The sequence below is a fragment of the Massilia sp. X63 genome (assembly GCF_041023745.1).
Lineage (GTDB): Bacteria > Pseudomonadota > Gammaproteobacteria > Burkholderiales > Burkholderiaceae_D > Telluria.
The window spans coordinates 786093-900992 of sequence record NZ_JBFTEF010000001.1 but is presented as its reverse complement, the minus strand read 5'-3'; the positions used below and the strand labels follow the sequence as shown (position 1 = coordinate 900992).

Annotated in this window: 97 protein-coding genes, 2 tRNA genes and 1 pseudogene (1 of these 100 cut by a window edge); 54 read left to right on the top strand and 46 right to left on the bottom strand. The window is 67.4% G+C overall.

What is annotated here, in order from left to right; genetic code table 11:
* Positions 1 to 344 precede the first annotated feature (344 nt).
* On the top strand, positions 345 to 848 hold the full coding sequence (locus AB3347_RS04210; protein WP_369090499.1) for an outer membrane beta-barrel protein: 504 nt from the start codon (positions 345 to 347) through the stop codon (positions 846 to 848).
* A gap of 51 nt (positions 849 to 899) precedes the next feature.
* Here AB3347_RS04210 and cphA read toward each other — a convergent pair whose 3' ends face one another.
* The 4 genes from cphA to AB3347_RS04190 all read right to left on the bottom strand — a co-directional run bounded on the left by cphA (position 900) and on the right by AB3347_RS04190 (position 7428).
* Complete coding sequence (gene cphA / locus AB3347_RS04205; protein WP_369090498.1) at positions 900 to 3542, bottom strand: cyanophycin synthetase; 2643 nt, start codon at positions 3540 to 3542, stop codon at positions 900 to 902.
* A 76-nt stretch (positions 3543 to 3618) separates the two neighbouring features.
* Positions 3619 to 5082, bottom strand: coding sequence for an iron-containing redox enzyme family protein (locus AB3347_RS04200; protein WP_369090497.1), 1464 nt, complete (start codon positions 5080 to 5082; stop codon positions 3619 to 3621).
* Between the two features lie 188 nt (positions 5083 to 5270).
* A complete protein-coding gene (locus AB3347_RS04195; RefSeq protein WP_369090496.1) occupies positions 5271 to 5888 on the bottom strand; it encodes an isochorismatase family protein in 618 nt (205 codons plus the stop codon).
* Positions 5889 to 6033: 145 nt separating this feature from the next.
* Complete coding sequence (locus AB3347_RS04190; RefSeq protein ID WP_369090495.1) at positions 6034 to 7428, bottom strand: amino acid permease; 1395 nt, start codon at positions 7426 to 7428, stop codon at positions 6034 to 6036.
* Positions 7429 to 7839: 411 nt separating this feature from the next.
* Here AB3347_RS04190 and AB3347_RS04185 point away from each other — a divergent pair, with 411 nt between their 5' ends.
* A complete protein-coding gene (locus AB3347_RS04185; RefSeq protein WP_369090494.1) occupies positions 7840 to 9918 on the top strand; it encodes a diguanylate cyclase in 2079 nt (692 codons plus the stop codon).
* Between the two features lie 36 nt (positions 9919 to 9954).
* Here AB3347_RS04185 and AB3347_RS04180 read toward each other — a convergent pair whose 3' ends face one another.
* Positions 9955 to 11955 (bottom strand): MHYT domain-containing protein, encoded by a 2001-nt coding sequence (locus tag AB3347_RS04180; protein ID WP_369090493.1) that lies wholly within the window; start codon positions 11953 to 11955, stop codon positions 9955 to 9957.
* A gap of 282 nt (positions 11956 to 12237) precedes the next feature.
* Between AB3347_RS04180 and AB3347_RS04175 the strand changes: the two genes are divergently transcribed.
* Entirely contained in the window at positions 12238 to 13302 is a 1065-nt protein-coding gene (locus tag AB3347_RS04175; RefSeq protein ID WP_369090492.1) for an alpha/beta fold hydrolase, read from the top strand.
* 7 nt (positions 13303 to 13309) lie between these two features.
* On the opposite strand, the gene AB3347_RS04170 is transcribed toward AB3347_RS04175, so the two are convergent.
* Entirely contained in the window at positions 13310 to 14293 is a 984-nt protein-coding gene (locus AB3347_RS04170) for a diguanylate cyclase (RefSeq protein ID WP_369090491.1), read from the bottom strand.
* Between the two features lie 314 nt (positions 14294 to 14607).
* Between AB3347_RS04170 and AB3347_RS04165 the strand changes: the two genes are divergently transcribed.
* From AB3347_RS04165 to AB3347_RS04150, 4 genes are all read left to right on the top strand, one after another.
* Positions 14608 to 14826 carry a helix-turn-helix domain-containing protein gene (locus tag AB3347_RS04165; protein WP_369090532.1) on the top strand — a complete coding sequence of 73 codons (219 nt, stop codon included), beginning with the start codon at positions 14608 to 14610 and terminating at the stop codon, positions 14824 to 14826.
* A gap of 212 nt (positions 14827 to 15038) precedes the next feature.
* Positions 15039 to 15911, top strand: a complete 873-nt coding sequence (gene htpX / locus AB3347_RS04160) for a protease HtpX (protein ID WP_369090490.1) — start codon at positions 15039 to 15041, stop codon at positions 15909 to 15911.
* Positions 15912 to 15932: 21 nt separating this feature from the next.
* Positions 15933 to 16958 carry an AI-2E family transporter gene (locus AB3347_RS04155; protein ID WP_369090489.1) on the top strand — a complete coding sequence of 342 codons (1026 nt, stop codon included), beginning with the start codon at positions 15933 to 15935 and terminating at the stop codon, positions 16956 to 16958.
* A gap of 59 nt (positions 16959 to 17017) precedes the next feature.
* Entirely contained in the window at positions 17018 to 17626 is a 609-nt protein-coding gene (locus tag AB3347_RS04150) for a PEP-CTERM sorting domain-containing protein (RefSeq protein ID WP_369090488.1), read from the top strand.
* Positions 17627 to 17711: 85 nt separating this feature from the next.
* Here the strand turns inward: AB3347_RS04150 and AB3347_RS04145 are convergent.
* The 3 genes from AB3347_RS04145 to dnaQ form a co-directional block, all read right to left on the bottom strand.
* Positions 17712 to 17786, bottom strand: a tRNA-Val gene (locus tag AB3347_RS04145).
* 198 nt (positions 17787 to 17984) lie between these two features.
* Positions 17985 to 18059, bottom strand: a tRNA-Val gene (locus AB3347_RS04140).
* 26 nt (positions 18060 to 18085) lie between these two features.
* Complete coding sequence (gene dnaQ / locus AB3347_RS04135; protein ID WP_369090487.1) at positions 18086 to 18805, bottom strand: DNA polymerase III subunit epsilon; 720 nt, start codon at positions 18803 to 18805, stop codon at positions 18086 to 18088.
* A gap of 995 nt (positions 18806 to 19800) precedes the next feature.
* On the opposite strand from dnaQ, the gene AB3347_RS04130 reads away from it, so the two are divergent.
* Positions 19801 to 19995, top strand: coding sequence for a protease inhibitor I42 family protein (locus AB3347_RS04130; protein WP_369090486.1), 195 nt, complete (start codon positions 19801 to 19803; stop codon positions 19993 to 19995).
* A gap of 24 nt (positions 19996 to 20019) precedes the next feature.
* Here the strand turns inward: AB3347_RS04130 and rnhA are convergent, their stop codons facing one another.
* Both rnhA and AB3347_RS04120 read right to left on the bottom strand, forming a co-directional pair.
* Positions 20020 to 20478: a ribonuclease HI gene (gene rnhA, locus AB3347_RS04125; RefSeq protein ID WP_369090485.1), complete on the bottom strand. Its 459-nt coding sequence runs from the start codon at positions 20476 to 20478 to the stop codon at positions 20020 to 20022.
* On the bottom strand, positions 20475 to 21248 hold the full coding sequence (locus AB3347_RS04120) for a class I SAM-dependent methyltransferase (protein WP_369090484.1): 774 nt from the start codon (positions 21246 to 21248) through the stop codon (positions 20475 to 20477). The genes rnhA and AB3347_RS04120 overlap by 4 nt, the downstream gene beginning before the upstream one ends.
* Positions 21249 to 21290: 42 nt before the next feature.
* On the opposite strand from AB3347_RS04120, the gene gloB reads away from it, so the two are divergent.
* Complete coding sequence (gene gloB, locus AB3347_RS04115; protein ID WP_369090483.1) at positions 21291 to 22091, top strand: hydroxyacylglutathione hydrolase; 801 nt, start codon at positions 21291 to 21293, stop codon at positions 22089 to 22091.
* Between the two features lie 131 nt (positions 22092 to 22222).
* Here the strand turns inward: gloB and aceB are convergent, their stop codons facing one another.
* Positions 22223 to 23812, bottom strand: a complete 1590-nt coding sequence (aceB, locus tag AB3347_RS04110; RefSeq protein WP_369090482.1) for a malate synthase A — start codon at positions 23810 to 23812, stop codon at positions 22223 to 22225.
* Between the two features lie 167 nt (positions 23813 to 23979).
* Between aceB and AB3347_RS04105 the strand changes: the two genes are divergently transcribed.
* Complete coding sequence (locus AB3347_RS04105) at positions 23980 to 24882, top strand: LysR family transcriptional regulator (RefSeq protein WP_369090481.1); 903 nt, start codon at positions 23980 to 23982, stop codon at positions 24880 to 24882.
* 83 nt (positions 24883 to 24965) lie between these two features.
* Here the strand turns inward: AB3347_RS04105 and AB3347_RS04100 are convergent, their stop codons facing one another.
* The 4 genes from AB3347_RS04100 to AB3347_RS04085 form a co-directional block, all read right to left on the bottom strand.
* Positions 24966 to 25169 (bottom strand): cold-shock protein, encoded by a 204-nt coding sequence (locus AB3347_RS04100; protein ID WP_027867533.1) that lies wholly within the window; start codon positions 25167 to 25169, stop codon positions 24966 to 24968.
* A 350-nt stretch (positions 25170 to 25519) separates the two neighbouring features.
* On the bottom strand, positions 25520 to 25867 hold the full coding sequence (locus tag AB3347_RS04095; RefSeq protein ID WP_369090480.1) for an Hpt domain-containing protein: 348 nt from the start codon (positions 25865 to 25867) through the stop codon (positions 25520 to 25522).
* A gap of 22 nt (positions 25868 to 25889) precedes the next feature.
* Positions 25890 to 26540, bottom strand: coding sequence for a uracil phosphoribosyltransferase (gene upp, locus AB3347_RS04090; RefSeq protein ID WP_369090479.1), 651 nt, complete (start codon positions 26538 to 26540; stop codon positions 25890 to 25892).
* 114 nt (positions 26541 to 26654) lie between these two features.
* The gene (locus AB3347_RS04085; protein ID WP_369090478.1) at positions 26655 to 28352 is read right to left on the bottom strand and encodes an isovaleryl-CoA dehydrogenase; all 1698 of its coding nucleotides are present in this window, start codon (positions 28350 to 28352) and stop codon (positions 26655 to 26657) included.
* A 378-nt stretch (positions 28353 to 28730) separates the two neighbouring features.
* On the opposite strand from AB3347_RS04085, the gene AB3347_RS04080 reads away from it, so the two are divergent.
* Positions 28731 to 30464: a putative bifunctional diguanylate cyclase/phosphodiesterase gene (locus tag AB3347_RS04080; protein ID WP_369090477.1), complete on the top strand. Its 1734-nt coding sequence runs from the start codon at positions 28731 to 28733 to the stop codon at positions 30462 to 30464.
* Entirely contained in the window at positions 30461 to 31954 is a 1494-nt protein-coding gene (locus AB3347_RS04075; protein ID WP_369090476.1) for an HDOD domain-containing protein, read from the top strand. Before AB3347_RS04080 ends, AB3347_RS04075 begins: the two co-directional genes overlap by 4 nt.
* Before the next feature lie 55 nt (positions 31955 to 32009).
* Here the strand turns inward: AB3347_RS04075 and aroC are convergent, their stop codons facing one another.
* Positions 32010 to 33104, bottom strand: coding sequence for a chorismate synthase (gene aroC, locus AB3347_RS04070; RefSeq protein ID WP_369090475.1), 1095 nt, complete (start codon positions 33102 to 33104; stop codon positions 32010 to 32012).
* Between the two features lie 202 nt (positions 33105 to 33306).
* On the opposite strand from aroC, the gene AB3347_RS04065 reads away from it, so the two are divergent.
* Complete coding sequence (locus AB3347_RS04065) at positions 33307 to 35583, top strand: EAL domain-containing protein (protein ID WP_369090474.1); 2277 nt, start codon at positions 33307 to 33309, stop codon at positions 35581 to 35583.
* Positions 35584 to 35707: 124 nt separating this feature from the next.
* Here AB3347_RS04065 and AB3347_RS04060 read toward each other — a convergent pair whose 3' ends face one another.
* Positions 35708 to 36160 (bottom strand): CBS domain-containing protein, encoded by a 453-nt coding sequence (locus AB3347_RS04060; RefSeq protein WP_369090473.1) that lies wholly within the window; start codon positions 36158 to 36160, stop codon positions 35708 to 35710.
* Positions 36161 to 36351: 191 nt separating this feature from the next.
* On the opposite strand from AB3347_RS04060, the gene AB3347_RS04055 reads away from it, so the two are divergent.
* From AB3347_RS04055 to AB3347_RS04045, 3 genes are read left to right on the top strand one after another with little or no spacing between them, the layout of a single operon-like run.
* Positions 36352 to 37662 carry an O-acetylhomoserine aminocarboxypropyltransferase gene (locus AB3347_RS04055; RefSeq protein ID WP_369090472.1) on the top strand — a complete coding sequence of 437 codons (1311 nt, stop codon included), beginning with the start codon at positions 36352 to 36354 and terminating at the stop codon, positions 37660 to 37662.
* A 1-nt stretch (position 37663) separates the two neighbouring features.
* Positions 37664 to 38497: an alpha/beta fold hydrolase gene (locus AB3347_RS04050; RefSeq protein WP_369090471.1), complete on the top strand. Its 834-nt coding sequence runs from the start codon at positions 37664 to 37666 to the stop codon at positions 38495 to 38497.
* A complete protein-coding gene (locus AB3347_RS04045; protein ID WP_369090470.1) occupies positions 38494 to 38802 on the top strand; it encodes an Mpo1-like protein in 309 nt (102 codons plus the stop codon). The genes AB3347_RS04050 and AB3347_RS04045 overlap by 4 nt, the downstream gene beginning before the upstream one ends.
* A gap of 15 nt (positions 38803 to 38817) precedes the next feature.
* On the opposite strand, the gene AB3347_RS04040 is transcribed toward AB3347_RS04045, so the two are convergent.
* Complete coding sequence (locus AB3347_RS04040) at positions 38818 to 40167, bottom strand: YihY family inner membrane protein (RefSeq protein ID WP_369090469.1); 1350 nt, start codon at positions 40165 to 40167, stop codon at positions 38818 to 38820.
* A gap of 64 nt (positions 40168 to 40231) precedes the next feature.
* Between AB3347_RS04040 and wrbA the strand changes: the two genes are divergently transcribed.
* The 9 genes from wrbA (at position 40232) to AB3347_RS03995 (ending at position 52043) form a co-directional block, all read left to right on the top strand.
* Positions 40232 to 40852, top strand: a complete 621-nt coding sequence (gene wrbA / locus AB3347_RS04035; RefSeq protein ID WP_369090468.1) for an NAD(P)H:quinone oxidoreductase — start codon at positions 40232 to 40234, stop codon at positions 40850 to 40852.
* Complete coding sequence (locus tag AB3347_RS04030) at positions 40849 to 41250, top strand: DUF2069 domain-containing protein (protein WP_369090467.1); 402 nt, start codon at positions 40849 to 40851, stop codon at positions 41248 to 41250. The genes wrbA and AB3347_RS04030 overlap by 4 nt, the downstream gene beginning before the upstream one ends.
* Positions 41243 to 42667 carry an FAD-binding oxidoreductase gene (locus AB3347_RS04025; protein ID WP_369090466.1) on the top strand — a complete coding sequence of 475 codons (1425 nt, stop codon included), beginning with the start codon at positions 41243 to 41245 and terminating at the stop codon, positions 42665 to 42667. The genes AB3347_RS04030 and AB3347_RS04025 overlap by 8 nt, the downstream gene beginning before the upstream one ends.
* 14 nt (positions 42668 to 42681) lie before the next feature.
* Complete coding sequence (locus AB3347_RS04020) at positions 42682 to 43152, top strand: DUF4124 domain-containing protein (protein ID WP_369090465.1); 471 nt, start codon at positions 42682 to 42684, stop codon at positions 43150 to 43152.
* The gene (locus tag AB3347_RS04015; RefSeq protein ID WP_369090464.1) at positions 43140 to 45725 is read left to right on the top strand and encodes an FtsX-like permease family protein; all 2586 of its coding nucleotides are present in this window, start codon (positions 43140 to 43142) and stop codon (positions 45723 to 45725) included. Before AB3347_RS04020 ends, AB3347_RS04015 begins: the two co-directional genes overlap by 13 nt.
* Positions 45726 to 46808 carry a lipocalin-like domain-containing protein gene (locus AB3347_RS04010; RefSeq protein ID WP_369090463.1) on the top strand — a complete coding sequence of 361 codons (1083 nt, stop codon included), beginning with the start codon at positions 45726 to 45728 and terminating at the stop codon, positions 46806 to 46808.
* Between the two features lie 37 nt (positions 46809 to 46845).
* Positions 46846 to 48699, top strand: a complete 1854-nt coding sequence (locus tag AB3347_RS04005; protein ID WP_369090462.1) for an ABC transporter transmembrane domain-containing protein — start codon at positions 46846 to 46848, stop codon at positions 48697 to 48699.
* 166 nt (positions 48700 to 48865) lie between these two features.
* A complete protein-coding gene (locus AB3347_RS04000) occupies positions 48866 to 50896 on the top strand; it encodes a Cache 3/Cache 2 fusion domain-containing protein (RefSeq protein WP_369090461.1) in 2031 nt (676 codons plus the stop codon).
* Positions 50897 to 50948: 52 nt separating this feature from the next.
* On the top strand, positions 50949 to 52043 hold the full coding sequence (locus AB3347_RS03995) for a low specificity L-threonine aldolase (protein WP_369090460.1): 1095 nt from the start codon (positions 50949 to 50951) through the stop codon (positions 52041 to 52043).
* Here the strand turns inward: AB3347_RS03995 and AB3347_RS03990 are convergent.
* Positions 52040 to 52381 (bottom strand): hypothetical protein, encoded by a 342-nt coding sequence (locus tag AB3347_RS03990; RefSeq protein ID WP_369090459.1) that lies wholly within the window; start codon positions 52379 to 52381, stop codon positions 52040 to 52042. The two genes, AB3347_RS03995 and AB3347_RS03990, sit on opposite strands and share 4 nt — an antisense overlap.
* 86 nt (positions 52382 to 52467) lie before the next feature.
* On the opposite strand from AB3347_RS03990, the gene AB3347_RS03985 reads away from it, so the two are divergent.
* Together AB3347_RS03985 and AB3347_RS03980 are read left to right on the top strand one after the other, a co-directional pair.
* On the top strand, positions 52468 to 54396 hold the full coding sequence (locus tag AB3347_RS03985; protein WP_369090458.1) for a hypothetical protein: 1929 nt from the start codon (positions 52468 to 52470) through the stop codon (positions 54394 to 54396).
* Between the two features lie 90 nt (positions 54397 to 54486).
* Positions 54487 to 55146 carry a glutathione S-transferase family protein gene (locus AB3347_RS03980; protein ID WP_369090457.1) on the top strand — a complete coding sequence of 220 codons (660 nt, stop codon included), beginning with the start codon at positions 54487 to 54489 and terminating at the stop codon, positions 55144 to 55146.
* A 36-nt stretch (positions 55147 to 55182) separates the two neighbouring features.
* Here AB3347_RS03980 and AB3347_RS03975 read toward each other — a convergent pair whose 3' ends face one another.
* Positions 55183 to 55752, bottom strand: a complete 570-nt coding sequence (locus AB3347_RS03975) for a hypothetical protein (RefSeq protein WP_369090456.1) — start codon at positions 55750 to 55752, stop codon at positions 55183 to 55185.
* A 289-nt stretch (positions 55753 to 56041) separates the two neighbouring features.
* On the opposite strand from AB3347_RS03975, the gene thyA reads away from it, so the two are divergent.
* The 4 genes from thyA (at position 56042) to AB3347_RS03955 (ending at position 60562) form a co-directional block, all read left to right on the top strand.
* Positions 56042 to 56836: a thymidylate synthase gene (gene thyA / locus AB3347_RS03970; RefSeq protein ID WP_369090455.1), complete on the top strand. Its 795-nt coding sequence runs from the start codon at positions 56042 to 56044 to the stop codon at positions 56834 to 56836.
* A gap of 134 nt (positions 56837 to 56970) precedes the next feature.
* On the top strand, positions 56971 to 57474 hold the full coding sequence (locus tag AB3347_RS03965; protein WP_369090454.1) for a dihydrofolate reductase: 504 nt from the start codon (positions 56971 to 56973) through the stop codon (positions 57472 to 57474).
* Positions 57475 to 57479: 5 nt separating this feature from the next.
* Positions 57480 to 58118, top strand: coding sequence for a DUF4337 domain-containing protein (locus AB3347_RS03960; RefSeq protein WP_369090453.1), 639 nt, complete (start codon positions 57480 to 57482; stop codon positions 58116 to 58118).
* A gap of 185 nt (positions 58119 to 58303) precedes the next feature.
* Complete coding sequence (locus tag AB3347_RS03955; protein WP_369090452.1) at positions 58304 to 60562, top strand: Orn/Lys/Arg decarboxylase N-terminal domain-containing protein; 2259 nt, start codon at positions 58304 to 58306, stop codon at positions 60560 to 60562.
* A 107-nt stretch (positions 60563 to 60669) separates the two neighbouring features.
* Here the strand turns inward: AB3347_RS03955 and AB3347_RS03950 are convergent, their stop codons facing one another.
* From AB3347_RS03950 to AB3347_RS03885, 14 genes are all read right to left on the bottom strand, one after another.
* On the bottom strand, positions 60670 to 61329 hold the full coding sequence (locus AB3347_RS03950) for a cation transporter (RefSeq protein ID WP_369090451.1): 660 nt from the start codon (positions 61327 to 61329) through the stop codon (positions 60670 to 60672).
* 54 nt (positions 61330 to 61383) lie between these two features.
* Positions 61384 to 61950 (bottom strand): dCTP deaminase, encoded by a 567-nt coding sequence (dcd, locus tag AB3347_RS03945; RefSeq protein WP_369090450.1) that lies wholly within the window; start codon positions 61948 to 61950, stop codon positions 61384 to 61386.
* Positions 61951 to 61986: 36 nt separating this feature from the next.
* Complete coding sequence (locus AB3347_RS03940) at positions 61987 to 62808, bottom strand: alpha/beta fold hydrolase (RefSeq protein ID WP_369090449.1); 822 nt, start codon at positions 62806 to 62808, stop codon at positions 61987 to 61989.
* A 136-nt stretch (positions 62809 to 62944) separates the two neighbouring features.
* Positions 62945 to 65302, bottom strand: coding sequence for a DNA internalization-related competence protein ComEC/Rec2 (locus tag AB3347_RS03935; protein ID WP_369090448.1), 2358 nt, complete (start codon positions 65300 to 65302; stop codon positions 62945 to 62947).
* 35 nt (positions 65303 to 65337) lie between these two features.
* Positions 65338 to 65646, bottom strand: coding sequence for a PAAR domain-containing protein (locus AB3347_RS03930; protein ID WP_369090447.1), 309 nt, complete (start codon positions 65644 to 65646; stop codon positions 65338 to 65340).
* Between the two features lie 153 nt (positions 65647 to 65799).
* Entirely contained in the window at positions 65800 to 65958 is a 159-nt protein-coding gene (locus AB3347_RS03925; RefSeq protein ID WP_369090531.1) for a T6SS immunity protein Tli4 family protein, read from the bottom strand.
* A gap of 8 nt (positions 65959 to 65966) precedes the next feature.
* Positions 65967 to 66713 carry a T6SS immunity protein Tli4 family protein gene (locus tag AB3347_RS03920; protein WP_369090446.1) on the bottom strand — a complete coding sequence of 249 codons (747 nt, stop codon included), beginning with the start codon at positions 66711 to 66713 and terminating at the stop codon, positions 65967 to 65969.
* A gap of 60 nt (positions 66714 to 66773) precedes the next feature.
* The gene (locus AB3347_RS03915) at positions 66774 to 68504 is read right to left on the bottom strand and encodes a T6SS immunity protein Tli4 family protein (RefSeq protein WP_369090445.1); all 1731 of its coding nucleotides are present in this window, start codon (positions 68502 to 68504) and stop codon (positions 66774 to 66776) included.
* Positions 68501 to 70147 carry an esterase/lipase family protein gene (locus AB3347_RS03910; protein ID WP_369090444.1) on the bottom strand — a complete coding sequence of 549 codons (1647 nt, stop codon included), beginning with the start codon at positions 70145 to 70147 and terminating at the stop codon, positions 68501 to 68503. The genes AB3347_RS03915 and AB3347_RS03910 overlap by 4 nt, the downstream gene beginning before the upstream one ends.
* A 109-nt stretch (positions 70148 to 70256) precedes the next feature.
* Positions 70257 to 73055 carry a type VI secretion system Vgr family protein gene (locus AB3347_RS03905; protein ID WP_369090443.1) on the bottom strand — a complete coding sequence of 933 codons (2799 nt, stop codon included), beginning with the start codon at positions 73053 to 73055 and terminating at the stop codon, positions 70257 to 70259.
* A gap of 205 nt (positions 73056 to 73260) precedes the next feature.
* The gene (locus AB3347_RS03900; RefSeq protein WP_369090442.1) at positions 73261 to 74070 is read right to left on the bottom strand and encodes a TatD family hydrolase; all 810 of its coding nucleotides are present in this window, start codon (positions 74068 to 74070) and stop codon (positions 73261 to 73263) included.
* 8 nt (positions 74071 to 74078) lie between these two features.
* Complete coding sequence (lolD, locus tag AB3347_RS03895; protein WP_369090440.1) at positions 74079 to 74786, bottom strand: lipoprotein-releasing ABC transporter ATP-binding protein LolD; 708 nt, start codon at positions 74784 to 74786, stop codon at positions 74079 to 74081.
* A complete protein-coding gene (locus AB3347_RS03890) occupies positions 74779 to 76044 on the bottom strand; it encodes a lipoprotein-releasing ABC transporter permease subunit (protein ID WP_369090439.1) in 1266 nt (421 codons plus the stop codon). The genes lolD and AB3347_RS03890 overlap by 8 nt, the downstream gene beginning before the upstream one ends.
* A gap of 75 nt (positions 76045 to 76119) precedes the next feature.
* A complete protein-coding gene (locus tag AB3347_RS03885; protein ID WP_369090438.1) occupies positions 76120 to 77397 on the bottom strand; it encodes a lipoprotein-releasing ABC transporter permease subunit in 1278 nt (425 codons plus the stop codon).
* 193 nt (positions 77398 to 77590) lie between these two features.
* Between AB3347_RS03885 and AB3347_RS03880 the strand changes: the two genes are divergently transcribed.
* Together AB3347_RS03880 and recJ are read left to right on the top strand one after the other, a co-directional pair.
* Entirely contained in the window at positions 77591 to 78607 is a 1017-nt protein-coding gene (locus tag AB3347_RS03880) for a hypothetical protein (RefSeq protein ID WP_369090437.1), read from the top strand.
* 61 nt (positions 78608 to 78668) lie between these two features.
* Positions 78669 to 80318: a single-stranded-DNA-specific exonuclease RecJ gene (recJ, locus tag AB3347_RS03875; protein WP_369090530.1), complete on the top strand. Its 1650-nt coding sequence runs from the start codon at positions 78669 to 78671 to the stop codon at positions 80316 to 80318.
* A 32-nt stretch (positions 80319 to 80350) separates the two neighbouring features.
* On the opposite strand, the gene AB3347_RS03870 is transcribed toward recJ, so the two are convergent.
* Positions 80351 to 80779, bottom strand: a complete 429-nt coding sequence (locus AB3347_RS03870) for a DUF4440 domain-containing protein (RefSeq protein WP_369090436.1) — start codon at positions 80777 to 80779, stop codon at positions 80351 to 80353.
* Between the two features lie 166 nt (positions 80780 to 80945).
* On the opposite strand from AB3347_RS03870, the gene AB3347_RS03865 reads away from it, so the two are divergent.
* From AB3347_RS03865 to AB3347_RS03855, 3 genes are read left to right on the top strand one after another with little or no spacing between them, the layout of a single operon-like run.
* Entirely contained in the window at positions 80946 to 81383 is a 438-nt protein-coding gene (locus tag AB3347_RS03865) for an MbcA/ParS/Xre antitoxin family protein (RefSeq protein WP_369090529.1), read from the top strand.
* Positions 81380 to 82066 (top strand): RES family NAD+ phosphorylase, encoded by a 687-nt coding sequence (locus AB3347_RS03860; RefSeq protein WP_369090528.1) that lies wholly within the window; start codon positions 81380 to 81382, stop codon positions 82064 to 82066. The genes AB3347_RS03865 and AB3347_RS03860 overlap by 4 nt, the downstream gene beginning before the upstream one ends.
* Positions 82067 to 82079: 13 nt before the next feature.
* The gene (locus AB3347_RS03855) at positions 82080 to 82400 is read left to right on the top strand and encodes a DUF2288 domain-containing protein (RefSeq protein ID WP_369090435.1); all 321 of its coding nucleotides are present in this window, start codon (positions 82080 to 82082) and stop codon (positions 82398 to 82400) included.
* Between the two features lie 34 nt (positions 82401 to 82434).
* On the opposite strand, the gene AB3347_RS03850 is transcribed toward AB3347_RS03855, so the two are convergent.
* Both AB3347_RS03850 and AB3347_RS03845 read right to left on the bottom strand, forming a co-directional pair.
* Positions 82435 to 82824 carry a tetratricopeptide repeat protein gene (locus AB3347_RS03850; RefSeq protein WP_369090434.1) on the bottom strand — a complete coding sequence of 130 codons (390 nt, stop codon included), beginning with the start codon at positions 82822 to 82824 and terminating at the stop codon, positions 82435 to 82437.
* Positions 82821 to 84833 carry a bifunctional 2',3'-cyclic-nucleotide 2'-phosphodiesterase/3'-nucleotidase gene (locus AB3347_RS03845; RefSeq protein WP_369090432.1) on the bottom strand — a complete coding sequence of 671 codons (2013 nt, stop codon included), beginning with the start codon at positions 84831 to 84833 and terminating at the stop codon, positions 82821 to 82823. The genes AB3347_RS03850 and AB3347_RS03845 overlap by 4 nt, the downstream gene beginning before the upstream one ends.
* A 154-nt stretch (positions 84834 to 84987) precedes the next feature.
* Between AB3347_RS03845 and prfB the strand changes: the two genes are divergently transcribed.
* The 3 genes from prfB (at position 84988) to lysS (ending at position 88336) form a co-directional block, all read left to right on the top strand.
* Positions 84988 to 86092, top strand: a protein-coding gene (prfB, locus tag AB3347_RS03840; protein WP_369090431.1) for a peptide chain release factor 2 whose coding sequence is annotated in 2 segments (ribosomal slippage) — positions 84988 to 85068 and positions 85070 to 86092 — 1104 coding nt in all. Because the reading frame shifts where the segments join, the coding sequence is not laid out codon by codon here.
* On the top strand, positions 86093 to 86767 hold the full coding sequence (locus AB3347_RS03835) for an HAD family hydrolase (protein ID WP_369090430.1): 675 nt from the start codon (positions 86093 to 86095) through the stop codon (positions 86765 to 86767).
* Between the two features lie 27 nt (positions 86768 to 86794).
* Positions 86795 to 88336: a lysine--tRNA ligase gene (gene lysS / locus AB3347_RS03830; RefSeq protein ID WP_369090429.1), complete on the top strand. Its 1542-nt coding sequence runs from the start codon at positions 86795 to 86797 to the stop codon at positions 88334 to 88336.
* Between the two features lie 48 nt (positions 88337 to 88384).
* Here the strand turns inward: lysS and ppnN are convergent, their stop codons facing one another.
* A complete protein-coding gene (gene ppnN, locus AB3347_RS03825; protein ID WP_369090428.1) occupies positions 88385 to 89755 on the bottom strand; it encodes a nucleotide 5'-monophosphate nucleosidase PpnN in 1371 nt (456 codons plus the stop codon).
* Between the two features lie 256 nt (positions 89756 to 90011).
* On the opposite strand from ppnN, the gene AB3347_RS03820 reads away from it, so the two are divergent.
* Positions 90012 to 91511 (top strand): peptide MFS transporter, encoded by a 1500-nt coding sequence (locus AB3347_RS03820; RefSeq protein WP_369090427.1) that lies wholly within the window; start codon positions 90012 to 90014, stop codon positions 91509 to 91511.
* Positions 91512 to 91584: 73 nt separating this feature from the next.
* Here AB3347_RS03820 and AB3347_RS03815 read toward each other — a convergent pair whose 3' ends face one another.
* Positions 91585 to 92484: a LysR substrate-binding domain-containing protein gene (locus tag AB3347_RS03815; protein WP_369090426.1), complete on the bottom strand. Its 900-nt coding sequence runs from the start codon at positions 92482 to 92484 to the stop codon at positions 91585 to 91587.
* Between the two features lie 106 nt (positions 92485 to 92590).
* Between AB3347_RS03815 and AB3347_RS03810 the strand changes: the two genes are divergently transcribed.
* Positions 92591 to 93511, top strand: coding sequence for an NAD-dependent epimerase/dehydratase family protein (locus tag AB3347_RS03810; protein ID WP_369090425.1), 921 nt, complete (start codon positions 92591 to 92593; stop codon positions 93509 to 93511).
* A 50-nt stretch (positions 93512 to 93561) separates the two neighbouring features.
* Here the strand turns inward: AB3347_RS03810 and AB3347_RS03805 are convergent, their stop codons facing one another.
* Positions 93562 to 95844, bottom strand: coding sequence for an OPT family oligopeptide transporter (locus AB3347_RS03805; protein WP_369090424.1), 2283 nt, complete (start codon positions 95842 to 95844; stop codon positions 93562 to 93564).
* Positions 95845 to 96067: 223 nt separating this feature from the next.
* Between AB3347_RS03805 and AB3347_RS03800 the strand changes: the two genes are divergently transcribed.
* Entirely contained in the window at positions 96068 to 98455 is a 2388-nt protein-coding gene (locus AB3347_RS03800) for a penicillin-binding protein 1A (RefSeq protein WP_369090527.1), read from the top strand.
* A 12-nt stretch (positions 98456 to 98467) separates the two neighbouring features.
* Here the strand turns inward: AB3347_RS03800 and AB3347_RS03795 are convergent, their stop codons facing one another.
* Positions 98468 to 99763 carry an AMP-binding protein gene (locus AB3347_RS03795; protein WP_369090423.1) on the bottom strand — a complete coding sequence of 432 codons (1296 nt, stop codon included), beginning with the start codon at positions 99761 to 99763 and terminating at the stop codon, positions 98468 to 98470.
* Positions 99764 to 99976: 213 nt separating this feature from the next.
* Between AB3347_RS03795 and AB3347_RS03790 the strand changes: the two genes are divergently transcribed.
* From AB3347_RS03790 to AB3347_RS03745, 10 genes and pseudogenes are all read left to right on the top strand, one after another.
* Positions 99977 to 100369 (top strand): PAS domain-containing protein, encoded by a 393-nt coding sequence (locus AB3347_RS03790; protein ID WP_369090422.1) that lies wholly within the window; start codon positions 99977 to 99979, stop codon positions 100367 to 100369.
* Positions 100370 to 100393: 24 nt separating this feature from the next.
* On the top strand, positions 100394 to 101752 hold the full coding sequence (locus tag AB3347_RS03785; protein ID WP_369090421.1) for a diguanylate cyclase: 1359 nt from the start codon (positions 100394 to 100396) through the stop codon (positions 101750 to 101752).
* Positions 101742 to 103508, top strand: a complete 1767-nt coding sequence (locus AB3347_RS03780; protein WP_369090420.1) for a putative bifunctional diguanylate cyclase/phosphodiesterase — start codon at positions 101742 to 101744, stop codon at positions 103506 to 103508. Before AB3347_RS03785 ends, AB3347_RS03780 begins: the two co-directional genes overlap by 11 nt.
* 126 nt (positions 103509 to 103634) lie before the next feature.
* Positions 103635 to 103805, top strand: a complete 171-nt coding sequence (locus tag AB3347_RS03775; RefSeq protein WP_369090419.1) for a hypothetical protein — start codon at positions 103635 to 103637, stop codon at positions 103803 to 103805.
* 154 nt (positions 103806 to 103959) lie between these two features.
* A complete protein-coding gene (locus AB3347_RS03770; protein ID WP_369090418.1) occupies positions 103960 to 104232 on the top strand; it encodes a hypothetical protein in 273 nt (90 codons plus the stop codon).
* Between the two features lie 266 nt (positions 104233 to 104498).
* Positions 104499 to 104930, top strand: a pseudogene (locus tag AB3347_RS03765) (HDOD domain-containing protein); the annotation flags it as partial.
* Between the two features lie 186 nt (positions 104931 to 105116).
* On the top strand, positions 105117 to 108563 hold the full coding sequence (gene mfd / locus AB3347_RS03760) for a transcription-repair coupling factor (RefSeq protein ID WP_369090417.1): 3447 nt from the start codon (positions 105117 to 105119) through the stop codon (positions 108561 to 108563).
* 16 nt (positions 108564 to 108579) lie between these two features.
* Positions 108580 to 109422, top strand: coding sequence for a phosphoserine phosphatase SerB (serB, locus tag AB3347_RS03755; protein ID WP_369090526.1), 843 nt, complete (start codon positions 108580 to 108582; stop codon positions 109420 to 109422).
* Between the two features lie 247 nt (positions 109423 to 109669).
* Positions 109670 to 111001, top strand: a complete 1332-nt coding sequence (locus AB3347_RS03750; protein WP_369090416.1) for an SGNH/GDSL hydrolase family protein — start codon at positions 109670 to 109672, stop codon at positions 110999 to 111001.
* Positions 111002 to 111100: 99 nt separating this feature from the next.
* Complete coding sequence (locus AB3347_RS03745) at positions 111101 to 111553, top strand: hypothetical protein (protein ID WP_369090415.1); 453 nt, start codon at positions 111101 to 111103, stop codon at positions 111551 to 111553.
* 81 nt (positions 111554 to 111634) lie between these two features.
* On the opposite strand, the gene AB3347_RS03740 is transcribed toward AB3347_RS03745, so the two are convergent.
* From AB3347_RS03740 to AB3347_RS03725, 4 genes are all read right to left on the bottom strand, one after another.
* Positions 111635 to 112024 (bottom strand): cupin domain-containing protein, encoded by a 390-nt coding sequence (locus tag AB3347_RS03740; RefSeq protein WP_369090414.1) that lies wholly within the window; start codon positions 112022 to 112024, stop codon positions 111635 to 111637.
* 95 nt (positions 112025 to 112119) lie between these two features.
* On the bottom strand, positions 112120 to 112449 hold the full coding sequence (locus AB3347_RS03735) for a hypothetical protein (RefSeq protein WP_369090413.1): 330 nt from the start codon (positions 112447 to 112449) through the stop codon (positions 112120 to 112122).
* An 88-nt stretch (positions 112450 to 112537) separates the two neighbouring features.
* Positions 112538 to 113320, bottom strand: coding sequence for a Mut7-C RNAse domain-containing protein (locus AB3347_RS03730; RefSeq protein ID WP_369090411.1), 783 nt, complete (start codon positions 113318 to 113320; stop codon positions 112538 to 112540).
* Complete coding sequence (locus tag AB3347_RS03725) at positions 113314 to 114102, bottom strand: DUF72 domain-containing protein (RefSeq protein ID WP_369090410.1); 789 nt, start codon at positions 114100 to 114102, stop codon at positions 113314 to 113316. The genes AB3347_RS03730 and AB3347_RS03725 overlap by 7 nt, the downstream gene beginning before the upstream one ends.
* Positions 114103 to 114245: 143 nt before the next feature.
* Between AB3347_RS03725 and trxC the strand changes: the two genes are divergently transcribed.
* Positions 114246 to 114689 carry a thioredoxin TrxC gene (trxC, locus tag AB3347_RS03720; RefSeq protein ID WP_369090525.1) on the top strand — a complete coding sequence of 148 codons (444 nt, stop codon included), beginning with the start codon at positions 114246 to 114248 and terminating at the stop codon, positions 114687 to 114689.
* 126 nt (positions 114690 to 114815) lie between these two features.
* Positions 114816 to 114900: the 5' end (the start) of a DUF4870 family protein gene (locus AB3347_RS03715; RefSeq protein ID WP_369090409.1), read on the top strand. 275 nt of this gene lie beyond the right edge of the window; only the first 85 of its 360 coding nucleotides appear in the window; its start codon is at positions 114816 to 114818; its stop codon lies off the right edge, out of view.

The following is a 114900-nucleotide window of genomic DNA, read 5'->3' as shown; positions in this document are numbered from 1 at the left end:
GGCAGATGCTCTCCCAACCTTGCCCAGTCGGGAGCCTCGAGGTGATTCGCCAGGAAATGTAGAGTGTCGTCGAACATGGCGACGAAGGTTAACAGCGTTGCCGCGCGTTTACAACGACAAAATAAAAATGCCGTTCAGTCTTAACTGAACGGCATTACCCTGCGCGGGGCGTTTTTCTTAAGCAGGTCTTAAACCGATGAAAACCTGACCATTAATCGTCGCAAGTTTTGCATTTCGTTACAATTTGGCATTTTCACGTCTCCCTTCTACTGTTACCTTGCTCATCCGTAAACCCGGCCCGCTCCTCACGACAGTGGACCGGCATGAATTCGGAAGGAAAAGGTATGCATAAAGTGTTGGCCGTGTTGTTCGCAGTGCTGTTCGCCGCCGGCGCCGCCCATGCCGCCGAAACCGCGCGCAGCCTGCCGCAGGCTTACGCCGGCGTCGGCGTGTCCGCGGTCGACTACGTCGGCGCCGCCACCAAGGCCAGCCCGAAGGTGTTCGCCGGCTACCAGCTCAAGCCCCAGCTCGCGCTCGAGGGCGGCGCCGTCGACCTGAAGAACGGCTACGGCATGTACATCGCCGTCAAGCCCAGCCTGCCCTTGAGCGAGAAACTCTCGGCCTACGGCAAGGTGGGCGTGGCCCAGACCCGCCGCCCGGCCCTGCCGGCGCCGCTTCCCACCGCGATCGGCAAGAAGTCCGAGACCGGCGCCTACGGCGCTTTCGGCCTGCAGTATTCGATCACCCCGAACGCCGCCGTCACGCTCGAACTCGAACGCCTGCCGCGGGCCAAGCCGGACGCCCTCAAGCCGAACGTCTGGACCCTGGCGCTGCAGTTCCTGTTCTGAGCCCGCCATGAAAGAAGCGGCCCGCGGGCCGCTTCTTTTTTTCGGTGCGACTCAGACCTGCGCCGCGATCAAGTCCGCGCTTTCCGGATCGTCGACCCGCAGCGCATCCACGAACACCTGCAGCGAGGAGCCGCAGGCAAACACCAGCACGTCGCCCGGACGACACAGCGACAGGCCGTGGCGGATCGCCTCGCCCACCTCGATCACCCGGTGCAGGGTATCGCTCAGGCCGGCCGCTTCCTCGGCGCCGTCAAGGATCAGGTCGACCGCCTCGCCCACTTCGCGGCCGCGGCTCTGGGACTCGTAGACCACCAGTTCGTCGAACCGCGCGCCGCACACGCGGCCGACCTCGCGCAGGTCGTCGTCGCGGCGGTCGCCCGGCGCGGTGACGATGCCGACCAGCTGCGCCGGGAGCAGCGCGCGCGCCATCTCGGCCATGGCCTTGTAGGCGGCCGGATTGTGGGCGTAGTCGACGATCACGGTCACGCCGCGGATGTCGAACATGTTGGTGCGCAGCGGATTGGTGCGCCCGTTCGACACGAAGGTCGACAGGCCGGTGGCGATCTGCATGTTGCTGAAGCCCGAGGCCATCAGGGCCGCGGCGGCGGCCAGGCTGTTGGCGATGTTGAAGCGGGCGCGCCCGCCGAAGGCCACCGGCATGCTTTCGACCCGCAGCAGCTCCTGGTGCAGGTGGCCGTCCGCGACCACCACTGCATTGTCCTGCAGGTAGACGCCGCGCCCGCCTTCTTCCAGGTGGCTCAGGAACACCGGGTTCTCCGGGTCCATCGAGAAGTACACGATCTCCGCTTCCGGCTTGGCGCGCCGGCCCATGGCCACGCACAGCCGATCCTCGGCATTGAGCACCACCGCGCGGGAAGCGGAAGTGGCCACCACCGCCTTGACCTGGGCCAGGTCTTCCACCGTGTCGACGCCGTCCAGGCCGAGGTGATCGGCCGCGATGTTCAGCACCACGCCGACGTCGCAACGGTCGAAGGCCAGGCCGCGCTTGAGGATGCCGCCGCGCGCCGTTTCCAGCACCGCCACCTCGACGTCGGGCGAGCCGAGCACCGTGCGCGCCGACCAGTAGCCGGTGCAGTCGCCCTTGGCGACCTGCTTGCCGTCGATGAACACGCCTTCGGTGGTGGTCACGCCGGCCACCTTGCCGGCCAGCCGCACCGTGTGCCCGATCAGGAGCGTGGTGGTGGTCTTGCCGTTGGTGCCGGTGATCGCGATGGTCGGGATACGCCCGTCCGAATCGCCCATCAGGCCCTGCACGATGGCGTCGCCGGCATCGACCGGTTCGCCGCTGCTCGGGTACTGGTGCATGCGGATGCCGGGTGCGGCATTGACTTCGATGACGGCGCCGCGCTGGGCGTCGAGCGGCAGCGCGATGTCGCGGCAGACGATGTCGATGCCGGCCACGTCCAGGCCGATCTTGCTTGCCGCGCGCACGCACAGCAGGCGGGTCGATTCCGGCAGCAGCGCGGTCACGTCCTCGGCGGTGCCGCCGGTGGACAGGTTGGCATTGCCGCGCAGTTCGGCGCTCACGCCCACCGGCAGGATGCTGTCGACGTCGAAGCCCTGCTTGCGCAGCACGTCGGCGGCATGGTCGTCGAGCGAGATCCTGGTGAGGATGTTGGCGTGGCCGGCGCCGCGCGCCGGGTTGGCGTTCTCGCGCTCAACCAGTTCGCGGATGGTGGCGACGCCGTCGCCCACCACATGCGCCGGACGGCGCAGCGAGGCCGCGGCCACCTGGCCGCCCGCCACCAGCACGCGGTAGTCGCGCCCTTCGACGAAACGCTCGACGATGATGCGGCGTCCATGCTGGCGCGCGAACGCGAAGGCGCGCGCCAGCTCGTCCGGCGTGCGGCAGTCGACGGTCACGCCCTTGCCCTGGTTGCCGTCGAGCGGCTTGAGCGTCACCGGCGCGTTCATGCGCGAAGCGGCCCGCTGCGCGTCTTCCACGCTGGTGACGACCGAACCTTCCGGCACCGGCACCCCGGCTTCCTTGAGCAGGGTCTTGGTCAGCTGCTTGTCGCCGGCGATCTTCACCGCGATGAAGCTGGTGTCGCCGGTGGTGGTGGCCTGCAGCCGCTTCTGCTTGACGCCCCAGCCCAGCAGGAACAGGTTGGCGTCCTCGCTGATGCGCTGGGTCGGGATGCCGCGCTCGTGCGCCGCCGCCAGCACGGCCGCGGTGCTGGTGCCGATGGCGTGGCGCGCGCCGACCGCACGCAGTTCGTCCAGGCGCGGGGCGAGATCGAAGCGCTCGCCGCGGGCCAGGGCGGCGACCAGTTCCAGCGCCAGCTCGAAGGCCGGCTGCACCAGTTTTTCGGATTGATAGGCGCAGACGATGCGGAACACGCCGGGCCGGCCGGAAACCGGGCGGGTGCGGCCGTAGCTGACCGGCGAACCTGCCCCCAGGGCGGCCTGGGTCTGCAGCTCGAGCGTCAGCTGCTCGATGACGCGCCCGAGGTAGGTGCCTTCGCGCAGGCGCTGGGCGAAGCCGCCGCGCTGGCCGGTCGGCAGTAGTTGGCCGCCCAGCGAGGGCAGCGCGGCCAGCAGTGCGTCGTTGAAGCCGGGGATGTCCTTGGAAGAGATGCCGTACAGGTCCTGCAGGTCGATCACGCTCAGCAGGCAGGGTGAATCGGCGTGGACGTTGGGTCCACGCAGGAAACGTTGTTCCAGGATTTGCACGAATAGATCCTTGTCGTCGTTGTAGTCATGCCGGGCATCTGCCCGGCATGTGGAAATATCGGTCCGCGCTGCCGGCTCAGGCTTCGAACAGGCGCGTGTACATGCGGGTGGCCATCAAGCCCACCGCCGTGTGGTGGATCTCCGGCGCCATCAAAGCGCCCAGCAGTTCCATCGCCTCCTGCTTGCCGGCGCAGGCTGCCACCTGTTCCTCGAGCAGGCGCAGCTCGTTGTCGGGCGCCTCCAGGCGCGGGTGGCGCCGGATCAGGCCGCGCTCGGGGAAGTGCGCGCTGCGCTCGGCATGCTCGCCCAGGTTGTCCAGCGTGCGCTGGCGCGCGCGCCAGGTCAGCGCGCGCGGACCGTCGGCGCGCGCGCCGTCCGGCGCTGCGGTGATCCAGTCGCGCAGCACCTGCTGCTCGTAGGCGCTGAAGACGCCGAACATCTCGGCCTTCTCGCCGTGCACCAGGCGCCAGAAGCGGCTGTGCTCGACTTCTTCGCCACGCTTGATCCAGCCGGCCTTTTCCAGCGCCGCCAGGAAGTCCGGGATCTGCGTCGGGTTGCCCAGCCAGTCGTTGACCGAGCGCCCCGCGACGCGGCAGTAGTCGGAATGCATGTTCTTGCCGACGCCGCTCTTGGCCGCGAGGATGTTCACCAGTTCTTCGTGCAGGTCGAACTCGGCGATGCATGAGGTGGTGCTGGCGCCGATGTCGTTCAGGCGGTAGCCGTCCAGCACCCGGCGGTAGAAGGCGTCGCGGTCGCCCACGCGCGGCATCAGCTTGTTCAGGGCCTGCACCGCCTTCTGGGCGTGGCCGCTGGCGGCATTGTCGACCGTGACGTGCAGCGTGAAGTAATACGGGTCGATGCCGAATTCGTTCAGCTCGTAGGCGGTGATCAGGAGGTGCAGCGGCAGCTGCTCGTAGCCGAGGTTGTAGCCGATGACTTCGGGCAGGAAGTGCTCGGCGTCGTGGCCGAGCGCCAGCTGGAGCGCGCCCTGCACGAAATGCGCGTCGTCGAGCTGCTCCCAGCCCTCGCAGCCGTGGGTGGCCAGCAGCTTGCGGTAGATCGTCACATGGTTCTTGCTGGGCGCGCCCTCGCCGAGCTCCTCGATATAGGTCTTGATCAGCTCATGGTAGGCCGGGTTGTCCCACTGCTTGAGCAGGCCGTACAGCCAGGCGCCATCGACCAGCTTGGTCGGCGCGACCGCCTTGATGAAGTACAGGGCATGCGCGCGGCATGTGAAGTAGCGGCGCGGTGCGCCGTTCTTGCGCGCCGCCAGGTAGTCGCGGTATTGCTGGCCGACGGCGTCGGTACGCTCCTCGACCCAGGCCGGCAGCGCGTCCAGGCTGGACGGCAGGTCGCTCGGCAGCGCCTGCACGGCGGCGATCTGGTCGGCGACATAGGCACGGGCTTGGTCCTGGTGGGGGCCCGGATTGTCGTACAGCGAAAAGTACAGGCGCCGGGCGCACTCGCAGGTAGCGCGTGCGCTGGGCGCCGCGCCGCTGGTGGCGGTGGTGGTCGCGTCTGCTAACAGCATCGAATTCATGGTCTCGGATCGTATTGTTGGTCTGGTAGGACGATGGCAACATTATCCGGGCTGGTCCATGTACACAGAATCGGTAGCAGCGCTGTGAGTATGTAAGAAAGGGATTACAAAAGTACAATTCCGGGACAGGCAAAATCTGACCAGATGGTCAAGAAACCGCCCTTGCGTCGATGCCGTCGGCGCGGTCGCTAGAGCCGGGCCCCGAGTTCGGCGTCGGCCACCAGGCGGCCGGCGGACAGCCGGACCGGCACCGCGCCGGCGGCAAGCATGCGGGTGATCGCGCGGTCGCCGTCGCCCGGCGTCACCTCCACCGCGCGGATGGCTTGCGCCACCAGCAAGACCTCGAAGCCGGCCGCAATCCCGTCGAGCACCGTGTTCAGGACGCAGTAGTCGGTGGCCAGGCCGCACACTGCCAGCCGGGTGACGCCTTCGGCCAGCATGCTGCGCGCCAGGCCGGTGCCGTTGAAGGCGGAATAGGCATCCTCGGCCGCGCTCACGGCCTTCGAGACCACCACGGCATCGGCGGGCAGGCGCAGCGCCCGGCTGAAGGCCGCGCCTTCGGTCCGCGCCACGCAGTGCGGCGGCCACGGCCCGCCCTGGGCCGTGAACGAGCAGTGATCCTCGGGATGCCAGTCGCGCGAGGCGTAGATGGGCAGCCCGCGGCCGTGGTACAGCGCGATGAGTGCGTTGATCGGGTCGACGACGAGGTCGCCGCGCGGGACGGCCAGGCGGCCGCCGGGCAGGAAGTCGTTCTGCAGGTCGACGATCAGCAGGGCGTCGCCCTTGCCGAGCACGATGGCGCTCATGGAAGCTTGCTCCTTGCGGGTTGGCGAATCGAAGGCCTAGCTTAGCATGCTGTCGCCAAAACCGGCGGCGCCACGCAAAACGCCCGGCTTCCTTGCGGGAACCGGGCGTCGTTCGGGCCGCGCAGGGCTGCGCGGCGGCGGGCGCTTACTGCTGGTTCAGCAGCGAGCGCTGGCGGGCGTACAGGAAGTACACTGCCAGGCCGATCAGCAGCCAGATGCCGAAGGCCAGCCAGGTATGCCAGCTCAGGAAGGACATCAGGACCAGGCAGAAGATGATGGCCAGCGCCGGGATCACCGGCACGCCCGGGCAGCGGAAGGCGCGGTGCAGGTCCGGACGCTTCTTGCGCAGGATGATCACGGCCAGCGAGACCAGCGAGAACGCGGCCAGGGTGCCGATGTTGACCAGTTCGGCCAGCACGTCGAGCGGCACCATCGCGGCGATCAGGCCGAAGATGATGCCGACCATCCAGGTGGCGAAGTACGGGGTGCCGTATTTCGGGTGCACTTCGGACAGCTTGGCCGGCAGCAGGCCGTCGCGCGACATGGCGAACAGGATGCGGGTCTGGCCGTAGGCCATCACCAGGATCACGGTGCTCATGCCCAGGATGGCGGCCAGGTCGACGAAGCCGGCGACCCAGTCCTGGCCCGCCACCTGCAGCGCCAGCGAGACCGGATGGTCGACGCCCTTGAAGTCCATGAACGGCACGATGCCGGTCATGATGGCGGCCACGGCCACATACAGCACCGTGCACACGCCGAGCGAGCCGATGATGCCGATCGGCAGGTCGCGCGACGGGTTCTTGACCTCCTCGGCGGCCGAGGTCACGGCGTCGAAGCCGATGAAGGCGAAGAACACCAGCGCCGCGGCGCTCAGCACGCTGCCGGCGCCGAAGGGCATGAAGGGCTGCCAGTTTTCCGGCTTGACGTAGTTGACGCCGACCACGATGAACAGGAGCACGACGCCGGTCTTGATCAGCACCATGACGTTGTTCAGGCGCGCCGATTCACGCACGCCGAGCGAGAGCAGGAAGGTCAGGCACATCATGATGACGAAGGCCGGCAGGTTGAAGATGGTGGCCACGCCCGGCTGTGCGCCCGGGGCCGCGCGCAGCGCTTCCGGCAGCACCACGCCGATGCCCTTGAGCAGCGACTGGAAGTAGCCCGACCAGCCCACCGCGACCGCCGAGGTGGCCAGGCCGTACTCCAGCAGCAGGTCCCAGCCGATCATCCAGGCGACGATCTCGCCCAGGGTGAAATAGCTGTAGGTGTAGATCGAACCGGCCACCGGCACGCTCGACGCGAATTCGGCATAGCAGAGGGCGGCGAAGCCGCAGGCGATCGCGGCGATGATGAAGGAGAGGGTCAGGGCCGGGCCGGCGGTGACGGCGCCGGTGCCGGTCAGCACGAAGATACCGGTGCCGACGATGGCGCCGATGCCCATCAGGACCAGGTCGAACGGACCCAGCACTTTCTTCAGGCCGCCGGGCTTTTGCGCCGCCGCTACCATTGTGTCGAGATTTTTGGTTCTGAAAAGACTCACTACTTGTTCTCCAATCAAAAAATAGTTTGGTTCCGCGTCTTTTGTCCGCCGCTGCATGGTATGCCGCGGTCGTGCGCTCGCCATCCGGCCGGTCAACCGCATGCCAGACCCGTGAACCGACTGTCGCCTTATTTACTTCCAGCCTGCCTGCCTCCGCAAGCGGTCTTCGCAAGCTGCAGACGCGACATTATCACCAGATTGTTGTCCGGAATCAAAGTAAAGTGATGAAACTCGAATAATTCCTTTGTTTCAATCAAAAAGCCACGTTCGTTGTGTATTGATCGCCCTGCTTTCCTTCAGCTTGATTTCCGTAAATCAACAGAACATAATCGAACAGTTGCCGCATGGAAGCGGCGCCGAGCTACCCGGCCTCCCTGCCGCGCCCTTCCCTCCTTGCAGCAGCTGAGCACGATGACGACTTCACAGGCATCCCGAGCGGCGATCGGCGCATGGCGCAAGGCCGCGCCAGCCCTGCTGCTGGCGCTTGCCGCAGCGGCCGGCCAGCCCGGTGCGCTGGCGGCCGAGGGCGCGCCGCCGGCCGCGCAGCTGCGCCTGCGCGAGCTGGCCCAGCTGGCGGAACGCAGCAATCCCGCGGCGCGCGACCAGTTGCTGGAACAAGCCGCCAGCTTCACCCGGGGCGCGCCGTATGCGGTGCAGATCGAGTACCTGGGCCTGCTGCGGCGCATCCACAGCGATGCCGGCCAGCTGGGGGAAGCCTATGCGGTGGACGAACGCATCATCCGGCTTGCCGGCGCCGAGCGTGACGCCCCAAGGGTCGCGCTGGCCAGCCTGGGACGGGTCTACAAGCGCCTCAACGACAACGATCCGGCCGCCGCGATGGCAATGCTGGAATCGCTCAACAGCCAGTACCTCGCTCTCGGCAACACCGAATTCGAGGCCAATGCCGAGGTCGCCTACGGGGCGATCTACAACACCACCGGCCAGCACGACCGCGCCCTCGCCCACTACCTGCGCGCGCTGGAACTGGTGCAGCGCAATCCGACCCTGTGGAGTCCGCGCGAAGCCGATCTGCGCCTGGCGCTGGCGCGCCTGTACGTCAACAGCGGCAACACCGTCAAGGCGCTCGAGACCACCCGCGCCTACCGGGAAGCGCATGCCGGCGGCGCCAACGGCGCGCTGCCGCCGCGGGTGGAAGCCCTGATGTACTTCATGGACGGGCGCGCCTACGTCGCCCTGAACCAGCTGCCGCAGGCGCATGCGGCCTTCGAGCGCGCGCTGGTGCTGGCGCGCCGCCACGACCTGCGCTGGATCGAGGCCAACGTGCGGGGCAACGTCGCCGACGCCTGGCTGCGCAACCGGCGCTACGTGGAGGCGGAGCGCGCCGCGCGCGCCGCCATCGCCCCGGCCGAACAGGTCAGCGACCAGAGCATCATCCAGATGGTCTACGCCAACCTGGGCTTCGCCCTGTTCGGCCAGGGCCGCATGGCGGAGGGCTCGGTCTACATCGACCGCACCGCGCAGGAGCTGCGCAAGGCCGGCGCCATGCTGGCGGTGTCCAACATCCTGGGCGAGAAGAGCGAGGCGCTGGAACGCGCCGGCTTGCACCGGCAGGCATTGCGCGCCGTGCGCGAGCGCGAGCAGATCCAGCAGACCCTGGCGGCCGACAGCCGCAACAAGGCGTTCGCGGCCCTGCAGGAACAGTTCAACGCCAAGGAGCGCGCCGCCCAGATCGAGCGCCTGCGCCAGGAGAACGCCGTCAAGGACGCCGAGATCCACAACCGCAACCTGCGCCTGGCGCTGGCCTCGCTTGGCGCCTTGCTGGCGCTGGTACTGTCCGGCTTTGTCTTCATGCTGTACCGCAGGTCGCAGGCCAGCGGCCGCCGCCTGGCCGAACTGAATGCCGAACTGGCCTACCGTTCCGCGCACGACCCGCTCACCGGCCTGTACAACCGCCGCTCGCTGGCGGACCGGATGCGCGAGCGCCGTCCGGCGGCGGGCGCCGGCGACTGCTTCACCCTGCTCGACATCGACCATTTCAAGCGCATCAACGACCAGCACGGCCACAGCGCCGGCGACGCGGTGCTGGTCGAGGTGGGCCGGCGCCTGAACGGGGTGGTGCGCGAAACCGACATGGTGCTGCGCTGGGGCGGCGAGGAATTCCTGGTGTATTCGCAGGGCGTGAGCGACGCCCAGCGTCCGCTGCTGGTGCAGCGCATCCTGAACGCGATCGCGGCGGCGCCGGTGGTGCTGGAGGACGGCACTGCGCTGCAGGTGAGCGCCACCGCCGGCGCGGTCTCGCTGCAGGCCGACGCCACGCCCGGCGCAAGCCCGGGCTTCGGCTGGGAACAGGCGATCGCGCTGGCCGACCGCGCGCTCTACAAGGGCAAGGAAAGCGGCCGTAACCGCGGCTTCATCGTGGAAGGCCTGGAGGGCGCCGACGCGCCTGCTGCCGCCCATGGCGCCGGCGCCGAGCGCGACCTGCGGCTGCACCTGGTGCTGCCGGACCTGCACTGGCAGCCGGCGCCGTAAACCTGCCGGCGCCGGCGCCGCCGCCGACCGCGCGCCTCAGGCCTGGCTGCGGCTGAGCGCAACGCGCCCCAGCATCCCCGTCACCGTCTGCAACAGCAGCGCCGGCCGCAAGGGCTTGGCCAGGTATTCGTCGAAGCCCGCTTCCAGCGCGCGCTGCTGGTCTTCGCGGCGCGAGAACGCCGTCAGGGCGATCGCCGGCACCCGCGCCGCCGCGCCGTCGCGCCCGGCACGGATGCGCCGGATCAGTTCGAAGCCGTCGACCAGGGGCATGCCGATATCGCTGATCAAGAGATCGAGCGGCTGCTGCCCGGCCAGGCGCAGGGCGTCGCCGGCGCTCACGGCGCTCAGGATCCGGGCGCCGGTCTCGGACAGCACCTGCTGCACCAGTTCCAGCGAATCGGGCTCGTCGTCGACCACCAGCACCGTCAGGCCGGCCAGGCTGCCGCCGGACGCGCGTCCGTCGTCCTGCACCGACGCGCCCGCCGGCAACGGCGCCGGCGCGGCCGCTGCGTCGCCCTGCCGGATCGGCAGGTGCACCGTAAAGGTGGCGCCGCGCCCGACGCCGGCGCTTGCCACCGTGATGGCGCCGCCCTGCAGCTCGGCCAGCTGGCGCGCGATCGACAGGCCCAGCCCGAGGCCGCCGTGGCGCCGCGCGGACGAGGAATCGGCCTGGCGGAAGCGGTCGAACACATAGGGCAGGAAGTCCGGATCGATGCCGATGCCCGAATCGGCCACGTCGATCGCCACCTCGCTCCCCTCGCGCCGCACGCTGACGGCGACCCGCCCGCCCGGTTCGGTGAACTTGATCGCATTCGAGACCAGGTTGCTCATGACCTGCTGCATGCGGCCCGGGTCGCCCAGCACCGCCCCGGCGTCGTAGTCGACCTCGGCCACCAGCTGGATCTGCTTGCCGATCGCCGCCGGGCGCGCCGTTTCCAGCGCGGCGTTGACGAATTCGGCCGGCGGCACCAGCCTCGCTTCGACCCTGACCTTGCCGGCGATCAGGCGGCTCATGTCGAGCATGTCCTCGATCAGCTGGGCCTGGGCGCGCGCATTGCGTTCGATGGTTTCCAGGCCGCGGCGCAGCATCGCCTCGTCGCGCGCGCCCTGCAGCAGAAGTTGCGACCAGCCCAGCATCGCATTCAGCGGCGTGCGCAGCTCGTGCGAGAGGGTGGCCAGGAATTCGTCCTTCAGCTGGCTCAGGTGCTCGGCCTCGACCCGCGCCTTCTGCTCGCGCAGATAGAGTTCCTGGCGCTCGGCCGCGGTCTCCAGCGAGGCCGCCAGGCTGCGGTTGCGCGCGGCCAGCCGGGTGTCGAACACAGCGGCCAACAGCGCGATGCCGAGCACCGCGAAGGCCGCCACCGCGACCAGCAGCGCCAGGTGATCCTGGTTGACGCCGCCGCCGGCGGCGCGGCAGACGCTGGCAGGATGGAAGCGCGCCGCAGCCATGCCGGTATAGTGCATGCCCGCGATGGCGCCGCCCATTACCACGGCGGCGCCGAGCTGGGCCAGGCGCGGATGCGGCACCGAACCGGGACATTGCGCATTGAGTCGGAAGCCGATCCAGAGCGCGCCGGCGGAAGCGCCGATGGCAATCGCGACCGAGGCCAGGAACAGCCAGGGATCGTAGCTGATCGGCGGATCCATGCGCATGCCGGCCATGCCGGTGTAGTGCATGGCATTGATGCCCAGTCCCATCAACAGCGCGCCCCAGGCCAGGTGCCGGCCACGCAGCTCGCGATGGCGCAGCTGCCACAGGGCCAGTCCGGAAACCAGCACCGGCAGCAGCCAGGAAACGAAGGTGATCAGGGGGTCGTAGGCCAGCGGCATCGGCAGGCGGAAGGCCAGCATGCCGATGAAGTGCATCGCCCAGATCCCGCTGCCCATCGCAAAGGCGCCGCCGGCCATCCAGGCGTGCGGCGCCTGGCCCTGCGCTTCCTTGACCCGCATCGCCAGGCTCAGGGCCGTATAGGACGCGAAGATCGCGGCCAGGACCGAGAGCAGCACCAGCGTGGGTTCGTAATGGCCGATCAGCATAGGGGTGGGTGCAGGTTCCTTCGTGTCCGCGGGAGGGTTGCCCAGCAGCCGCGATCCCGGCGCTTCCGAGTGTACACGAGGCGGGCCGGACAGCGCGCCAGCGGATCTGCCAGGACCGGACCGTGACGGGCGCGGCGCCGCCAGGCGGCCTCACAAGTTACTATAGGGCAATTCTACAGGATCGGGGAAGGCGTGGTGCACGCCCCGCTGCATCCCCACCACATTGTTGCAGGGAATGAAACCGGTGTTATATTGTCCAGATTGCCACTTCGGGGTTCCGCCATGCGCCGCCTTGCACGTGTCCTGCTCTCCGCCCTTGCCCTCCTGATGCCGGCCATGGCCGCGATGGCCGCCGCACCCGGGGCGCCCGCCTGCGCAGCGGGCCAGCCCGTGCGCGAGGAACGCTACCTCACGATCGGCGGCATCGCCCAGTGGGTGGTCCTGAAGGGAGACGACTGCCGCAATCCGGTGCTCCTGGTCGTGCACGGCGGCCCGGGCAATCCGCTCTCGCCCTACCTGGACGGACTGTATGCCGGTTGGGAAAAACACTTTACGCTGGCGACCTGGGACCAGCGCGGCGCCGGCCGCAGCTTTACCCGCAACCCGGTGGCGCCCGACACCACCGAACAGCTGCTCTCGGTCGGCCTGCTGGCGGCCGACGGCGTCGACTTCGCGGCCTGGACCGCGCAGCGCCTCGGCAAGCGCCGGGTGATCCTGTTCGGCGGCTCATGGGGTTCGGCGCTGGCGGTGCACATGGCCAGGCTGCGCCCCGGCCTGTTCGGCGCCTATGTCGGCGCCGGGCAGATGGTAAGCCATGCCGAGGGGTCGATGGCGAGCTACCGCAAGACCCTGGACCTGGCGCGCGCCGCCGGCGACGCCCCCACCGTGGCGGCGCTCGCAGCAATCGGCGCCCCACCCTGGACCAATCCGCGCGCACCCGGCATCCTGCGGCGCGCCACCCGCATCTACGAGGGCAAGCTGGCCGAGCCGGCGCCGCCGGACTATTTCACGCGCGCGCCGCGCTACGCCGGCGCCGCCGACCTGGCGGACTACGAACGCGGAGAAGACTTCTCGTGGCTGCAGTTCGTCGGCATCCGCGGCCAGGGCATGCAGGCCACGCTCGACCTGTACCGCGCGGGCCCGGACTTCCCGATCCCGGTGTTCCTGCTGCAGGGCGAGCACGACCTGGTGACGGTGCCGGAAGTGGCGCGCCGCTGGTTCGATGGGCTCAAGGCGCCGCACAAGGAATTCGTGCTGCTGCCGCGCACCGGCCACGACCAGAACCCGACCATGCTGCGCGCCCAGCTTGCGCTGCTGCGCGAGAAAGCGGCGCCGCTGGTCGACTGAGACCCCGCTAGGGCAGCGCCGGCGCGGACTGGTCGCCGTCGACCACCACCCGGTCGCGCCCGCCGCGCTTGGCCGCATACAGGGCCTGGTCGGCTGCTTCGATCAGCTGCGCCGGCTGGTCCAGGCGGCCGTTCGCGAAGGCGGCCACGCCGATGCTCAGGGTCACATGGGGCCGCAGCGCGGCCGGCGCATGCGGCAGGTTCAGCGACGCGATGTGTTCGCGGATCGCGTTCGCATGGGCGCGCGCCTGCTCGGCCGTGGTGTCCGGCAGGATCGCCGCGAACTCTTCGCCGCCGTAGCGCGCCGCGACGTCGGCCGGGCGCTTGCACATGGCGGCCAGCGCCCGCGCCACCGTGGTCAGGCAGGCGTCGCCCTGCTGGTGGCCGAAGTGGTCGTTGTAGGCCTTGAAGGAATCGATGTCCATCAGCAGCAGCGACAGCACGCCGCCGTTGCGCTGGGCGCGGCGCAGTTCGCGGTCGAGAGCGACGTCGAACTGGCGGCGGTTGGCGATGCCGGTCAGGCCGTCCACGTAGGAACGCGCGCGCAGCGATTCGGCGTGGTCGAGCAGGCGCCGTTCGCGGTCCACGGCGCCGCTGACGTCGCGGATCTCGATCAGGCAGTAGCGCTCGCCACCTTCGCTGAAGGGCGTCACGCTGACCGCCTGCTCGATGCGGGCGCCGTCGAAGCTGCCGGCCTCGCGCAGCGGGAACGGCGACCTGCCGCTGGAGGCCGGGATCGCGGTGGCGCTGTCTTCGGTGAGCGCGGCCAGCACCGCCGATTCGACCCGCGAGCCGCGCAGTTCGGGAAACACCTCGAACAGGGGCCGCTCGCGCACGCGGGCGGCGGCATAGCCGGAGCGCGGCACCATCCAGCCGTTCCACAGCACGATTTCCTGGGCAGCATCGAGCACGATCAGGCCGCAGTTCACGAGGTTGAGCGCGCGCGCTGCGAAGGCGCCGGCGGCACTGGCAGGTTCGGTCTTGAAGTTCATCGCCCGGTCGCTTCTAGATGATGTCAGAAAGAAACTACACATCATAACCGAGTTTGGGCCGGGAATCGCCCTTGCGCGCCCTGCGTCACGGCTTGCGTCCTGTAGCGAAAGGTCCATTTACAAAAAGTGCATGGCCGTGATTTTTCGTGAGCCTTGGGGCATATCTTTCCGGCTACGATCAAGTCTTTGGTGCAGTCCGCCGGGCTGCAAGCGAGCGTGTTCACATGGGCGAACGGAAGGAACAATCAATGGCTGGCAAGATGATGGACGAGGAATTCGGTATCGACACGGCCGAGATCGGCATGGCGGCGGACATGCCGCTTCAGGGCGCACCCTGGCCGGCCGCGCCGCACGAGCTGCGCCGCCTGCGCATCCGCAAGCGCGAGAGCCAGGAAAAATTCTGGAGCCGCTTCGGCGTCACCCAGTCCAGCGGCAGCCGCTTCGAAACCGGCGTCGTGATCCCGCCGCCGGTCGCCATCCTGCTGCGCCTGTACGTCAACGGCACCCTCAAGGACGACGACCTGCACGGCTGAGCAGCTCCGCAGGCGCCCCTCCTGGCGCCTGTTCCGGGCGCCCGCTGGGCCGGCCGGCACGGGGCGCCGCCATTGCTTCCGCTTTTCTGAAGTAATGTTTCTGAATTCTTCGCTTTTCCCGGACCACCCGGGTGCATTATCCTTATGGATGAGCAGATGCGGCCCGTGCGGCCGCGTTGTACTGCCGCCTTCGATCAACGCACACCGGAACCATGAAACGCATCGTCCTTCTCATCGCGACCAACCTCGCCATCATGCTGGTGCTGGGCATCTCGGCCAGCCTGCTGGGCGTCAACCGCTTCCTCACCGCCAACGGCCTGAACCTCGGCGCCCTGCTCGGCTTCGCCGCCCTGATCGGCTTCGGCGGCGCCTTCATCTCGCTCCTGATCAGCAAGCCGATGGCCAAGTGGTCGACCGGCGCGCGCGTGATCCAGCAGCCGTCGAACGCCACCGAAGCCTGGCTGCTGAACACCGTCGCCGCCCAGGCCCAGCGCGCCGGCATCGCGATGCCGGAAGTCGCGGTCTATGAGGGGGAACCGAACGCCTTTGCCACCGGCGCCACCAGGAACGCCTCGCTGGTCGCGGTCTCCACCGGCCTGCTGGCCTCGATGACGCAGGACGAAGTCGAAGCGGTGCTGGCGCACGAAGTGGCGCACATCGCCAACGGCGACATGGTGACCCTGACCCTGATCCAGGGCGTGGTGAACACCTTCGTGATCTTCCTCGCGCGCGTAGTCGCCTACGCGGTCGACAGCTTCCTGCGCAAGGACGAGGAAAGCAGCAGCGGTCCCGGCATCGCCTATACGATCACGGCGATCGTCTGCGACATCCTGTTCGGCGTCCTGGCCAGCATCATCGTGGCCTGGTTCTCGCGCCAGCGCGAGTACCGCGCCGACCGCGGCGCCGCCCGGATCATGGGCACGCCGCGCCCGATGATCGACGCGCTGGCGCGCCTGGGCGGTTTCGCCCCCGGCGCACTACCGAAGAACATGGCGGCCGCGGGCATCGCCGGCGGCGGCGTGATGTCGCTGTTCAGCAGCCACCCGTCCTGCGAGGAGCGCATCGCCGCGCTCCAGCACGCGTAACAGCGAGAGGCCCGGGCCAGGATGCGCTACTCGTTACTCGTGCTGCCGGCGTTGTTCGCGATCGCGCTGGCGCTGCTCCTGCAGCATTTCCTCGGTTCGCTGGCCTGGGCCGGCCTGCTGGCGGTCATCACCTGGCCGCTGCACGAACGCCTGCAGGCGCGCGGCCTGCCGCGCGCCGCCAGCGCGGCCGTGCTGCTGGCAGCGCTGATCCTGTGCTTCCTCGGCCCCTCGCTGCTGCTGGTGAAGGCCCTGGGCAACGAACTGGTCGGCCTGCAGCGCCTGCTGGCCGAGCTGAACGAAGTGGGCGTGCCGGCGCCGGCCTGGCTGGCGCGCGTGCCGCTGGTGTCCGAACGCATCCTGGCCTGGTGGACCGAACACCTCGCCGTGCCGGGCGGGCTCAACGCCCTGATCCAGACCACGCTCGGCGATGTCATGCCGCACCTGACCGGCGCCGCGCGCTTCTGGGGCTCGGCGATCCTGGCCAACGCGCTCTACCTGTTCCTCACCCTGCTGACCCTGTTCGTGCTCTACCTGCACGGCCCGGCGGTGGTGCAGTACGTCGACAGCGCCGGCCGCCGCCTGCTGCCCGCCAACTACGGCACGCTGCGCCGCATCCTGCCGCTGTCGGTGCGCGGCACCGCCCTGGGCCTGTGCTCGGTCGCACTGCTCGAGGGAATCGTGCTGGGCGTGGCCTACTACGTCGCCGGCGCCCCGGCGCCGGCCATGCTGGGCGTGATCACCGGCTACCTGGCCCTGATCCCGGGTGGGGCGCCGCTGTCCTTCACCATGGTCTCGCTGCTGCTGCTCGGCCAGGGCAATGCCGGCGCCGCCCTCGGCCTGTTCACCTGGGGTGCGGTGGAGCTGTTCATGGTCGACAAGTTCATCCGCCCCAAGCTGATCGGCCACCGCGTCAACCTGCCCTTCCTGGCAGTGCTGTTCGGCCTGCTCGGCGGAGTGTCGACACTCGGGGTGATCGGCCTGTTCGTGGGCCCCTTCATGATGGCGGTGCTGTTCAGCTGGCTGCGCGGGGAGCCGGACAAGGCCTAGTCAATCGTGCGCCTAAGAAATTGCTAATTGGATAATAATCGCAATTTTTGGAGACGCCGATGAAACTCGCATCCCTGGTGGCGGCTGCGGCCTGCCTCTTGCTTCCGCTTGCCGGCCACGCCGGCGTCATCTACGAATGGCGTCCGCTGGACGGCAACACCCCGCAAGACATCACGCTGCGGCTCGAATTCACCCAAGCCGCCGTCGACGGCGGCGCGTTCAGCTTCTCGCTGCCGTCCTTCGACATGGCGCCCTCCTATCCCGATCTCGGCCTGATCGCGTTCCACTACGCCTTTCCCGGCCTGAGCGAAGCAATGGATTACCGGCCGCGGGAGCAGCAATTCCGTTACGGCCTGGGCGCACTCGACCTGAACCTGCGTTTCGAAACCGGTGGATTCCTGAGCGGCTGGATCCGCGCAAACGACCAGAACAGCCACATTGTCCTGCAGTCGGTCGGGACGCTGTTCACGGTGCTGGATGCGAACAGCGACGCAGGCATGGCGGGCGCCGGCTGCGGCTGGCCAGGTTCGCCGTCCTGCAGCGGCGCCACCGGCTACCTGCAGGCGCGCCAGGCGGGACCGGCGGCGCAAGCGGTCCCGGAACCGCACAACATCGCCCTGCTCGGCCTGGGCGCGCTGGTCCTGTTCGGCGCGCGCCGCCGTGCCTGACGGGCCGGCAAGGGAACCAGTCCGCCATCCGGGCGCACAGCAAAAAGGGCCCGCAAGCTTGCGCTTGCGGGCCCTTCTTCAATCCTGGTGGGAAGTGCAAGTTTCGAACTTGCGACCCCTGCAGTGTGAATGCAGTGCTCTACCCCTGAGCTAACCTCCCGATGGCGTGTATTATGCCTTAATTATTGAGATTTATCAATATCCACTTGTCCTGGCGACGCGGCCTACCCCGCGGCTTGCCGGTTGCGCTTCGCTTCGCTCACTGTGGTCAGCTCGCGGCGGGACTTGCACCCGCAAGAGTGCGCCCACGCTGGGCGCACATGAAAAAAAGGCCAGCATATAGCTGGCCTTTCGAATCTGGTGGGAAGTGCAAGTTTCGAACTTGCGACCCCTGCAGTGTGAATGCAGTGCTCTACCCCTGAGCTAACCTCCCGAAGCGAGGCGTATTATGCCACAGAATCATCCTGCCGTCACCTCTGCGGGAGAATAATTCCGCCACACGCAGCTGCCCTTCGCGCTCTTGTCGAGGTCGGCCAGCAGCTTGTCGTGCGCCGCCAGCTCGTCCTGGCTGGCGGCGAGCACGATGATCTCGCCCAGCGGGCCGGCATCCAGCAGTTCGCCGCCGGCGCTGGCCTCTACCGCCACGTCCATGGTCAGCGAATTCTGGCCGCGCGTCATCGCCAGGTACACGTCGGCCAGCAGCTCCGAATCGAGCAGCGCGCCGTGCAGCTTGCGGTGCGCATTCGAGATTTCGTAGCGGTCGCACAGCGCATCCAGCGAGTTGCGCTTGCCCGGATGCAGTTCCTTGGCCTGCACCAGGGTATCGATCACGCCGGCGCAATGCTCGGTAAAGGGCGGCAGGCCGAGGCGCTGGAACTCGTGGTTCAGGAAGCCCAGGTCGAAGGGTGCGTTGTGGATGATGATCTCGGCGCCCTGCACGAAGGCGCGCAGCTCGTCGGCGATCTCGTGGAACTTCGGCTTGTCGCTCAGGAACTCGGTGGTCAGGCCGTGCACCGCCAGCGCCGCCTCGTCCGAATCGCGCTCAGGGTTGATATACCGGTGAAAATTATTCCCGGTCAGTTTGCGGTTGACGATCTCGACGCAGCCGACCTCGATGATGCGGTCGCCTGTGCGGGGATTCAGGCCGGTGGTTTCGGTGTCGAGGACGATCTGGCGCATGGCAGGAGGACGAATTTCCTTTGAGTTGAAGCAAGCCGCAGTATAGCAAACGGCGCCTCCGCCCACACGTTTATCAACTGCGCGAGCCGGGCCGCGCAGCGACGGCGCGGGCGCCGGGCCGGACGCCTGCGGGTCCAAGACAAGGAGTCCCTACGCCCCCCCTGCGCACGGCACGATCGCGCCAGGTATCCGCTTCCCGCAAGCGCCGCGCAAGCTGGAAGGGAAGGAGCACATCATGGCACCGGCACCAATGGAAACACACCGCATCTGCAATCTGCTCCCATCGCGTCATACCGAGCGAAACTGGCGCTTCGAAGACGCGCTTGCCGCCAGTGCGGCGGCCCCGCGGGCAGCCGCCCTGCCCGCCAGCGTCGACCTGCGCGAAGACTGGTGGACCATCGGCGACCAGGAGCGGACCGGCTCCTGCGTCGGCTGGGCGGTGGCCGACGGCATCGCGCGCTACCACATGGTAAACAGCGGGAAGATCGGCAAGCCGGGCCTGCTCTCGCCGCGCTACGTCTGGATGGCTTCCAAGGAAACCGACCAGTTCACCACGCGCCCCGAGACCTTCGTCGAGGAAGCCGGCACCACGCTCAAGGCCGCCATCGACATCCTGCGCAAGTACGGCGCGGTGCCCGAATCGACGCTGCCCTTCCATATCGAGACCACCATGTACCTGGACAGCGAAAATGCCCTGTATGCGATCGCCGCGCAGAACCGCATCGCCTCGTACTTCGACCTGAAGAAGAACTTCAACCGCTGGCGCCAGTGGCTGGCGGCGCAAGGCCCGATCCTGGCCGGGCTGCTGGTGGACGACAGCCTCTCGGCCGCCGTCACGACCCAGGGCAAGCTGGACGGGTTCCATGCCGAGACCGTGCGCGAACGGGGACAATGGACGGCGCCTGACCCTGCATCCCGGCGAGGCGCTGCGGGTCGTGCTGCACGAAAACGCAGCGTCCGGCTAGCGCTGGGAGCTCGCGCACCTGACTACGGACGTGATCGAACTTGCAGCCGCCAGCGCAGACTACGCGAACCCGGCGCTCGGCTCCGGCGGAGATGTCGAGTTCGTGTTTCGGAGCAAACAGCCGGGTGAAGGCAGGATCGTCCTGCGGCGCTGGCGCCCCTGGGAAGGCGAGGCCTCGACGGTGGGCCGGTTTTGCCTCGCCATCAAGGTCGAGGCCCGGAAATAGCGCGACGCCGCGCCGGCCCGACCCTCAGCGGCGTACCGAGGCCGCGCCGCGGTTGGCCAGCACGTCGGCGCGCTCGTTACCCGGATGGCCGTTGTGCCCGCGCACCCAGCGCCACTCGACCGCATGCTGCTGCTGCGCCAGGTCGAGCGCCTTCCACAGGTCGTCGTTCTTGACCGGCTCTTTCGTCGAGGTCTTCCAGCCGCGCGCCTTCCAGCCGTGGATCCATTCCGAGATGCCCTTCTGTACGTACTGGCTGTCGGTGTGCAGCACCACCTCGCACGGCCGGTTCAGCACGCCAAGCGCCTCGATCACCGCGCGCAATTCCATGCGGTTGTTGGTGGTGTTCGGCTCGCCGCCGAAGATTTCCTTCTCGTGGCCATTGGAGACCAGCAGCGCGCCCCAGCCGCCGGTACCGGGATTGCCCTTGCAGGCGCCGTCGGTGAAAATTTCCACCTTTGTTGGATTGGTTTGTGCTTCGCTCATTCTCTGTTTGCTGCGGGCACTGCTGCCGGCCGCTTGCTCGTTTTCTTGTTCCATGCAGGTCCGATGATGTGCATGCCCTTGACCCGCTTGATGGCGTGGACCACGTACACGGCGCCCAGGTAGGGCCACCAGCGCCGGCCGGCCGACTCCATCATCGAGAACCGGCTCAGCCAATGGGCTGTCCGGCACGGCGGCGCATAGCAACCGAAGTGGCTGCGGCTGACGCCGAGATTCAGCAATTTTAACCAGTCCTTCAGGCGCGGCATAGAGATGAACTCGCCCGAGGCCGGCAAATAGCCGTTGCGCGTGACCTTGCCCACGCCCTGGCGCATGCCCCACAGGCTGGCCGGATTGAAGCCGCAGATGATCAGCTGCCCTTCCGGGATCAGCACGCGCTCGACCTCGCGCAGCACCTGGTGCGGCTCGGCGGCGAACTCGAGCACGTGCGGCAGCACCACCAGGTCGATGCTGTGCGAGGCGAACGGCAGCTCCTCGAAATCGAGCGCCACCGCGATCTGCCGGCCGCCGGCGGCAAACGCCAGCTCGTCGGCGGTGGAGGTGCGGATCGCCGCCTGCCACTTGTTGGGCATGCGGCTGGCCGCCAGCGCGTCCAGCTGAGGCACGCCGATCTGGAGCGCATTGAAACCGAAGATGTCGGCCGTCAGCTCGTCCAGGCAGGCCTGCTCGAAGGCGCGCACGTAGGCGCCCGCGGGCGATTGCAGCCAGCGGTCGAGCGCTATAATGGATTTTTCCGATGCCGCGCTGTCCATGCCTAGCCTTCAGCCTTCCTTGTTTTCCACGACAATTGCCCCATGACGAGCCAACAGCACCGGGACCTGTCGGTCCTTACCGTTCCCGCATTTAACGACAATTACCTGTGGGTGATCCATGATGGTGTCCATGCAGCCGTGGTCGACCCCGGCGATGCCGGTCCGGTCCGCGACGCGCTGGCCGAACACCATCTTACCCTGACTGCCATTTTACTCACCCATCACCATGCTGACCATATCGGCGGCGTGCCGGCGCTGCTCGCGCACCGGGCCGTGCCGGTGTTCGGGCCGCGCCATGACGGGATCGAAGGCATCACCCATCCGCTCGGCGAAGGCGATCGCATCGCCGTGCCGGGACTCGCGCTGGAGCTCAGCGTGCTCGAGGTACCGGGCCATACCCTGGGGCACATTGCCTATGTGCGAACGACGCCGGGCGCGCACTGGCTGTTCTGCGGCGACACCCTGTTCGCAGGCGGCTGCGGCCGGCTGTTCGAAGGGACGCCGGCCCAGATGGCGGATTCGCTGGCGAAACTGGCGGCGCTGCCCGACGATACCCTGGTCTATTGCGCGCACGAATACACAGTAGCAAACCTGCGTTTTGCGCAGGCTGTCGAGCCCGATAACCAGGGACTGGCGCTGCGCATGCAGGATGCGACGGCCAGGCGCGGGACGCGGCTGCCGACGGTGCCCTCAACCATCGGACTGGAGCGCGGCACCAATCCCTTCCTGCGGTATACCGAGCCGGGGATCGTGAACAGCCTGGTGCAGGCCGGCAGGCTCGAGCCCGGGTCTTCGCCAGTGGAGGCCTTTGCGGCCCTGCGGGAGTGGAAGAACGTGTTTTAAGCGTGTAGCGTGGGCGGGTCTCCCGCCCACGCGTTCACATCGACGCCATGTAGGCGCAGCCTGGTTCGATGAGCTTCCCTGGACGCGCGGACGGCGAAGCCGTCCACCCTACGGAAGGCGCCCGGCAAGCCTTAGATTTCTTCGTACAGCGGCAGGGTCAGGAACTCGGCAAACGTATCCGAGGTCGACATCTGCTCGAAGATCTCGGCGGCACGCGCATAGCTCGGGTTGTCGCCGTTCGGCGCGTCGCCCTTCACCTTGGTCAATTCTTCCGGGATCATCGCACGCACCATCTCGGCGGTCACCTTGCGGCCGTCGTCCAGCACGCCCTTCGGCGAGCGGATCCACTGCCACACCTGCGAGCGGCTGATCTCGGCCGTGGCCGCGTCTTCCATCAGGTTGTGGATCGGCACGCAGCCATTGCCGGCCAGCCAGGCGCCGAGGTAGTGGATGCCGACGTTGATGTTGTAGCGCAGGCCCGCCTCGGTGATCGGCGTCTCCGGCTTGAAATCGAGCAGCTCGCGCGCGCTGACCTCGACGTCCGGACGCTGCTTGTCGATCTGGTTGGGTTTGTCGCCCAGCACCTTCACGAACTCGGTCATGGCCAGGTCGACCAGGCCCGGGTGGGCCACCCAGCCGCCGTCGTAGCCATCGGTCGCGTCGCGCGCCTTGTCGTTGCGCACGCCGCCCATCGCCACTTCGTTCTTTTCCGGGTCGCTCTTGATAGGAATCAGTGCCGACATGCCGCCGATGGCCGGCGCACCGCGCTTGTGGCAGGTCTTCAGCAGCAGCAGCGCGTAGGCGCGCATGAAGGGCGCGGTCATGGTGACTTTCGCGCGGTCGGCCAGGCAGAAGTCCTTGTCCAGCTTGAACTTCTTGATGCACGAGAAGATGTAATCCCAGCGGCCGGCATTCAGGCCCGCGCTGTGCTCGCGCAGCTCGTACAGGATCTCGTCCATCTCGAAGGCCGCCAGGATGGTCTCGATCAGCACGGTCGCCTTGATGGTGCCGCGCGGAAGGCCGAGTGCTTCCTGGGTCATCACGAAGATGTCGTTCCACAGGCGCGCTTCCAGGTGCGATTCCATCTTCGGCAGGTAGAAGTAAGGCCCGGCGCCGCGCGCCAACTGCTCTTTTGCGTTGTGGAACATAAACAGCGCGAAGTCGAAGATGCCGCCGGAGACGCGCTTGCCGTCCACCAGCACGTGTTTCTCGTCCAGGTGCCAGCCGCGCGGTCGCACCACCAGGGTGGCGACCTTGTCGTTCAGCTGGTAGCGCTTGCCGCCCTGCTCGAGCGAGATGCTGCGGCGCACGGCGTCGACCATGTTGATCTGGCCGGTGATCTGGTTGTCCCAGTTCGGGGTGTTCGAATCCTCGAAGTCGGTCATGTAGCTGTCCGCGCCCGAGTTCAGCGCATTGATGACCATCTTGCGCTCGACCGGCCCGGTGATCTCGACGCGGCGGCATTCGAGCGCCTTCGGAATCGGGGCGATCTTCCAGTCGCCTGCGCGGATGTGCGCGGTCTCGGGCAGGAAGTCGGGGCGCTCACCCGCATCCAGGCGGCGCGCACGCTCGACGCGGGCGGCCAGCAATTCCTGGCGGCGCGGCTCGAAGGCGCGCGACAGCCTGGCGACCAGATCGAGGGCCTCGGGCGTCAGGATCCGTTCGTATCCGGGTTTGATCTCGGCCGTGATATGCATGCCGGCGGGGGTGGCGATCGTCATTGCGCAAACTCCTGTAAGTGGGAAAAGCGGTGCGGGCCAGGCGCCTTGCGATACCGGGCGCCTTGGCGTTTGTCATAGCATCAAGTATATTCACTTCAAGATAGCTAAACGATACATTTTCTCACTACATCTGTGCGTTTTTGTATCAAATCGCACAGGGAGAACCCGTGGACAAATTCAAGCAGATCTCGACTTTCGTCGAGGTGGTGGCGCGCGGCAGCCTGTCGGCGGCGGCGCGCGCCGAAGGCATCGCCCCGGCCATGATCGGACGCCGCCTCGACGCCCTGGAGGCGCGCCTCGGCGTCAAGCTGTTGCAGCGGACCACCCGCCGCCTGGCGCTCACCGACGAAGGCGCCGCCTTTCTCGAGGATTGCCAGCGCATCCTGGCCGAGCTCGAAGAAGCAGAAGCAGCGGCGGCCGAACGCAGCGCACGCGCCACCGGCCATTTGCTCGTCTCGGCCCCGGCCGGCTTCGGACGCCAGCACGTGGCGCCCCTGCTGCCCTCCTTCCTGGCCGAACACCGCGAAGTGACGGTCAACCTGAACCTGACCGACCGCCTGGTGGATGTGGTCGGCGAAGGGGTGGACGTGGCGATCCGCATTGCCAGCCTGAACGACTCGAGCCTGGTCGGCACCAAGCTGGCGGACAACCACCGCGTGGTGGTCGGCACCCCGGCCTACTTGAAGCGGCACGGCCGGCCGCACAGCCTGGCGGACCTGGCGAAACACAACTGTCTGGCGATCAGCAGCGAAGGCAGCCAGCGCGGCTGGACCTTCCTCGACAAGGGCAAGCCGGTCACGCTGAAAGTGGCCGGCAACATGGAATGCAACGACGGCGCGGTGCTGCACGCATGGGCGCTGGCCGGCAAGGGCCTGGCCTGGCGTTCGATGTGGGAGGTCGGCGCGCAGATCGCGTCCGGCGAGCTGTGCACCGTGCTGGACGAGTTCGCCGCACCCGGGAACGACATCCATGCTGTCTTTGCGCAGCGCCAGCACCTGCCCTTGCGCATCCGCGCTTTCGTCGATTTTCTGCGGCGAAGCTATTCGCAGCCGGAATATTGGCGGATTTGACGGCGAACGCATGCCGTCGCCGTAAAGATGGGCAAAAAAAATCCCCGGCTATCCGGGGATTTTTTGCCATCGCTGGAGAGCGATTACAGCGGCTGGATGTTCGCGGCCTGCTTGCCCTTCGGGCCGGTGGTCACGTCGAACGAAACGCGCTGGTTCTCTTGCAGCGATTTGAAGCCGTTGCTCTGGATAGCCGAGAAGTGAGCGAACAGATCTTCGCCGCCTTCGTCCGGGGTGATGAAGCCAAAGCCCTTCGAATCATTGAACCATTTTACGATGCCAGTTGCCATTACAATTTCCTATTTCAGTTAAGTGGACTTGCGTCCGTTTAAGATCGTTTGAAGAAGCAAGAAAGGAATGACAGACTAACTGCACTACTACCTACAACCCAACGATCCCGTATTATACCGAATAAAAACGGTGTGACACGCACTTCGCAAAATAAAAAAGCGGGTATCAGCAACAATTCCCATAAAAATTCCTAACTTCAACTTCTACAGGCTTGTTTTTGAATCGGCACTAGACAAAATATAAGGCAAGGAGTGGCGGGAAATTTGCGCGGCATCAAACGATTCCACGATGATTTCTTGCGAAGCGGTATTGCAGGCCCGGCGAAAGCGGGCTAGGCAGCGTTAAGGGCTCAGCCCAGGCAGCGCGGATCGCGGCGCGCCGCGTCGATAAACTGGCCGAGTTCGGCCAGCCAGGCCAGCCAGTTGCTGGCGGCGACGTTGTCGAAGGCCTGCAGCACCCGCAGGCGCTGCTCGAGCGCGCGGGCATGCTGGCCCAGCCCGCGGTAGCCGAAGGTCACGGCCGAACCGGCCAGCGTATGCAGCATGGCCTGCAGCTCATCGGCCGCAGCCGCCGGCGCCGCCGGATCGAGTGCGGCCGCGAGCGAGCCGAGGCGCTCGAGGGTGGCGGGCAGCCCCTGGTCGAAGCTGGCGTTCGCCGACGCCAGGCGCGCGAAGAATTGCTGGTCGGCCGCGTGCATGCTCGCCGGTCCCGGTCGCGGCTTACTTGGTGCCGAAGATGCGGTCGCCGGCGTCGCCCAGGCCCGGCACGATGTAGGCGTCTTCGTTCAGGTGCGAGTCGAGCGAGGCGACATACACCTTCACGTCCGGATGCGACTTCTGGAACACCTCGATGCCTTCCGGCGCCGCCACCAGGGCCAGGAACAGGATCTGCTCGCTCGGCACGCCGCGCTTCCTGAGCACGTCGACGGCGTGCACCGCCGAATTGCCGGTCGCGATCATCGGGTCGCACAGGATGAAGGTGCGCTCGTTGGTATCCGGCAGGCGCACCAGGTACTCGACCGGCTCGTGGGTGTCGGGGTCGCGGAACACGCCGATGTGGCCGACCCGCGCCGAAGGCACCAGTTCCAGCAGGCCGTCGCTCATGCCAATGCCGGCGCGCAGGATCGGCACGATCGCCAGCTTCTTGCCGGCGATGACCGGCGCCTCGATGGTCACCAGCGGGGTCTGCACCGTGCGCGTGGTCAGCGGCAGGTCGCGCGTGATTTCATACCCCATCAAGAGCGTAATCTCGCGCAGCAGTTCGCGGAAGGTGCGCGTCGAGGTGTCGTGCTCGCGCATGTGCGACAGCTTGTGCTGGATGAGCGGGTGGTTCAGGATGAAGAGGTTGGGAAAGCGCGGATCTTGTTTCATGGTCGGTATCGAACGAATTGGGTATGTAGCATCGGCCGCCATTATCCCAGCCGCGCGGCCATTTGTCCTTTTTTTCTGCACATATCGACAAGAGGCCGCCGCCGCGGGCGGTTTTCAGGTGCGCAGCGCCCGCTGCAGGATCGCCGCGCAGTCGGCGCCGGCCGGCAGCCGGCCGAAGGCGCCGCCCGGTTCGCGCTCGATGCGCGAGGCGACGAAGGCCTCGGCCACGCAAGCCGGCGCATGCTGCAGCAGCAGCGCGCCCTGCAGCGCCAGCACCAGGCGTTCGGCCAGGCGCCGCGCGCCGCCCTCGTCCCGGACCGCGCCTGGCAAGTCGTCCAGCAGCCGGGTGGCGTAGTGGGCATGGCGCGGGTCCAGCGCGGCCGCCGGCGCGAACTCGGCCGCGAGCGCCGCGCGCGCCTCCGGCAGCGACTTGCCGAGCGCGCGCAGCAGGTCCAGGCACATCACGTTGCCGGAACCCTCCCAGATCGAATTCACCGGCAGCTCGCGGTAGATGCGGGCCAGCGGGCCGTCCTCGACATAGCCGTTGCCGCCCATGACCTCCATCGCCTCCGCGCCGAAGGCGGGGCCGCGCTTGCAGATCCAATACTTGCCGGCCGGGGTCAGGATGCGGCCCAGCAGGGCTTGCGCCGGGTCGTCCGCCTGGTCGAAGCAGCGCGCCAGGCGCAGCGCGAAGGCGGTGGCGGCCTCGGATTCGAGCGCCAGGTCGGCGAGCACGTTCTGCATCAGCGGCTGCTCGGCAAGCGCGCGCCCGAAGGCGCGCCGGGCACGCGCGTGGTGCAGCGCGTGGCACAGGGCGGCGCGCATGATGCCGGCGCTGCCCAGCACGCAATCGAGCCGGGTGTAGCCGCCCATCTCGAGGATGGTCGGGATGCCGCGCCCCGGCTCGCCGATCATCCAGCCCACCGCGTTCTGGAACTCGACCTCGGACGACGCATTCGAGCGGTTGCCCAGCTTGTCCTTGAGGCGCTGCACGCGGATCGCATTGCGGCTGCCGTCGGGCAGGAAGCGCGGCACGAAAAAGCAGCTCAGGCAATCCGGCGCACCGGCGCCGCCCTCCCCGTCGCCGGCCTGGGCCAGGATCAGGTGCGCGTCAGACTGCGGCACCGAAAAGAACCACTTGTGGCCGACGATGCGCCAGGCGCCCTCGCCTTCGCGCCCGAAACGCGCCTGCGCCTCGGCGGCCGGGAGCGGCTCGGCGCGGGTACTGTTGGCGCGCACGTCGCTGCCGCCCTGCTTCTCGGTCATGCCCATGCCCACCAGCGCGCCGCGCTTCTGCGCGACAGGCAGCGAGCGCGGGTCGTACTCGTTCGACAGGATCTTCGGCAGCCATTGCGCCGCCAATGCGGGCGCCCGGCGCAGCGCCGGCACCGAGGCATAGGTCATCGTCACCGGGCACTGGACGCCGTTCTCGACCTGCCCGAACAGCAGGTACTGGGCCGCCCGCGCGACCTGGGCGCCCGGTCGCGGCGCCACCCAGGGCGCGGAATGGGCGCCGGCCTCGATCAGCAAGGCCATCAGCCGGTGCCAAGCCGGGTGGAACTCGACTTCGTCGATCCGGTTCCCCATGCGATCGTAGCTCAGCAGGCGCGGCCCGTTGGCATTCGCCAGGCGCGCCAGATCGAGGATCTCGGCGCGGCCGAGTTTCTCTCCGAGCGCATCCAGCTCCGCGACTGCCCAGCCGGCCCCCTCGCGCTCGACCGCCTCGGCCAGGGCCGGATCGCAACGGAACAGGTTCACGTCCGCGAAGGGCGCGGCCTGGTTCAGCACTTCATGGGTCTCGAAGGGGTTCATTTTTCGCTCCACCAACCGTTATACATGCCGTTGCAGACGCTTCACCGACCTGCAAGTGTTGCAACCTAGCATCAACAGACAAGTGGGAAGCCCTGAAGAAGCAAGCGGCAATTTGCTTTGCAGCAATAATCGGCGACAATACACGAGCCCATTCTGCTTGCCTGTCCAGCAAGAACGCTAACGCAAAGGCCGGATCGACGCAAGCTGCTGCTTTAGCACAAACTGCACGCCAGGACAGGCAGAAGGGAGCCGGCACTTGTGATTTTTAATGCCTATTGGAATCTTTCAATGCTACAGTCGCCATCGGTTTGGTAGACTTGCACGGTTTACACGTGGCCTGTCAGCGCGTGCCAGCAACAACAAGGCAGACATTCAAGAATGCACACCAGTTCCACCGCAGCCAAATTCGAGCCCCGCAAGCAGCCGCCCTCGCTGCTCGACAGCCTGCTCGAAGCGGCCGGCGACATCGTGTTCCGGGTCACCCCGGGCGGCCAGGTGTGCGCCGCCAGCCGCCGCGCGCTGACGCTCACCGGCGTGGAGATCGGCGGCCGGCCGCTGGTGTCGCTGGTCCATGATGTCGACCAGGCGGCGCTGGGCAATGCCCTGGCCGGCGCCGGCGCCAGCGGCGACCCGGCGATCGTCGAGGCGCGCTTCCGCTGCGGCGAGCGCGACATCTGGTTCGAGCTGCGCATCGCTCCGATCAGCACCGGCGACGACGCCCCGCTGCTGGTCATCGGGCGCGACATGTCGTCCCAGCACGCGACCGAAGAGCGCCTGCGCCACATGGCCACCCACGATTCCCTCACCGAACTGCCGAACCGGGTGCTGCTGTCCGACCGCATCCGCATGGTGATCGCCAACGCGCGCCGCTCCGGGCAGGGCTTCGCGGTCGCCACCATCGGCCTGGACGGCTTCAAGAAGGTCAACGACGGCCTCGGCCACGGCGTCGGCGACGCCGTGCTGCGCATGGCCGCGGGACGCCTGCGCCGCACGCTGCGCGACAGCGACACCCTGGCGCGCGTCGGCGGCGACGAATTCGTCGCGGTGCTGCCGGGCTCCGCCAACGAGGCGCAGATCAAGCTGGTCACCGGGCGCCTGATGGCCGCCCTGCAGTCGCCCTTCGAGATCGACGGCCACACCATCTACCTGGCCGGCTCGATCGGCGTCGCCGTCTATCCCGAGCATGCCGAAGACGAAGTGCGCCTGGTGACGCTGGCCGACACCGCCATGTCGCGCGCCAAGGAAACCGGCAAGGCGCGCGCCGTCACCTACAGCCCGCGCGACCAGGGCCCGCCCGAGCACGATATCTCGCTCGAGGCGGCCATGTTCAACGCGGTGCGCGAGGGCGAATTCCAGCTGTATTACCAGCCGATCGTCGATGCGCGCAGCCGTACCATCGAGGGCTTCGAGACCCTGATGCGCTGGAAGCACCCGACCCTCGGCATGGTGCCGCCGGTGCGCTTCATCCCGATCGCCGAAACCAATGGCCTGATCAACCTGCTGGGCGCCTGGGCCTTGAAGGCGGCCTGCATGCAGATCCGCCAGTTCGAGGAAGTGGCCGGGCGCGAGCTCTACATCTCGGTGAACATCAGCCCGCGCCAGTTCAGGAGCGACAAGTTCCTGGCCGTGCTGGACGATGCGCTGGCGCTGTCCGGCACCCCGGGCAGCAAGCTGGTGCTGGAGATCACCGAAGGCACGCTGATGGTCGACCCGGTGCACGCCGAAGCGGTGCTGGGCAAGATGGCCGAGCGCGGCGCGCGCATCGCGATCGACGACTTCGGCACCGGCTACTCGAGCCTGGCCTACCTGAAGCGCTTCCCGATCTCGGTGCTGAAGGTGGACCGCGCCTTCGTCAAGGACCTGCCGGGCGCCGAGAAGGACGCGGCGATCTGCAACGCGGTGCTCGACCTGGCCAAGCACCTCGACCTGTCGGTGGTGGCCGAAGGCGTCGAGACGGAGGCCCAACTGGCCTGGCTCGACCAGCTTGGCTGCCACTACGTGCAGGGCTACCTGACCGGCAAGCCCATGCCGGCCCATGTGGCGATCGCGGCCCTCACGGAAAACCTCTACACCGAATTACTGCCGGCAGACTCCCGGACGGTCAAACCATGATGACACTATCCGACAACGAGCGCTCGCCCCAGGCCGAAGCCACCCTTTCCCTGCTGTGGGAACGCATCCGCAGGCAGGGCGACATGCCCGGCTTCACCAAGGCCATCAACGCGATCCTGGCCTCGATGCGCGGCGAGGACGAACGCGAGTTCTCGATGACCCAGACCGTGCTGTCGGACCCGGTCCTGACGCAGAAGGTGCTGCGGCTGGCGAACAGCGGCATGTACTCGGCCTTCGGCCAGCGCATCAACACGGTGTCGAAGGCGGTGCTGGTGCTCGGCACCGAGGCCATCGGCCACCTGGCGCTGGGCCTGAAGCTGATCGAGGAACTGGCCAAGTCCACCCCTGACACCGAGACCGCCCACATCGAGATGGAAAAGGCGGTGCTGGCCGGGATGGTGGCCCAGCAGGTGGCGGCCAGCGCCGTGTCGCGCGATCCCGAAGAGGCGGTGGTCTGCTCGATCCTGCATTCGCTCGGGCGCATGATGCTCACCTTCTACATGCCGGAGCGCTGGAGCCAGCTGCGCGACTCGGCCGGCGCCGGCCGCGAGGAAACCGCCGCCGTGGCGGTCCTCGGCCTGTCGCTGGAAGCCATCGGCCGCGCCACCGCCGAACACTGGGGCCTGCCGCGCAACCTGATCGCCGGCATGCGCCGCGTCGAGCCGGGCGAACGCGGCGACGCCTTCAGCCACGACGACTGGCTGGCCGCGCTGGGCACCATGTCGACCCAGGCCGCCGACGTCCTGTGGCACGACGACGAGGCCGCCGTCACCCGCGTGGCGGCGCTGGCCGAGCGCTTCGCGCCGATGCTCGGCGTGGAGCCGGCCGGCCTGCTCGGCGCGATCGACAAGGCGCGCGAGACCGCCGCCGCCGACCTGACCATCGCCCCGCTGGCCAAGCCGGCCGAAAAGCGCGCCAAGCTGGCGGCCGCGACCCGCAAGCGCATGGCCGGCAACAAGATCCTGATGAGCGGCGTGGCCGACATGCGCGACGCCGGCCTGAACGCGACGCCGGGCCAGATGATGTCGATGGCGCTCGAGACCATGCACAAGGGCTTGTCCTTCACCCGCTCGTTCGCATTCTTGCGCAATCGCCGCGAGGGCAGGTATACCGCGCGCCTGGGCCTGGGCGAAGGCAGCAAGGCGCAGTTGCCCAACTTGAGCTTCGACGACAGCTACGAGCCGAACGTCTTTCACGCCGCGCTGGGCAGCGACCGGGTGATCTTCATCGAGAATGCGCGCGACCCCAAGTTCGCGGCCAAGCTGCCGGGCTGGTGGAAGGGGACGCTGGGCGAGGCGCGCTGCTTCGTGGTGATTCCGCTGTGCGCGCACGGCCAGCCGGCAGGCTTCATCTACGGCGAATGGGACGACAGCTTCCCGTCGGTCGTGCTGAGCCAGACCGAGTTCTCGCTGCTCAACGACCTGCGCGGGCTGGTGGTGCGCACGGTGGAGCGGCGCCACCATGCCGAGGCGGTGGCGACGCGGGTCTAAGCTCCCGCGCGCCCCGCGCATTCGAACGCGATCCCGGCCGGCGCCGGGACTTTTTTTACCCCAGCTTCGGGGTGCCTACCTTCACATCGGCGCACTGCGCCCGGTGCATCAGCGCATGGTCGATCAGCACCAGCGCCAGCATCGCCTCGGCGATCGGGGTGGCGCGGATGCCCACGCAGGGGTCGTGGCGACCGAAGGTCTCGACCATCACCGGATTGCCGTCCTTGTCGATCGAACGGCGCGGCGTGCGGATCGATGAGGTCGGCTTGATCGCGATCGACACCGTGATGTCCTGGCCGGTGGAGATCCCGCCCAGCACCCCGCCGGCGTTGTTCCCGACGAAGCCATCCAGCGTCAGTTCGTCGCCGTGTTCCGATCCTTTTTGCGCCACCGAGGCGAAGCCGGCGCCAATCTCCACGCCCTTGACCGCATTGATGCCCATCATCGCGTAGGCGATGTCGGCGTCGAGCTTGTCGTAGATCGGCTGGCCCCAGCCTACCGGCACCCCGCGCGCCACCACGTCGATGCGCGCGCCGATCGAGTCGCCGGCGCGGCGCAGTTCGTCCATCGCGGCTTCCATGCGCGCCAGCAGGGCGGCGTCGGCGGTAGCGGCGAAGAAGGGATTCGCATGCACGTGCTCGAAGGACTGGAACGGAACCTCGATGTCGCCGAGCTGGCGCATGCAGCCGAAGAATTCGGTGCCGAAGTGCTCGCGCAGCCATTTCTTCGCCACGGCGCCGGCGCCCACCACCGGCGCGGTCAGGCGCGCCGACGAACGGCCGCCGCCGCGCGGGTCGCGCACCCCGTACTTGTGCCAGTAGGTGTAGTCGGCATGGCCGGGACGGAAGGTCTCGGTGATGTTGCCGTAGTCCTTGCTGCGCTGGTCTTCGTTCTGGATCAGGAGCGCGATCGGCGTGCCGGTGGTGACGCCCTGGTAGACGCCGGACAGGATCTGCACGCGGTCGGCCTCCTGGCGCTGGGTGACGTGGCGCGAGGTGCCGGGCTTGCGGCGGTCGAGCTCTGGCTGGATGTCGGCTTCGCTCAAGGCCATGCCGGGCGGGCAGCCGTCGATCACGCAGCCGATGGCCGGACCATGCGACTCGCCAAAAGTGGTTACGGAGAACAGCTTGCCAAAGGAATTACCGGACATGTGGGTCTGATGTGGAGAATGGTGGATTTACCATTCTACCAGCCCCGCCGTCCAGGCGAATGGCAAGACCTTCGTCGCATTTTTCCTGAATAGTTGCCGTATGGATACATATTATCTGCGTCTATGGGTTTTCAAGCTTACAAATTGGCAATTCCATATATACTGGACGGATCGAAAGCCCAGCCCACTGGAGATGCAGCGCATGTCAGCCCAGATGCCACCGACTGGCACACCGACGGAAACGAGCGATGACCGCGACGACCTCTTCTTCATCGACGAGGCCGAGGCGGCCGCTTCCGGCGACGCCACCGCCCAGCGGGCCAGCTGGCGCATCCTGGTGGTGGACGACGACGCCGACGTGCATTCGACCACCACCTTCGCCCTGAAGAACGTCGAGATGCAGGGCCGTCCGCTGGAGTTCCTGCACGCTTACTCGGCGCAGGAAGCGCGCACCCTGCTCGAGCGCGAGCCCGACATCGCGGTGCTGCTTCTCGACGTGGTCATGGAACGCCCCGACGCCGGCCTGCAGCTGGTGCGCCAGATCCGCGAGGAACTGGGCATGATCGAGCTGCGCATCATCCTGCGCACCGGCCAGCCCGGCTATGCGCCCGAACTCGATGCCATCCGCGGCTACGACATCAACGACTACCGCACCAAATCCGAACTCACCCGCACCAAGCTGTACACGGCGGTGGCGGCCGCGGTGCGCTCCTATCAGCAGTTGCGCGCCCTCGACGCCAGCCGCGCCGGGCTCGAGCAGATCGTCACGGCCGGCGCCCAGCTGATGGCCCTGCACGGCGTGCGCGACGTGGCCCAGGGCGTGCTGCTGCAGGCCGCCACCTTGCTCGGGCAGCAGGCGGCCGGCGTGCTGTGCGTGCGCGAAAGCGGCCAGGGCCGTCCCGACGTCCTGCACGTGGTGGCGGCAGCCGGCGCCCACGCCTTCCTCGAAGGGCGCGAACTGAGCCCGCAGCGCGATCCGCTGCTGGCCGCGGTGGCGGGCCGCACGCTGGCGGCGCGCGCCGGCCTGGCCGCCGACGGCTGGCTGTCGCTGCACTTCCCCGGCAAGGCCGGGCGCGATTTCGCCGCCTGCATCCCGTTCGAACGCGGCATCGGCGACATCGAGCGCCGCCTGCTGGACGTGTTCGCCAGCGTGGTGGCGGTCGGCCTCGACAACGTGGAACTGGTCACGCACCTGAACCAGGCCGCGTTCCGCGACCAGCTGACCGGCCTGCCGAACCGCACCCGCGTGGTCGAACTGCTCGATGCGCTGCTGGCCGGGCCGCAGCGCGGCGCGGCCACGCTGGCCCTGGTCGACCTCGACCACTTCGCCGAGACCAACGATGCGCTCGGCCACCATTTCGGCGACCTGCTGCTGGTGGCCGTGGGCAAGCGCCTGAAGTCGCAGCTCGACCCAACGCTCGACGTGGCGCGCATCGGCGGCGACATCTTCTGCGTGCTGGGCGACGCCGGGGCGGTGCAGCCGGCCGCGATCCAGGCCCTGTTCCGGGTACCCTTCCACATCGACGGCCAGGACGTGCAGGTCTCCGCCACCCTGGGCCTGGTACGCCTGGTGGAGCACGACGGCAGCGGCGCCGACGCGCTCAAGGATGCCGACATCGCGCTCAAGCGCGCCAAGTCGCAGCAGCGCGCCGGCCACTTCTATTTTTCGCGCAGCATGGGGGTCGAGATCCGCGAGCGGGTGCGCATGATGCACGCGCTGCGCAGCGGCTTCCAGCGCGGCGAACTGTTCCTGGCCTACCAGCCGCAAGTGGAGCTGGCCAGCAACCGCGCCTTCGGCGCCGAGGCGCTGCTGCGCTGGCGCACCGAGGACGGGCGCCTGATCGGGCCGGACCGCTTCATCCCGATCGCCGAGTACTCGGGCCTGATCGTCGACATCGGCGAATGGGTGCTGCGCCAGGCGCTGGCCGAACTGGTGCGCCTGCGCGCCAGCGGCCACCGCGCGTTCACGATGTCGGTGAACGTCTCGCAGGTGCAGTTCCGCCATCCGCAGTTCGTCGACATGCTGCGTCGCGCGCTCGAGCTCACCGGCGCGCCGCCCGAGTTCGTGGAACTGGAAATCACCGAATCGATGGCGATGGAAGAGCCTTCGCTGCTGGTCGAGAAGCTGGCCCAGGTCAAGCGCACCGGGGTGTCGATCGCGATCGACGACTTCGGCACCGGCTTCTCTTCGCTGTCGCACCTGCAGCGCCTGCAGGTCGACCGCCTCAAGATCGACCGCACCTTCGTCACCGAGATCACCGGCTCGGCGCGCGGCAGCAGCATCGCGGAGATGGTGATCCAGCTGGGCCGCAACCTGGGCCTGTCGGTGATCGCGGAAGGGGTCGAGGACGAGCGCCAGGCGCACATCCTGCGCTCGCTCGGCTGCCCGCTGGCGCAGGGCTTCCTGTTCGCACGGCCGCTGTCGCCGGAAGCGCTGCTGGAGTGGCTGGGGAACCAGGCCTTGATCGAGGCGGCGTAAATAGCGCAGCCGCGATTACGTGGGGTGGCCGGCTATGCCGGCCGCGCGTCCAGCCAGGCCCGGCGCTGTGACGACGCAAGCGAAAGTTGAACGCGCGGCCGGCCGAGCCGACCACCCTAGCAATTCAGTCTTCGGCGGCCTGCTCGGCCGGCCAGTCGCGGATATACGCTTTCAGCATGCGGTTCTCGAAGCTCTGCGCTTCCAGCACCGCCTTGGCCACGTCGTAGAACGAGATCACGCCCAGCAGGGTGCGGGCGTTCATTACCGGCAGGTAGCGCGCGTGCTTTTCCAGCATGATGCGGCGCACTTCGTTGACTTCGGTGTCCGGGGTCACGGTGATCGGGCTGTCGTCCATCACCTTGCGCACGGTGCCGTTGCCGAGCGCCCCGCCCTGCGCGTGCAGCTCCTTGATCACTTCGCGGAAGGTCAGCATGCCGACCAGGTCGCCGTATTCCATGACGACCAGCGAGCCGATGTCCTTTTCCGCCATGGTCGCGGCTGCCTGTACCAGCGGCATGTCCGGCGTGACGGTATAGAGGATTTCGCCTTTCACCTGCAGGATCTCGGAGACTTTCATGGTGGCCACCCCGTCCGGTTGGTTTGTAATTTCAGCAATATTTGTATAACTCATAAGGCTGACTGTAGCCGATGCCCGCCAAAAAATCCAGCATTGCCCCTTCCGGTGCGCCGCAATGTTGCGAAAGCATAAATCGATGTTAGCATCGCGCCCATCGCGCGAATCGCGCTTTTCGTGAAACAGCCTACAAGATGAGCGGTCCACAGTATCCCGGCTTCGACACGCTGGCCCTGCATGCCGGCAGCGCACCCGACCCGGCCACCGGCGCACGCGCCACGCCGATCCATTTCACCTCCTCGTTCGCGTTCCGCGATTCGGACCATGCGGCCGCCCTGTTCAACATGGAGCGCGCCGGCCACGTGTACTCGCGCATCTCGAACCCGACCAATGCGGTGCTGGAAGAGCGCATCGCCGCGCTGGAAGGCGGCGTGGCCGGGATCGCCACCGCCAGCGGCCAGGCCGCGATGCACCTGGGCCTGGCCACCATTGCCGGCGCCGGCAGCCACGTGGTGGCGTCGAGCGCGCTGTACGGCGGCGCCCACAACCTGCTGCACTACACGCTGCGCCGCTTCGGCATCGAGACCACCTTCGTCAACCCGCGCGACCTCGACGCCTGGCGCGCCGCGATCCGCCCGAACACCAAAGTGCTGTTCGGCGAAACCCTCGGCAACCCGGGCCTCGACGTGCTGGACATCCCGCGCATCGCCGCCCTCGCCCACGAGCACGATCTGCCGCTGATGGTCGACGCCACCTTCACCACGCCCTGGCTGCAGCGCCCCTTCGATCTGGGCGCCGACCTGCTGTTCCATTCGGCCACCAAGTTCCTGTGCGGGCATGGCACCGCAATCGGCGGCCTGCTGGTCGACGGCGGCAGCTTCGACTGGGACGCCGCCCATGCGAAGAGCGGGCGCTTCCCGGAACTGTGCGAACCCTACGAGGGCTTCCACGGCATGGTGTTCGCGGAAGAGTCGACCGTGGCCCCGTTCGCGCTGCGCGCGCGCCGCGAAGGACTGCGCGACTTCGGTGCGGCGATGAGCCCGCACAACGCCTTCGCCATCCTGCAGGGCATCGAGACCCTCGGCCTGCGCATGGAGCGCCACGTGGCCAACACCCGGCGCATGGTCGAGTTCCTGCTGTCGCACCCGATGGTCGAATCGGTGTCCTATCCGGAACTCGCATCGCACCCGGACCACCTGCTGGCGCGCACGCTGCTGCCGAAGGGCTGCGGCGCCGTGTTCACCTTCGCGCTCAAGGGCGACCGCGCCGCCGGCCGCCGCTTCGCCGACAGCCTGCAGGTGTTCTCGCACCTGGCGAATGTGGGCGACGCCAAATCCCTGGTCATCCATCCGGCCTCGACGACCCACTTCCGGGTTCCGGCCGAGCAACTGGCGGCTTCCGGCATCACCGAAGGCACGATGCGCCTGTCGGTCGGCCTGGAAGACCCGGACGACCTGATCGACGACCTCAAGCGCGCCCTGAAGATGGCGCAGAAGGGAGCCTGAGATGCAATTCGACATCAACGGCCTCGGCGCCTACGCCTACACCGGCGGCAAAGCCTTCGACCCCAGCCTGCCGGCGATCGTGCTGATCCACGGCGCCCAGAACGACCACTCGGTGTGGGCGCTGCAGAGCCGCTACTTGGCGCACCACGGCCACGCGGTGCTGGCGGTCGACCTGCCGGGCCACGGACGCAGCAGCGGCCCGACCCTGGCCAGCGTGGAAGCCATGGCCGACTGGATCCTGGCGCTGCTGGACGCGGCCGGCGTGCGCCGCGCCGTCCTGTGCGGCCACAGCATGGGCTCGCTGATCGCGCTGGAAGCAAGCCGGCGCGCGCCGGCGCGCGTCGCCGGCCTGGCCCTGCTCGGCACGACCTACCCGATGAAGGTGTCCGACACCCTGCTCGAGACCGCGCGCAGCGACGAAGCCGCAGCCATCGACATGGTCAACATCTGGTCGCATTCCTCGATCGCGCACAAGCCCTCCTGTCCCGGCCCGGGCTTTTCGGTGATGGGCGGCGCGCGGCGCCTGATGCAGCGTATGTCGGCGCGCAATCCGGAGCGCTTGTTCTACACCGATTTCGCCGCGTGCAACGGCTATGCCAATGGCGAAGCGGCCGCCGCTGCGGTGCGCTGCCCGACCCTGTTCGTGCTCGGAAAAAAGGATGCGATGACCCCGCCCCGTTCGACGAAACTGCTGACTGGCCTGGTCAAGCATGGCAAAATCGTCCACGTGGACGCCGGCCACCAGATGATGGCCGAAGCGCCCGACGCGGTGCTGGACGCCCTGGCGGCGTTTGCCGCGTCGATCCCGAGTGCGGACACCGAGGAGGCGCCATGACGACGGCACGTTACGCCAGCTTTGCCGAGTTCTACCCCTACTACCTGACCCAGCATGCCGACCGCCGCTGCCGCCGCGCCCATTTCATCGGCACCTCGTCGGCGATCGCGGCCATCGCCCAGTACATCGACAGCCTGAACGCCTGGTGGCTGCTGTTCGCCCTCGTCAGCGGCTACGGCGGCGCCTGGATCGGCCACTTCTTCTACGAGAAGAACCGGCCGGCCTCGTTTTCCCAGCCCTGGTTCTCGTTCCGCGCCGACTGGGTGATGTACTGGCAGATGCTTACTGGCAAGCTCAGCTGGTAAGCTCAGCTGGTAAGCTCAGCCTGCGGCGCCGAAATGCGCGGCCAGGCTCTGCGCCAGTCCGTCCTCGACCGCCGCCTCGACCCGGCGCGCCAGCGCCGCGGTGTCGAGCGTTAGCGGCGCGTCCGGCAAGGGCTCCTCGCCCGCGCCGGCATCGAACACGAACAGTCGGTACACGTCGGCCAGGCGCAGCTTGCCGGGATCGGCCAGCAGTACCCAGTTCTCGACGTTCTCGCGAGCGCCACGGCCCCAGCGCATCCGGGCCGGCAGCTCGTCCTGCACCCGGCCGACCCAGCTGGCCGCCACCATCTTCTCGAGCAGCATCCTCATCTCGTCGTAGCCGATCCGCGTATGGTCGCGGATCGCCGCACTCGACACCATGGCCGAGCCGCTCAGCTGCGCGCTGCCGTGCAACACCTTCAGCACCGCCATCGCATCCACGAAAGCGCTGCCGGGGGTCGGCTGGTGCTTCCAGCGCTCGTACTTCACCACCGGCAGCGCCGCGGCCAGCACCGCGCCCACCAGGGTGATCAGCCAGGACAGGTACATCCAGACCAGGAACAGCGGCAGCGCGGCCAGCGCCCCGTAGATGATGGCGTAGGTCGGGAACTGGCGGATGAACAGGGCGAAGCCGCGCTTGGCGACCTCGAAGGCGATCGCCGCCGCCAGCCCGCCCCACAGCGCGTCGCGCCAGTGCACGCGGCGGTTCGGCACGGCCAAGTAGAGCAGCGTGTAGGCGCCGGTGGTCAGGGCGATCGACACCAGCGTGTAGAACAGCGCGCCGGCGAAAGGCAGCGACTTGACCAGCCCGCCGGTGGCGCTGAACAGCTGGGTGGTGGCGCTCAGCGACAGGCCGATCAGGATCGGCCCGAGCGTGATCAAGGCCCAGTAGACCAGCACCCGCTGCGACCACGGACGCGGGCGGCGCACGCCCCAGATCTGGTTGAAGGCGCGCTCGATCATGCCCATCATGGCCGTGGTGGTCAAGAGCAGGGCCGCGGCGCCGACCAGCGACAGGCCCTTGGCCTTGCTGGCGAACTGGGTCAGGTTGGCGCTGATGGTGTTGGCGATGGCCTTCGGCATCAGGGTCTGCACGAACCAGGTGTCGAGCGCCAGGCGCAGCTGGTCGAACACCGGGAAGGTGGTCAGGATCGCCAGCACGATGGTCAACAGCGGCACCAGGGCCAGCGTGGTCGTGAAGGTCAGGCTGCCCGCCACCTGGGGCAGCCTTTCCTCGCGCAGGCGGCGCCGCGCGAAGCGCAGCAGGTCGCCGGTTTCGCCCAGCGTCAGGCCGCGCGCGCGGTCGACGCCGAGGCTCAGCGCCTGCAAGGTCGTGCGCGGCAGGGAATGGTCGGTTTTCGAAAGCATCCGGAATTCGATTCGCCCCGTCAAAGGGCATGTCATTTGAGCAAAGCGCCCTATAATACCAACGATGAAGCCGACCCTGACTCCGAACCTGACTATCCTGGTGTTGTACTACTCGCGCCACGGCGCCACCCGCAAGCTGGCCGAACTGGTCGCCCAGGGCATCGAGAGCGTGCCCGGGCTCGAGGCGCGCCTGCGCACCGTGCCCGCGGTCTCCACCGTGGCCGAGGCCACCGCGCCCGACATTCCGCTAGAGGGAGCGCCGTACGTCGAGCTGGACGACCTGCGCGAATGCGCCGGCCTGGCGCTCGGCTCTCCTACCCGCTTCGGCAACATGGCATCCAGCGTCAAGTACTTCCTCGACGGCACCGCCGCCGACTGGGTCAACGGCACCCTGTCGGGCAAGCCGGCGGTCGTGTTCACCTCCACCGGCAGCCTGCACGGCGGCCAGGAGTCGACCCTGCTGTCGATGATGATCCCATTATTACACCACGGCATGCTGGTGATGGGCCTGCCCTACTCGCATCCCGAACTCATGAATACCGCCAGCGGCGGCAGCCCCTACGGCGCCTCGCACTGGGCCGGCGCCGACGGCAAGCGCGGCCTCACCGAGGACGAGCGCGTGCTCGCCATCGCACTGGGCAAACGTCTGGCCCTGGCGGCGGTCAAACTGCATGGAATGCAATGATGGATACCGCAAAAGTCTTTCATGTCGGCGCGATAGCGAGCCTGATCTGGCTGATCGGCTGGCTGGTCGCCTGGGAAGTGTTCGTGGCGCCCCTGCACCCGGGCGGATCGCTGCTCGCGCTCAAGGCGCTGCCCCTGCTGCTGCCGCTGCGCGGCGTGATCAAGCGCGACCTGTACACGCTGCAATGGTCGTCGATGGTCATCCTCGTGTATTTCGCCGAGGGCGTGGTGCGGGCCTGGGCCGACACCGCCGAAGCCTCGCGCGCCATGGCGATCGGCGAGATCGCGCTGGTGGTGGTCTACTACGTCTGCGCGCTGCTGTTCCTGCACCCGTACAAGAAAGAAGCCAAGCGCCTCGCCAAGGAACTGCTCGACAAGGTCAAAGTACCGCATGACTGAGCCGCTGCCGGCCAGCGGCTTGCTGGCCCACCTCGGCGCCATCGTCGGTCCGGCGCACCTGGTCACCGACGCCGCCGAAATGGCGCCCTACCTCACCGACTGGCGCGGCCGCTTCACCGGGCGCGCCTGCGCCGTCGTGCTGCCCGCCGATTCCGGCGAGGTGGCGCGCGTGGTCGCGGCCTGCGCCGCGGCGCGCGCGCCGATCGTGCCGCAGGGCGGGCGTACTGGCCTGGTGCTCGGCAGCGTGCCCGACGCCGGCGGCAGCGCCGTCGTGCTGTCGCTGCGGCGCCTGAACCGCATCCGCCAGCTCGACGCCGCCAACGGGACCATGACGGTCGAAGCCGGCTGCATCCTGGAAGACATCCAGCAGGCCGCCCTGGAAGCCGGCATGCTGTTCCCGCTGTCGCTGGCGAGCGAGGGCAGCTGCACCATCGGCGGCAACCTGTCCAGCAATGCCGGCGGCACCGCGGTGCTGCGCTACGGGAACGCGCGCGAGCTCTGCCTGGGCCTGGAAGTCGTCACCGCCCAGGGCCAGGTATGGGATGGCCTGCGCGGGCTGCGCAAGGACAATACCGGCTACGCGCTGCGCGAGCTGTTCATCGGCGCGGAAGGCACGCTCGGGGTGATCACCGCCGCCGTGCTCAAGCTCTACCCGCAACCGAAGGCCGTGCTGACCGCGCTGGTGGCGCTCGAGACGCCGCGCAGCGCGCTCGCGCTGCTGGGGCTGATGCAGGAGCGCTGCGGCCCCGCGCTGACCGGCTTCGAGCTGATGTCCGACTTCTGCCTGGACCTGGTCGAGCGCCACTTTCCCGGCCTGCCGCGGCCCTTCGCCACGCGCTACCCGCAGTACGCGCTGGTGGAACTGTCCAGCAACGAATCCGAAGACCATGCGGCCGACCTGGTCGAATCGGCCGTCGGCGCGGCCCTCGACGCCGGCATCGCCCTGGACGCCGCGCTGGCCACTTCCAGCGCCCAGTCGATCGGCCTGTGGAAGCTGCGCGAACACATTCCGCTGGCCCAGGCGGCGGCCGGCAAGAACATCAAGCACGACATCTCGCTGCCCGTCTCGCGCATCCCGGACTTCATCGACGCCACCGATGCCGCCCTGCAGGCGGCCTTCCCCGGCTGCCAGGTCGTGTGCTTCGGACACCTGGGCGATGGGAATTTGCACTACAACATAGCTCCACCAGAAGGGATCGGCCACGACAGTTTTTTGGCGCACCAGGAAGCCGTGAACCGTATCGTCCACGACAGCGTCGCCGCCCTGCGCGGGTCGATCTCGGCCGAACACGGCATCGGCGCCCTCAAGCGCGACGAACTGCCGCGCTACAAGCCGGCAGTCGAACTGGACATGATGCGTGCCATCAAAGCCGCCCTGGACCCGCTCGGCATTATGAACCCTGGAAAAATTCTATGAACCAGGGAGACGACATGCTGAAGCACCTACCCGGGGCCGTGCTCTGCCTGGCCGGCCTGGCCGGCCTGGCCAATCATCCGGCAGCGGCGGGAACCATCTACAAATGCAGCGAAGGCGGCAAGCCCAGCTACCACGACCGGCCCTGCGGCCCGGGCGCGACCGCGCTGCCGGCACCCACGCAAGCGGCGGCGCCCGAGGCGCTGGAACGCCTGGCGCGCGAACGCGCCCTGCTGCAGGAAATCGAGGACGCGCGCGCCGACCAGGCCAGGCGCGAAGCCGGCCAGGCGCGCGCGAACGAACGTGCGCAGCGCGCGGCCGCCGCCCAGCGGCGCCGCTGCGAGCGCCTGCGCCTGCAGCACAAGTGGCTCGACGAAGACAGCGCGCACGCCGGTCGCGAGGTTGGCGCGGGTGACGATCGGGCCGCGCGGGCGCGCACCCGGGCGCGGCGCCAGGCCGAGGTACTGGCGGTGGAATGCCCGGGCTGAGCTTCGGCGCGCGACTGCCCTCCGGCACGCTGGTCCGCTGGCTGCTGTTCGGCGAGTGGCGCGCCCAGCCGGTGCGCGCCCTGCTGGCGATCGCCGCCATCGCGGTCGGCGTGGCGATGGGCTTCGCCATCCACCTGATCAACGCCGCCGCCTTCAACGAATTCTCCGCCGCCGTCAAGAGCCTGTCGGGCCAGGCCGACGTCCAGGTCGCCGGGCGCGAGCCGCTGTTCGACGAAAGCGTCTACCCGCGCCTGGCCGCGATGCCGCAGGTGGCGGTGGCGGCGCCGGTGCTGGAACTCTCGGCCGGCGTGGCCGGCATGCCCGCCAGCTCCCAGGGCGCGCTGCGCATCGTCGGCATCGACGCCTTCCGCGCCGGTTTCATCTCGCCCGACCTGACCGGCGCGCCACAGGAAGGCCGCATGCTGGACGTGCTGGCCGACGATGCGATCTTCCTGTCGCCCGCCGCCCAGAGCTGGCTCGGCAAGCGCCCCGGCGAGCGCATCGCGCTGCGCGCCGGCACCGGCGAGGTGCTGCTGCGGGTTGCCGGCCCGGTGCGGCGCGCCCGCGCCGGCCAGCGCATCGCCGTGATGGACATCGGCGCCATGCAATGGCGCTTCGCGCAGCTGGGCCGCCTCTCGCGCGTCGACCTGAAACTGCGCGACGGCGTCGACCGCACCGCCTTCCAGCGTGCGCTGGCGGCGCAACTCGAGCGCGACTTCCCGGGCCGCTTCACGGTGCGCCAGCCGAACGACAGCGACCAGGACGAACGCAACGCCAACCTGAGCCGCGCCTACCGGGTCAACCTGACCGTGCTGGCGCTGGTGGCCCTGTTCACCGGCGCCTTCCTGGTATTTTCCACGCAGGCGCTGTCGGTGATGCGGCGGCGCAGCCAGTTCGCGCTGCTGCGCGTGCTCGGCCTGGAGCGCGGCCAGCTGCTGCGCCAGGTGCTGCTCGAGGGCGCCAGCCTGGGCGTGCTGGGCGCGCTGCTCGGCATCCTGGGCGGCTACCTGCTGGCGGCGCTGGCGCTGCGCTTCTTCGGCGGCGACCTCGGGGCCGGCTACTTCCCCGGCATCCGCCCGCAGGTCCAGTTCACCCCGCTGGCCGCCAGCGTGTTCTTCCTGCTCGGCCTGGGCGTGGCCCTGCTCGGCTGCCTGGCGCCGGCCTGGGATGCGGCGCGCGCGCGTCCGGCGGTGGCGATCAAGTCCGGCGCCGACGAGGCCGCGCTGGCGCGCCTGGCCCGGGTCTGGCCTTCGCTGCTCTGCCTGCTGCTCGCCGCCGTGCTGGCCTTCGCGCCGCCGGTATTCGAGCTGCCCCTGTTCGGCTATTTCTCGATCGCCCTGCTGCTGATCGGCGGCATCGGCCTGATGCCGCGCCTGGCGGCCGCAAGCTTCCGGCGCATGGAGCGCCTGGTGCTGCGCAGCACCAAAGCTCCTCCGGTCCTGTCGCTGGCCCTGGCGCGCCTGGCGAATGCGCCCGGCCAGGCCGCGATCGCGCTGGGCGGGGTGCTGGCCAGCTTCAGCCTGATGGTGGCGATGGGCATCATGGTGTCCAGCTTCCGGGTCTCGGTGGACGACTGGATGGGCCACATCCTGCCGGCCGACCTGTACCTCCGCGCAGCCAGCGGCGGCAATACCGGTTTCCTCAGCCCGCAGCAGCAGGCCGCCCTGAAACAGCTGCCGGGCGTGGCCCAGGTCCAATTCCTGCGCACCCGCCAGGTCTCGCTGTCGCCGGAGCGGCCCAACGTGGTCGTGATCGCGCGCGACATCGACGCGCGCGATCCGGGCCGGCTGCTGTTCCTGGTCGGCCCGCAGGCGCCGGTTCCCGCGGGCGCCCGTCCGGCCTGGGTGTCCGAAGCCCTGCTCGACCTGTACGGCGTGCGCGTCGGCGCCGGCATCCGGCTGCCGCTCGGCGGCGGCCAGGCGCAGTTCTTCGTCGCCGGCGTATGGCGCGACTACGCCAACCAGGCCGGCTCGGTCGTGATCCGGCTCGCCGACTACCGCGCGCTCACCGGCGAGGCCGAAGTCACCGACGCTGCCCTGTACGCGGCGCGCGGCAGCAGCGCCGAACGGCTCGAGGAAGAAGTGCGCGCCCTGCCCTTCGGCGCGGCCCTGCAGACCATGTCGGCCGGCGAGATCAGGGCCGCAAGCCTCAGGATCTTCGACCGCAGCTTCGCCGTCACCTATCTGCTCGAAGCGATCGCCATCGCGATCGGGCTGTCCGGGGTGGCCGCCAGCTTCTCGGCCCAGACCCTGGCGCGCTCGAAGGAATTCGGCATGCTGCGCCACGTCGGGGTCACACGACGCCAGGTGCTGGGCATCCTGGCCTTCGAAGGCGGCTTCCTGACCCTGCTGGGCGTGGCCTGCGGCTTCGCCCTGGGGCTGGTCATCAGCCTGATCCTGGTTTATGTTGTGAATCCCCAGTCATTCCACTGGACGATGCAGTTGCACCTGCCGTGGGGCTTGCTGGGGAGCGTCGCCGGCGTGCTGGTCGGCGCATCGGTCGCCACGGCACTGGTGTCGGGACGTTATGCGCTGTCGGGTGGTCCGGTACGCGCGGTCAGGGAGGATTGGTAGATGCGCATTGCGCTGTTGTGTTTCTTGCTGTTCTGCTGCCGGCTGGCGCATGCCGACCCGCCGCAATTCGCGCCGGTCGTTCCCGGCACGCCCCTGTCCTTCCCGCGCGACTTCGGCGCCCATCCCGAGTTCCGCACCGAATGGTGGTACGTCACCGGCTGGGTCGAGACCCCGGACCGCAAGCCGCTCGGCTTCCAGGTCACGTTCTTCCGCAGCCGCACCGAGCACGACCCGCGCAACCCGAGCGCCTTTGCGCCGCGCCAGCTGGTGATCGGCCACGCCGCCCTGTCCGACCCGGAAGTCGGGCGCCTGGTGCACGACCAGCGCAGCGCGCGCGAGGGCTTCGGTCTGGCCTGGGCGCGCACCGGCAATACCGACCTGAAGCTGGACGACTGGCGCATGGTGCGCGAGAGCGGGGGCAAGGACGACGGCAGCTACCGCGTCACGATCCGCTCGAACGAACTGACGCTGGAACTGCGCCTGCTACCGACCCAGCCGGTGCTGGTACAGGGCGAGGGCGGCTACTCGCGCAAGGGCGCCAGTCCCCAGCACGCCAGCCACTACTACAGCGAACCGCAGCTCAAGGTGAGCGGCAAGGTCGGGCGCACCGGCAGCCTGCCGGTGGCGGTGACGGGCAGCGCCTGGCTCGACCACGAATGGTCGAGCGAAGCCCTGCAGCCGGAAGCCACGGGCTGGGATTGGATCGGCGTGAATCTCGACGACGGCGGTGCGCTGATGGCTTTCCAGATCCGCAGCAAGCAAGGTGGTAAACTATGGGCGCACGCGACGCTGCGCGACAGCGCCGGCCGGGTGACCCGCTGCGCGCCCGACCAGGTGAATTTTGCCCCCGACGCGCACTGGAAGTCGCCGCGCACCGGCGCCGAGTACCCCGTGGCCACCACCGTCACGACGGGTGCGCAGCGCTGGCAGCTCACGCCACTGCAGCAAGACCAGGAGCTCGATTCGCGCCGCTCGACCGGCGCGGTGTACTGGGAAGGCGCCGTGACCGTCGGCCGCGACGGCAAGCGCCTTGGCCGCGGCTACCTGGAAATGACCGGCTATGTCCGCCCGATGAAGCTTTGAAACATCAGTAACACCAACAAGAACCGCAACCGAGACGATGACCTCCCGCTCCACCGGCAACACCGGCACCACCGACACCCTCGGCACCCTCGACGCCAAGGCTTCCCGCAAAGGCAGCCTGGCCGCATTCAAGGGCCTGCTCCCCTTCCTGCTGCCCTACCGCCGCCAGTTCGCCTTCGCCGGCATCGCGCTGCTGTTCGCGGCCGGCGCCACGCTGGCCATTCCCGCCGCCTTCAAGCAGATGATCGACCACGGCTTCGGGGCCGGCGCCGGCAGCCAGGGCATCGAGAACGTGAACGCCACCTTCCTGGCCCTGTTCGGCGTCGCCGCCGTGCTCGCCGTGGCCACCGCCGCGCGCTTCTACATGGTGTCCTGGCTGGGCGAGCGCGTCACCGCCGACATCCGCGCCGCGGTCTACCGCCACGTGGTGCACCAGAGTCCCGAGTTCTTCGAGACCACCCGCACCGGCGAAGTGCTGTCGCGCCTGACCACCGACACCACCCTGATCCAGACCGTGGTCGGCACCAGCATCTCGCTGGCCCTGCGCAACACCCTGCTGTTCGTGGGCGGCCTGGCGATGCTGTTCGTGACCAGTCCCAAGCTCACCGCGATCATCCTGGGCCTGCTGGTGCTGGTGGTGCTGCCGATCGTGCTGTTCGGCCGCCGCGTGCGCCAGCTCTCGCGCGATTCGCAGGACCGCATCGCCGACGCCTCGGCGCTGGCGGGCGAGATCCTGAACGCCATGCCCACCGTGCAGTCCTTCACCCACGAACAGATCGAGGCCGGCCGCTTCCAGCGCTCGGTCGACGGCGCCTTCCAGACCGCGATCCGGCGCATCCGCGCGCGCGCCACGCTCACCATGCTGGCCATCGTGCTGGTGTTCGGCGCCATCGTGTTCGTGCTCTGGCTCGGCGCCCATGCGGTGCTCGAAGGAAGCATGACCGGCGGCGACCTCGGCCAGTTCATCCTGTACGCCTCGATCGTGGCCGGTTCGATCGGCGCACTGTCCGAAGTGATGGGCGAGGCGCAGCGCGCCGCCGGCGCCACCGAGCGCCTGCTGGAACTGCTGTCGGCCCGTTCCGACATCCAGGACCCGGCGCATCCACAGCCGCTGCCGCCGCGCACGGCCAACGGCGCCCGCGTCGCGCTCGACGACGTCACCTTCAACTATCCTTCGCGCCCCGAGACCGCGGCGCTGTCGCACCTGCGCCTCGACATCGCGGCCGGCGAGACGGTGGCCCTGGTCGGCCCCTCGGGCGCCGGCAAGACCACCCTGTTCCAGCTGCTGCTGCGCTTCTACGACCCGCAGGCCGGCAGCATCCGCCTGGAAGGCATCGACATCCGCGACCTGTCGCTGCACACTTTGCGCGACGCGATCGGCATCGTCCCGCAGGACACCATCATCTTCTCGAGCAGCGCGCTGGAGAACATCCGCTACGGCCGCCCGGACGCCAGCGACGAGGAAGTGATCGCGGTCGCAAAAATGGCCGCCGCCCACGAATTCATCGAGCGCCTGCCGGAGGGCTACGGGTCGTTCCTGGGCGAACGCGGCGTGCGCCTGTCGGGCGGCCAGCGCCAGCGCATCGCGATCGCGCGCGCCCTGCTGAAGAACCCGCCCCTGCTGCTGCTGGACGAAGCCACCAGCGCCCTGGATGCCGAGTCGGAACGCCTGGTGCAGCGCGCGCTGGAGGCGGCCATGGTCGGCCGCACCACCATCATCATCGCCCACCGCCTGGCAACGGTGCAGCGTGCCGACCGCATCGTGGTTCTCGACGACGGCCGGGTGGTGGAATCGGGCACCCACGCCTCGCTCGTCGCCCAGGGCGGCGTGTACGCCAAGCTGGCGGCGCTGCAGTTCCAGGCGCCGGTGCCGCTCGAACAGCTGTCCTGATCCGCTGGCCGCGCGGCGCCGGCTGCGCGGCACGTCCGACCTGCCCGCATCGGCATGATTGTTGTGGCGCCGCCGCGCCGCGGGCTGAAAACAGCGGGTCTATATTGCGCTACAGAAATTTACAAAGGTATGATGTATCACGAGTCAGCTCATGGATTACTTCATCATGCTTCCGCGAAAATATCACCCTGCCAACTGGAACGTCGGCACCCGCATCAGCGCCATCGCCTTCGTCCTGATGGGCGCGATCGTCGCCGCGCTGGTAGCGATGCTGACCCTGTCCACCTCGAGCATGCTCGAAAGCCGCGCCACCCAGAGCGTCACCAACGAGCTCGAGAGCGTGGCGAATACGGTCGAGTTGTTCAACAAGACCGTCAGCAGTTCGGCCCGGAGCTTCGGCCGCATCTTCCGCAACAGCCTGGCGGGCAGCTTCGCGCTCGACCCTGCCGCGACCGTCGACATCGGCGGCGCGCCGACGCCCACGCTCAAGCTGGACGGCAAGGTGCTGAACCTCGACTTCGGCGCGCCCGACAGCTTCACCGCCGCGACCGGCGGCAATGCCACCATTTTTGCGGTCGACGGCGATGACTTCGTGCGCGTCAGCACCTCGGTCAGGAAGGAAAACGGCGAGCGCGCCATCGGCACCAAACTGGACCGGGCCAGCCCGGCCTATGCGGTGCTGCGCGACGGCGGCACCTACATCGGCCTGGTGACCCTGTTCGGCAAGCAGTACATCACCCAGTACGAACCTGCGCGCGACGCCTCGGGCAAGATCGTCGCGGTGCTCTACGTCGGCGTCGACATCAGCGCAGACATCCAGTCGCTGAAGGACCGCATCCGCGCGATCAAGGTCGGCGAGACCGGCTATTTCTACGTGCTCAATGCCGCCCCGGGCAAGCATTACGGCGACCTGCTGGTGCATCCCACCAGGGAAGGCAGCAACATCGTCGACAGCAAGGCCGCCGACGGCCGCCTGTTCGTCAGGGAGATCCTGGAGAAGAAGGAAGGCAGCATCCGCTACGACTGGCAGAACCCGGGCGAAGCAGGCTCGCGCGAGAAATTCGTCGCCTACACCTACATCAAGGACTGGAACTGGGTGATCGCCGGCGGCACCTACCGCGACGAGATCATCGCCGCCGCCACCGATTTGCGCCGGCGCTTCATCGGTCTCGGCCTGCTGGCCCTGGCCGTGCTGGCGGCGCTGCTGTACGCCGTGGTGCGCGCCAGCGTGTCGCGTCCGCTGGCCGAGGTGCGCGACGTCGCCATGCGCATCGCCGACGGCGACCTGACCGCACGCATGCACAGCACGCGGCGCGACGAGATCGGCCTGCTGACCGAGGCCATCAACACGGTCGGCGCCGGCCTGTCGACCGTGGTCGGCAAGGTGCGCGAAGGCGCCGAGCAGATCGCCAGCGCCTCGCAGGAAATCTCGTCCGGCAACATGGACCTGTGCCGGCGCACCGAGCAACAGGCAGCCGGCCTGGCCGGCACCGCATCGATGATGGGCCAGCTCACCGCCACCGTGCGCCAGAACGCCGACAACGCACGCCAGGCCAACCAGCTCGCCCTGGGCGCCTCGAGCGTGGCCCAGAAGGGCGGCGCCACCGTGGCCCAGGTGGTCGAGCGCATGGAGGCGATCACCCAGTCCTCGCGCAAGATCTCCGACATCACCGGCGTCATCGACGGCATCGCCTTCCAGACCAACATCCTGGCGCTGAACGCAGCGGTGGAGGCGGCGCGCGCGGGCGAACAGGGCCGCGGCTTTGCCGTGGTGGCGAACGAGGTGCGCAACCTGGCCCAGCGCTGCGCGGCGGCGGCCAAGGAGATCAAGCAGCTGATCGACGCGTCCAACGGCGAAGTCGACGCCGGCAGCAAACTGGTGGCCGAAGCCGGCGCCACCATGCACGAGGTGCTGGCCAGCGTGGCGCGGGTCACCGACATCATGACCGAGATCACCGCCGCCAGCCAGGAGCAGAGCAGCGGCATCGAGCACGTCAACCGCTCGGTGGGCGAGATGGACGAGTCGACCCAGCAGAACGCCGCCCTGGTCGAACAGGCCAGCGCCGCCGCCCAGGCGATGCAGGAACAGGCCGGCCAACTGGCGCGCGCCGTGCGCCTGTTCCGCCTGGCCGGGGACGCGGGCGCCGGCGCCTTGCCCGACGCCTCCCGGCAGCGCCTGGCATTGAACGCGCACTGAAGCGCCCGCCCCGCTTCGGTGTAGAGTAGCGGACTTGCCACAGGAGCCCGTCTTGAACGACACCGAACTGCAGCGCCGCTGCCACACCGTCTTTCCCGGCCACCGCGCCCGTCCGCCGGCCGAACTGTTCGCCGCCATGGCCGCGTGGTGCGAGGCCAATGGCGTCGAGCACGACGTCTACGGCAGCGGCGCCCTGATCGAGGAGTTCGAAGCGAAGGTGGCGCGCCTGCTCGGCATGGAGGCCGCGGTGTTCTGCATCAGCGGCACCCTGGCCCAGGTCACGGCCCTGCGCCTGGCCTGCCAGGACCGCGCGCGCGACCTGGCGGCCCTGCACCCGACCTCGCACATCTTCGTGCACGAACGTTCCAACTACCAGCTGCTGGGCCACTTCAAGGCGGTGCAGGCGGGCGATCGCTACCGTCCCTGGCTGCTTGCCGACCTGGCCGCGATTCCCGACCGCCTGGGCGCGGTTGGGATGGAGCTGCCGCTGCGCGAGATCGGCGGCCAGCTCTCCCCCTGGGACGAGCTGGAAGCGATCAAGGCCCATTGCAAGGCGCGCGGCGCCCACCTGCACATGGACGGCGCGCGCCTGTGGGAAGCCGCCGCCGGCTACGGCAAACCGCTGCACGAGGTGGCGGCCGGCTTCGATTCGGCCTACGTGTCGCTGTACAAGGGCATCGGCGGCCTGGGGGGCGCCATGCTGGCCGGCAGCCGCGAATTCGTGGACCGTGCTGCCGAATGGTTCCGGCGCCAGGGCGGCAACGTGATCCACCGCTCGCCCTATGTGGTGGCGGCGGCGATGCAGTTCGACCAGCGCCTGGCCGCCATGCCGGACTACCTGCGCCGCACGCAATTCCTGTACGCGGCCCTGGGCGCCCACCCACTCATCCGCGTCAATCCGGCCGCGCCCCAGGTCAACATGCTGCACCTGCACTTGCCGGTGCCGCCCGAACGCGCGCTGGCGATCCGGCGCGCGCTGGCCGAGGAGCACGGCATCTGGATGTTCAACCGCATCGCCACCGGCGTCCTGCCGGGCACCAGTTTCTTCGAGCTGTACGTGGGCGACAACCTCCTGAACGCGCCGGACCAGCGGGTGCACGCGGCGCTGGACCTGTTCGCGCGCGCGCTGGCCGCGCCGCCGGCCTAGCCGGCGTCATCCGGCGGCAGCGCCGCGTACCAGTCGGCATAGGGCGTGTTCTTCGCCATCCGGCGGTTGAAATCGGGGGCGCCGTCGGTCCACCATACGGGACCGCGTTCGCCCAGCGCGCGCTTGGCGGCATCGACCGCGGCACGGGCGTCGCGCTCGGCATGCCCGTCGCCCGCGCGCTTGGCGGCGCCGACCTGCCGGCGCGCCTGCATCAGGGCCTCGACCAGCATCTGGCGCCGCTGCGGCGCGAGCCCGGGATCGCTGCTGCGCCAGAGGCGTCCCCGCACCACGAAGTAGCGGCCGTCCGGCGTGGTCGGATAGGTCCGGGTAGTCGTCATGACCGGACTATACCCAAGCCGCGGACGCAAGCGCGCACGACCGCGCCGGCTTGCTAGAATGTCGGGTTTCCATCCTGTCCATGTTCATGCCACGAACCGTTTTCGCCAGCATGGCGCTGCCGCGGCGCATCGCCCTCGCCTTCGTGTGCGCGGCGTTCGCCGTGCTGTGCCTGTCCAAGGCGCGCCTGATCGGCGACGGCATGGAATACCTGATGATGGCCCAGGGCTTCGTGGCGCACGGCTCGCCCGAGCTGCGCCGCGCCGACGTCGCCGCCCTGGCGGGGCTGCCGCCGCAGGCGCTGGCGCGCGGCCGCCTGCAGCCGGGACTGCTGGACGCAGCGATCCCACGCATCGAGCGCGACGGCGAGATCGTGCACGGCTTCGCGCGCGCACTGGACGGCAGCATCCAGGCGATCCACTTCTGGATGTACTCGCTGCTGGCCGCGCCCTTCCATGTCCTGGTCACGCTGCTGGGCCAGAACCCCTTCACGGGCCTGGTGCTGCTCAACCTGGCGATCCTGGGGCTGAGCGCATGGCGGTTGCAAGCCTGGCTGCCCACGGCCGGCCTGCCCGGTCTGGGCCTGCTGGTCCTGATGGGGCCCCTGTACTACACGGCCTGGGCCGGCCCGGAAGTATTGGCCGGCTGCTGCGTGCTGCTGGCGACCCTGGCCGCGCTGCGGCGCGACCTGCCCTTGTCGGTGGCCCTGGCGGGCCTGGGCGCCACCCAGAACCCGTCGATCGCCGGCTTGATCCCGGCCGCGGCCGCCTATGCGCTGCTGTACCGCTACCTGCCATCGAGCGCGCTGTTCCCGGCCTCCCGTGCAGCGCGCCGCGCGCGCGACACCCTGCTGGTGATCGCCGGCTGCGTGCTGGCGCTGCTGCCCTACCTGCACAGCCAGGCCGTATTCGGCATGCCGAGCATCATCGGCCGCTACTACACCGACCCCGGCCTGATCGGGCCCGAGCGCCTGTTTTCCTTCCTGTTCGACCTGAACCAGGGCCTGCTGATCGGTTTTCCGGCGCTGCTGTCCTGTATCGCGATCGTGCTCGCCGGCCTGGCGCCGCCGCGGCGCCGCGCCTTGCTGCTGCATCTGGCGATCGCGTCGCTGCTCACGCTGGGCATGGCGCTGCCGGCCCTGGCCGCGGTCAACTGGAACAGCGGCGCCATCGTCGTCGCGCGCTATGCCTACTGGACCGCGATGCCGGTGCTGGCGGTGTGCCTGGCGGGCCTGGCGCAACTGGACCCGCGGCGCCGCTGGCTGGCGCTGGGCGCGGCCGTGTTCCTGCAGGGGCTCGCAGCCTGGCAGGCCCTGCCCGCCCGCGGCCCCGCCTTCACCCAGCACGGACGCCTGGCGGCCTGGGTGCTCGACCATGCGCCGCGCTGGTACAACCCGGACCCGGAGATCTTCCTCGAACGCGAGCGACATCGCGAAGACCTCGCCACCCACGAGCAGGTGGAAGTCCACCGCGGGCCGCACGGACCGAGCAAGCTGATGCGCTTCTGGTCGAACAGCGGCGCTAGCGGCGGCCTGTGCGCCACCGGCACCCACCTGGCAAGCGAGGACGTGGTGACGCTGGCCTCGGGCTGGCGCTACTACAACGCGCCGCTGCGCTGCGCTGCTGGCGCAGCGCCGGTCATGCGCATCGCCATCGGGCAGGACATGCCCGCGATCCTGGGCGGCGGCTGGTCGGTGATCCAGGGCGGCGCAGTATGGAACGTCGGGCCGCGCGCGACCCTGCGCCTGTCGCTGCCGCCGGGACGGCAGGCCCGCGCCATCGGCCTGGACGGCTACTACTACCATGGCCTGCGCAGGTCGCGCATCCGCGTCAACGGCATCGACCTCGGTACGCACGCCCTCGGCCAGGCGCCGCTCGACCTGCCTGCCGCGCTGGCACAGGCCCCGGTGCTCGAGATCGCGATCGCGCACACGACGGCGCCCGGCCCGGCGAGCCGCGCCGATCCGCGCGCGCTGGGTTTCTTCCTGCATGGGGTGCAGGTGGAGTTCGCGCACTGAACGAACGGGACGCGGGCCGCGAGGCTTGCGACCGGACTCTGCTAGAGTCATGCCTTCTGCCTGCGTCGGTCACAAACGAAAGGTCCCGCCATGCCGCTCGTCCTCTATGGTCATCCGTTTTCCTCGTACACGCAAAAGGTCCTGATCGCGCTGTACGAGAACGCCGTCCCGTTTGAATTCCGTTCGCTCGACCCCGAGACACCCCAGCACGCCCCCGAGTGGCTGCGACGCTGGCCGCTGCGCAAGTTCCCCTTGCTGGTGGACGGCGAGCGCAACGTGGTCGAGACCAGCATCATCATCGAATACCTGCAGCTCACGCATCCCGGCCCGGTGCGGCTGCTGCCCGCGGACCCGCTGGCTGCGCTGGGCGTGCGTTTCCTCGACCGCTTCTTCGATCTGCACGTGATGGACCCGGTGCAGCACGCCGTTGCGGGCGCGCTGACGGGCGACGCCGTGAAGCGAGAAGACGCGGTGGCGGGCGCCAGGGTGCGCCTGGAGCGCGCCTACGCCTGGCTCGACGGAGAACTGGCCGGCCGGATGTGGGCGGCGGGCGACGACTTCTCGCTGGCCGACTGCGCCGCCGCGCCGGCGCTGTTCTATGCCGACTGGACCCACCCGATCGGGGCCGATCATGTGCAGGTGGGCGCCTACCGCGCCCGCCTGCTGTCACGGCCCTCGTTCGCGCGGGCCGTGGACGAGGCGCGCCGCTACCGTCACTACTTCCCGCTCGGGGCGCCGGCAGGTGACTGAGAGCAGCGTCGACCAGGCGCGGATCCCCGCCGCCCGTCAGCCAGCCACTGGCGGGACGTCGTTTCTCACCTCGAGCAGCTCATTGAAGAGCACCCGGTAATGCACCACCGCATTGCGTAGCTCTTCAGTGGTGGCCTGGCCGCGCGTATCGCGTGCAGCAATGAACTGGGCAGCGCGGTAATTCTCCACCACCGCCGGGTGGCCGACCGAGATGTCTCCCGCACGATGTTCGAAATCGGCCACCGGATATCCACGTGCCGCCATCAGCTCGCGCACCAGCACATCGGCCTGGGCGACGACGCCTTGTGGATTATCGATGAAACCGGCCTGCAGATTCGCCCATGCCTGGCTGAACCTGGCAGCGTCGGACGGCGACAAGGGCACGATGGTCAGCTTCCCGACACGCGCTTCCCGCGCCTTGAGCTCCGATTCGGCTTTTGCCCGGCTTCCAAGTTGGTCCACGGTGCGGGCATACTCCGGGCCGAAGCGCTGCTGCAATCGGTCGGATTGCTTTTTTTGAAAGAAGTACCATGCGGCCAGCGCAACGAGAACGAGAACCACAACAAGGGCGAGCATGGTGGATGTCTGTGAGTCGAGGTTGCCCATATCAATCTCCTGTTTGCCTGGAAGGCGGCATATCCCTGGTGACCGATTATTCCTGGTGACCGATTTCATTAAGGCAGACTGAGCGAAGACGGTCGGTTCGAATGCGCACATATCCGGACACCGGCTCCGCCCCCAGGCGGCGCGTGTCACGATCGTCGCGGCCGGGAATCCCTGGATTATCCAGGCCACGTCATTGCTGCGCCCAGGGCCGGCCTGGCTTGCTGCGGTATCGACGTATTGCCACGCGCTCTCGGTTACAATGCCAGGTTGTCACCCAGAGTCATCCGTCATGCGCCAATACCTCGAATTCATGCGCCATGTGAAAGAACATGGCGCGGTCAAGACCGACCGCACCGGCACCGGCACCCTGTCGGTCTTCGGCCACCAGATGCGTTTCGACCTGCAGCAGGGTTTCCCCCTGCTCACCACCAAGAAGGTCCACCTCAAGTCGATCATCCATGAGCTGATCTGGTTCCTGCAAGGCTCGACCAACATCGCCTACCTGAAAGAGAACGGCGTCAGCATCTGGGACGAATGGGCCGACGATCAGGGCAACCTGGGTCCGATCTACGGCTACCAGTGGCGCAGCTGGCCGACACCCGACGGCGGCCACATCGACCAGATCGCCCAGGTGCTCGACCAGATCCGCAACAATCCGGACTCGCGCCGCATGATCGTCTCGAGCTGGAACGTGGCCGACCTGCCGAACATGAAGCTGCAGCCCTGCCACGCCTTGTTCCAGTTCTACGTCGCCGAGGGCAAGCTGTCCTGCCAGCTGTACCAGCGCAGCGCCGACATCTTCCTGGGCGTGCCCTTCAACATCGCCTCGTACGCGATCCTGACCCACATGATGGCCCAGCAGGCCGGCCTGGAAGTGGGCGAGTTCATCTGGACCGGCGGCGACTGCCACCTGTACAGCAACCACCTGGAGCAGGCCGAGCTGCAGCTGTCGCGCACGCCGAAGGCGCTGCCGCAGCTGCTGATCAAGCGCAAGCCGGACTCGCTGTTCGATTACCGCTTCGAGGATTTCGAGGTGGTCGGCTACGATCCGGAGCCGGCGATCAAGGCGCCGGTCGCTGTCTGAAACATGCCGCAGCGCATAGAGATTACTTGACAGCACGCTTGCAAGCAGACAACAATTTATACTCGGAATTACATGAGGACGGTAACAAGCATGAGCAGCCCAGCCACCCCATCCCGATTCGTGCAGGTGGCCGCGTGAGCCTCGATGCGGCGCCGCGCCTCACCCTGGTGGTGGCGGTCGACGCCCAGCGCGGCATCGGCATCGACAACCAGTTGCCCTGGCACCTGCCGGAAGACCTGGCCCACTTCAAGCGCGTGACCCTCGGCAAGCCGATCATCATGGGGCGCAAGACCTTCGACTCGATCGGCCGCCCCCTGCCGAAGCGCCGCAACATCGTGGTCACCCGCAACCCGGACTGGTCGCACGAGGGCGTCGACACGGCGACCTCGCTGCAGGCCGCCATCGGGCTCTTGCAGGGCGAGCCGGCCAGCATCATCGGCGGCGCCCAGATCTTCGCGGAAGCGGTGCAATTTGCCGACTGCATGATCGTGACCGAAATCGACCACGTGTTCCGCTGCGATACCTTCTTCCCGCCGATCGACCCGGCCCTGTGGCAGGAAACGGCGCGCGAGACGCACCGTTCCGAAGCAAACGGTTTCGGCTACGCCTACGTCACCTACACCCGCAAGGAGCCTTGACCGACATGAGCGACCAGGCAACTCGCACCCCGGGCACGCGGGGTGGTGACGGCTTTGCCGGCAAGGTGGCGGTACTCATCGCCCTCCTCGCCACCCTTGGGACCATGTTCGGCTTCATCGGCAGCGCCTCCCACAACAACGCCGCGCTCTACAAGAGCAACGCGGCGATCGACAAGACCAGCGCCGCGAATGCCTGGGGCCACTACCAGGCCAAGGCCAGTCGCCAGAACCTGGCCGAACTCGCCGCCACCATGCCGGGCGTGAACCAGGACCATTACCGCGAAGAGATGCGGCGCTACGGCATCGAGAAGGACGCCATCCGCAAGGAAGCCGAGCGCTTCGAGGCGGCCTCCGCCGCGTGGAACACCCTGTCCGAGAAGGAGCTGCACCGGCATCGCCAGTGGGCCGCGGCCTCGGTCGCCCAGCAGATCGCAATTTCGCTGGCCGCCATCACCCTGCTGGCGCGCCGCACCTGGCTGCTGACCCTGACGAGCGCCGTGGCCGCGTTCGGCATTACGCTGGCCTTCTTTGCCGCAATCCAGGCCGATCCGATGCCGTTCTCGGCCGGCCCGCTGGCGGCGGCGGTGGGCGCCGCGGCCCTCACCGAGGCGTTCCGGCGCCTCGGGCGCCGCCTGGCCAGCTAGAGTGCGACAAGGAATGCCCGCAATGGTTACGCTTGCAAGCAGGCTAGTAGACTAGGTTGCAAAAAAATTGCACCGGCGCGCCTGATTTCTGCGAAAATCCGTTTCCTCTTTTTCCCGGTGCCGTGGCCGGCGTACAAGCCCATCCGGGCTTGGCGCTTCCACGGCGCTTCGCTTTGGAGCTGTCCATGAAATTTCGTTTCCCCATCGTCATCATTGACGAGGACTTCCGTTCCGAGAACACCTCCGGTCTCGGCATTCGCGCCCTTGCGGCCGCGATGGAGCAGGAAGGCATGGAGGTGCTCGGCCTGACCAGCTACGGCGACCTGTCCCAGTTCGCCCAGCAGCAGTCGCGCGCATCCGCCTTCGTCCTTTCCATCGACGACGAAGAATTCGGCGGCGGCTCGGCCGAGGAAACCGATTTCGCGCTGACCGGCCTGCGCGCCTTCGTCAAGGAGATCCGCCACAAGAACGCGAACATCCCGATCTACATCTACGGCGAGACCCGCACCAGCCGCCACATCCCGAACGACATCCTGAAGGAGCTGCACGGCTTCATCCACATGTTCGAGGACACCCCGGAATTCGTGGCGCGCCACATCATCCGCGAGGCCAAGGCCTACCTGGACAGCCTGGCGCCGCCCTTCTTCCGCGCGCTGGTCAACTACGCCTACGACGGTTCCTATTCGTGGCACTGCCCGGGGCACTCGGGCGGCGTGGCCTTCCTGAAGTCGCCGATCGGCCAGATGTTCCACCAGTTCTTCGGCGAGAACATGCTGCGCGCCGACGTCTGCAACGCGGTCGAGGAACTCGGCCAGCTGCTCGACCACACCGGCCCGGTGGCCAAGTCCGAGCGCAACGCCGCCCGCATCTACAACGCCGACCACTGCTACTTCGTGACCAACGGCACCTCGACCTCGAACAAGATGGTCTGGCACAGCACGGTCGCGCCGGGCGACATCGTGGTGGTCGACCGTAACTGCCACAAGTCGATCCTGCACTCGATCATCATGTGCGGCGCGATCCCGGTGTTCCTGATGCCGACCCGGAACAACCTCGGCATCATCGGCCCGATCCCGCTCGAAGAGTTCACCCCCGAATCGATCGCCCGGAAGATCGAAGCCAATCCGTTCGCGCGCGAGGCCGTCAACAAGAAGCCGCGCATCCTGACCATCACCCAGTCGACCTACGACGGCGTGGTGTACAACGTCGAGACCCTGCGCGAAATGCTGGACGGGAAGATCGACACCCTGCACTTCGACGAAGCCTGGCTGCCGCACGCCGCCTTCCACAGCTTCTACCAGAACATGCACGCGATCGGCGAGAACCGCCCGCGCGCCAAGCAGTCCATGATCTTCTCGACCCAGTCGACCCACAAGTTGCTGGCCGGCCTGTCGCAGGCCTCGCAGGTGCTAGTGCGCGAATCCGAGACCGTCAAGCTGGACCAGGACGCCTTCAACGAGGCCTACCTGATGCACACCTCGACCTCGCCGCAGTACTCGATCATCGCCTCCTGCGACGTCGCCGCCGCCATGATGGAAGCGCCGGGCGGCACCGCGCTGGTCGAGGAATCGATCCTGGAAGCGCTGGACTTCCGCCGCGCCATGAAGAAGGTCGACGCCGAATTCGGCGACGACTGGTGGTTCAAGGTGTGGGGCCCGGACGTGCAGTCGGAAGAAGGCATCGGCGAGCAGAAGGACTGGATGATCCACGCCGAGGACGACTGGCACGGCTTCGGCAAGCTGGCGCCGGGTTTCAACATGCTCGACCCGATCAAGTCGACCATCGTGACCCCGGGCCTGTCGCTCGACGGCCAGTTCGGGGAGACCGGCATCCCGGCCTCGATCGTGACCAAGTACCTGGCCGAGCACGGCGTCATCATCGAGAAGTGCGGCCTGTACTCCTTCTTCATCATGTTCACGATCGGCATCACCAAGGGCCGCTGGAACACCCTGGTGACGGCGCTGCAGCAGTTCAAGGACGACTACGACCGCAACAAGCCGATGTGGCAGGTGATGCCGCAGTTCGCCTCGGCCAACCCGCGCTACGAGGACCGCGGCCTACGCGACCTGTGCACCGAGATCCACCGCTTCTACAAGCAGTACGACGTGGCGCGCCTGACCACCGAGATGTACCTGTCGGACATGGTCCCTGCCATGAAGCCGTCGGACGCCTTCGCCAAGATGGCGCACCGCCAGATCGAGCGCGTCGCCATCGACGAGCTGGAAGGCCGCATCACCGCGATCCTCTTGACGCCTTACCCGCCGGGCATCCCGCTCCTGATCCCTGGCGAGCGCTTCAACAAGACCATCGTCGACTACCTGCGCTTCGCACGCGACTTCAACGAGCGCTTCCCGGGCTTCGAGACCGACGTGCACGGCCTGGTCAAGCGCGAGGTCGACGGCAAGCGTGGTTACTTCGTGGATTGCGTGAGGCAGGACGCGTAAGCGGACCATCCGGCCGCAAAAAAGGGGCGCAAGCCCCTTTTTTTACGTCCGTATCCTGTCGATGTCCGGCTTGTTTCGGGTGCGATCCGGTGCGCCGGACCCGCAGGTCAGCGGCGCTTGAGTTCGACCGGCGCCAGCGGCGCGGGCGCCGCCGCCTCGCGCAGCTCGCGCCGCGCATGGGTGATGACGGAATACGCGGCCGTGACGCCCAGCAGGCCCATCACGGTGGCCACCAGCAGGTCGGGCAAGCCGCTGCCGGTCTCGAACACGCCGAACGCCGCGATCATCACGGCCACGTTGCCGATCGCGTCGTTGCGCGTGCACAGCCACACCGAACGCATGTTGGCGTCGCCGTTGCGGTAGGCGTACAGGAGCAGCGCGACGAAGCAGTTGGCGGCCAGGGCCGCGGCGCCGATCCAGCCCATGGTATGGGCTTCCGGCACGGTGCCGGTGCGCAGGTGCCAGAAGGCGCTGCCCAGCACGAATACCCCGTAGCCGCCCATGGTCGCGCCCTTGATGAGCGCGGTGCGCGAGCGCCACACCGGCGCCAGCGCCAGTACGAACAGGGAAATGCCGTAGTTGGCGGCGTCGCCGAGGAAGTCGACCGCGTCGGCCAGCAGCGAGACCGAGCCCGCGGCCCAGCCGCCGACGATCTCGACGCCGAACATCAGCGCATTGACCCAGAGTGCGATCCAGAGGATGCGCCGGTAGCGCGGATCGACGGGCGGCTTGCCGGAGGAGCAGCCGCCGCTGCAGCAGTCAGACATGAGAGTGACCCATCAACATGATTCAGTTTTGACAGGCTAGCACGAAAAACTGTATCAGGTTTTCGGCAGCGTGACGCCGACCTGGCCCTGGTACTTGCCGCCGCGGTCCTTGTACGAGGTCTCGCAGACTTCGTCGGATTCGAAGAACAGCACCTGGGCGCAGCCTTCGCCGGCGTAGATCTTGGCCGGCAGCGGCGTGGTGTTGGAGAACTCCAGGGTCACGTAGCCTTCCCATTCCGGCTCGAACGGGGTGACGTTGACGATGATGCCGCAGCGCGCATAGGTCGACTTGCCGAGGCAGACGGTGAGCACGTTGCGCGGAATGCGGAAGTATTCGATGGTGCGGGCCAGCGCGAACGAGTTCGGCGGGATGATGCAGACATCGCTCTTCACGTCCACGAAGGAGTTCGAATCGAAGTTCTTCGGATCGACGATGGTGCTGTTGATGTTGGTGAACACCTTGAACTCGTCGGCGCAGCGAATATCGTAGCCGTACGACGAGGTACCGTAGGAAATGATCCTGCGTCCGTCCGCCTCGCGCACCTGTCCCGGTGCGAAGGGTTCGATCATGCCGTGCTGCTCCGCCATGCGGCGGATCCATTTGTCGCTCTTGATAGCCATCGGTGGATTCCAAAAAATCAATCCCGCGATTTTACGCTAAACGCTGGCCGCTGGCACCGTCTCGATACCGGGCAGCAGCTGCTCGATCATGGCATGGGTCAGGCGCGCGGTCTCCTCGGGCTTTTCCAGCGGGTACAAATGGCCGCCCTCGATCATCACCAGGTGCTCGCCGACCAGCCTGCGCGTCGCGTCCAGGCCGGCCTGGCGCAGCTCTTCCGAGGTGGTGCCGGCGATGAAGCCGATCGGCAGCGGATACGGCGCGCGCAGGATCGCCCCCATGTGGTGCGGCAGCGTATTGTAGATGCGGGTCTCGATCTCGCGCTCGAAGCGCAGCTGCACGCCCTCCGGATGGGGGATCAAGCCATGCTCGAGGTAATCGTCGAGCGCACCCGGCGCCCAGGCCTGGAACATCGGCTTGGCGATGAAATGCCGGTAGGCCGCGGCGCGGTCCGGCCACACGTTGCGGCGCCGCTCCGAGAACCTGGCCGGCGAAAAGCGCGAGCCCAGGCCACGCCGCTTCACCAGTTTCCACAGGAAAGCGCGCCAGCCGGCCACCACCGGCGAATCGAGCATCACCACGCAGCGCGCCAGATCGGGCCGCTCCTTGGCCGCCATCATGCTCAGCATGCCGCCGAGCGAGTGCCCGACCAGGATCGGCGGCTGCGCGTACTGCTCGAGGTGGTGGATCAGCTCCTCGACCAGCTGTTGCCAGCCGTCGGCCACCGGAAAGCGCGGATCGTGTCCATACATATCGTGGGCGCGCACCTCGTAGTGCTCGCCCAGGGCCTGCAGCAGGCGCCGGTAGGTGCCGCCGGGATAACTGTTCCCGTGGGAGAAGTGCAACAGCGGTTTGCTCATGGGCGCAATGGCGTGAATGACAAGGGCCCATTGTAATGAAAGCGCAGGCCCATGCGCCGCGATTAGAGGGGAATGCCTACACCAATGGCCTGACGAAATCGGCTGGTGCCCCATCCATCGCGCCAGGACCAGGGGGCTAGCGCCCGTGCCAGTAGCGCGGCTGTTCGCTGCGGTAGGTCGACACCGCCAACGCCGCGCCGAAGCGCAGCGTGACCGCGCCCTCCTCGTCGGTACGCAGGCGCCGGATGCCCAGGCTGCCGTAGCGCGCATAGACCTCCTGCTTGGGGTGGCGGTAGCGGTTGCGGTAGCCCACCTGGAAGATGCCCACCGTGGGCTCGACCGCCGCCAGGAAGGCGGACGTCGACGACGTGCCGCTGCCGTGGTGCGGCGCCAGCAGGACGTCGGCGCGCAGCCGGCCCGGCGCCCGTTCCAGCAGTTGGGCTTCCTGGGCGGCCTCGATGTCGGCGGCCAGCAGCATTGCCCGTCCGGCCGCGCTCACGCGCAGCACGCAGCTGCGTGCGTTGGCCTTCAGGCCCGGCTCCGCATACGACTGCTGCGCCGGGCCGAGCATCTCGAAGCGCACCCCGTCCCAGTCCCAGGCCTGCCCTGCCGCGCAGCGCGCATGGCGGCGCGCGGCGCGCAGCGCCGGATGGCCGCCGGGCAGCGAGGAAAGCAGCTGCCCGACCGCGACCCCGCCGAGCAGGGCGCGGGCCCCACCGGCATGGTCGGTGTCGCTGTGCGAGACCACCAGCCCATCCAGCCCGCCAATGCCGCGCCCGCGCAGGTAGGGCAACAGGATGCGCCCTGCCGCGTCCGCACCCGGCCCGTACTGCGGCCCGGCGTCGTAGAGCAGCCGGTGGTGCGCGGTCTCGACCAGCAGGGCCATGCCCTGCCCGACGTCGAAAGCGGTGACGGTGAAGCTGCCGGCCGCGGGCGCGCTCGGCAACTGGGTCAGCATCGGCGCCCACGCCGCCAGCCCGGCCCAGCGATGCGGCCAGCCGCGCGGCGCCAGCATCCAGGCCGTGCCGGCCAGGGCCAGCGCGAAGGTCCAGGCTTGCGGCGCCGGCGCCTGCACCACCGCCAGCGCACTCGCGGCAAGCAGCTGCAAGCCGCCGGCCAGCAACTCGATGCCCAGGTGGGCCAGGCCCAGCACCCATCCGGCCAGCGGCGCCGGCAGCAGGGCGCCCAGCAAGGCCAGCGGCGTGACCAGCAGGCTCACCACCGGGATCGCCACCGCATTCGCCAGCGGGCTGGCCAGCGACACCTGGGAGAACAGCAGCAGCGTCAGCGGCACCAGGCCGACCGTCACCGCATACTGGGTATGGACCGCCGCGGCCAGCGTGCGGCGCCAGCCGCTGTGCTCTTGCGTGCGCCCCAGGTTCGCATACAGGATCACCGCCACCGCGCCGAAGGACAGCCAGAAGCCGGCGCCCAGCACGGCCCAGGGATCGACCAGCACCACCAGCAGCAGCGCCAGGCACAGCACGTGCGACAGCGCCACCACCCGGCCGCACCAGAGGGCGGCCGCCACCACCGCCAGCATGTAGAAGGTGCGCTGGGCCGGCACGCCGAAGCCGGCCAGCAGCACGTACAGCAGGGCCACCAGCGCGCCGCCGAGCGCCGCCGCCTTCTGCGCCGGCAGCCTGAGCGGCAAGGCCGCGCCCTCCAGAAAAACGGAGCGGCGCCACAGGAAGGAGATGGCCCAGGCGGCCAGGCCGGCGAGCATGGTGATGTGCAGGCCGGAGATCGAGACCAGGTGGCTGATGCCGGTACGGCTGAACACGTCCCAGTCCGATTGCGGAATGCCGCGCTGGTCGCCGATCACCAGCGCGACGATCACGCCGGCATAGCGCTTGCCTTCGAGCTGCGCGAGGATATGGCGGCGCAAGGCGGCCCGCGCGCGTTCGACCGCGTGGCCGAGGCGCGGCACGAAGGCGTCGAGCCGGACGTTGCGTGCGCCGGCGGGCCGCACGTAGCCGGTGGCGCGCACGCCCTGCTCCAGCAGCCAGGCCTCGTAGTCGAAGCCGCAGGGGTTGGCATTGCCGTGCGGGCGCTGCAGGCGCACGACGAGTTGCCAGCGCTCGCCGGGCTGCACCCCTTCCTCGATCCGGTTTCCGTTCCCGGCGTCGCCGTACCAGGAGACGGCGATGCGCCGCGGGACGACGGCGCCGGGCGTGAGCGTGCGTTCGACGCGGACGTTGAAGCGCGTGCCGCCTTCGAACTCGTGCGGCAGGCTGTCGACCGTGCCGACGATGGCGACGTCGCGGCCTTCCTGTTCAGGCGGCAGTGCATCGGCCACTACGCCGTGTGCGCTCCAGGCCGCCCACGCTGCGCCGAGCAGGGCGGCGGCCAGCAGGACCGCGAGGCGCCTGCGCAGCGCGCACAGCAGGAGCGCGACGGCCAGGGCACAAGCCAGCTCGCGCGGCGCCGGCAAGGCTGCGCGCGTTTGCAGCCAGCAGATCCCGGCGAGGAATGCGAGGATGGCGCAGCGCATGGGCCGGCGGCACGTGGTGTTTGGCGGAGAGTCGACTACGCGGGGCTTGGCTCGGCGAGGCTCTGGACAAAGCTGAACCGGGCGGCGAGGAGCGTGGGTGGCGGCGAACAGGTGCAGAGGCAGGGCTCATCGCTGGGCGCGCATTCCTTGCCTTCGGACCGGTCGGCAAGGCGCGCCCGAACGCATGGGGTGGCGCCCTGCTCGCCGCACGCGGGGTAATCCACCCGGTCGCCTTCCCGAGCCAGGGCCCGGCCGTCCAGACTTGCGAAGCTGCCGGATGCCCTGACGATGCCGTCGGCGCTGGTCGTGGCGCCGTCGCGGATGTAGTAGCGCTGGTGGGTCACGCGTGCTCTCCTTCCGGGGAAAGCTGGAATGTAGCTGAGCTGGGGTGCTTGGTATTGAGGCAGCGCAGGCGGAGGTAGCACTGCGGCGTTGTCAAAGAGCGCGGCGTGGCGGATGGACCAAGATAGCTGTAGTCACGTATTTTTGGGCGAAAGCTATAGCGTCGGCACTAGTGCTGGATTGGACGCCTTGGGCGTGGGCTGTACCGTTGATCGCACGCGAATACTTGTCAACGTCTTGTCCCATAGGGCGAGCGCGGCGGTATCCGACAGTGAGGATGGTATCGCGCGGCCATCGCCCCTACCCGTGTCCATCTTGAACATCAAGTTAGAAGCCCTTGACCGTCAGCTTTTAGCCCTGCAAGAAGACTGAGCGTAAAGCCAACATCCGGGTGGCTTGGCAGCTTGGCGAACATCGTAATCTGTTCGCGTAGTTCCGCACTCAACGGATCACGGAAATAGGCAAGATCAACACAGTACCCAGGCTCCGAAGGTTTCTCGTTGTCAGGGTTTGGGACGAGTTGGGCGACAAGCTTGGACAGGTTTTTAATTTTTTTAGGGTCGTAATTGCTGGCAACCAGGTCAATACTTACGCCATCGCCGTGAACAAGTGCCTCAACGGCCACGCCTTCGTAGCGATAGTGTTCCAGCTCTAGACCATTCGTTGCGGTGCCTTCAGTGACGGTCCGACTGTGCACGAACATTTTACCGACCAGACCATTGATGCCGGTCACAACGCTTGCCGATTCCAGGTTTCTGTTTGTCCCAAACCGATCAGACGCGGTGGCAATCTGGTTCTGGCGCTCGGCAAGGCGTTTCTGGAATTCTTCCTTAGTCTCATGAAAAGCCGCGACGTCGAAGCCACCGAATCGGGCGCCGACGATGTCAAGCTGCGCTTCCGCCGGCAGATCGATCAAGAACCTACCAACGCATACAGTTTTCATTCTGTTGGTGAACTGTGCCACCAGCTGCTTGTCCTGCTCAGTACTCTGTCCCCAGGTATTTGCTATAACGGCGATCACCGTCACCGCTAGCACAAGGGCAAGTCCGACACGCAATACACCTTGCATTTCGCCTCCAGGCAAGTTCGACCAAGAGCGCCGACTGCGCAAGCGATCCCGAAATGGACTCTATACCTCGCGGTCTGGCGGCAACACGCCAAGGGCTGCGCCGGCAGTCTCATGTTCTGTTCCACCCGGTGAATCTGCAAGCCGCATTAAGCGCCATGCACTGCGACGCTGGATTGCTTGCGGTGCGCCCGAGGCGTGACCAAAAATTCGTGGCGCAACACTGAAAGTGGCAGGCGGAAGCACGCTACCCTGGGCGAACCAGCGTGTGCCATCGAGAGCAGCCGATTCTTCACAACGCCACCAGCCGCTAACTGGACATGGAACACCGGTCGAGGAGAAGCTGCCAACCGCTGGACCGTTTCGACCAACGTCGTCGGACATGGCAATCGACACCGTTGTCCCGATTGATGCGGATGCCTTTGCCAGCGGCAACTGCGGTGACTGCCTTTTGCGGGTTCGGTGGTCGACCAATTTCCAGGACGTCGGAGTTTTCGACTCGAAGTTGGGTTGAAGACCTCGAACTTTATCCCACAAGCTTTGAGGAGGCAGCAACAGCGCCTGAGGCATAGGCTCTCCTTTCTTAAAGTATTGCCGACGTCCGCCCATGACCCCAATCTCCTTGCTCCCATCCGTGCATTCCCACCAACCGCTCTCCGGACACGAATCTCCTGCAAGCGCTTGGGTTCCAATAGAAATTCCTGACACACTAACCGGCTGAACTGCCATGCGTTCCGTTGGGCGTAGGCGGAGACTGGAAAGAACGGTATCCCAAAGACAGGTTGCTGCGCTCTCGGATAGTGACGAAGGGACCGGCCCGCGCTCGCTATGCCCGGTATCCATTTTGAATACAATGTGTGGAATAAACACATTGTTCTCCGTTCCATTCACTTCCCACCAAAAGCTGTACACGAAAGCATCGTTATTCTCGACGAAGCGCTCGACCAGTTCCTCTCCCTCGATTCCATCGATTGTTCGCTTGTCAGCTCGCAATCGCGACACGCGCGCTTTCTCGTCGACGCCGAGTCGTGTATCCGAATCAGCTCCTCGTTCGAGGAGCCCTTGCCGATCAGGCTCGGTACCGGCCGCCAACATCACTTTAAAAACGACATCCGGACGATTTGGAAGCCAGGCTGCCAACATGACTTCTTCGCGTTGTTCCGCGCCCAGTGGGTCACGAAAGTAGGCGCGGTCGATGCAAAATCCTGGGCCGGACGGGATGCGGTTGCCCGGATTTGGAACCAACTGCGCGATCAACTTCGCAAGCTTGCCAATGGTTTCCGGGTCATAACTGGGCGCAGACAAGTCAACGCTAATTCCATTGCCATGAACCAGCGCCTCAACTGAGACACTTTCGTAACGATAGCGCTCCACCGTCAGGCCGTCGGAGGACTGCCCCTCGCTTATATCCCTGTTGTGGACAAAAACCTGACCCTTCACTCCGTAGTCGTTCTGCACGTCGCTCACCGATTCCAGATTTTTAAGCCCTCCGGGTCTGTCAGGAGTGGCTTCCAACTGCGTCTTACGCGCCATAACTCTTTTCTGAAACTCATCCTCGGTCTCGTCGAAGACGGCAATATCGAATCCGCCTACACGAGGCCGGTGGAATTCATAATGTGTCTCTGCCGGTACATCAAGCAAGAACCTACCGACACAAACGGTTTTCATTTTTTCGGTCATTCGCGCCACCTCATGCTTGTCCTGTTTGGCGCCTGTGTGCCAGGTTCTCGCCAAACCCGCGATAACAACCCCGGCCAGCATGACTGCCAGCCCGGTCCGAAACAGGCGCCTCACGACATCTCCTGGACGATCTTCGCGATCAGGCGAAGCGTCAACATAAGTATGTCGTTATTCTTATACGACTCCTGGTGATCGAATCCCTGTACTGCAAATACCTGTTTGACCTTTCCGGCAGGTCCTGCGCCTGACTGATGTGGCACAGTTCCGTCACCACGTGTGTCTTGCACATCAGCTTCAAAGCGCAACGCTGTCTTACCCTCGAGCAACACCCGTCGGCTTTTACCAAAAGGCTGATCAAGTATTTGAGCGGTAGAAATGTTCGACGTGGTAAGCGCCGTGGCGGAATTGCCCCATTGCCGGGCGGTCCAGCGTACCTGCCCAAAGGACAGTTTGTTGCGGTCGTCACCGTAGAAGGCATAGGTGTTTGGGTGATAGTAATCCCCGAGAGATCGGTGGAATTTCTCTGCCGTGCTGATCGCATCCGTGATCGCTTTGAGCGCTAAGTTCTGGCTCGGATATTTCTTCGCAGGATCAGCTAGGCGCGGGTCGATAAGTCGGTACCAGCGCCGCATATTACGGTACAGGTCGTACGGATTCGGCGCAATGGGACTAGGCAATTTCAGGTAATCGGTCGCCACCTCCTCATGCGGCTTGATCAGTCCTCTCGCTTCATGATTTGGGGGAAGCTCCGGACCACTCACCTTAACGACACGAACGTGAAGCCATGGTCCAGGATATAGCTGGTTTGGAAGCAGTTCGAGTGGTCCAGGAGAAGTAGCTAGCACAGGGGTTGTGTTCTCAGTCGAGCCACCAAGGACCTTCGCAGTAAAGTAGCCAGTTACGTCTTCGAGCACACCATTGCTTGGGCTGAATGCCTCAGTCCCACATGCAATCCTGCGGTAAGCCACTGGCGCTCCATACGTCGGCATCACACCATGAATCACCCCAGCAATCTTTTCAGGAATTCGCTTCGCGCACGCTCTTGCAACTAGCCCGCCCATTGAATGTGTCACAAGGATAACTTTCTCGCACTGTCGCTTCGATTTGCGCCATGAGTCGATAATTTCTGTGATGCGCTTTTCCAGCAACTTGGACGAGGTTTCACAGTCGTCCAGCCAGTTATATCCGAAGCAGTACACTGGGTAATATTGCTTCGCGTGTTTCTCCAAATGTGCAACGGTCAGTGGCGACATTTCGCGAATGCCCCATTTGCGCGGGTCGTACCGCATGGCCTCCTTCCAGTGCGATTTGACCAAACGGCGGTTCGTCTTTTCATCCGTTTCGAATGTCTGGTTCAGCTGGGTTTGCAGCACAGACAACAACAGACTGTACGAGCCGGCATGAACCTCTCCCCAGCCACGAGCACGCAGATCGGCTTCAGTGAGCAGGTAGCCATCTTCACTTTCCGGGACGACCACCGGCCCGCGGTCATCAACTTCTAACGAAGCGCGGTCGAACAATTTTTGACGATCCCGCGGCGACAGCATGTCCCAATTTTTTGCCTCGCGCACTGCCGAGGGGATGTCGTTCGGTGGGCGCCATGCAATCGCACCTGGAGACAAGCTCGCGTTGCGTTCGTCACTCTGTCTTCCCAAACGCGGTTTGAGTTTGGCACGCAGATTTGTACCCATAATGCCGGGCACGACAATGACGGGAAGGACTGAGTTGGGAGGGATGAGCCCGAGGCCACGGATCATATACTCCGCGGAGGACATATAAGAATTTACCTCCCAACCGCCGTGCGGCAGGGGGACGAGCGACGGCAATGGCCTGGTCGGTTCACGCATGACGGTTCCCGACAGCTTATTAATTGGAAGACGGAAGAAGTTCGAATCGCACCGGCCCCAGCGTGTCGCTCAGCACGAGCGCAGTACGACCCTGGTCGTCGCTAACGCCCTCGATCGTTCTGCCATCACTCAGGTGGGCAATGTAATTTTGGAATGGAATTGGCTCCCGCGTTTGGAGATGGCGCAGGACAAGACGTTCATTGGTCTTTAAAGTGGTTTTCGCGGAGTCGGGTCTGGTCGGATCGCCACCGCCGGGACCGCCCCGGAGGACACTGCTCGCCTTGAGCGTGTGCGTTCCGGAACTTTGCTGCACGATCGTGCCCGCCCCCCATTCGGTTTGCGTCCCCTGCGAAATAATCCGCACCACTGGCGCTTCGATATGGATCGCTTCCGCCGATATCAGGCTGATCTTCCCCGACGACTTGACCTCGACCGCGCCCTGGTGGGCTTCCAGCAGCACGTTCCCCCTGCCCGCGACGAGCTTGATGCCGCGCGCCTGGGCGAAGGCGCTGATCCCGCGCGCCGCGCGCAGGAAGATGTTCTTGCCCGCAGAGGTGCGCACGTCGCCGCCGCTCACCACGTCGAGCTGGCTCTCGGAACCGAGCGCCACGTTATCCTGGCTGGCCAGGACGATGCCGGCCGGCGCGGTGACGGCGACGATCGGCTCGCCGCCCTTGTCGCCGGCGGCGACGTTGGTGCCCTGGTCCCAGCGCCGCAGCTTGTCCGACAGCTCGGCCAGCTGCTTGCCGCTCGGCTCGTCCTCGGTGTGCTGTTCGGCCAGTTTGGCGACCTCGTCCGCGATGCTCTGCATCAGTTCGGCCAGGCCGACGAGGCCGGCGCGCGCCAGGTGCGCGCTCCCGGCCGCCGGCGCCGCCTCGGCGCTCACGAGCACGCCGTCCTTGCCGCGGATCGCCACGGTATGGTCGCTGCGCAGCTCGGCGCCTTCGCCGCGCGGTTCGGCCGTGCCATTCGCCTTCGGCTGGGTCAGCCAGCCGAGGTTCAGCTGGGCGGCGCCGTGGTCGCTCGCCAGCTGGGCGCTGATCTCGCCGCGGGTGTCGTCGAAGCGCAGCTGGTTGCCGCGCACGCCGTTGATCTCGCGGGTGCGGGTGCCGGACAGGTAGCGGTTCCCGGGCAGGCCGCCGGCAGTGCTCAGCGCCGGCGGCTCGCCGCGCTGGTTGAACACCTGCGACAGGACAACCGGCCGGTCCGGGTCGCCGCCCAGGAAGGCCACCAGGACTTCGCTGCCGACGCGCAGCAGCGACAGCGTGCCGCACTGCTGGTTGGCGCCGGGGCCGGCGCCGGCCCAGTTGGACGCTACCCGCACCCATGCCGAGTCGGCCGGCGTGTTGGACGCCCCGGCGCCGTGCGCATGCTTGTGATCGGCCGTGCGCATGCCCGGGAAGCGGATCTTGACCCGTCCCAGCGCATCGCAATGCACTTCTTCGCCCGGCGGGCCGGTGACGATCGCGCTCTGCAGCTGGGGATGCGGGAGGTCGATGCGCGGATCGAAGGCGGGCACCAGCGGGATGCCGCGCCGCACCGCGTCGAAACGCATCTTGACGCGCACGCCGTCGCCGCCCACCGGATGCTCGTTCGGCGCCAGCATCGCGCCGTCCGGGACATAGGGGCCCAGCAGGCGGCGCACCCGCGCCGACAGGTCGGCTGGCAGGTTGTTCTCGGCTTCCAGCCAGACCGCGGTGACGACGAAGTCGCGCTCGGCTTCCGGGTGGGCGTCGATCTCGGGGTGGCCTTGCAGGGTGAAGTATTCGCCGGCGCACAGGTCGCGCACGCTGCCTTCGCCGTGGAAGCACTTGGTGTCGAACTCGTGCCGGTTCATGCGCACCTGGCCGAGCCGCCAGTGGTCTTCGACGTCGTTACCGGCGTGCGGCATCTCGACCAGGTAGTCGTCCAGCGTGGCGGCCAACGCATTGCCGTTGCGGCCCTGGTCGGCCATGCTGCGCGCGGTGGTCGTCATGAACTGGGTGCCCGTGGGGTTGCGGTAATCCCAGCTGTGGCGCGTGATGCTGCCCGGCTGGAGGCGGCGCGCGGCGCACCAGGAGACGACCGTGTCGCGCTCCTCGGTGGCATCGATGCGGTGGTAGCGCACCGTGCCGGCGGCGCTGCGCGGCAGCGATGCGGGGTCGGAGAACAGCAGCAGCGTGTGCACCGGCGTGTCGTCCGGTTCCTGTTCGGCGGCGCCGCGCGCGCGGCCGGGGCGGAAGGTCCAGGCGATGCCGCGCCGCTTCAGCAGGCGCCGGACGAAAGCGGCGTCGGACTCGTTGTACTGCATGGTCTGCTCGCGCGGCGGATACAGGCGCATGTCGAACAGCGGGTCGAGCTCGTAGTCGAAGGCGCTCGCCATGACGCTGTTGGAATGGCGCCATTCGTCGAACAGCACCTGCACGATCTCGAGTTCGTTCTGGTAGCGGAACACGCGGCTGTTGATGCGCTTTTCCATCACCGCCAGGGCGTCGCGCAGTACCAGCTGGTAGACGGCCAGGCCGCCGTCGTGGTCGCCGGCACGCGCCTCGGCCACGATGCCGCAGATGCTGCGCAGCTGGCCGCGGTCGGTCACCAGCTGGAGTTCGGCCGGGACGGCGATGAGTTCCTTGAGCGGGAGGCGCGGGGTTTCGGCGACGCAGGTGACCAGGTATTCGAAGCCGCCGCAGACCGATTCCTGGCCCTGCACGCGCTGCGGCAGCAGCAGTTCGTCGGCCAGGTGGTCGGCATGACCCAGGCGCAGCCGGATCGGCCGGTGGGCGGTCGTCAGCGATTTCTCGTGCCGTAGCATCTGCAGGAATTCGCTCGCGCTGTCCATTCACTCTCCCAGGTAGCAATGCTGCGCTCGCAGCGAAGAGTGCATATTGGCAGAACAGAACAGTTGGAACTTGTCGTGCCTCAGCGCTACAAACGAACTAAAGCGTTTAGCCACGGTCGCACGAAGCCGCTGCCTATCGATTGCTACTTATCGGCGCGGTTAGTGCTACTTCGCTAATTAGTAATTTGCTCAGTGTCGTAAGCGCTCAGGCGACCTGGGGCGGACGGTCCGCCAGCCGCGGAATCGCCGCCAGCGTATTCCGGTGCACCGCCTCGCGCAGCTCGTCCACGCCGAGGCCGCGCAGCCCGGCCAGGGCGGCGCCGATCGCCGGCAACTGGTCCGGCGTGTTGCGGCCCGGATGAATCCACGCAGGGGCGATGTCCGGCGAATCGGTTTCCAGCACGATGGCCGCCAGCGGCAGCTCGGTGGCCAGGCGCCGGATCTGCAGCGCGCGGGTAAAAGTCATCGCGCCGCCGAAGCCCAGGTGAAAACCCAGGTCGATGAAGTTCTGCGCCTGCTGGAAGCTGCCGTTGAAGGCGTGCGCGATGCCGGCCGGGGGCCGGATCTGGCGCAGGTGCTTCAGCACCTGGTCCTGCGAGCGGCGCACGTGCATCATCACGGGCAGCGCGAAGTCGCGGGCGATGCGCAGCTGCTCGCGCAGGAAGCGTTGCTGCTTCTCGCGCATGGCCGGTTCGCACAGCATGGGAATGAAGAAATCGAGGCCGATCTCGCCGATCCCGACGAAGTTCGGGTCGCCCAGCGCCGCCCGCACCGCGTCGCGCAGCGCTTCCAGGTCTTCGTCGCGCGCCTGCGGTATGCAGATCGGATGGATGCCGAGCGCATAGCGCACGTTCGGCGCCCCGGCGGCCAGGCTGGCCACCGCCGCGAAGTTTCCGCGCTCGACCGCCATCGCCACGATCGTCGACACCCCCGCCTCGGCGGCCTGCGCCGCCACGTCGAGCGACTGGGTCCCGAACTCGTGGGCGTCGAGGTGGCAGTGGGTATCGATCCACATGGGAGAACCTAGGCTTCGGGCGCCTGCAGGCCGTGCTCGGTAAGGCGCAGCACGCGGTCGCAGCGGCGCGCCAGTTCCATGTCGTGGGTGACGATGACGAAGGCGGTGCCGAGGGTGCGCGACAGTTCCAGCATCAGGTCGAAGATCGACTGCGCGGTGCTGTGATCCAGGTTGCCGGTCGGTTCGTCGGCCAGCACGCAGGCCGGCTCGGTGACCAGCGCGCGCGCCAGCGCCACCCGCTGGCGCTCGCCGCCCGACAGTTCGCCGGGGCGGTGCACCACGCGCTTGCCCAGGCCCACCCGGCCGAGGATGGCCTCGGCCTTCTTCAGGGCGGTCGCGCGCGGCTCGCGCCGGATCATCAGCGGCATCATCACGTTGTCGAGCGCCGAGAACTCGGGCAGCAGGTGGTGGAACTGGTACACGAAACCGAGCGAGGAATTGCGCAGTTCGCCGCGCCGGGTTTCGGACAGGGCGGCGAAATCCTCGCCCAGCAGGCTCACGGCGCCCGTCGAGGGGGTATCCAGTCCGCCCAGCAGGTGCAGCAGGGTCGACTTGCCGGAACCGGACGCGCCGACGATGGCCACGCGCTCGCCGCGGTGGATCGCGAAGTCGATGCCGTCCAGGACCTTGACCGTGTAGTCGCCCTGCTTGAAGGTCTTGCCCAGGCCGCGGCAGGACAGCACCGCAGCGTCGGCATGGTTGATGGGATTATTCATAACGCAGCGCCTCCGCAGGTTTCACGCGCGACGCCGCCCAGCTCGGGTACAGGGTCGCAGCAAACGCCAGCAGCACGGATACGCCGCCGATCTTGAACACGTCCGGCCAGCGCAGGTCGGACGGCACCGCGCTGATCAGGTAGATATCTTTCGACAAGAACTGCACTCCCAACAAACGTTCGATAAACGGGACGATGACGTCGATGTTCAGGGCCACCAGCACGCCCCCGCCGACGCCCAGGATGGTGCCGAGGATGCCGACCAGGGCGCCCTGCACCATGAAGATCTTCTGGATCGAGCGCGGCGAAGCGCCCAGGGTACGCAAGATCGCGATGTCGGCCTGCTTGTCGGTCACCGTCATCACCAGGGTTGACACCAGGTTGAAGGCGGCCACCGCGATGATCAGGGTGAGGATGATGAACATCATCTTCTTCTCGGTCTGTACGGCGGCGAACCAGTTGGCGTTGAGCTTGGACCAGTCGCGCATCTCCAGCTTGCCCGGCATCGACTTCTTGAGTTCTGCGGCCACCACCGGGGCCTGGTGCATGTCGGCGATGCGCAGGCGCAGGCCCATCGGCGCACCCAGGCGCTCCATGCGCTGCGCATCCTCCACGTGGATGAAGGACAACGCGGCGTCGAAGTCCATGTGCCCGGCCTCGAAGATGCCGGACACCGTGAAGCTGCGGCTGCGCGGCAGCAGGCCGGCCGGCGTGACCTGTCCCTGGGCCAGCAGCATGGTGACCTTGTCGCCGATGCCGACGTTCAGCGCGCGCGCCAGCGCATAGCCCAGCACGATGTTGAACGAGCCCGGCTTGAGCGAATCCAGGCTGCCCTGGCGGATCTGCTTGGCGATGTCGGACACCTTGGGTTCCTCCGAAGGCAGGATGCCGCGGATGATGGAGGGCCGCATCACGCCCTGCCCCTCGAGCAGGCCCTGGGTCTCCACGAAGGGCGCGACGGCGCGCACCGCCGGGTTCTTCAGGGCCTGCTGTCCGGCCGCGCGCCAATCCGGCATGCTGCCGGACTGGTCGAACACCTCGATGTGCGCCAGCACCGACAGCATGCGGTCGGTGACTTCCTTCTGGAAGCCGTTCATCACGGACAGCACGATGATCAGGGCCGCCACGCCCAGCGCGATGCCGGACACCGAGATCAGGGAAATGAAGGAAATGAAGCCGTTGCGGCCGCTGCGCTTGCCGCCGCGCGTATAGCGCAGGCCGACCAGCCATTCATACGGCAGATTCTGGGTGAGTCTCATGCTGGTTGTCGTTGTTGCACGAGGCCGCAGTGTGCCATACAAGGCTCATCCGTGGCGACGATGTTGGTCGTGGTTTCATTCATAGCGGAGCGCCTCGGCCGGCTTCACCCGCGCGGCCGACCAGCTCGGGTACAGGGTGGCCACGAAGGCCAGCAGTACCGCCACGCCGCCGATCCAGCCGACGTCGGCCCAGCGCAGCTCGGACGGGATCTCGCTGATCAGGTAGACCTCCTGCGACAGGAACTGGACATCGAAGCTGCGCTCGATGAAAGGCACGATGACGTCGATGTTGAGGGCCACCGCCACGCCCAGGCTCACGCCCAGCGCCGCGCCCAGCACGCCGACCAGCGTGCCCTGCACCATGAAGATGGTCATGACCGAGCGCGGCGAGGCGCCCAGGGTGCGCAGGATGGCGATGTCGGACTGCTTGTCGCGCACCGTCATGACCAGGGTCGAGACCAGGTTGAAGGCCGCCACCGCGACGATCATGGTCAGGATGATGAACATCATGCGTTTCTGCGACTGCACGGCCGCGAACCAGATGGCGTTGACCTTCGACCAGTCGCGCACGTACAGCTCGCCCGACATGCTGCGCTGCAGCTCGGCGGCCACGCGCGGCGCCTGGTGCATGTCGGCCAGGCGCAGGCGGATGCCGGCGGGCGCGGCGACGCCGCCCAGCTGCTGGGCGTCCGCGATGTTGGCGAAAGCCAGGGTCGAGTCGAACTCGAAGTGCCCGGCCTCGAAGATGCCGGCCACGGTCAGCGGCCGGGTGCGCGGCAGGGCGCCGCCGGCGGCCGGGACCTGTGCCTGCTGGGTGGAAGCCATCAGCAGCGTCACCCGGTCGCCCACTTCCACGTCGAGCGACTTGGCCAGCGCGCGGCCGATCACCACGTTGTAGGAGCCCGGCTGCAGGGCGTCGAAGCGCCCTTCGCGCATGTGCCTGGCGACGTCGGATACCTTGACCTCCTGGGCCGGGTCGATCCCGCGCAGCAGCACCGGCTTCATGACGCCGTCGCTGAGCAGCATGGCCTGGGTTTCGGCGAAGGGCGCGGCGGCGCGCACTTCGGGGTTGCGCAGGGCTTCCTGGATCGAGGTGCGCCAGCCCGGCATCTCGCCGCGCACGTCGAACACCTCGACGTGGGCGAGCACCGACAGCATGCGCGCCGTGACTTCCTTCTGGAAGCCGTTCATCACCGACAGCACCACGATCAGGGCCGCCACGCCGAGCGCGATCCCGGCCACCGAGGCCATCGAGATGAAGGAAATGAAACTGTTGCGCCCGCTGCGCTTGCCGGCGCGGGTGTAGCGCAGGCCGACCTGCCATTCGTAGGGCAGCTTGTGGGTGATGCTCATGAAATCAAAGAGTGATGCACGTAAATAGGCACGTCAATGCGCGTTATAGGTTTGCCAACCCGACAGTTTGCCAGACATCGGGCTTTTATGGCGCAAAAGAAAGCATCTCCGGTGTGGCGGCGCATGCCGGGGACTTTCGACGGACCAGCTGCACGACCGTTCGCTCACCCCGTATTTCGCCTAAAATAGCGGTATGTCGCACATTACGCTTGTCCTGCCCCACCTGCTGCCGCTCCCCGAATTCGCGTCCGACCTGGTCCGCGCCCTGCAGACCCCGGCGCTGGCTTCCCTGCTCACCCGCACCAGCACGCATGCACGCAGCGCGCCGGCCGACACCGCCCGCGCACTGCCGCACGAACAGTGGCTGGCCCGCGCCCTCGGGCTGGCCGCGGACGGCCAGCCGGCCTTTGCCGCGGCCGCCATGCGCGGCTTCGGGCTCGATCCGGCCGCGGGCACCTGGTTCATCGTCAACCCGGCCCATATCCAGATCGCGCGCAGCCACTCGATGATGGCCGATCTGCGCCACCTTGGATTAAGCGAGGATGAAAGCCGCGCCCTGTACGAGGCCACCCGCCCGCTGTGCGACGAGGTCGGCCACCCGCTGCTGTACGGCGACGCCCAGACCTGGTTCCTGCGCGCCGACGACTGGACCGGCATCGACGGCGCCACGCCGGACACCGTGGTCGGCATGGACGTGACCGATTTCGTCCCGCGCGGCAAGCAGGCCCTGCCCTTCCGGCGCCTGCAGAACGAGGTGCAGATGCTGTGGCACAGCCACCCGGTGAACGCCGCGCGCGAGGCGCGCCGCCTGCCGGCGGTGAATTCGTTCTGGCTGTGGGGCGCATCGCGCGATGGCGGCCGCGCCGCCGCACCGCTGACCAGCGTCGGCGTGCCGGGATGGATCCGCGGCCTGTCCGGGCGCACGCTCGCCTCGCTCGACGAACTGGACGCTGCGCTGGCCCGCGACGGCATCCTGGTGGTCGGCTACCTGGCCGACGCCGCGATCGCGGCCGACTGGGGCACGTGGCTGCAGCAGGTCCAGCAACTGGAAGACAAGCTGTTCGCGCCGCTGCACGCGGCGCTGGTGCAGGGCCGCATCAAGCAGCTCGACCTGGTGCTGAGCAGCCGCGAAGCCCTTGCCGAATTCACCACGACCGCCATGGCGCAGCGCAAGTTCTGGCGCCGGCCGACCCTTGAACGACTGACTTGAACATACTTTGAGCACAAGCACCCGAATCACCACCCGCCCCTGCCCGTTCCGCGCCTCCGAGATGCTGCGCCAGAGCGGGGTCCACCCGGTGCTGGCGCGCATCTACGCCGCGCGCGGGCTGTCCGACCCGCGCGAGCTGTCGAGCGAGTTGGCGGCCCTGGTTCCGCCCAACGCCTTGCGCCACATCGACAGCGCCGCCGTCTTCCTGGCCGACGCGATTGCAGCCGGCAAGCGCATGACCATCGTGGCCGACTACGACTGCGATGGCGCCACCGCCTGCGCGGTCGCGCTGCGCGGCCTGCGCATGATGGGAGCGCAGGTCGACTACATCGTGCCGAACCGCTTCGAGTACGGCTACGGGCTGACGCCCGAGATCGTCGAACTGACCGCGCGCGAGAAGTCACCCGACATCATCATCACCGTCGACAACGGCATCGCCAGCATCGACGGGGTGCTCGAGGCCAACCGGCGTGGCATCGAGGTGGTGGTCACCGATCACCACCTGCCGGGCGACGCGCTGCCGCCGGCACGCGTGATCGTCAACCCGAACCAGCCCGAGTGCGGCTTCCCGAGCAAGCACCTGGCCGGCGTCGGCGTGGTGTTCTACGTGCTGCTGGCGCTGCGCGCCGAGCTGCGCCGACGCGGCGTGTTCGACGCCCAGACCCAGCCCAAGCTGGACAGCCTGCTCGACCTGGTGGCGCTGGGCACGGTGGCCGACGTGGTGCGCCTGGACAGCAACAACCGCATCCTGGTGGCCCAGGGCATCAAGCGCATGCGCGCCGGCCGCATGCACGCCGGCGTGGCCGCCCTGTTCCGGGTGGCCGGCCGCGAAGCGCGCTGCGCCTCGCCCTTTGACCTCGGCTTCGCGCTCGGGCCGCGCCTGAACGCCGCCGGCCGCCTGGAAGACATGTCGCTCGGCATCGAGTGCCTGGTGACCGACGACGTCGGCCGCGCCTGGGCCATCGCCCAGCAGCTCAACGAGATCAACCTGAAGCGCCGCGAGATCGAGGCCGAGATGCAGGACACCGCCCTGCTCCACCTGGACAGCTTCGAGCCCTCGGGCGCCAGCACCATCAGCGTGTTCGACCAGGGCTGGCACCAGGGCGTGATCGGCATCGTGGCGTCGCGCCTGAAAGAGAAGTTCTACCGTCCGACCATCACCTTCGCGCCCGGCAGCGAAGGCTGGATCAAGGGCTCGGGCCGTTCGATCCCGGGCTTTCACATGCGCGACGCGCTCGACCTGGTGTCCAAGCGCGTGCCGGGCCTGATCGACAAGTTCGGCGGTCACGCGATGGCGGCGGGCCTGACCATCCGCGCCGACCATTTCGACAGCTTCCAGCAGGCCTTCGAGGCGGTCGGCCGGGCCTGGCTGAGCGAGGCCCAGCTGGAGCGCATCGTCGAGACCGACGGGCCGCTCGAGGACGAGTTCTATTCGACCCAGTTCATCGAAGAGATGGACGGCCAGGTCTGGGGCCAGGGCTTCGCGCCGCCGGTGTTCTGCGACGAGTTCCGGGTGGTAAGCCAGCGCATCCTGAAGGAGCGCCACCTCAAGCTGCTGCTGGAAAAGAACGGCCGGCGCTACGACGCGATCTGGTTCGGCCACACCGACAGCCTGCCGGAACGGGCGCGGGTGGCCTTCCGGCTGGATGCGAACGAGTACAACGGCGTGACCAAGGTGCAGCTGCTGGTGGAGCACGCCGAGCCGGCCTGACCGGGGGCGGCGGCGCTGCCGCCCATGCGGGCTTATTTCTTCTGCGGCGGACCGAAGTCCGACCCGCGGTCGAACACCACTTCCCACTGCCCCGGCGCCTTCAGGCGCCAGATCGAATTGAAGCGGCCGATGCGCTGCCCTTGCGCGTTGTAGACCGGCCCGCCGCTGTAGGCCAGCGTGCCCGATTCCAGCACCTCGACCTCTTCCGGCTCCCACGAGAACGGCGCCTGCGGCTTGTCGTAGAACTGGCGCCAGCCTCTGGCGATGGCGCGCTTGCCGCGCAAGGGGCCCTCGGCGCCAAAGAAGATCGCCTCATCTGCAATGAAACGGATGAAACCGTCGAAATCGCGCGCCTTCATGGTGGCGGCGAAGGCGCGCTCGGATTCCATCACCTGTTTCTTCAGTTCGCTGGTCGAGTCGCGCGCCTGGGTACCGGAACTGGTAACGGCGGCAGCCAGCATCAGGCATGCAGTGATGAGAGAAAGCGAACGCAGGCGCATCGGAAATCCCTAAGTCTTTTCTGTATGGCAAGATCGGCAATTCTGTCACGGGTCAATACGCCTGACAACCGGTAGTTGCAATAGGCCCGGAAATGGAGTATAAATACTCCAGTTACGGAGATTGATGATGAGCCTAGCCTATTCCTACCCGAAGAGCCGCTTCGAACCGGCGGTGCTGGTCGACCTGAATTCGCGGGCCGAGCGCGAGCGCCTGTCGCGTTCCGCCCTGCTGGGCTTTTTCAAGCTGGCGGCGGCATGGGGCGTACGCGACGACGATGCGCGCGAGCTGCTCGGCGGCCTGTCCTCGTCCTCCTGGTACGACTGGAAAAAGCATCCCGACCGGGTGCTGGAGGTCGACCGCATCACGCGCGTGTCCTACCTGCTCGGCATCTACAAGGCCCTGCACATCCTGTATGGCGACAAGCTCGCCGACGAATGGGTCCATCTTCCCAATACCAACCCGGTGTTTGCCGGCCGCACGCCGCTGGCCTACATGCTGGGCGGCGGCCTGGTCGCCATGCAAACGGTACGAAAGCTGCTGGACGCGCGCCGCGGAGGCCTCTGACCTTGCCGCTGCATAAAATTACCCTGCTGCGCCAGTACGACACCTGCCGCCTGATTCCTTCCCGCTTCGCCGACGTCGAGGATTCCGTCCTCGCGCCGCTGGCCGAGAACGACGACATGCTGCGCGACCTGTTCGACCTCGACAACGCCACCAACGAGCGCCTGCGCGGCGAATCCGGCATGTTGCCGGGCATCGGAATGGACGAACTGGTGTTCGGTGTGCCGAATTTCCGCATCATCAATGCGGCCTACACCTATGCGCGTCCGGAGGGCAGCCGCTTCAACGACGGCGAACGCGGCGCCTGGTATTGCGCCTTCGCGGCCGAGACCGCGCTCAGCGAAGTGATCTTCCACAAGACCGTCGAGTATGCCGAGATCCAGCGTTTCGACGACAGCGTGAGCTACCAGATGCTGCTGGCCGACTTCAGCGCCGGCTTCCACGACCTGCGCGGCAGCGAGTCCTACCAGTCCTGCCTCGATCCGGACAGCTACATCGCGTCGCAGGCGCTGGCGGCCGAGCTGCTCGAACAGGGCTCGATGGGCGTCATCTACCCGAGCGTGCGCGACCCGGACGGCACCTGCCTCGCCTGTTTCCGTCCCGCACTGGTGGGCAATGTGCGCAAGGCGCAGACCTATCGGTTAACATGGGCGGGCTCGCCGCAACCGGCGGTCGAGATCCTCTAGATTTTTGTAGCGTATGAAAACCAATCCCGAAAAAGACACCGAACTGCACGACAAGATCAACCGCGAGACCGGCCGCATCAAATGGAGCGAGCTGTCGCGCCATTTCGCCGGCGGCAACGTGATCTACGTGAGCGAAGAACTGGACCTGATCGAGGTCGCCCTGCGCATCGCGCACGACGACAAGGCCCGTGTCGGCAAGTGGATGGCGGCAGGAACGGTGGCCAAGGTCAGCGACCTGCAGGCGCAAACCTGGACCGCGGCGGATGCGACGCTGTGGGCCTCGGTGGTGAGCCCCTTCGTGCTGGTGCAGCCGGATAAACAGCAGCTGCATTGAGTCGCGCCGGCGCCTGCCCGTTTCGGGCGCCCGGCTATCGCTTTCCTCCCCCCCGGTGCGTCAGCGCATGCGCCGCCCTGCGAAAATACTGCGCCGCCTTTTCAGGATCCTTTTCCATCATGCCCAGCTGCTGCCAGGCTTCCGGGTAATCCTGCTCGGTCGCCTCCACCAGCCAGCGCCGTGCGGCCGCCTCGTCCTGCGGCACGCCGTCACCCTCGAGCAGCATGTTCGCCAGCAGGAACTTCGCCTCCGGCAGCCCGCGCGCGGCCGCCACGCCCAGCCAGTGCGCGGCCAGCGCTGCGTCGCCGCCGGCGCGGTAAGCCAGCCCGCGCCGCAGGGCAATGTCGCCCTCGTCGCCGTGCTGAGCCATGGCGGGCTGGGTCAAGCTCATGGCGACCAGCGCCGCAGCAAGGATGCGCTTCATTGCGACAGGTCGATCGCGTACAGCGCCATGCCCTTCCCGCGGCCGTCGTCCGGCGCGACCTGGCTGATGTTGTGCAGCCCGGCCTCGTGCGCCAGTTCGAGCATGCCGGGGGCCGACGAGAACAGCACCGGGCCGGCGGTCTTCACGGGCGCGAAGCGCCAGCTGCGCGCCGAAGCGTGGGCGGCGCGGGTGAGGCGCTTGGCATCGCGCACGTAGGCAATCATGACTTCGCGGCTGTTGTCGGGCGAAGCGATCACGGTCTTGCTGCCGTCCAGGCCCGGGAAGTGGCCGCCGCCGCTGGCGCGGTAGTTGTTGGTCGCGACCAGGAATTCCTGCTCGGGCGCCAGCGGCTTACCGCGCCAGGCAAGGTTGCGGATACGCTCGCCCGGCGCGCGGGTGAGGTCGATCTCATACGTCACGTCGGGCGCGGTCAGGCTATCGAAGTTATAGCTCGGCACCGCCAGGTTGACCAGCTGCTGCGCTTCACGCCTGGACGGATCGATGGTGTTGAAGCGCTGCGCCGACTTTTCCAGCCAGGCCTTCAGCCCGGCGCCGTTCACCTTCACCGCGTACAGCGCGTTCGGGTACAAATACAGGTCGGCCGCATTGTTCAGGGCCAGGTCGCCGGCCTTGACGTCGGTGAAGTCGGCCGGGCCGGCCACGCCGCTCTTGAAGGGCGCGGTCATCGACAGCACCGGCAGGTCCTTGTACTGCGGCAGGTTGGCGGCGACGTACGTACGCACGTACTCGGTCTGGGCCTGGTTGATCACCTGCAGGGCCGAGATGTCGCCCACGTCGGCGAAATAGCTGGACATGCGGAACTCGGTCGCGCCGACCGGCGTCTTGACGTAGCGGATGGTCGCCTCGTGCTCCTGCTTCACCAGGGCCATCACAGCGGGGTCGGCTTCGACCCAGGCCTTGGCCCCAAGCTGCGCGGCGCGCGCCTCGACGCGGGTCTTGTCCTGCGCTACCTGCCAGCGCTTGCCGTCGTGCTTCAGCTGCAGCTGGACCACGCCCAGGTGCTTGCCCCACAGGTTGGCCATCACGGTCGGCACGCCGTGCACCAGGCCTTTTACCTTGTCCACGCCCGGCAGGTTGAATTGCGGCGCCGTGCTGTCGGCGCTCGGGAACAGCTGGTGCGAATGGCCGAGCAGCATGGCGTCGATGCCCGGCACCTTGGCCAGGTACCAGTTGGCGTTTTCCATGTTTGGTGTGTAGGGCGCGGCGTCGAGGCCGCCGTGCGAGATGGCGATGACCAGGTCGGCGCCCTTGCGCTTCATCTCGGGGATGTATTGTTGGGCGGCTTCCACCACGCCGGTGGTGTAGACGCGGCCTTCCAGCCAGCGCTTGTCCCATTCCATGATGGTGGGCGGCGCGAAGCCGATGATCCCGACGCGCACGGTCGCCTTCACCGGCTTGCCGCGGGCGTCGAGCGCCTCGACCTGCTTGTCGATGATGGCGTAGGGGCTGAACAGCGGCTGCCTGGTCTTCGCGCTGTAGACGTTGGCCAGCACCGTCGGGAAGGCCGGGCCGGCGCAGCGCTTGGGCTGGTCCAGGCCCGCCACCCGGAAGCGGCTGCCGGTCACCTGGCCGAGGTAGGCCAGGCCGTAGTTGAATTCGTGGTTGCCGATGCCCGCGCCATCGTACTTCAGCGCGTTCATGATCTTGTAGATGCCGAGGGTCTCGCCGCAGCCCACCGGTTGCACCAGGGCCTGGTAGTCGGCCAGCGCCGTGCCCTGGATGGTGTCGCCATTGTCGAGCAGGAGCGTGTTCGGGAATTCCTTGCGCGCCTGGTGGATGAGCGTGGCGGTGCGGTCCAGGCCATGCGAGGGCTCGGGCGCCAGTTTGTAGTAGTCGTAGCCGACCAGGTTCGAATGCAGGTCGGTGGTCTCCAGCACCGCCAGCGTGGCGGTGGTGCCGGCCGCCGGCGCTTTCGCGGCGAAGCAAGACGCACTGAAGAGCGCTGGAGCGAGCGCGATGCAAATTTGGTAACGCAAGTGGATGGCCATGAGCTAGGTGGGAAACAGAACCGGGGGATGATATGCCAGCCGTGTACTTCGGGGCAAGAACTGGAAGCCGGGCGAGCGGCCCGGGTGCCGGCCGCGGGCCGCCTGGAGTATAATCGAAGGTTCGATTCAACCTATCAAGAGAATGCCACAGACCATGGAAGCTGAACGCATCAATGCCATCTCCGCCCTGCTGAACGACCTGACCAGCCGTGAAGCCGAACTTCGGAGGTATCTTTGACTTCGATCGCAAGTCGGAGAAACTAGAACAGGTCAACCAGGAACTCGAAGACCCGGCCGTCTGGAACGACCAGAAACGGGCCCAGGACCTCGGCAAGGAAAAGAAGGCGCTCGAAGCCGTCGTGCTGACGCTCGAAAAAGCGCGCACCGACCTCGCCGACGCCACCGACCTGTTCGAGATGGCCAAGGAAGAAGGCGACCATGACACATTGGCGTCGATCGGCGGCGACGCCGAAGCGATCCAGAAGATCATCGAGTCGATGGAATTCCGCCGCATGTTCAGCAACCCGATGGACCACGCCAACTGCTTCATCGACATCCAGGCCGGCGCCGGCGGCACCGAAGCCCAGGACTGGGCCTCGATGCTGCTGCGCCAGTACCTGCGCTATTGCGAACGCAAGGGTTTCAAGGCCGAGATCCTGGAACAGTCCGAGGGCGAAGTCGCGGGCATCAAGACCGCCACCATCAAGGTCGACGGCGAGTACGCCTATGGCCACCTGCGCACCGAGACCGGCGTGCATCGCCTGGTGCGCAAGTCGCCGTTCGACTCGGCCAATGGCCGCCACACCTCGTTCACTTCGCTGTTCGTGTACCCGGAAGTCGACGACTCGATCGAAATCGAGATCAACCCGGCCGACGTGCGCATCGATACCTACCGCGCATCCGGCGCGGGCGGCCAGCACATCAACAAGACCGACTCCGCGGTACGCCTGACGCACGCCCCGTCGGGCATCGTGGTGCAGTGCCAGAACGACCGCTCGCAACACCGCAACAAGGCGGAAGCCTGGGACATGCTGCGCGCCAAGCTGTACGAACTCGAGCTGCGCAACCGCATGAGCGAGCAGCAGAAGCTGGAAGACTCCAAGACCGACGTCGGCTGGGGCCACCAGATCCGCTCCTACGTGCTGGACCAGTCGCGCATCAAGGACCTGCGTACCGGCTTCGAAACCGGCAACACCAAGAACGTGCTGGACGGCGACCTGGACGACTTCATCTCGGCCTCGCTGAAACAGGGCGTATAAATGACGCGTGCCGCTTTCGGGTCTCCCTCGGCCTTCCTGTTCGACATGGACGGCACCATCGTCGACAACATGGCCTTCCACACCGACTCGTGGCTGGCCTTCTTCGCCCGGCGCGGCCAGGCCCTCGACGCGGACGAATTCTTCCGCGCGACGGCCGGCCGCCAGGGCGGCGAGATCATGCGCGCCTACCTGGGCGAGCACCTGAGCGCCGAGGAAGTCGCCGTGCTCAACGACGAGAAGGAATCGGTGTACCGCGAGCTGTACGCGCCGCACCGCAAACCCGTCGCCGGCTTCGAGGAACTGCTCGCGCAGGCCAGGGCGCACGGCGTGAAGCTGGCGGTCGGCACCGCCGCGCCGCCGGCCAACGTCGCGTTCACCCTCGACGGCCTGGACCTGCGCCGGCATTTCGATGCGATCGTCGGCGCGACCGACGTGGCGCGCGGCAAGCCGCATCCCGACGTATTCCTGAAAGCCGCCGAACTGTGCGGCGTGCCCCCCGCCCACTGCATCGTGTTCGAGGACGCGCCGCTGGGCGTGGAGGCGGCGCGCCGCGCGGGCATGCGCTGCATCGTGCTGACAACCACTTTGCCTGCTGCCGCGTTTACCGCATTCGACAACGTCATCGCCATCGTGCGCGACTTCTCCGAACTCAAGGCCGAACTGCTGTTCGCCTGAACAACCAACAAGAACCACCACTCCATCATGACTACGGAAAACCAAGAGCAGACCACGCCCGTCGTGGCGCACGACGAGAACAAGATCATGGCCGAGCGCCGCGCCAAGCTGGCCGCGCTGCGCCAGCAGGGCAATCCCTTCCCCAACGACTTCGTCCCGCAGGACAAGGCGGCCGACCTGGTCGAGACCTACGGCGGCAAGACCCGCGAGGAACTGGAAGCCGAACCCGTGAACGTGGTGCTGGCCGGCCGCATGATGCTGCGCCGCGAAGCCGGCAAGAAGGCTGCCTTCGCCACCCTGCAGGACAGCTCGGGCCCGATGGCCAGCGGCCGCATCCAGATCTACGTCACGCTCGACAACGCCGGCGCCGAGGCCATGGAAGCCCTGCACCACTACGACCTGGGCGACATCCTGGGCGTGGAAGGCACGCTGTTCAAGACCAAGGTCGACGAACTGACCGTCAAGGTGACCAAGCTGCGCCTGATCGCCAAGTCGCTGCGCCCGCTGCCGGACAAGTTCCACGGCCTGGCCGACCAGGAGACCAAGTACCGCCAGCGCTACGTCGACCTGATCATGAACGAAGAGACGCGCCGCACCTTCAAGGCGCGTACCGCCGCCATGTCCTCGATGCGCCGCTTCATGGAAAAGCACGGCTTCATGGAAGTCGAGACCCCGATGCTGCACCCGATCCCGGGCGGCGCCGCGGCCAAGCCTTTCGTCACCCACCACAACGCGCTCGACATGGAAATGTACCTGCGCATCGCGCCCGAGCTCTACCTGAAGCGCCTGGTGGTGGGCGGTTTCGACCGCGTGTTCGAGATCAACCGCAACTTCCGCAACGAAGGCGTGTCGGTCCGCCACAACCCTGAATTCACGATGATGGAATTCTATGCGGCCTATACCGACTACAAGTGGATCATGGACTTCACCGAACAGGTGATCCGCCAGGCCGCGATCGACGCCCACGGCAGCGCCGTGCTGACCTACGGCGGCCGCGAACTCGACCTGTCCAAGGCCTTCCAGCGCCTGACCATCGTCGAAGCGATCGACAAGTACGCGCCGGGCTACACGCCGGAGCAGCTGAACGACGCCGAATTCATCAAGCAGGAGCTGGTGAACAAGTTCGGCGTCAAGCCCTTCGCCAACGCCGGCCTGGGCGCGCTGCAGCTGGCGCTGTTCGAAGAGACCGCCGAAGCCCTGCTGTGGGAGCCGACCTTCATCATCGACTATCCGGTCGAAGTGTCGCCGCTGGCGCGCGCCTCGGACAAGCGCGAAGGCATTACCGAGCGCTTCGAGCTGTTCATGGTGGGCCGCGAGATCGCCAACGGCTTCTCGGAGCTGAACGACCCCGAAGACCAGGCCGCGCGCTTCCTGTCGCAGGTGGCCGCCAAGGAAGCCGGCGACGACGAAGCGATGTACTTCGACGCCGACTACATCCGCGCGCTCGAATACGGCATGCCGCCGGCCGGCGGCTGCGGCATCGGCATCGACCGCCTGATGATGCTGATCACCGATTCGCCGAACATCCGCGACGTGCTGCTGTTCCCGCACCTGCGCAAGGAAGACTGAGCGTTCCCACGCACGTAAAAAAAGCGGCCTCGGCCGCTTTTTTCGTACTTACTGCACGATGGTATAGCAAGGCGTGTATGCCTTGCCCGGCAGCTTCATGCGGCTCTGCTCCACGAAGGACGCCAGCAGCGCATCCATCGGCTCCATGATTGCGCTTTCGCCCTGGATCTCGTACTTGCCGTATTGCTCGATGGCGCGGATCCCCTCTTCCTTCACGTTGCCGGCCACGATGCCCGAGAAGGCGCGGCGCAGGTTGGCCGCCAGCATGTGCGATTCCTGGCCGCGGTGCAGGGACAGGTTGCGCATGTTCTCATGGGTCGGGCGGAAGGGCTTCTGGAATTCCGGATCGATCTTGAGGCGCCAGTTGAAGTAATACGCGTCGCTGTGCGCCTTGCGGAACTCGCGCACCGCCTTGATGCCCGCGTACATCTCCTTGGCCACGGCTTCGGGGTCGTCGATGATGATCTTGTAACGCTGCTGCGCCGCCTCGCCCAGCGTCAGCCTGATGAACTGGTCGATCTGGTCGAAGTAGGCGCGCGCCGTCGCCGGGCCGGTGAAGATCAGCGGGAAAGGCACTTCGGCGTTTTCCGGATGCAGCAGGATCCCGAGGATGTACAGGATCTCTTCGGCGGTGCCGGCGCCGCCCGGGAACACGATGATGCCGTGACCGGTGCGCACGAAGGCCTCGAGGCGCTTTTCGATGTCCGGCATGATCACCAGGTCGCTGACGATCGGGTTCGGCGATTCGGCCGCGATGATGCCCGGTTCGGAAATGCCGAGATAGCGTCCGCCCTTGATGCGCTGCTTGGAATGGCCGATCGCGGCGCCCTTCATCGGGCCTTTCATCGCACCCGGGCCGCAGCCGGTGCAGATATCCAGCTCGCGCAAGCCGAGCGCATAGCCGACTTCCTTGGTGTAGGTGTATTCGACCCGGTTGATCGAATGGCCGCCCCAGCACACCACCAGGTTCGGATTGCGCTGCGGCTGCAGCACGTTGGCATTGCGCAGGATATGGAACACCGCATCGGTAATGCCGTCCGGGCGGGTCAGGTCGAATTTGGGATTGCTGGTGACTTCGAAATGCACGTAGACGATATCGCGCAGCACCGAGAACAGGTGCTCGTGGATACCGCGGATCATCTTGCCGTCGACGAAGGCGATGGCGGGAGCGCTGCGGATATCGAGCTTGATGCCGCGCTCGCGTTGCAGGATGCTGATCTCGAAATCGCGGTAGCGTTCCAGCAGCTCCTTGCCGTCGTCGATCGAACTGCCGGTATTCAGCACGGCCAGCGCGCATTTGCGGAACACGTCGTACAAACCGCTCTTGCTGGTGTCGAGCAGCTTGGCGACTTCGGCTTTCGACAGGACTTCGAGGCGGCCTTCCGGAGAAATGAGGACATCGACAACATCTTGGGTCATGGTTTTGTTTTCCCTTTCTATCGGTAATACGGATTGGCCTGTTTGCCAATATACGCCAAAGTGCAACATTTTGCGCCCCGATTGCGGGCCTTCCATGACGCCGCGCGCAGCCGGGAAAACGTCAATACCACAAGCTGAAAAAGTTCGCTTGCGATGCGCGATTTACACTAAAATGCGTGCCTATTGGAATTTCCGGCATACAGATATTCCACTAAAAAAAATCGTCGTTACATATAACTATTTCGGGAGGAACCGCATGAGCGGTGCAGCTACTTCAGCCAAGGGACCGATCCCAGAGTTCAAGCAGATCATGGGCCATCCAGCTCCGTTGTGGATGCTCTTCATGACCGAATTCTGGGAACGCTTCGCGTTCTACGGCATTCGTTGGGCCCTGGTGCTCTATATCGTCGCCCAGTTCTACGGCGGCGACGCGGTCGGCCAGGCCGACGCCAACCTGACCTACGGTTCCTACCTCGCGCTGGTGTACGCCGGCGCGGTCCTCGGCGGCTACGTGGCCGACCGTGTCATCGGCTACCAGCGCTCGATCCTGGTCGGCGCCACCTTCATGGCGGCCGGCCTGTTCATGATCACCATGCCTGACCAGGACATCTTCAAGTTCGGCCTGGCCACCATCATCGTCGGTAACGGCATGTTCAAGCCGAACATCTCGGCCATGGTCGGCCAGCTGTATTCGATCGACGACACCCGCCGCGATTCCGGCTTCACGATCTTCTACATGGGCATCAACGCCGGCGCATTCTTCGCGCCGATCGTCACCGGCGAACTGGCCGAGCGCCTGAGCGACGGCACGATCCCGGCCTACAAGGCGGTGTTCTTCGCCGCCGGCATCGGCATGCTGCTGGCGCTGGTGTGGTTCTACATCGGCCGCAAGCAGCTCAAGGGCATCGGCGCACCGGTCGGCGAACTGGCCAGCCCGAAGCGCCTGATCGGCGTGATCGTCGGCTCGCTGGTGGTGATCCCGGTCGTCTACCTGCTGCTGCGCGCCGGCGCCGCCAACCTGCAGATCGTCCTGTCGATCATGTTCGTGATCCTGGCGCTGATGCTGATCGTCGAAGGCGTCCGCGAAGGCAAGGTGTCGCGCGACAAGACCATCGCGATGATGATCATCTTCTTCTTCAACATCCTGTTCTGGTGCTTCTTCGAGCAGGCCGGCAGCTCGTTCACCTTCCTGGCCGACCAGATCGTCAACCGCAACTTCCTCGGCTGGGAAATCCCGGTCGCGTACTTCCAGTCGGTGAACTCGGTGGCCATCATCGCCCTGGCGCCGATCATCGCCGCGATCTGGGTCGCGATGGGCAAGCGTAACGTCAACCCGTCGATCCCGCGCAAGTTCGGCCTCGGCATCATCATCAACGGCCTGGCATTCGGCCTGCTGATGTATGCGCTGTCGAACCTGCTGGACCCGGTCGGCCAGATCCCGGCCTGGACCCTGCTGGCCGTGTACACCATCCAGTCGATCGGTGAGCTGTGCCTGTCGCCGATCGGCCTGTCGATGGTCACCAAGCTGGCCCCGACCCGCCTGGTGGGCCTGGGCATGGGCGGCTGGTTCCTGTCGACCGGAATCGGCAACAACCTGTCGGGCATCTTCGCCTCGCACGTGTCCGGCGAATCGGGCATGTCGGTGGCCTCGGCCCTGAGCGGCTATACCTCGGGCTTCTGGATCCTGCTGGTCGGCGGCGTGCTGCTGTTCCTGCTGGCCCCGCTCATCCAGAAACTGATGCACGGCGTGAAGTAAGCGTCGAACGCGCGAATGAAAACGGCGGCCCGTGGGCCGCCGTTTTCGTTGTTACGCGGGCGCCAGCAGCGGATCAGCGCCGGTCCAGCGTCGCCTCCATCGCGCGCATCTCGGCCACCATCCAGTCGCGGAAGCGCTGTACCTTCAGCATGTGCTCCTTGTGCGGATTGACCAGGAAGCGGTAGCCGCTTTCGAAGCGCGCGCTCTTGCACGGAATCTGGCGCAGCGCGCCCGACCTGATGTCCTCGAAGGCGATCCCATAGGGCACCAGCGCCACGCCCTGCCCGGCCACCGCCGCCTGCACCAGCACGCCCCAGTGCGTGTACACGCGCGAGAAGTCGTACTTGCCCTTCAGCGCGCGGTTCTCGTTGAGCAGCTGCAGCCAGGCTTGCGGCGACTGCACCACCAGCAGGTGATGCTGCGGCAGGTCGGCCAGTGCCAGGGCGTGCTGGCCGGGCGCCAGCAGCTCCGGGCTGTACACCGGCACCAGGCGCTCGCGGAACAGCACCGCCGGGTCGGCGTCATGCACCGGACCGTAGCGGACCGCCACGTCGGTGCTGTCGGCCTGCAGGTCCACCGGCGCGTCGTTGGAATCGATGCGGATGTCCAGTTCGGGATACAGCTTGGTGAAGCGGTGCATGCGCGGCACCAGCCACTTGATCGCGAACGAATGCGTGGTCGAGATGCGTAGCACGGCTTCTTCGTCGCCGCGCTGCAGCGCAGCGACCTTGGCGCGCAGGTCGGCCAGCATGCGGGTGGTGGCGCTCGCCAGTTCCTGGCCCTTCTCGGTCAGCGCGATGTGGCGCGGATGACGCACGAACAGGGGGAAGCCGACGTTCTCCTCCAGCTGCTTGACCTGCAGGCTGACCGCCGCCGGGGTCTTGTGCAGCTCGCGCGCGGCCAGCTTGAAGCTGCCCCAGCGCGCCGCGCACTCGAAGTCGATCAATCCGGACAGGCTGCGCAAGGGCTTCATCGGCCCTCCATGCATAAGTTTTTCTTATTCAATGTCTGTACTTTTTCTCGGTTGAAGGTTTTTGCTGCTTTGCAGAAAATATACTCGATCCTCTAAGGAAAAAGTCATGGCAAAGAATATATTGGTGATCGGTGGGACCCGTTATTTCGGCAAGCTCCTCGTCCAGCGCCTGCTGCGCGCAGGCCATCGCGTGACCATTGCCACCCGCGGCTACGCGCCCGACCCGTTCGGCGACCGCATCGGCCGCATCCGCGTCGACCGCCGCAACGAACATGCGATGCGCAACGCCTTCCGCGAACTGTCGTTCGACATCGTGTTCGACCAGATGTGCTACTCGCCGCTGGACGCCGCCATCTCGACCCGCGTCTTTGCCGGCAAGGTGGGGCGCTACGTCATGACCTCGACCATCGACGCCTACCGCGAACTGGCGCCGCGCGAGGCCGCCTTCCGCGAAGGCGACCTGCCGGTGCTGGCCCAGCGGATCGACACGGTCTACCCGTGGCACGACCCGGCGCGCGCCATCGAATGCTACGTGTCGGGCAAGGTCCAGGCCGAGGCCTACCTCGAGCGCGACGGCAGCCTGCCGCTGGCGACCGTCCGCCTGGCCCACGTGCTGGGCGGGCCGGAAGACTTCACCGGGCGCCTGGCGCACTATGTCGACCTGGTGCGACTGCGCGGCACGCTGCACTACGCCAACGCGGCCGCCCGGGTCTCGTTCATGGAAGCCCAGGAAGCGGCCGACTTCCTGGTGTGGGCGGGCATGCAGGAGTTCCGCGGTCCGGTGAATGCCGCCTGCGACGGCGCGCTGTCGGCGCTCGAGCTGCATGCGCGGGTGGCCGCGCTGCTGGACGAGACGCCGCGCAGCCTGAAGGTGGCCGCGCAGGCCCCCGGCGTGCTCTCGCCCTTCGATTTCGCCACGCCTCTGGCGCTCGACACCGCGCGCGCCAGGGCGCTTGGCTACCGGTTCGGCCATACCGACGACTGGCTCGACGACGCGATCCGGCAGCACGACCTGGCCTTCGTGTAAGCCGGCCGGCGCATGGAAAAACGGCCCGGAGCGATCCGGGCCGTTTGCGTTTACTTCCTCACTGCCTTCTCTCGCGCCACCCAGTACAGCAGCGCGATGATCAAGGCGTACGGAATCAGGGTCAGGACGTTGGAGTCCGGCCCGGCGAAGAACGGATTCGCGCTTTCCGCCCACTTGGCCATGCGGCTGTCGAAGTCGGTCAGCACGCCGGCGGTGATGGCGATGATGATGCCGGCCAGCGCGCCGCCCGCGATGTAGCCCGAGGCCAGCAAGGTGCCCGAACTGCGGTCGCCGGCAGCCTGGCGTTCTTCCTCGTTAAGCTTCTCGTACTGCGGCAGCTTGTCGTTGCGGCGGTCCGCCAGCCAGCGCACCATGCCGCCGACCGCGATCGGCAGCGTCGACACCAGCGGCAGGTAGACGCCCACCGAAAACGCCAGCGCATGCACGCCCGCCATCTCCAGCACCACCGAGATCATCACGCCGAACAGCACCAGGGTCCAGGGCAGCTGCTGGTCGAGAATGCCCTTGATGATGTAGGACATCAGGACAGCCTTGGGCGCGTCGTATTTCTTCACCTCGGTGCCGTCCGGACGCACCTTATGCGTGCCGTTGATGCCCGGGTCGACCAGGTAGGCCAGCTTGCCGTCCTCGGCCACCAGATACTTTCCGGCCGGGCCGCCCTTGGTGTCGGTCTTCTGCCAGACCTTGTAGGTCTTGCCGTCGCTGGCGGCCTGCGGGCCGTGCAGCTGGGCGGTCTCGGTCAGCCTGGAGGCATCGACCCTCAGGTTCGGCGCCACCTGGGCCGCCGGCACGTACACGGTGCCGGCTTCGTTCAGCTTGAGCAAAATCGGGCCCAGGATCAGGGCCGAGGCAAACGCGCCGCACAGGATCGCATACTGCTGCATGCGCGGGGTCGAGCCGACCAGGTAGCCGGTCTTCAGGTCTTGCGAGGTGGTGCCGGCATTGCTGGCGGCAATGCAGACGATGGCGCCGACCGACAGCGCGGTGACGTAATACTGGCCGCCGGTCCAGCCCATCAGCAGGAAGATCAGGCAGGTGAACAGCAGCGTGGCCACCGCCATGCCCGAGATCGGATTCGACGAGGAACCGACTTCGCCGGTGAGGCGCGAGGACACGGTGGCGAACAGGAAGCCGAACACCAGGATCAGCAGCGCGCCCAGCAGGTTCATGTGCAGCGGGGTGGCCACCGTGATGACGGCGATGATGGCCAGGCAGCCGATCAGGACCCACTTGAGCGGGATATCGCGGTCGGTGCGCGGCGTCTCGCCTTTCGCCTTGCCCGGCGCCGAGCCCTTGCTCAGGCCGGACAGGCCACCGGTCAGGCCCTTCCAGATGGTCGGCATCGAGCGCACCAGCGAGATCAGGCCGCCCGCGGCCACCGCGCCCGCGCCGATGTACAGCACGTAGGCGTTGCGGATGTCGTCCGGTCCCATGTCGCGGATCAATGTGGTGGCCGGCGCCAGCGGCACCGTGAGCAGCGAGCCGAAGAAGGTGATCATCGGGATCAGGAGCAGGTAGGACAGCACCCCGCCGGCCGCCATCGTGAAGGCGATGCGCGGACCGATGATGTAGCCGACGCCCAGCAGTTCGGGCGAGACTTCGGCGCCGGCCGAGCCGCCCTTGAGCGGATTGCCGAACTCGAAGTTCACGTAGTCGCGCCAGCCCTTGAAGGACACGCTCAGGGTCTTGTACAGCAGGCCGATGCCGAAGCCGCCGAAGATCAGCATGGCGCGGCGCTTGGCGTCGCGAGCCGCGTCGGACCCGTCCTCGCGCGCTTCGCCGGCGGCGGCGCGCGAGGTCTCGGTGGCGGCGGCCTTTAGCACCTCGGCGCAGGCCGTGCCTTCCGGGTATTTCAGTTCGCGGTGGGCGTCGACGATCATGGTGCGGCGCATCGGGATCATCATCAGGATGCCCAGCAGGCCGCCCAGCACGCCCACCAGCATGACGCGCGAGATCTTTAGGTCGAAGCCCAGGATCATGATGGCCGGCATGGTCACGCCCAGGCCGAAGGCCAGCGATTCGCCGGCCGAACCGGCGGTCTGGGTGATGCTGTTCTCGAGGATGGTCGATTCGCGCGCGCCGAACTTCTTGGCGGTGTGGAACAGGGTGATGGCGATGACCGCCACCGGGATCGAGGCGCTGACGGTCAGGCCGACCTTCAGCACCAGGTACAGCGAGGAGGCGCCGAACACCATGCCCAGCACCGTGCCCATGAGCAGGGCGCGCAGGGTCATTTCGGGCAGCTGCGCGCTGGCCGGGATATAGGGCTTGAAGGCGGTCGCGGACGAATCGGGCGGCGGATCGTAAGGCATGAGGGTCCCTTGAATGCAAACTTTGGTCGAGCTTAAGGCGTGACTATCGCATATGCCGAAATGGAATGAAAGCAGTTTGAACGGGTAGAATGCGCGGGATACAATTGCGCCGTAACGCCGCGTACATACGGCCTTCTTCGAGAGTATCGTAGTGACCCAGCCTCCGACCCAGTCCCCCAGCAGCTCCCCACGGCAGTCCAGCAAACGTCCCCGGCGCCTGCGCATGTTCCTGTTCTTCACGCTCGCCGCCTTCGTCGGGCTGGCGGCGGGCATCGCCATCTACGCCATGACGGTGATCCTGCCGAACGTGCCGAAGATCGACGCGGTGCTGGATTACCAGCCGAAGATCCCGCTGCGCGTGTACACCGCCGACAATCACCTGATCGGCGAATTCGGGGTCGAGCGGCGCGACTTCGTCACCATCGACAAGATCCCCACCCGCATGAAGCAGGCCCTGCTCGCCATCGAAGACGCGCACTTCTACCAGCACAAGGGCATCGACTGGCGCGGCGCGGCGCGCGCCGTGTTCGCCAACCTGCGCGAAGGCTTCGGCGCCGGCGGCGCCTCGACCATCACGATGCAGGTGGCGCGCAACTTCTTCCTGACCAAGGAAAAGGTCTTGTCGCGCAAGATCACCGAGATCGCCCTCGCCTACCGCATCGAGGATGCGCTGACCAAGGACCAGATCCTCGAGCTGTACATGAACCAGATCTTCCTCGGCAACCGCTCCTACGGCTTTTCCAGCGCGGCGCGCAGCTATTTCGGCAAGTCGCTCGACGAGCTGACCCTGGCCGAGACCGCGATGCTGGCCGGCCTGCCGCAGAACCCGTCGCGCCACAACCCGATCGCCAACCCGAAGCGCGCGCAGCAGCGCCAGCACGCGGTGCTCAAGCGCCTGTACGAACTGGGCCAGATCAGCGAGCCCGACTACCGCCAGGCCCTGGCCGAACCGCTGCGCATCCGGCGCGGCGGCCAGGTCTTCGATACCAGGGCCGACTACGTGGCCGAACTGGCGCGCCAGGCCGTCTACGCCCAGTTCGGCGAGGAAGCCTACGAGCGCGGCATCGTGGTCACCACCACCATCCTCAAGGCGGAACAGGACGCGGCCTACGAATCGGTGCGCCGCAACGTGCTCGACTACGACCAGCGCCACGGCTACCGCGGCCCGGAAGCGCGCATCGCGCTGCCGCAGGACCCGCAGGAACGCGAGGAGGCCGTCATCGAGGCGCTGCAGAAGCGCCCGCAAAGCGACGGCCTGATTCCGGCCATGGTGCTGGAAGCCTCGCCGCAGCGGGTGCGCGTCGAGCTGCTCAGCGGCGACGAGATCACCATCGAAGGCGCGGGCCTGAAGTTCGCCGCGCGCGGCCTGGCGGCGAATGCCAAGGAAGCGCTGCGCATCGCGCCGGGCGCGGTGGTGCGCATCAGCCAGAGCAAGGGCAAGGGTAAGGGCGACGACCAGGACGGCTGGGCCATCGCCCAGGTGCCGCAAGTGGCGGCGGCCTTCGTCGCCATCGACGCCGACACCGGCGCCTACCACGCGCTGGTGGGCGGCTTCGACTACAACCTGCAAAAGTTCAACCACGTGACCCAGGCCTGGCGCCAGCCGGGTTCCGCGATCAAGCCCTTCGTGTACTCGGCGGCGCTGGAGAAAGGCTATTCGCCGGGCACCCGCATCCTGGACGAGCCGCTCGACATGCCGTGCGAGAACGCCGGCCAGACCTGGTCGCCGCAGAACGACGACGGCGTGTTCGACGGGCCGATCACGATGCGTACATCGCTGACCCACTCGAAGAACGTGACCACGGTGCGCCTGATCCGCGCGCTCGGGGTCGACTACGCCCACGACTACCTGGGCCGCTTCGGCTTCGACCTGGCGCGCCACCCGAAGAACCTGACCATGGCGCTGGGCACCGGCGCGGTGACGCCGCTGCAGATGGCCGGCGCCTATGCGGTGTTCGCGAACGGAGGCTACCGCATCAAGCCCTACCTGATCGCCCAGGTCCGCGACGGCAACGGCGCCATCCTCCAGGACAACAAGCCGCCGCAGCGCCAGGACGGCGACCGCGTGCTCGATCCGCGCAACGCCTGGGTGCTCGATTCCATGCTGCGCGACGTCACCCGCTCCGGCACCGGCGCGGCCGCCGTCAGGCAGCTGGGGCGCACCGACATCGCCGGCAAGACCGGCACCACCAGCGACGCCATCGACGGCTGGTTCGCCGGCTACGGCGGCAAGGTGGTGGCGGTGGCCTGGATGGGCTACGACGAGCCGCGTTCGCTGGGCGGGCGCGAGTTCGGCGCCACGCTGGCGCTGCCGATCTGGATCGACTACATGCGGGTGGCGCTGGCCAAGGTCCCGCCGCAGGAAGAACGGCTGGAGCCGGAAGGCGTGGTGCGCGAGAACGACGACTGGGTGTTCGAGGAATTCATGGAGCGCCCCGACCTGCGCGCGATCGACATCGATCCGGGCCTGGACAACCCGCCGGTGGAGGTGGAGGCGGAGCCGGCCGAGGGCGACCAGCCCATCCCGGCAGCGCCGCCGCAGCCGACGCAGCCGCCGCAGCCGCCGTCCATGCCGCCTGCGCCGCCACCGCCGCCCTCCACGGTGTTCTGAAGCGCCCCGGACTCAGGCTGCGCCGTCGATGATCCAGTCCGCCGGCTTGCCGCTGGCCTGGCGCGGCAGCGCGGCGCCGAAAGTCCAGGCCACCGGACGCTCGGGCGCCGACAGGCGCTCGGCAATCCATGCGCCCAGTTCGGTGCGCAGGGCCGCCGCCGCCTCGCTACCCTCGGCCGGCGGCGCGCCGCGCGGCACCACGAAGGCTTTCAGGCGCCGCCCCTCGTCCGGGCGCATCGGGCGCACGCTCGCCTGCGCCACCAACGGATGCATGCCCAGCACCTCGGCCACGTAGCCGGGGAAGACGTTGACGCCGCCCACCTGCACCGCATGGTCGATCCGGCCCACCGGGCGGAAGCGGCCCGGCGCGCTCCAGGCCAGCCGGTCCTGCACCGCATACGCGGCGCGGCTGCCGTCCGGGCAGGCGCGGATGAGCGTGCCCGCATCCGCATCCGCCTCCCAGTAGGAAAACAGCCGGTAGTCCTGGTCCGGACCGTCGCGCCAGCCGACGCCGGCGGTTTCCGAACTGCCGTAGACTTGCACCAGCCGGCCGATGCCGCCCTCGAGCACGGCGCGCGCCACCTCGTCCGGGCAGGGCGCGGTGGAACTGACGCCGTGCACGCCGGGCGGCAAGGCGCCGGGCAGCAAGGCCGTGGCGGAGGCGAAGGCGCGCCAGAAATCGGGGAAGCCAACCACCAGGTCGCCCGGCTGCAGGGCCTGCGCCACGCCGCCCGGGCTGGCGCCGCGCAGGTCGATCACCGCGTCCGGCCCGATTCCCAGCGCGCGCGGCAGCAGCACCGTAAACAGGAAGCCGTAGATATGATGCGAAGGCACCAGGGCGACGATGCGGCGCGTGCCTGCGAACAGGTCCGCCAGCGCGCCGCTTTCCTGCCACAGCAGCGCGAGCGCATGGCGGCAGGTCTTGGGCGCGCCCGAACTGCCGGAAGTACGGAAACTCATCACGCCCGTGCCCTGTTCCAGGCCGCAGGCCGCCGACGCCAGCCAGGCGTCCAGGCGCGGATCGGCCAGCACCCGCTCTTCGCCGACGCTGCCGATGCCCAGCACCTGTTCCATGGCGCTTGCCAGTCCCAGCAGCTCGAGCGAATCGGCGCCGAGATCGGCCGCCAGGTCGAGCTGCGCGGGCCAGGGCGGCAGCCGGCGCCGTACGCCGGGACGCATCAGCGCCAGCTCGCCGGCCAGCAGGTCCGACAATACACGCTGCAGGGTCGGCTGGTGCGACCACCAGTGCGTGTTCGGATCGGAATCGGGAGCAGCGGGCGCAACGGCAGGCGTGGTGGCGGGGGGCATGGGAGAGGCGGCAAAGACATCGGAAAGCAGAATGGATGATGGTGCCAAGCGCCCCGCGCGCTGTCAACCATCGATACCGCCCGGCCAAAAGTGAAATTTTGGGGGCGGAATGTGTCGGAGCGAGGGTACACACAATTGACAAGCGGGCTAGCGGTATGTCAACATCAATTTCCTCAAATCAATTTTAGCGCTCGACCAGCGCCATCCCAGCTCATGACCGCTCCCGCCCTGTCGTTTTCGACCGCAGACCTGCTTTCGCAGCTCGACAGCTGTTCGCCGGAGCAGCTCGACCAGCTCGACTTCGGTGTGATCGGTTTCGACGCCGACACCAAGGTCCAGCGCTACAACGCCTTCGAATCGCAGGCGGCCGGCCTGTCGCCGCAACGCGTGATCGGCCAGCCGCTGTTCACCAACGTCGCGCCCTGCCTGAACAACTTCATGGTTGCCCAGCGCTTCGAGGAGGCAATCGACGAGGGTGCTGCGCTGGACGAAACCATCGACTACGTGCTGACCCTGCGCATGCGCCCGACCAAGGTGCGCCTGCGCATGCTGGCAAGCCCGGCCGGCAACACCCATTACGTGCTGGTCCAGCGCCAGACACGCTGAGCAGCGCACGAGAGAGAAGAACACGTGGACGATATCGACGAGCTGCAGGCCGAGCACGAAGCCCTGATCCAGTTCCTGTACCTCGCCCCGGTGGGCCTGGTGCAGGCCGGCATGAACGGTGAAATCGTCATGATGAACCCGCTCGCGGCCCAGCTGCTGATGCCGCTGTCCCGCGACGGCGGGCTGGACAACCTGTTCGTCGCGCTGGAAGGCGTCGCTCCGGAGCTGCGTCACCTGTGCGCCGATTATGAGCAGCCGTCGGGCAAGGTATGCGACGGACTGCACGTGCACCTCAACGCCGGCGGCGCCGACAAGAAGATTCCGCAAGTCCTCGCCATCACGCTGCTCAAGCTCGACGCCCAGCGGGTCATGGCAGTGATTAACGACGTCACGATGCAGGTGCGGCGCGAACGCCAGCTGCGCCAGAACGACGCCTGGCTGAATGCCATCTTGACCGGCATTACCGACTACGCCCTGGTCGGCCTCGACGCCCACGGCGCCATCGCCGAGTGGAACCCCAGCATCGGCCGCGTCACCGGCTTTGGCCAGGAGGTGGCGGGCCAGCCGTATTCGGTCTTCTATCCATCTGATGCGATGACGCCCGAGCACCTGCTCGACCGCCTGCGCGATGCCGATCGCGACGGCTGGAGCCTGGACGAAGGCAAGCGCTTGCGCGCCGACGGCAGCGGCTTCTGGGGCAGCGCCCTGATCAGCCCCCTGCCCGAGCGAGCGCCGCCGCACGGGGCCGATCCCGACGGCGCCGCCTACTGCCTGATCCTGCGCGACATCACCGACAAGCGCGAGGCCAGCGAACGGCGCCGCCGCGAAGCCTTCGGCGACTACCTGACCGGCCTGGCCAATCGCCGCGCCTTCTTCGAAGCGGCAGAAGAGGAGCTCGCCCGCAGCCGCACGGTGCCGCGCTCGACCGCCGTGATCACGCTCGACGCCGACCACTTCAAGACCATCAACGACCGCTACGGCCACCCGGGCGGCGACGCCGTGCTGCAGCACCTGGGCGCGATCCTGGCCGAGACTTTCCGCGAGGTCGACGTGGTCGCCCGCATCGGCGGCGAAGAGTTCGCGGTGCTGCTGCCGTCCACCGACCTGCCGCGCGCGGCGGTGGTGGCCGAGCGCCTGCGTTCGCTGGTCGCCTCGCAAGTCGTGCTCTTCGACGGCCAGCGCATCCGCTACACTGTCAGCGCCGGCGTCGCCAGCCTGGACGACGGCAGCGGCGGCGTCGACCTGCTGCTCAAGCGCGCCGACCAGGCGCTGTACGCCGCCAAGCGCGCGGGCCGCAACCGGGTCGAACGCTGGCATCCAGCGCTGGCCGCCGCGCCTGCCCAACCATCCCTGGGACCCGAAGGAGATCGCGATGCAGCCTGATCCGAGCGATGCCTACGAAGCCCTGGTGCAGTTCCTGTACCGCGCACCGATCGGGCTGGCCCAGATCGCGCCGGACGGCACGGTGGACATGCTCAACCCGATGGCATCCAGCCTCCTGATGCCGATCGCCCGCAATTCGGGCCTGGACAACCTGTACGCCGTGCTGGCGCCGATCGCGCCCCAGCTGCCGCAGCTCGCGGGCGCGTTTCGCGAGCCCTCGGGCGTGATCTGCGAAGGCCTGCGCGCGCCGCTGCCGCCCGAGCTGACCGCGCCCGGCAGCCCGCAGGTGCTGGCGATCAGCCTCATGAAGCTCGACAGCGAGCGCCTGATGGCGGTCGTCACCGACGCCACCCTGGAAGTGCAGCGCGAGCAGGAAACCCTGCTGCGCCGCCTGCGCAACGCCGCTCGCACCGATGCGCTCACGCGCATGCCGAACCGCGAGGCGGTGCGCGAGCAGCTGCAGCACCTGGTCACACGGCCGCTTTCGGCGGGCGACTTCGCGGTACTGTTCATGAACTGCGACCGCTTCCGCCAGATCAACGATACCCTGGGCCAGGCCGCCGGCGACGAGCTGCTGGTGCAGATCGCCGACCGCATCCGCGGCGCGCTGCGCCCGCCGAGCGACCGGATCGACACCATCGGCGGCAGGGGCCAGCTGGCGGCGCGCGTGGGCGGCGACGAATTCGTCGTGGTGCTCGACGGGATGCGCTCGCGCGAGGACGCCGAACGAGTCGCCGGCCGCATCCTCGATGCCCTGGCGCGCCCGTTCCGGGTGCAGGGCCAGGAAGTCGTATGCGGCACCAGCCTGGGCCTGGCCTGGGGCGCCGATACCTTGCTCGGCGGCGCGCGCGACGCCGACGAGGTCCTGCGCGACGCCGGCATCGCCATGGTCGAGGCCAAGCGCGCCGGCGGCGCGCGCCACCTGGTGTTCGCAGCCTCGATGCGCGAACGCGCCGAACGCCGCGCCGGCATCGAGGCCGAGCTGCGCCAGGCCCTGGCCGAGGAACAGCTGTTCGTGGTCTACCAGCCGGTGGTCGGCCTGCTGCCCGACGGCGGCACCGACTACGCGGCCGGGGTCGAGGCGCTGGTGCGCTGGCGCCATCCGGTACGCGGCATCGTGCCGCCGGTCGAGTTCATCGGGGTGGCGGAAGAGTGCGGCCTGATCGGCGCGCTCGGTGACTTCGTGCTGGAACGCTCCTGCCGCGATTTCATGGACTGGCGTGCGCGCCTGGGCGAGGCCGCGCCGCGCCGCATTGCGGTGAACCTGTCGCGCGCCCAGCTCGGCCAGCCGGGCTGGATCGACAGCGTGCGCCGCGTGCTCCAGGTCACCGGCATCGCACCCGAGCAGCTGCAGCTGGAAGTCACCGAAAGCCTCGCGGCGCAGGACCAGGGCATCCAGCAGCGCCTGCACGAACTCAAGGCGCTCGGCATCCAGCTCGCGCTCGACGACTTCGGCACCGGCTATTCCTCGCTGTCCAGCCTGCACCTGCTGCCGGTGGACACGGTCAAGATCGACCGCTCCTTCGTCTGCCAGGCCGATACCAGCCAGCACCACCGCGTGCTGATCGAGGCCACCGTCAAGGTGGCGCAAAGCCTGGGCATGAAGACCGTCGCCGAAGGCATCGAGACCGCGTCGCAGGCCGAGGTCGTGCGGGCCCAGAACTGCGCCAAGGGCCAGGGCTATTTCTACAGCCGGCCGCTGGCGTCGGACGACCTGCTGGCGTGGCTGGCCAGCCACGAGGCCATCGCCGCCTGAGCGCCGTACGCAAACTCCTACACGCCCTGACGCCGCAATCCTATTTCGGAGTCCGGGCGCCCTTTGCATGATGCTGGTGTCAACCACCCCTGGGAGAATGCGACGAACTCCAGCTTGCAGAAGGCCATGCTGGGCAGCATCATGGCGCTGGCCCTGGCGGCCTGCAGCACGACCGGCAGCGGCGGCGCTGGCAACAGCTCCGGCAGCTCCGGCAGCGGCGCGAGCGGCACCAACACCGGCACGACCAACGACCTCGACATGGGTACCGGGACCAGCTCGTCCGGCACCGGCCGCTGAGGCCGGCATACCTGCACAGCCCGGTTAGCCGGGCTGTTTCGTCTTTGGCCAATGAGTACGTACGTACGCTCCTACACGGACGAACGTCCTGTTCCTATTTTTCGTGCACGGACCTCATCACATGATGGTGCACCCATCACATGAGGAGAAACGAATGAACAGGAAATTCCAAAGCGCCCTGCTGGGCGGCATCATGGCCCTGGCGCTGGCCGCCTGCAGCAGCACCGGCACCAATTCGAGCGATATGGGCACTTCGGGCACCTCCGGCACCTCGGGTGCGACCGGCACCACCGGCACCACCGGCTCGGGCACCATGGGCACCGGCACCACTGGCACCACCGGCACCACCGATACGACGGGCACCAGCGGTACCACCGGCACCTCCTCCACCAACACCAATTCGTCGACCTCCGGCACCGGCCGCTAAGCGACGCCCATCGGGCGCCGCCGACCTGCGGCCGCCCACCGTTCTCCGCCTGGTTGCACGCGCAACCAGGCGGTCCTGCGTCCAGCGTCTGCCCGCCGTCGCGTTCGGCTAGAATGGATCGCCTTTCGACCCGCGCTCTCCCGACATGAAAAACTGGCTCGCCCGCCTATTCGGCGGCACGCCCCCTCCAGGCGAGGACGCCGCGCCGACGCGCGCCACGGAGTCCGCGCCAGCCGGTCCAGTCGACGCCGCCCCAGGTATGGAGCCAGTCGGAAAAATCCGCGGAGGCGGCGAACATGCTGGCGCCCGGCGTGGGCGCGGATCCCTTCGAGGCCTATCTCGCCGGGCTGATGCAGCACCTGGGGCTGATCGTCGCCTTGCGCCTGGCCGACCAGCTGGCCGGCACGGCGCCGCTGCCGCCGTCGGACGCTTTCGGCCATGCGCTGCTGGGCCGCGCACGCACGCTGTCGGCACCGATCTCCGCGCTGTGGGAGCTGCCGCCGGCGGTCGGCCAGGCGATCCTGCACGCGGGGCAGCCCGATGCCACGGCGCTCGCACAGGTCCTGCATGCCGCTGACCGGCTGGCCAGGCTGCGGGTACTGGCGGATGCCGGCGTGGAGGCTGCGGCAACGCTGGCGGCGGCGCTGCCGGCCGGGCAGGCGCGCCTGTTCGACCGGTTGCGCGCCCCTGAAGCCTGAGCAGCGATGCGCGCGTCAGGCGTAGCCGATCCAGCCGCGGAACACCCCTGCCGCGTAGAACATGCTCACCTCGCTGAAGCCCTCCTCGCGCAGCAGGGCCTCGTCCTGCTCGGGGGGCCTGCCCGGCGTACGCATGGCCGTTCGTCTATAATTGGCTTCACTGTTGCGAACGTCAATGCGCGCTCAATGCCTTTCGATCTCAAGAAAAACCTTCCCAAACCCGGAACCCGTTTTGCCCTGCCGGCCCTGCACGGTTCGGGCGACGCCTATGCGCTCGCCACCGCAGCGCTGGCCCTCAAGGCCAACAACCAGATCCTGACCGTGGTCGTGGCCAACGCCAGCGACGGCCAGCGCCTGCTCGACGAGATCCCCTGGTTCGCCGACGGCAAGTTGTCCTGCCACCTGCTGCCGGACTGGGAAACCCTGCCCTACGACGCGTTCTCGCCGCACCAGGACCTGGTCTCGGAACGGCTCGCGACCCTGCACGAGATCCGCAACGGCCAGTGCGACGTGCTGGTGGTGCCCGCCACCACCGCGCTGGTGCGGCTGGCCCCGCCGTCCTTCCTGGCAGCCTACACCTTCTTCTTCCGCCAGGGTGAACGCCTGGACGAGGCCAAGCTGAAGGCCCAGCTGACCCTGGCCGGCTACACCCATGTGTCGCAGGTGATGTCGCCGGGCGAATACTCGGTGCGCGGCGGCCTGATCGACCTGTTCCCGATGGGTTCAGCCCTGCCGTACCGGCTCGACCTGTTCGGCGACGAGATCGAATCGATCCGCACGTTTGACGCCGACACCCAGCGCTCGCTGTATCCGGTCAAGGAAGTGCGCCTGCTGCCGGGCCGCGAATTCCCGATGGACGAAGCGGCCCGCAGCGCTTTCCGCGGCCGCTGGCGCGAGCGCTTCGAAGGCGACCCTTCGCGCTCGCCGATCTACCGCGACATCGGCAACGGCATCGCCTCGGCCGGCATCGAGTACTACCTGCCGCTGTTCTTCGAACAGACGGCCACCCTGTTCGACTACCTGCCGCAGGACGCCACGCTGGCCCTGGTGGGCGACATCGAGGCCGCCATCCAGCGCTTCTGGCTCGATACCGAGTCGCGCTACAAGTTCCTCAAGAGCGACCGCGAACGGCCGATCCTCGAGCCGCGCGAACTGTTCCTGGGAGCCGAACAGTTCTTCACTTGCGCCAAGCCGCACGGGCGCTGGACCATCGGCAGGGACCCGTCGCTGCCCGCCTCCGAGCTGTCGGCGCCGATCCCGGACATCGCGGTCAACCGCCGCCTGGACGACCCGCTGACCAACCTGCGCGCCTACCTGGCGCGCCAGGACGCGCGCGTGATGATCGTCGCCGAGTCGGCCGGCCGCCGCGAAACCCTGCAGCAGTACTTCCACGAATACCAGCTGGAACTGGCGCCGGTCGAGGGCTTCGGGGGCTTGCGTTCCACCGCCGCCCGCTTGGTGCTGGGCGTGGCGCCGCTGCAGGCCGGGTTCGAACTGAGCGAGGAGCACGCCGGCCGCCTGGTCTTCGTCACCGAGACCGAGCTGTATGCGGGTTCGGGCCGCCGCGCAGGCAAGAAGAAGCAGGAAGCGACCAGCCAGGTCGAATCGATGGTGCGCGACCTGTCCGAGCTGAAGGTCGGCGACCCGGTGGTGCACATCAACCACGGCATCGGCCGCTACATGGGCCTGATGAGCATGGACCTGGGCGAAGGCGAGACCGAGTTCCTGCACCTGGAGTACGCAAAGGAGACCAAGCTGTATGTGCCGGTCTCGCAGCTGCACGTGATCTCGCGCTATTCCGGCACCTCGCCGGAAGACGCGCCGCTGCACAGCCTCGGCTCCGGCCAGTGGGACAAGGCCAAGAGAAAGGCCGCCGAGCAGGTGCGCGATACCGCCGCCGAACTGCTCAACCTGTATGCGCGCCGCGCCGCGCGCCAGGGCCACGCCTTCGAATACTCGAGCATCGACTACGAGAACTTCGCCGCCAGCTTCGGCTTCGACGAGACCCCGGACCAGGCCGAGGCCATCCACAACGTCATCAAGGACATGAGCTCGGGCCGTCCGATGGACCGGCTTGTATGCGGCGACGTCGGCTTCGGCAAGACCGAGGTGGCGCTGCGCGCCGCTTTCATCGCCGTCATGGGCGGCAAGCAGGTCGCCATCCTGGCGCCGACCACCCTGCTGGCCGAGCAGCACGCCCAGACCTTCGCCGACCGTTTCGCCGACTGGCCGGTGAAAATCGCCGAGCTGTCGCGCTTCCGGACGGGCAAGGAAATCAACAACGCCATCAAGGGCATGGCCGACGGCACGCTCGACATCGTGATCGGCACCCACAAGCTGCTCTCGGCGGACGTGAAGTTCACGCGCCTGGGGCTGGTGATCATCGACGAGGAGCACCGTTTCGGCGTGCGCCAGAAAGAGGCGCTGAAGGCGTTGCGGGCCGAGGTCGACGTCCTGACCCTGACCGCGACCCCGATCCCGCGCACCCTCGGCATGGCCCTCGAAGGCCTGCGCGATTTCTCGATCATCGCCACCGCGCCGCAGAAGCGCCTGGCGATCAAGACTTTTGTCCGCAGCGAGGACGGTTCCGTCATCCGCGAAGCCTGCCTGCGCGAACTCAAGCGCGGCGGCCAGATCTACTTCCTGCACAACGAGGTCGAGACCATCGAGAATCGCCGCGCCATGCTGGAGGAACTGCTGCCGGAAGCGCGCATCGGCGTGGCCCACGGCCAGATGCACGAGCGCGACCTGGAAAAGGTGATGCGCGACTTCGTCCAGCAGCGCTTCAACATCCTGCTGTGCACGACCATCATCGAGACCGGCATCGACGTGCCGACCGCGAACACCATCATCATGCACCGCGCCGACCGCTTCGGCCTGGCCCAGCTGCACCAGCTGCGCGGGCGCGTCGGCCGTTCGCACCACCAGGCCTATGCCTACCTCCTGGTGAGCGACGTGAGCGGCCTCACCAAGCAGGCGCAGCGCCGCCTGGATGCGATCCAGGCGATGGAAGAACTGGGCAGCGGCTTCTACCTGGCCATGCACGACCTGGAGATCCGCGGCGCCGGCGAGGTGCTGGGCGAGAACCAGTCCGGCGAGATGCTCGAAGTCGGCTTCCAGCTGTATTCGGACATGCTCAACGAAGCGGTGCGTTCCCTCAAGGCCGGCAAGGAGCCGGACCTGGCGGCGCCGCTGTCGTCCACCACCGAGATCAACCTGCACGTGCCGGCCCTGCTGCCGGCCGACTACTGCGGCGACGTGCACGAGCGCCTCTCGATCTACAAGCGCCTGGCGAACTGCGAGAGCCAGGACAAGATCGACGCCATGCAGGAAGAATTGATCGACCGCTTCGGCAAGATGCCGGACCAGGTCAAGGCGCTGATCGAGACCCACCGCCTGCGCATCGCGGCCAAGGCGGTCGGCATCGTCAAGATCGACGCCCACGGCGAAGCGGCCAACCTGCAGTTCATGGAAAAGCCGCCGATCGATCCGATCAAGATCATCACCCTGATCCAGAAGAACCGCCACATCAAGCTGGCCGGCCAGGACAAGCTGCGCATCACCGCCAGCATGCCCGACCTGGCGGCCCGCGTGACGCAGGTAAAACAGACCATCAAACAACTGCTCGATTGAGCCTTCACCCATGACCATGAACCTGGTGCTCCAGGGGCCGCAGGCCTCCCTTGACTCGCTCGAACAGCTGGCCGCCCTGGCCAGTCCTGCACGCGTGACCCGCCTTGGCGAGCACGCCCTGCGTTGCGAGGACGTGCCCTTCTCGCCGGAGCTCAAGGAGCGCATCGAGGCCGCGGCCTTTGCGGCGCAGGCCGATGCCTGCTTCATCGCGGCCGGGCGCAAGCTGGCCGACTTCGGCCTGGTGGCCATGGACATGGACTCGACCCTGATCACCATCGAATGCATCGACGAGATCGCGGACATGCAGGGCCTGAAGCCCCAGGTGGCCGAGATCACCGAAGCGGCCATGCGCGGCGAACTCGATTTCGCCGCCAGCCTCACGCGCCGCGTGGCCCTGCTGGAGGGACTGGACGCGTCCGCCCTGCAGCGCGTCTACGACGAGCGCCTGCGCATCTCATTGGGCGGCGAAGCCATGCTGAAGGCGGTGCAGGCGGCCGGCCTGAAGACCCTGCTGGTATCGGGCGGTTTCACTTTCTTCACCGATCGGCTGAAGGAACGCCTGGGACTGGACGTGACCCATGCCAACGTGCTGGAAGTGGCGGACGGCAAGCTGACCGGCCGCGTGCTCGGCGGCATCGTCGACGCCGAAGAAAAGATGCGCACGGTGCAGCGCGTGTGCGCGCAGTACGGCATCGATCCGCAGCAGGCCATCGTCATGGGCGACGGCGCCAACGACCTCAAGATGATGGGCATTGCCGGCCTGTCGCTGGCCTTCCGCGCCAAGCCGGTGGTGCGCGCACAGGCTGCGGTGGCCCTGAATTTCGCTGGCCTCGATGGCTTGCTGAACATTTTGCAATGACATGTTCTTGTGTCGGGGATGCCTGAACGGGCGCCTGGATTGGCGGGCTGGTCGGCAAGCGCCGGGGAAACACGCTGCTCGGCTGAACCATCTGCATTCGCCTAAGTTTCGCTTGTTCCAATAGTTCGGTACTGAAGCACGACGCAGCGCAAATGCTGTGTCGCGCACGATTGGATGAGCAGCGCTGCTGGTCTATGTTGATGGTGCGGCCGCGCCGCGGCTGCGCCTCATTCGACAGGAGCATGCCATGTCCATTCCGGCCTTCCGCACGTCGTATCCTTCCCTTTCCATTTCTCATCCTGACGATGCCGCGCGACGTGGCGCAGCTGCGCTGCAAAGCCGCAGGCGCTTCCTGCTCGGGCTGCCCGCGCTCGCCGGTGCGCTGGCGCTCGCGCCGGACGCCGACGCCGCACCGGCCTGGCGCGCCGATGGCTGGTGCGCGACCTGGGGCTGTGCGCCGGCCGGCCCGCCGCCCTCGGCCAGCACCATGAGCTTCGGTGGCCAGACCCTGCGCATGATCGTGCGCACCAGCATCGGCGGCAACCGCGTGCGCGTACGCCTGAGCAACGAGATGGGCAGCGCGCCGCTGCTCATCGGTGCCGCCCAGGTGGGCCTGCGCAGCAGCGGCCAGGCCGTGGTGGCCGGCTCCAACCATCCGCTGAGCTTCGGCGGGCGGACCGCGGTCACGATCCAGCCGGGCTCGCCCGCGCTGTCGGACCCGGTGTTCTTCCAGGTGGCGCCCTTTTCCGACCTGGCGATCAGCCTGTATCTGCCGGGCAGCGCCATGGCCACCACGATCCACCGCGATGCGTGGCAGGCCAACTACGTTTCCACTTCCGGCAACTTCGCGGCCAACACGAGCTTCACCCTTTCGCGCAGCATCGCCTCCTGGCCTTTCCTGAGTGAAGTGGACGTCGATGGCGGCGCGCCCTGCGTGGTCGCCATCGGCGACTCGATCACCGACGGCCAGGGCAGCACGGGGAACCAGAACCGGCGCTGGCCGGACTACCTGGCGCGCCGGCTGCAGGCCGAGCTGGGCGCGACGGCGGGCCGCATCGGCGTGGTGAACCGCGGCATTGCCGGCAACCGCCTGCTGCTGGACGACCCCAGCGCCCTGCTGGCCGGACGCGACGTGCTGGAGCGCTTCGACCGCGACGTGCTGGCCACGCCGGGCGTCCGCGCCGTGATCGTGGCCATCGGCGTCAACGACATCGTGTATGCCTCCGGCACCGCACTGAGCGTGATGCGCGACGACCTGATCGCCGGCTACCGCCAGCTGATCGCGCGGGCGCACGCGCGCGGCATCGCGGTGCTCGGGGCCACCCTGCCGCCGATGGAAGGCTTCGTGTACTACACGGCGGCGCGCGAATCGGTGCGCCAGCAGGTCAACGGCTGGCTGCGCTCCGCGGACGAGTTCGATACGCTGATCGACTGGGACCGGGTGCTGCGCGATCCGGCCGCGCCGACCCGGATCAACCCAGGCTACAACAGCAAGGATTGGCTGCACCCGAACGATGCCGGCTACCAGGCCCTGGCGGCCGCCGTGCCGCTGAACGAGCTCAGTTCGCTGCTGGTCTGAGCCGGGACTGGCGCGGGGATGCTGCGTGTGTAACAAGCTGTAATTCTGCGGGGCACGATGCACGGGTTTTTCTATCATGGTGGGATCAGGAGGATCGCCATGAAGAAACTCATCATTGTTACCGCATCGCTGGCCGTGCTGGCCGGCTGCGCAGCGCCGGGGCCGAATTATTACGGCAGCCAGGCCTATCCGCGCTCGGGCGATCCGAGCCAGTGGCAAGTGGTCTCGGTGACGCCGGTCCCGCTCGGTACGGGCGCGCGCGCCGCGGCCGCCGGCGACAGCGGCAGCACGAGCACCTACAGCCCGGCGCCGGCGTATCAACAGCCGACGCCTCAACAGCCTGTCTACGTGCAGCAGTCGCCGGTCTATGTACAGCCGGCGCCGGTCTACGTGCCGCAGCCGGTCTACGTGCCCGAGCCGGTATACCAGCCGCGTTACTACTACCCGCCGGTGTCGATCGGGCTGGGCTTCAACTTCGGGCGCGGTTGGGGACACCATCGCGGCTGGGGTGGGCACATCGGGACGCGCTTCCCGTATCACTACCGCCGCTGAGTTTCGCGCGCCGCAAACGGCAAGGCCGGCAGCGATGCCGGCCTTTTTTACGTTCCTGCCCGGACCTCGCCGCTGCGGGAATCAGTGCCCGTGGTGCTGCTTCTCGTACTCGTCCGCCTCGGCCTTGGTGGCGTGGACGATGCCGTCCGGATGCTCCGGCGGGGTGTACAGGGTGTACAGGCGCATCGGCTCGCTCTGCGAGGTATTGATGACGTTGTGCTCGGTGCCGGCCGGGATCACCAGCGCCACGCCGTCTTCCAGCTTGTGTTCTTCGCCGTCCAGGATGGCGATGCCCTCACCCGCTTCGACGCGGATGAACTGGTCATGGCCTTCGTGGTGTTCCATGCCGATTTCCTCGCCCGGCTGCAAGCTCATGATGACGAGCTGGCTGCGCTTGGTCGTATAGAGCACTTCGCGGAAGTTGTTACCGTTGAGGGTTTTCTCTTCGATATTGATGCTATAGCCCGACATTGTTGTTCTCCTCAAAACGAAACCAGCGGCCGTTGCCGCCTCGTCCACATTGTATAAGAGTCAAACGAAACGCGTGCGGGCCGGCGTCGGCGCGGCTAGGAACCGAACAGGTCGTGGGCGTCGAGCAGCGCATAGGCGATCTCGGGCCGCTCGGCCAGGCGGCGGCGCAGCGCGGCCGGCACCGATTGCCGCGCCTTCTTGCACAGGCCGGGCTTTTCTTCCAGCACCACGATGATGCCGCGCACCGTACGCACCTCGTTCGGGCCCGGCGCGATGCGCAGTTCGGCGCCCAGGTTCTTGCGGATCAGCGCCTGCACGTGTTTCAGGTCTGCGTAGCTGTCGATGCAGCCGATGCGCTCGACCAGCTTCTGTTCCTGCTGGCGCGTCAGGGCCAGCGGCCGGTGGTCGGCCTGCGGGTCGGCCATGACACGCTCGCGCTCGCACACGCAGGCACCTGGCGGGCACGCTGTACGGACGGGAAAGGGGAACGGCGAAACGGGCTCGGTCACGCTGTCATGGAAGGGAGTCAGGGGTCGGAGGCAATTCTACATCAGCCAGGGGCGCCGCCACGCCCTCCAGCAGGGCGCACATGCGCGCATGGTGCGAGCCTTTCCAGTAGACCCGGCCGCAGCCGTCGCAGCTGGTGAATTCCTGGTGGAGCGCGGCCACGCGCGGCGGCAGGCGCGCCGCCACCGCCGCCTTGTCCACCGGACGCAGCGGCAGGTTGCAGTGCAGGCACAAGGAAAACGGGCGCATGCCGGCGCCCAGGCGCAGGCGCGCGAACAGCTCGCGCAACTGCTGCTCCGGGCGCAGCGCATGCAGGTAGCAGCCGCGCTCGACGCTGCAGCGCTTGAGCAGTTCGCGGTCGCGCGTGAGCAGCACCCGCTCCTGCTCGCACGCGATGCGCGCGATCTGGTCGTCATGGCAGGCGTTGTCGTAGAGGGTGTCGTAGCCGGCCATGCGCAGCAGGCGCGCCAGCCCGCCCAGGTGGGCATCGGCGACGAACCGGGGCCGCCCTTCGGGCGAAGGGCGCAGGCGCTGCAGGGCGCCCACGTCGAGCTGGCCGAAGCCCGGGTAGGCGGCGACCCGGTCGCCCTCGCGCAGCAGGCGGTCGAAGCCGCTCGACTCGCCGTTGACCAGCACCAGTTCGACTTCGGTATGCGGCACGCCGAGCGCCTCGACCATGTGCTTCACCGTCGCTTCGCGCGCGCAGGCCGCGTCGAATTCGCGGCCGCGCCGCACGCGCGGCAGGAAGTCGCCCAGCTGGTCGTAGAAACGGAAGGTGGCGGTCACCATGGAGGCGCCAGTATCGCAGCTTCGTCCAGTGCCTGCCCACCGGGGCCGTGCAGCAACTGCAGCGCGTTCGGCACCGCCTCGAAGGCCGCGGTGTTATCGAAGATGCACCAGCACTCACGCCCGGCGGCAGTCTGTGCCGCCAGTGCGCGCCGCACCGACTCGACATATTCGGGCGAGTAGCGCGAATAATAGATGCGCGGCGTGCCGTGCAGGCGCACATAGACCGTGTCGCGGCTGGTCGGCACGTGCGGTCCCGGCTGGCCGGCGGCCGGGTCGGCGATCACGCGCGCGACGCGGCTCTCGGCCAGCAGCGCGGAGGCGGCGTCCGAGAACCAGCTCGGATGGCGCGCCTCGAAAGCCACCGCGCAGCCGAACAGTTCGTGCAGCCGCCCGAACAGGGCCCGGGCCGGCTCGTCGATGAAGCCGAATTTCGGCGGCAGCTGTACCAAGAGGCAGCCCAGCTTCTCGCCCAGTTCGCCGGCCTCCTGGGCGAAGCGCAGCAGCAGCTCCTCCACGTTTTCCATGCGCGCATCGTGGGTGATGGCGCGCGGCACCTTCACCGAGAAGCGAAAGCCGTCGGGCACGCAGGCCGCCCACTTGGCGTAGGTCGCCGGCTTGTGCGGACGGTAGAAGGACGAGTTGATCTCCACCGCCGGGAACACGGCGGCGTAGCGTTCCAGGTGGCTGCCCTCGACGGGAAAGTGCGCGGCGTCGGCCTGCGGCAGGCTCCAGCCCGCGCAGCCGACCAGCAGGCGGCCGGACGATGTGGGGTGATCGGTCATGGGTCTGGCTAAAACGACAATGTCTTGATTCTACGGAAGACCCGCCGGCGACGGCGCATGGCTGGCGCCCTGCATGCGGGCCGTCGATGATCGGCTTACAATGCACGGGTCTTTGTCGAATGGAGAGCAAGCAAATGAGCCAGATGAGCGACCCGATCCACGTCGTCTGTCCGCACTGCGATGCCGTCAACCGCCTCGCCCCCGAACGCCTGCGCGACGCGCCGGTGTGCGGCAAGTGTTCCCAGGCCCTGTTCGCCGGCCGCCCGCTGGACGTCGACAGCGCGCGCTTCAGCAAGCACGTCGCGCGCAACGACATCCCGGTGCTGGTCGATTTCTGGGCCGAATGGTGCGGCCCCTGCAAGATGATGGCGCCGCACTTCGCCCAGGCCGCCCAGCGGCTCGAACCGGCGGTGCGCCTGCTGAAGGTGGACACCGAGCGCAGCCAGGACCTGGCGGCGCAGTTCGCGATTCGCAGCATCCCGACCCTGGCCCTGTTCAAGGGCGGGCGCGAAGTGGCGCGCCAGGCCGGGGCCATGGATGCCGGCCGGCTGGTGGCCTGGGTCGAGGCCCAGCTGGGGTCGCGTTGACGCGCCGACCTTGAATAAACGGCTCCGGCGCCTCATGTTGGCAAAACGGCAGCACTCGCTGCTACAATGCGTCGCGTACGGGGCGTTCCCGCGCCGTGTTCCCAACTTCCCCTAAGGAGAAAACTGATGTCGCAAGACCTGGTAATGGATCGCGGAACCGAGGACGCCAAGCAGTTCGCGCGCATCCTGTACGTCGCGCACGCCCTGACCT

Coding starts and splice junctions, on each gene's coding strand:
- AB3347_RS04210 (WP_369090499.1), top strand. CDS start 345: ATGCATAAAGTGTTGGCCGTGTTGTTCGCAGTGCTGTTCGCCGCCGGC.
- AB3347_RS04200 (WP_369090497.1), bottom strand. CDS start 5,082: ATGAATTCGATGCTGTTAGCAGACGCGACCACCACCGCCACCAGCGGC.
- AB3347_RS04195 (WP_369090496.1), bottom strand. CDS start 5,888: ATGAGCGCCATCGTGCTCGGCAAGGGCGACGCCCTGCTGATCGTCGAC.
- AB3347_RS04185 (WP_369090494.1), top strand. CDS start 7,840: ATGACGACTTCACAGGCATCCCGAGCGGCGATCGGCGCATGGCGCAAG.
- AB3347_RS04180 (WP_369090493.1), bottom strand. CDS start 11,955: ATGCTGATCGGCCATTACGAACCCACGCTGGTGCTGCTCTCGGTCCTG.
- AB3347_RS04175 (WP_369090492.1), top strand. CDS start 12,238: ATGCGCCGCCTTGCACGTGTCCTGCTCTCCGCCCTTGCCCTCCTGATG.
- AB3347_RS04170 (WP_369090491.1), bottom strand. CDS start 14,293: ATGAACTTCAAGACCGAACCTGCCAGTGCCGCCGGCGCCTTCGCAGCG.
- AB3347_RS04165 (WP_369090532.1), top strand. CDS start 14,608: ATGCCGCTTCAGGGCGCACCCTGGCCGGCCGCGCCGCACGAGCTGCGC.
- htpX (WP_369090490.1), top strand. CDS start 15,039: ATGAAACGCATCGTCCTTCTCATCGCGACCAACCTCGCCATCATGCTG.
- AB3347_RS04155 (WP_369090489.1), top strand. CDS start 15,933: ATGCGCTACTCGTTACTCGTGCTGCCGGCGTTGTTCGCGATCGCGCTG.
- AB3347_RS04150 (WP_369090488.1), top strand. CDS start 17,018: ATGAAACTCGCATCCCTGGTGGCGGCTGCGGCCTGCCTCTTGCTTCCG.
- dnaQ (WP_369090487.1), bottom strand. CDS start 18,805: ATGCGCCAGATCGTCCTCGACACCGAAACCACCGGCCTGAATCCCCGC.
- rnhA (WP_369090485.1), bottom strand. CDS start 20,478: ATGAGCGAAGCACAAACCAATCCAACAAAGGTGGAAATTTTCACCGAC.
- AB3347_RS04120 (WP_369090484.1), bottom strand. CDS start 21,248: ATGGACAGCGCGGCATCGGAAAAATCCATTATAGCGCTCGACCGCTGG.
- gloB (WP_369090483.1), top strand. CDS start 21,291: ATGACGAGCCAACAGCACCGGGACCTGTCGGTCCTTACCGTTCCCGCA.
- aceB (WP_369090482.1), bottom strand. CDS start 23,812: ATGACGATCGCCACCCCCGCCGGCATGCATATCACGGCCGAGATCAAA.
- AB3347_RS04100 (WP_027867533.1), bottom strand. CDS start 25,169: ATGGCAACTGGCATCGTAAAATGGTTCAATGATTCGAAGGGCTTTGGC.
- AB3347_RS04095 (WP_369090480.1), bottom strand. CDS start 25,867: ATGCACGCGGCCGACCAGCAATTCTTCGCGCGCCTGGCGTCGGCGAAC.
- upp (WP_369090479.1), bottom strand. CDS start 26,540: ATGAAACAAGATCCGCGCTTTCCCAACCTCTTCATCCTGAACCACCCG.
- AB3347_RS04085 (WP_369090478.1), bottom strand. CDS start 28,352: ATGAACCCCTTCGAGACCCATGAAGTGCTGAACCAGGCCGCGCCCTTC.
- AB3347_RS04080 (WP_369090477.1), top strand. CDS start 28,731: ATGCACACCAGTTCCACCGCAGCCAAATTCGAGCCCCGCAAGCAGCCG.
- AB3347_RS04075 (WP_369090476.1), top strand. CDS start 30,461: ATGATGACACTATCCGACAACGAGCGCTCGCCCCAGGCCGAAGCCACC.
- aroC (WP_369090475.1), bottom strand. CDS start 33,104: ATGTCCGGTAATTCCTTTGGCAAGCTGTTCTCCGTAACCACTTTTGGC.
- AB3347_RS04065 (WP_369090474.1), top strand. CDS start 33,307: ATGTCAGCCCAGATGCCACCGACTGGCACACCGACGGAAACGAGCGAT.
- AB3347_RS04060 (WP_369090473.1), bottom strand. CDS start 36,160: ATGAAAGTCTCCGAGATCCTGCAGGTGAAAGGCGAAATCCTCTATACC.
- AB3347_RS04055 (WP_369090472.1), top strand. CDS start 36,352: ATGAGCGGTCCACAGTATCCCGGCTTCGACACGCTGGCCCTGCATGCC.
- AB3347_RS04050 (WP_369090471.1), top strand. CDS start 37,664: ATGCAATTCGACATCAACGGCCTCGGCGCCTACGCCTACACCGGCGGC.
- AB3347_RS04045 (WP_369090470.1), top strand. CDS start 38,494: ATGACGACGGCACGTTACGCCAGCTTTGCCGAGTTCTACCCCTACTAC.
- AB3347_RS04040 (WP_369090469.1), bottom strand. CDS start 40,167: ATGCTTTCGAAAACCGACCATTCCCTGCCGCGCACGACCTTGCAGGCG.
- wrbA (WP_369090468.1), top strand. CDS start 40,232: ATGAAGCCGACCCTGACTCCGAACCTGACTATCCTGGTGTTGTACTAC.
- AB3347_RS04030 (WP_369090467.1), top strand. CDS start 40,849: ATGATGGATACCGCAAAAGTCTTTCATGTCGGCGCGATAGCGAGCCTG.
- AB3347_RS04025 (WP_369090466.1), top strand. CDS start 41,243: ATGACTGAGCCGCTGCCGGCCAGCGGCTTGCTGGCCCACCTCGGCGCC.
- AB3347_RS04020 (WP_369090465.1), top strand. CDS start 42,682: ATGCTGAAGCACCTACCCGGGGCCGTGCTCTGCCTGGCCGGCCTGGCC.
- AB3347_RS04015 (WP_369090464.1), top strand. CDS start 43,140: ATGCCCGGGCTGAGCTTCGGCGCGCGACTGCCCTCCGGCACGCTGGTC.
- AB3347_RS04010 (WP_369090463.1), top strand. CDS start 45,726: ATGCGCATTGCGCTGTTGTGTTTCTTGCTGTTCTGCTGCCGGCTGGCG.
- AB3347_RS04005 (WP_369090462.1), top strand. CDS start 46,846: ATGACCTCCCGCTCCACCGGCAACACCGGCACCACCGACACCCTCGGC.
- AB3347_RS04000 (WP_369090461.1), top strand. CDS start 48,866: ATGCTTCCGCGAAAATATCACCCTGCCAACTGGAACGTCGGCACCCGC.
- AB3347_RS03990 (WP_369090459.1), bottom strand. CDS start 52,381: ATGACGACTACCCGGACCTATCCGACCACGCCGGACGGCCGCTACTTC.
- AB3347_RS03985 (WP_369090458.1), top strand. CDS start 52,468: ATGCCACGAACCGTTTTCGCCAGCATGGCGCTGCCGCGGCGCATCGCC.
- AB3347_RS03980 (WP_369090457.1), top strand. CDS start 54,487: ATGCCGCTCGTCCTCTATGGTCATCCGTTTTCCTCGTACACGCAAAAG.
- AB3347_RS03975 (WP_369090456.1), bottom strand. CDS start 55,752: ATGGGCAACCTCGACTCACAGACATCCACCATGCTCGCCCTTGTTGTG.
- thyA (WP_369090455.1), top strand. CDS start 56,042: ATGCGCCAATACCTCGAATTCATGCGCCATGTGAAAGAACATGGCGCG.
- AB3347_RS03960 (WP_369090453.1), top strand. CDS start 57,480: ATGAGCGACCAGGCAACTCGCACCCCGGGCACGCGGGGTGGTGACGGC.
- AB3347_RS03955 (WP_369090452.1), top strand. CDS start 58,304: ATGAAATTTCGTTTCCCCATCGTCATCATTGACGAGGACTTCCGTTCC.
- AB3347_RS03950 (WP_369090451.1), bottom strand. CDS start 61,329: ATGTCTGACTGCTGCAGCGGCGGCTGCTCCTCCGGCAAGCCGCCCGTC.
- dcd (WP_369090450.1), bottom strand. CDS start 61,950: ATGGCTATCAAGAGCGACAAATGGATCCGCCGCATGGCGGAGCAGCAC.
- AB3347_RS03940 (WP_369090449.1), bottom strand. CDS start 62,808: ATGAGCAAACCGCTGTTGCACTTCTCCCACGGGAACAGTTATCCCGGC.
- AB3347_RS03935 (WP_369090448.1), bottom strand. CDS start 65,302: ATGCGCTGCGCCATCCTCGCATTCCTCGCCGGGATCTGCTGGCTGCAA.
- AB3347_RS03925 (WP_369090531.1), bottom strand. CDS start 65,958: ATGGACACGGGTAGGGGCGATGGCCGCGCGATACCATCCTCACTGTCG.
- AB3347_RS03920 (WP_369090446.1), bottom strand. CDS start 66,713: ATGCAAGGTGTATTGCGTGTCGGACTTGCCCTTGTGCTAGCGGTGACG.
- AB3347_RS03910 (WP_369090444.1), bottom strand. CDS start 70,147: ATGATCCGTGGCCTCGGGCTCATCCCTCCCAACTCAGTCCTTCCCGTC.
- AB3347_RS03905 (WP_369090443.1), bottom strand. CDS start 73,055: ATGGACAGCGCGAGCGAATTCCTGCAGATGCTACGGCACGAGAAATCG.
- AB3347_RS03900 (WP_369090442.1), bottom strand. CDS start 74,070: ATGTGGATCGATACCCACTGCCACCTCGACGCCCACGAGTTCGGGACC.
- lolD (WP_369090440.1), bottom strand. CDS start 74,786: ATGAATAATCCCATCAACCATGCCGACGCTGCGGTGCTGTCCTGCCGC.
- AB3347_RS03890 (WP_369090439.1), bottom strand. CDS start 76,044: ATGAGACTCACCCAGAATCTGCCGTATGAATGGCTGGTCGGCCTGCGC.
- AB3347_RS03885 (WP_369090438.1), bottom strand. CDS start 77,397: ATGAGCATCACCCACAAGCTGCCCTACGAATGGCAGGTCGGCCTGCGC.
- AB3347_RS03880 (WP_369090437.1), top strand. CDS start 77,591: ATGTCGCACATTACGCTTGTCCTGCCCCACCTGCTGCCGCTCCCCGAA.
- recJ (WP_369090530.1), top strand. CDS start 78,669: ATGCTGCGCCAGAGCGGGGTCCACCCGGTGCTGGCGCGCATCTACGCC.
- AB3347_RS03870 (WP_369090436.1), bottom strand. CDS start 80,779: ATGCTGGCTGCCGCCGTTACCAGTTCCGGTACCCAGGCGCGCGACTCG.
- AB3347_RS03865 (WP_369090529.1), top strand. CDS start 80,946: ATGAGCCTAGCCTATTCCTACCCGAAGAGCCGCTTCGAACCGGCGGTG.
- AB3347_RS03855 (WP_369090435.1), top strand. CDS start 82,080: ATGAAAACCAATCCCGAAAAAGACACCGAACTGCACGACAAGATCAAC.
- AB3347_RS03850 (WP_369090434.1), bottom strand. CDS start 82,824: ATGAAGCGCATCCTTGCTGCGGCGCTGGTCGCCATGAGCTTGACCCAG.
- AB3347_RS03845 (WP_369090432.1), bottom strand. CDS start 84,833: ATGGCCATCCACTTGCGTTACCAAATTTGCATCGCGCTCGCTCCAGCG.
- AB3347_RS03835 (WP_369090430.1), top strand. CDS start 86,093: ATGACGCGTGCCGCTTTCGGGTCTCCCTCGGCCTTCCTGTTCGACATG.
- lysS (WP_369090429.1), top strand. CDS start 86,795: ATGACTACGGAAAACCAAGAGCAGACCACGCCCGTCGTGGCGCACGAC.
- ppnN (WP_369090428.1), bottom strand. CDS start 89,755: ATGACCCAAGATGTTGTCGATGTCCTCATTTCTCCGGAAGGCCGCCTC.
- AB3347_RS03820 (WP_369090427.1), top strand. CDS start 90,012: ATGAGCGGTGCAGCTACTTCAGCCAAGGGACCGATCCCAGAGTTCAAG.
- AB3347_RS03815 (WP_369090426.1), bottom strand. CDS start 92,484: ATGAAGCCCTTGCGCAGCCTGTCCGGATTGATCGACTTCGAGTGCGCG.
- AB3347_RS03810 (WP_369090425.1), top strand. CDS start 92,591: ATGGCAAAGAATATATTGGTGATCGGTGGGACCCGTTATTTCGGCAAG.
- AB3347_RS03805 (WP_369090424.1), bottom strand. CDS start 95,844: ATGCCTTACGATCCGCCGCCCGATTCGTCCGCGACCGCCTTCAAGCCC.
- AB3347_RS03800 (WP_369090527.1), top strand. CDS start 96,068: ATGTTCCTGTTCTTCACGCTCGCCGCCTTCGTCGGGCTGGCGGCGGGC.
- AB3347_RS03795 (WP_369090423.1), bottom strand. CDS start 99,763: ATGCCCCCCGCCACCACGCCTGCCGTTGCGCCCGCTGCTCCCGATTCC.
- AB3347_RS03790 (WP_369090422.1), top strand. CDS start 99,977: ATGACCGCTCCCGCCCTGTCGTTTTCGACCGCAGACCTGCTTTCGCAG.
- AB3347_RS03780 (WP_369090420.1), top strand. CDS start 101,742: ATGCAGCCTGATCCGAGCGATGCCTACGAAGCCCTGGTGCAGTTCCTG.
- AB3347_RS03775 (WP_369090419.1), top strand. CDS start 103,635: ATGCTGGGCAGCATCATGGCGCTGGCCCTGGCGGCCTGCAGCACGACC.
- AB3347_RS03770 (WP_369090418.1), top strand. CDS start 103,960: ATGAACAGGAAATTCCAAAGCGCCCTGCTGGGCGGCATCATGGCCCTG.
- mfd (WP_369090417.1), top strand. CDS start 105,117: ATGCCTTTCGATCTCAAGAAAAACCTTCCCAAACCCGGAACCCGTTTT.
- serB (WP_369090526.1), top strand. CDS start 108,580: ATGAACCTGGTGCTCCAGGGGCCGCAGGCCTCCCTTGACTCGCTCGAA.
- AB3347_RS03750 (WP_369090416.1), top strand. CDS start 109,670: ATGTCCATTCCGGCCTTCCGCACGTCGTATCCTTCCCTTTCCATTTCT.
- AB3347_RS03745 (WP_369090415.1), top strand. CDS start 111,101: ATGAAGAAACTCATCATTGTTACCGCATCGCTGGCCGTGCTGGCCGGC.
- AB3347_RS03740 (WP_369090414.1), bottom strand. CDS start 112,024: ATGTCGGGCTATAGCATCAATATCGAAGAGAAAACCCTCAACGGTAAC.
- AB3347_RS03735 (WP_369090413.1), bottom strand. CDS start 112,449: ATGGCCGACCCGCAGGCCGACCACCGGCCGCTGGCCCTGACGCGCCAG.
- AB3347_RS03730 (WP_369090411.1), bottom strand. CDS start 113,320: ATGGTGACCGCCACCTTCCGTTTCTACGACCAGCTGGGCGACTTCCTG.
- AB3347_RS03725 (WP_369090410.1), bottom strand. CDS start 114,102: ATGACCGATCACCCCACATCGTCCGGCCGCCTGCTGGTCGGCTGCGCG.
- trxC (WP_369090525.1), top strand. CDS start 114,246: ATGAGCGACCCGATCCACGTCGTCTGTCCGCACTGCGATGCCGTCAAC.